Source organism: Streptomyces sp. NPDC004658 (assembly GCF_040609555.1).
Taxonomy (GTDB): Bacteria; Actinomycetota; Actinomycetes; order Streptomycetales; family Streptomycetaceae; genus Streptomyces.
On sequence record NZ_JBEXKG010000010.1, the window covers coordinates 1 to 97,013 of the forward strand.

General features: G+C 71.9%; 104 protein-coding genes, 1 tRNA gene, 2 rRNA genes and 2 pseudogenes. 60 read left to right on the plus strand and 49 right to left on the minus strand.

What is annotated here, in order from left to right:
• From ABZV94_RS06305 to ABZV94_RS06315, 3 genes are all read left to right on the plus strand, one after another.
• Nucleotides 1-97, plus strand: a 23S ribosomal RNA gene (locus ABZV94_RS06305); the annotation flags it as partial.
• A 110-nt stretch (nt 98-207) separates the two neighbouring features.
• Nucleotides 208-324: ribosomal RNA gene (gene rrf / locus ABZV94_RS06310) — 5S ribosomal RNA — on the plus strand.
• Nucleotides 325-383: 59 nt separating this feature from the next.
• Nucleotides 384-950, plus strand: a complete 567-nt coding sequence (locus tag ABZV94_RS06315) for a GNAT family N-acetyltransferase (RefSeq protein WP_356337783.1) — start codon at nt 384-386, stop codon at nt 948-950.
• On the opposite strand, the gene ABZV94_RS06320 is transcribed toward ABZV94_RS06315, so the two are convergent.
• The 6 genes from ABZV94_RS06320 to ABZV94_RS06345 form a co-directional block, all read right to left on the minus strand.
• The gene (locus tag ABZV94_RS06320; protein WP_356337785.1) at nt 947-2,590 is read right to left on the minus strand and encodes a type VI secretion protein; all 1,644 of its coding nucleotides are present in this window, start codon (nt 2,588-2,590) and stop codon (nt 947-949) included. The two genes, ABZV94_RS06315 and ABZV94_RS06320, sit on opposite strands and share 4 nt — an antisense overlap.
• 22 nt (nt 2,591-2,612) lie before the next feature.
• A complete protein-coding gene (locus ABZV94_RS06325; RefSeq protein WP_356337788.1) occupies nt 2,613-4,025 on the minus strand; it encodes an ATP-binding protein in 1,413 nt (470 codons plus the stop codon).
• A gap of 14 nt (nt 4,026-4,039) precedes the next feature.
• Nucleotides 4,040-5,596, minus strand: coding sequence for an SCO6880 family protein (locus ABZV94_RS06330; RefSeq protein ID WP_356337790.1), 1,557 nt, complete (start codon nt 5,594-5,596; stop codon nt 4,040-4,042).
• Nucleotides 5,593-6,921, minus strand: coding sequence for a hypothetical protein (locus ABZV94_RS06335; protein ID WP_356337793.1), 1,329 nt, complete (start codon nt 6,919-6,921; stop codon nt 5,593-5,595). Before ABZV94_RS06335 ends, ABZV94_RS06330 begins: the two co-directional genes overlap by 4 nt.
• Nucleotides 6,911-7,735: a hypothetical protein gene (locus ABZV94_RS06340; protein WP_356337795.1), complete on the minus strand. Its 825-nt coding sequence runs from the start codon at nt 7,733-7,735 to the stop codon at nt 6,911-6,913. Before ABZV94_RS06340 ends, ABZV94_RS06335 begins: the two co-directional genes overlap by 11 nt.
• A gap of 143 nt (nt 7,736-7,878) precedes the next feature.
• Nucleotides 7,879-8,187 (minus strand): hypothetical protein, encoded by a 309-nt coding sequence (locus ABZV94_RS06345; protein ID WP_014673544.1) that lies wholly within the window; start codon nt 8,185-8,187, stop codon nt 7,879-7,881.
• Between the two features lie 311 nt (nt 8,188-8,498).
• Here ABZV94_RS06345 and ABZV94_RS06350 point away from each other — a divergent pair.
• The 4 genes and pseudogenes from ABZV94_RS06350 to ABZV94_RS06365 all read left to right on the plus strand — a co-directional run.
• Nucleotides 8,499-9,074 (plus strand): annotated as a pseudogene (locus ABZV94_RS06350) (oxidoreductase); the annotation flags it as partial.
• Between the two features lie 102 nt (nt 9,075-9,176).
• Nucleotides 9,177-9,956, plus strand: a complete 780-nt coding sequence (locus ABZV94_RS06355; protein ID WP_356337796.1) for a trypsin-like peptidase domain-containing protein — start codon at nt 9,177-9,179, stop codon at nt 9,954-9,956.
• Nucleotides 9,957-10,057: 101 nt separating this feature from the next.
• Complete coding sequence (locus ABZV94_RS06360; protein WP_356337798.1) at nt 10,058-11,059, plus strand: bifunctional lytic transglycosylase/C40 family peptidase; 1,002 nt, start codon at nt 10,058-10,060, stop codon at nt 11,057-11,059.
• Between the two features lie 231 nt (nt 11,060-11,290).
• Nucleotides 11,291-11,998: a phosphatase PAP2 family protein gene (locus ABZV94_RS06365; RefSeq protein WP_356337799.1), complete on the plus strand. Its 708-nt coding sequence runs from the start codon at nt 11,291-11,293 to the stop codon at nt 11,996-11,998.
• 27 nt (nt 11,999-12,025) lie between these two features.
• Here ABZV94_RS06365 and ABZV94_RS06370 read toward each other — a convergent pair whose 3' ends face one another.
• Nucleotides 12,026-13,591 carry an FAD-binding oxidoreductase gene (locus ABZV94_RS06370; RefSeq protein WP_356337801.1) on the minus strand — a complete coding sequence of 522 codons (1,566 nt, stop codon included), beginning with the start codon at nt 13,589-13,591 and terminating at the stop codon, nt 12,026-12,028.
• Between the two features lie 322 nt (nt 13,592-13,913).
• On the opposite strand from ABZV94_RS06370, the gene pstS reads away from it, so the two are divergent.
• The 4 genes from pstS (at nt 13,914) to pstB (ending at nt 18,073) form a co-directional block, all read left to right on the plus strand.
• Nucleotides 13,914-15,047: a phosphate ABC transporter substrate-binding protein PstS gene (gene pstS / locus ABZV94_RS06375; RefSeq protein WP_356337803.1), complete on the plus strand. Its 1,134-nt coding sequence runs from the start codon at nt 13,914-13,916 to the stop codon at nt 15,045-15,047.
• Nucleotides 15,048-15,160: 113 nt separating this feature from the next.
• A complete protein-coding gene (pstC, locus tag ABZV94_RS06380; protein WP_356337806.1) occupies nt 15,161-16,165 on the plus strand; it encodes a phosphate ABC transporter permease subunit PstC in 1,005 nt (334 codons plus the stop codon).
• Nucleotides 16,162-17,223, plus strand: coding sequence for a phosphate ABC transporter permease PstA (gene pstA, locus ABZV94_RS06385; RefSeq protein WP_356337808.1), 1,062 nt, complete (start codon nt 16,162-16,164; stop codon nt 17,221-17,223). The genes pstC and pstA overlap by 4 nt, the downstream gene beginning before the upstream one ends.
• A 73-nt stretch (nt 17,224-17,296) precedes the next feature.
• Nucleotides 17,297-18,073: a phosphate ABC transporter ATP-binding protein PstB gene (gene pstB, locus ABZV94_RS06390; protein ID WP_356337810.1), complete on the plus strand. Its 777-nt coding sequence runs from the start codon at nt 17,297-17,299 to the stop codon at nt 18,071-18,073.
• A 107-nt stretch (nt 18,074-18,180) separates the two neighbouring features.
• Here the strand turns inward: pstB and ABZV94_RS06395 are convergent, their stop codons facing one another.
• The gene (locus tag ABZV94_RS06395) at nt 18,181-19,179 is read right to left on the minus strand and encodes an inorganic phosphate transporter (protein WP_356337813.1); all 999 of its coding nucleotides are present in this window, start codon (nt 19,177-19,179) and stop codon (nt 18,181-18,183) included.
• Nucleotides 19,180-19,186: 7 nt separating this feature from the next.
• Nucleotides 19,187-19,807 (minus strand): DUF47 family protein, encoded by a 621-nt coding sequence (locus ABZV94_RS06400; protein ID WP_015493282.1) that lies wholly within the window; start codon nt 19,805-19,807, stop codon nt 19,187-19,189.
• A gap of 215 nt (nt 19,808-20,022) precedes the next feature.
• Here ABZV94_RS06400 and ABZV94_RS06405 point away from each other — a divergent pair, with 215 nt between their 5' ends.
• Nucleotides 20,023-20,331 carry a metal-sensitive transcriptional regulator gene (locus tag ABZV94_RS06405; RefSeq protein WP_014673531.1) on the plus strand — a complete coding sequence of 103 codons (309 nt, stop codon included), beginning with the start codon at nt 20,023-20,025 and terminating at the stop codon, nt 20,329-20,331.
• Between the two features lie 5 nt (nt 20,332-20,336).
• Here ABZV94_RS06405 and ABZV94_RS06410 read toward each other — a convergent pair whose 3' ends face one another.
• Together ABZV94_RS06410 and ABZV94_RS06415 are read right to left on the minus strand one after the other, a co-directional pair.
• Nucleotides 20,337-20,498 (minus strand): hypothetical protein, encoded by a 162-nt coding sequence (locus ABZV94_RS06410; protein ID WP_014673530.1) that lies wholly within the window; start codon nt 20,496-20,498, stop codon nt 20,337-20,339.
• 117 nt (nt 20,499-20,615) lie between these two features.
• Nucleotides 20,616-21,479 carry a hypothetical protein gene (locus tag ABZV94_RS06415; RefSeq protein WP_356337815.1) on the minus strand — a complete coding sequence of 288 codons (864 nt, stop codon included), beginning with the start codon at nt 21,477-21,479 and terminating at the stop codon, nt 20,616-20,618.
• Nucleotides 21,480-21,641: 162 nt separating this feature from the next.
• On the opposite strand from ABZV94_RS06415, the gene ABZV94_RS06420 reads away from it, so the two are divergent.
• Entirely contained in the window at nt 21,642-21,827 is a 186-nt protein-coding gene (locus ABZV94_RS06420; protein WP_356337817.1) for a hypothetical protein, read from the plus strand.
• A gap of 3 nt (nt 21,828-21,830) precedes the next feature.
• Here the strand turns inward: ABZV94_RS06420 and ABZV94_RS06425 are convergent, their stop codons facing one another.
• The 4 genes from ABZV94_RS06425 to mshD form a co-directional block, all read right to left on the minus strand.
• Nucleotides 21,831-22,244: an NUDIX hydrolase gene (locus tag ABZV94_RS06425; RefSeq protein ID WP_356337820.1), complete on the minus strand. Its 414-nt coding sequence runs from the start codon at nt 22,242-22,244 to the stop codon at nt 21,831-21,833.
• Between the two features lie 17 nt (nt 22,245-22,261).
• Nucleotides 22,262-23,377 carry a CHAD domain-containing protein gene (locus tag ABZV94_RS06430; RefSeq protein WP_356337822.1) on the minus strand — a complete coding sequence of 372 codons (1,116 nt, stop codon included), beginning with the start codon at nt 23,375-23,377 and terminating at the stop codon, nt 22,262-22,264.
• Entirely contained in the window at nt 23,358-25,595 is a 2,238-nt protein-coding gene (locus ABZV94_RS06435) for an RNA degradosome polyphosphate kinase (protein ID WP_356337824.1), read from the minus strand. Before ABZV94_RS06435 ends, ABZV94_RS06430 begins: the two co-directional genes overlap by 20 nt.
• 804 nt (nt 25,596-26,399) lie before the next feature.
• On the minus strand, nt 26,400-27,326 hold the full coding sequence (gene mshD, locus ABZV94_RS06440) for a mycothiol synthase (RefSeq protein WP_356337827.1): 927 nt from the start codon (nt 27,324-27,326) through the stop codon (nt 26,400-26,402).
• Nucleotides 27,327-27,501: 175 nt separating this feature from the next.
• Between mshD and ABZV94_RS06445 the strand changes: the two genes are divergently transcribed.
• On the plus strand, nt 27,502-29,286 hold the full coding sequence (locus tag ABZV94_RS06445; protein ID WP_356337829.1) for a bifunctional metallophosphatase/5'-nucleotidase: 1,785 nt from the start codon (nt 27,502-27,504) through the stop codon (nt 29,284-29,286).
• A gap of 147 nt (nt 29,287-29,433) precedes the next feature.
• Here the strand turns inward: ABZV94_RS06445 and ABZV94_RS06450 are convergent, their stop codons facing one another.
• Nucleotides 29,434-30,300: an NmrA/HSCARG family protein gene (locus tag ABZV94_RS06450; protein WP_356337831.1), complete on the minus strand. Its 867-nt coding sequence runs from the start codon at nt 30,298-30,300 to the stop codon at nt 29,434-29,436.
• Between the two features lie 109 nt (nt 30,301-30,409).
• Between ABZV94_RS06450 and ABZV94_RS06455 the strand changes: the two genes are divergently transcribed.
• Entirely contained in the window at nt 30,410-30,898 is a 489-nt protein-coding gene (locus ABZV94_RS06455; protein ID WP_356337833.1) for a MarR family transcriptional regulator, read from the plus strand.
• An 11-nt stretch (nt 30,899-30,909) separates the two neighbouring features.
• Here the strand turns inward: ABZV94_RS06455 and ABZV94_RS06460 are convergent, their stop codons facing one another.
• From ABZV94_RS06460 to ABZV94_RS06485, 6 genes are all read right to left on the minus strand, one after another.
• Nucleotides 30,910-32,364 (minus strand): HAMP domain-containing sensor histidine kinase, encoded by a 1,455-nt coding sequence (locus tag ABZV94_RS06460; RefSeq protein WP_356337835.1) that lies wholly within the window; start codon nt 32,362-32,364, stop codon nt 30,910-30,912.
• Nucleotides 32,361-33,095: a response regulator transcription factor gene (locus ABZV94_RS06465; RefSeq protein ID WP_356337837.1), complete on the minus strand. Its 735-nt coding sequence runs from the start codon at nt 33,093-33,095 to the stop codon at nt 32,361-32,363. Before ABZV94_RS06465 ends, ABZV94_RS06460 begins: the two co-directional genes overlap by 4 nt.
• Before the next feature lie 122 nt (nt 33,096-33,217).
• Nucleotides 33,218-33,442 carry a hypothetical protein gene (locus tag ABZV94_RS06470; protein WP_356337840.1) on the minus strand — a complete coding sequence of 75 codons (225 nt, stop codon included), beginning with the start codon at nt 33,440-33,442 and terminating at the stop codon, nt 33,218-33,220.
• 25 nt (nt 33,443-33,467) lie between these two features.
• Complete coding sequence (locus ABZV94_RS06475) at nt 33,468-34,457, minus strand: trypsin-like peptidase domain-containing protein (RefSeq protein ID WP_356337841.1); 990 nt, start codon at nt 34,455-34,457, stop codon at nt 33,468-33,470.
• 186 nt (nt 34,458-34,643) lie between these two features.
• On the minus strand, nt 34,644-35,666 hold the full coding sequence (locus tag ABZV94_RS06480) for a LacI family DNA-binding transcriptional regulator (protein WP_356337843.1): 1,023 nt from the start codon (nt 35,664-35,666) through the stop codon (nt 34,644-34,646).
• A 106-nt stretch (nt 35,667-35,772) separates the two neighbouring features.
• Nucleotides 35,773-36,552 (minus strand): response regulator transcription factor, encoded by a 780-nt coding sequence (locus ABZV94_RS06485; protein ID WP_356337846.1) that lies wholly within the window; start codon nt 36,550-36,552, stop codon nt 35,773-35,775.
• A gap of 180 nt (nt 36,553-36,732) precedes the next feature.
• Between ABZV94_RS06485 and ABZV94_RS06490 the strand changes: the two genes are divergently transcribed.
• From ABZV94_RS06490 to ABZV94_RS06505, 4 genes are all read left to right on the plus strand, one after another.
• The gene (locus ABZV94_RS06490) at nt 36,733-37,581 is read left to right on the plus strand and encodes an alpha/beta fold hydrolase (RefSeq protein WP_356337848.1); all 849 of its coding nucleotides are present in this window, start codon (nt 36,733-36,735) and stop codon (nt 37,579-37,581) included.
• A 66-nt stretch (nt 37,582-37,647) separates the two neighbouring features.
• The gene (locus ABZV94_RS06495) at nt 37,648-37,902 is read left to right on the plus strand and encodes a MoaD/ThiS family protein (protein ID WP_161298355.1); all 255 of its coding nucleotides are present in this window, start codon (nt 37,648-37,650) and stop codon (nt 37,900-37,902) included.
• A 3-nt stretch (nt 37,903-37,905) separates the two neighbouring features.
• Nucleotides 37,906-39,174 carry a hypothetical protein gene (locus ABZV94_RS06500; protein ID WP_356337851.1) on the plus strand — a complete coding sequence of 423 codons (1,269 nt, stop codon included), beginning with the start codon at nt 37,906-37,908 and terminating at the stop codon, nt 39,172-39,174.
• A gap of 75 nt (nt 39,175-39,249) precedes the next feature.
• The gene (locus ABZV94_RS06505; RefSeq protein ID WP_356337853.1) at nt 39,250-40,419 is read left to right on the plus strand and encodes a serine hydrolase domain-containing protein; all 1,170 of its coding nucleotides are present in this window, start codon (nt 39,250-39,252) and stop codon (nt 40,417-40,419) included.
• A 35-nt stretch (nt 40,420-40,454) separates the two neighbouring features.
• On the opposite strand, the gene ABZV94_RS06510 is transcribed toward ABZV94_RS06505, so the two are convergent.
• The 3 genes from ABZV94_RS06510 to ABZV94_RS06520 form a co-directional block, all read right to left on the minus strand.
• The gene (locus ABZV94_RS06510; protein ID WP_356337856.1) at nt 40,455-41,420 is read right to left on the minus strand and encodes a folate-binding protein; all 966 of its coding nucleotides are present in this window, start codon (nt 41,418-41,420) and stop codon (nt 40,455-40,457) included.
• 9 nt (nt 41,421-41,429) lie between these two features.
• Nucleotides 41,430-41,867, minus strand: a complete 438-nt coding sequence (locus ABZV94_RS06515) for a transcriptional repressor (RefSeq protein WP_356337858.1) — start codon at nt 41,865-41,867, stop codon at nt 41,430-41,432.
• Between the two features lie 66 nt (nt 41,868-41,933).
• Nucleotides 41,934-42,509: an FABP family protein gene (locus tag ABZV94_RS06520; protein WP_356337860.1), complete on the minus strand. Its 576-nt coding sequence runs from the start codon at nt 42,507-42,509 to the stop codon at nt 41,934-41,936.
• A gap of 235 nt (nt 42,510-42,744) precedes the next feature.
• On the opposite strand from ABZV94_RS06520, the gene ABZV94_RS06525 reads away from it, so the two are divergent.
• Nucleotides 42,745-43,107 carry a DsrE family protein gene (locus tag ABZV94_RS06525; protein WP_171155039.1) on the plus strand — a complete coding sequence of 121 codons (363 nt, stop codon included), beginning with the start codon at nt 42,745-42,747 and terminating at the stop codon, nt 43,105-43,107.
• Between the two features lie 201 nt (nt 43,108-43,308).
• On the opposite strand, the gene ABZV94_RS06530 is transcribed toward ABZV94_RS06525, so the two are convergent.
• Nucleotides 43,309-43,569 carry a DUF3099 domain-containing protein gene (locus tag ABZV94_RS06530; protein ID WP_030653595.1) on the minus strand — a complete coding sequence of 87 codons (261 nt, stop codon included), beginning with the start codon at nt 43,567-43,569 and terminating at the stop codon, nt 43,309-43,311.
• Nucleotides 43,570-43,700: 131 nt separating this feature from the next.
• On the opposite strand from ABZV94_RS06530, the gene ABZV94_RS06535 reads away from it, so the two are divergent.
• The 4 genes from ABZV94_RS06535 (at nt 43,701) to ABZV94_RS06550 (ending at nt 46,040) form a co-directional block, all read left to right on the plus strand.
• Nucleotides 43,701-44,438 carry a DUF2993 domain-containing protein gene (locus ABZV94_RS06535; protein ID WP_356337863.1) on the plus strand — a complete coding sequence of 246 codons (738 nt, stop codon included), beginning with the start codon at nt 43,701-43,703 and terminating at the stop codon, nt 44,436-44,438.
• Nucleotides 44,439-44,657: 219 nt separating this feature from the next.
• Complete coding sequence (locus ABZV94_RS06540) at nt 44,658-44,738, plus strand: Ms5788A family Cys-rich leader peptide (protein ID WP_350751515.1); 81 nt, start codon at nt 44,658-44,660, stop codon at nt 44,736-44,738.
• A gap of 123 nt (nt 44,739-44,861) precedes the next feature.
• On the plus strand, nt 44,862-45,707 hold the full coding sequence (locus ABZV94_RS06545) for a sulfurtransferase (protein WP_356337865.1): 846 nt from the start codon (nt 44,862-44,864) through the stop codon (nt 45,705-45,707).
• Nucleotides 45,708-45,752: 45 nt separating this feature from the next.
• Complete coding sequence (locus ABZV94_RS06550; RefSeq protein ID WP_028421436.1) at nt 45,753-46,040, plus strand: DUF1416 domain-containing protein; 288 nt, start codon at nt 45,753-45,755, stop codon at nt 46,038-46,040.
• A gap of 116 nt (nt 46,041-46,156) precedes the next feature.
• Here the strand turns inward: ABZV94_RS06550 and dtd are convergent, their stop codons facing one another.
• Nucleotides 46,157-46,582, minus strand: a complete 426-nt coding sequence (gene dtd / locus ABZV94_RS06555) for a D-aminoacyl-tRNA deacylase (RefSeq protein WP_356337868.1) — start codon at nt 46,580-46,582, stop codon at nt 46,157-46,159.
• A 160-nt stretch (nt 46,583-46,742) separates the two neighbouring features.
• Between dtd and ABZV94_RS06560 the strand changes: the two genes are divergently transcribed.
• A complete protein-coding gene (locus ABZV94_RS06560) occupies nt 46,743-47,345 on the plus strand; it encodes an aerial mycelium formation protein (protein WP_103809670.1) in 603 nt (200 codons plus the stop codon).
• Between the two features lie 341 nt (nt 47,346-47,686).
• Nucleotides 47,687-48,601: a winged helix-turn-helix domain-containing protein gene (locus ABZV94_RS06565; RefSeq protein WP_356337870.1), complete on the plus strand. Its 915-nt coding sequence runs from the start codon at nt 47,687-47,689 to the stop codon at nt 48,599-48,601.
• 16 nt (nt 48,602-48,617) lie between these two features.
• Here the strand turns inward: ABZV94_RS06565 and ABZV94_RS06570 are convergent, their stop codons facing one another.
• Nucleotides 48,618-48,806 (minus strand): hypothetical protein, encoded by a 189-nt coding sequence (locus ABZV94_RS06570; RefSeq protein ID WP_014673494.1) that lies wholly within the window; start codon nt 48,804-48,806, stop codon nt 48,618-48,620.
• A 130-nt stretch (nt 48,807-48,936) separates the two neighbouring features.
• Between ABZV94_RS06570 and ABZV94_RS06575 the strand changes: the two genes are divergently transcribed.
• From ABZV94_RS06575 to ABZV94_RS06600, 6 genes are all read left to right on the plus strand, one after another.
• On the plus strand, nt 48,937-49,815 hold the full coding sequence (locus tag ABZV94_RS06575; protein ID WP_356337872.1) for a winged helix-turn-helix domain-containing protein: 879 nt from the start codon (nt 48,937-48,939) through the stop codon (nt 49,813-49,815).
• The gene (locus tag ABZV94_RS06580; RefSeq protein ID WP_356337874.1) at nt 49,815-50,564 is read left to right on the plus strand and encodes an HAD-IA family hydrolase; all 750 of its coding nucleotides are present in this window, start codon (nt 49,815-49,817) and stop codon (nt 50,562-50,564) included. The genes ABZV94_RS06575 and ABZV94_RS06580 overlap by 1 nt, the downstream gene beginning before the upstream one ends.
• A gap of 193 nt (nt 50,565-50,757) precedes the next feature.
• Nucleotides 50,758-52,935, plus strand: a complete 2,178-nt coding sequence (locus ABZV94_RS06585; RefSeq protein WP_356337875.1) for an aminoglycoside phosphotransferase family protein — start codon at nt 50,758-50,760, stop codon at nt 52,933-52,935.
• 171 nt (nt 52,936-53,106) lie between these two features.
• Nucleotides 53,107-53,721 (plus strand): TetR family transcriptional regulator, encoded by a 615-nt coding sequence (locus ABZV94_RS06590; RefSeq protein ID WP_356337878.1) that lies wholly within the window; start codon nt 53,107-53,109, stop codon nt 53,719-53,721.
• Between the two features lie 50 nt (nt 53,722-53,771).
• On the plus strand, nt 53,772-55,802 hold the full coding sequence (locus ABZV94_RS06595; protein WP_356337879.1) for an AAA family ATPase: 2,031 nt from the start codon (nt 53,772-53,774) through the stop codon (nt 55,800-55,802).
• A 52-nt stretch (nt 55,803-55,854) separates the two neighbouring features.
• Complete coding sequence (locus ABZV94_RS06600; protein WP_356337881.1) at nt 55,855-56,328, plus strand: HAD domain-containing protein; 474 nt, start codon at nt 55,855-55,857, stop codon at nt 56,326-56,328.
• A gap of 22 nt (nt 56,329-56,350) precedes the next feature.
• Here ABZV94_RS06600 and ABZV94_RS06605 read toward each other — a convergent pair whose 3' ends face one another.
• On the minus strand, nt 56,351-58,720 hold the full coding sequence (locus ABZV94_RS06605) for an excinuclease ABC subunit UvrA (protein WP_356337883.1): 2,370 nt from the start codon (nt 58,718-58,720) through the stop codon (nt 56,351-56,353).
• Nucleotides 58,721-58,847: 127 nt separating this feature from the next.
• On the opposite strand from ABZV94_RS06605, the gene ABZV94_RS06610 reads away from it, so the two are divergent.
• The 3 genes from ABZV94_RS06610 (at nt 58,848) to ABZV94_RS06620 (ending at nt 60,474) form a co-directional block, all read left to right on the plus strand.
• Complete coding sequence (locus ABZV94_RS06610; RefSeq protein ID WP_356337884.1) at nt 58,848-59,336, plus strand: helix-turn-helix transcriptional regulator; 489 nt, start codon at nt 58,848-58,850, stop codon at nt 59,334-59,336.
• 81 nt (nt 59,337-59,417) lie between these two features.
• Nucleotides 59,418-60,020 (plus strand): hypothetical protein, encoded by a 603-nt coding sequence (locus ABZV94_RS06615; protein WP_356337886.1) that lies wholly within the window; start codon nt 59,418-59,420, stop codon nt 60,018-60,020.
• Between the two features lie 106 nt (nt 60,021-60,126).
• The gene (locus ABZV94_RS06620) at nt 60,127-60,474 is read left to right on the plus strand and encodes a DUF2516 family protein (RefSeq protein WP_356337888.1); all 348 of its coding nucleotides are present in this window, start codon (nt 60,127-60,129) and stop codon (nt 60,472-60,474) included.
• Nucleotides 60,475-60,525: 51 nt separating this feature from the next.
• Here the strand turns inward: ABZV94_RS06620 and ABZV94_RS06625 are convergent, their stop codons facing one another.
• The 3 genes from ABZV94_RS06625 to ABZV94_RS06635 all read right to left on the minus strand — a co-directional run bounded on the left by ABZV94_RS06625 (nt 60,526) and on the right by ABZV94_RS06635 (nt 64,308).
• Nucleotides 60,526-61,827: a fused response regulator/phosphatase gene (locus tag ABZV94_RS06625; RefSeq protein ID WP_356337890.1), complete on the minus strand. Its 1,302-nt coding sequence runs from the start codon at nt 61,825-61,827 to the stop codon at nt 60,526-60,528.
• Nucleotides 61,828-62,118: 291 nt separating this feature from the next.
• On the minus strand, nt 62,119-63,204 hold the full coding sequence (locus tag ABZV94_RS06630) for an NlpC/P60 family protein (RefSeq protein ID WP_356337892.1): 1,086 nt from the start codon (nt 63,202-63,204) through the stop codon (nt 62,119-62,121).
• A 291-nt stretch (nt 63,205-63,495) separates the two neighbouring features.
• Entirely contained in the window at nt 63,496-64,308 is an 813-nt protein-coding gene (locus tag ABZV94_RS06635; RefSeq protein ID WP_356337894.1) for a class I SAM-dependent methyltransferase, read from the minus strand.
• A gap of 265 nt (nt 64,309-64,573) precedes the next feature.
• Between ABZV94_RS06635 and mshA the strand changes: the two genes are divergently transcribed.
• The 3 genes from mshA (at nt 64,574) to ABZV94_RS06650 (ending at nt 68,222) form a co-directional block, all read left to right on the plus strand.
• Nucleotides 64,574-65,956 (plus strand): D-inositol-3-phosphate glycosyltransferase, encoded by a 1,383-nt coding sequence (mshA, locus tag ABZV94_RS06640; protein ID WP_356337896.1) that lies wholly within the window; start codon nt 64,574-64,576, stop codon nt 65,954-65,956.
• Complete coding sequence (locus ABZV94_RS06645) at nt 65,949-66,449, plus strand: YbjN domain-containing protein (protein WP_356337898.1); 501 nt, start codon at nt 65,949-65,951, stop codon at nt 66,447-66,449. Before mshA ends, ABZV94_RS06645 begins: the two co-directional genes overlap by 8 nt.
• A gap of 123 nt (nt 66,450-66,572) precedes the next feature.
• Nucleotides 66,573-68,222: a glycosyl hydrolase family 28-related protein gene (locus tag ABZV94_RS06650; RefSeq protein WP_356337900.1), complete on the plus strand. Its 1,650-nt coding sequence runs from the start codon at nt 66,573-66,575 to the stop codon at nt 68,220-68,222.
• Here the strand turns inward: ABZV94_RS06650 and ABZV94_RS06655 are convergent.
• Nucleotides 68,201-69,001: an AraC family transcriptional regulator gene (locus tag ABZV94_RS06655; RefSeq protein WP_356337902.1), complete on the minus strand. Its 801-nt coding sequence runs from the start codon at nt 68,999-69,001 to the stop codon at nt 68,201-68,203. The two genes, ABZV94_RS06650 and ABZV94_RS06655, sit on opposite strands and share 22 nt — an antisense overlap.
• Between ABZV94_RS06655 and ABZV94_RS06660 the strand changes: the two genes are divergently transcribed.
• Nucleotides 69,000-69,476: a DUF2000 domain-containing protein gene (locus tag ABZV94_RS06660; RefSeq protein ID WP_356337904.1), complete on the plus strand. Its 477-nt coding sequence runs from the start codon at nt 69,000-69,002 to the stop codon at nt 69,474-69,476. The genes ABZV94_RS06655 and ABZV94_RS06660 overlap by 2 nt on opposite strands.
• 14 nt (nt 69,477-69,490) lie before the next feature.
• Here the strand turns inward: ABZV94_RS06660 and ABZV94_RS06665 are convergent, their stop codons facing one another.
• A complete protein-coding gene (locus tag ABZV94_RS06665; protein ID WP_356337906.1) occupies nt 69,491-69,964 on the minus strand; it encodes a carboxymuconolactone decarboxylase family protein in 474 nt (157 codons plus the stop codon).
• 303 nt (nt 69,965-70,267) lie between these two features.
• On the opposite strand from ABZV94_RS06665, the gene ABZV94_RS06670 reads away from it, so the two are divergent.
• The 4 genes from ABZV94_RS06670 to ABZV94_RS06685 all read left to right on the plus strand — a co-directional run bounded on the left by ABZV94_RS06670 (nt 70,268) and on the right by ABZV94_RS06685 (nt 72,143).
• Complete coding sequence (locus ABZV94_RS06670) at nt 70,268-70,639, plus strand: hypothetical protein (protein ID WP_356337908.1); 372 nt, start codon at nt 70,268-70,270, stop codon at nt 70,637-70,639.
• Between the two features lie 168 nt (nt 70,640-70,807).
• The gene (locus ABZV94_RS06675; protein WP_356337910.1) at nt 70,808-71,353 is read left to right on the plus strand and encodes a hypothetical protein; all 546 of its coding nucleotides are present in this window, start codon (nt 70,808-70,810) and stop codon (nt 71,351-71,353) included.
• Between the two features lie 14 nt (nt 71,354-71,367).
• Nucleotides 71,368-71,787, plus strand: coding sequence for a DUF3592 domain-containing protein (locus tag ABZV94_RS06680; protein ID WP_356337911.1), 420 nt, complete (start codon nt 71,368-71,370; stop codon nt 71,785-71,787).
• A 146-nt stretch (nt 71,788-71,933) separates the two neighbouring features.
• Complete coding sequence (locus tag ABZV94_RS06685; RefSeq protein ID WP_356337913.1) at nt 71,934-72,143, plus strand: hypothetical protein; 210 nt, start codon at nt 71,934-71,936, stop codon at nt 72,141-72,143.
• A gap of 71 nt (nt 72,144-72,214) precedes the next feature.
• Here the strand turns inward: ABZV94_RS06685 and ABZV94_RS06690 are convergent, their stop codons facing one another.
• The 3 genes from ABZV94_RS06690 to ABZV94_RS06700 all read right to left on the minus strand — a co-directional run bounded on the left by ABZV94_RS06690 (nt 72,215) and on the right by ABZV94_RS06700 (nt 73,117).
• Nucleotides 72,215-72,388 (minus strand): hypothetical protein, encoded by a 174-nt coding sequence (locus tag ABZV94_RS06690; RefSeq protein ID WP_356337915.1) that lies wholly within the window; start codon nt 72,386-72,388, stop codon nt 72,215-72,217.
• A gap of 58 nt (nt 72,389-72,446) precedes the next feature.
• Nucleotides 72,447-72,767 carry a GYD domain-containing protein gene (locus ABZV94_RS06695; RefSeq protein WP_356337917.1) on the minus strand — a complete coding sequence of 107 codons (321 nt, stop codon included), beginning with the start codon at nt 72,765-72,767 and terminating at the stop codon, nt 72,447-72,449.
• Between the two features lie 206 nt (nt 72,768-72,973).
• A complete protein-coding gene (locus tag ABZV94_RS06700; protein ID WP_356337919.1) occupies nt 72,974-73,117 on the minus strand; it encodes a hypothetical protein in 144 nt (47 codons plus the stop codon).
• A gap of 65 nt (nt 73,118-73,182) precedes the next feature.
• Here ABZV94_RS06700 and ABZV94_RS06705 point away from each other — a divergent pair, with 65 nt between their 5' ends.
• On the plus strand, nt 73,183-73,365 hold the full coding sequence (locus ABZV94_RS06705) for a hypothetical protein (RefSeq protein WP_356337921.1): 183 nt from the start codon (nt 73,183-73,185) through the stop codon (nt 73,363-73,365).
• A gap of 193 nt (nt 73,366-73,558) precedes the next feature.
• On the opposite strand, the gene ABZV94_RS06710 is transcribed toward ABZV94_RS06705, so the two are convergent.
• Nucleotides 73,559-74,320 carry a phosphoglyceromutase gene (locus ABZV94_RS06710; RefSeq protein WP_356337923.1) on the minus strand — a complete coding sequence of 254 codons (762 nt, stop codon included), beginning with the start codon at nt 74,318-74,320 and terminating at the stop codon, nt 73,559-73,561.
• A gap of 226 nt (nt 74,321-74,546) precedes the next feature.
• On the opposite strand from ABZV94_RS06710, the gene ABZV94_RS06715 reads away from it, so the two are divergent.
• Nucleotides 74,547-75,800, plus strand: coding sequence for an MFS transporter (locus ABZV94_RS06715; RefSeq protein ID WP_356337925.1), 1,254 nt, complete (start codon nt 74,547-74,549; stop codon nt 75,798-75,800).
• A 119-nt stretch (nt 75,801-75,919) separates the two neighbouring features.
• Here ABZV94_RS06715 and ABZV94_RS06720 read toward each other — a convergent pair whose 3' ends face one another.
• Nucleotides 75,920-76,303 carry a hypothetical protein gene (locus ABZV94_RS06720; protein WP_356337927.1) on the minus strand — a complete coding sequence of 128 codons (384 nt, stop codon included), beginning with the start codon at nt 76,301-76,303 and terminating at the stop codon, nt 75,920-75,922.
• A 167-nt stretch (nt 76,304-76,470) separates the two neighbouring features.
• Here ABZV94_RS06720 and ABZV94_RS06725 point away from each other — a divergent pair, with 167 nt between their 5' ends.
• The gene (locus ABZV94_RS06725; protein WP_356337928.1) at nt 76,471-77,337 is read left to right on the plus strand and encodes a GAF and ANTAR domain-containing protein; all 867 of its coding nucleotides are present in this window, start codon (nt 76,471-76,473) and stop codon (nt 77,335-77,337) included.
• A gap of 28 nt (nt 77,338-77,365) precedes the next feature.
• On the opposite strand, the gene ABZV94_RS06730 is transcribed toward ABZV94_RS06725, so the two are convergent.
• The 3 genes from ABZV94_RS06730 to phoU all read right to left on the minus strand — a co-directional run bounded on the left by ABZV94_RS06730 (nt 77,366) and on the right by phoU (nt 78,707).
• Nucleotides 77,366-77,614: an SCO4226 family nickel-binding protein gene (locus ABZV94_RS06730; protein ID WP_356337930.1), complete on the minus strand. Its 249-nt coding sequence runs from the start codon at nt 77,612-77,614 to the stop codon at nt 77,366-77,368.
• A 132-nt stretch (nt 77,615-77,746) separates the two neighbouring features.
• Nucleotides 77,747-77,902: a hypothetical protein gene (locus ABZV94_RS06735; protein WP_356337931.1), complete on the minus strand. Its 156-nt coding sequence runs from the start codon at nt 77,900-77,902 to the stop codon at nt 77,747-77,749.
• 115 nt (nt 77,903-78,017) lie between these two features.
• Nucleotides 78,018-78,707: a phosphate signaling complex protein PhoU gene (phoU, locus tag ABZV94_RS06740; RefSeq protein WP_356337933.1), complete on the minus strand. Its 690-nt coding sequence runs from the start codon at nt 78,705-78,707 to the stop codon at nt 78,018-78,020.
• 180 nt (nt 78,708-78,887) lie between these two features.
• Here phoU and ABZV94_RS06745 point away from each other — a divergent pair, with 180 nt between their 5' ends.
• Both ABZV94_RS06745 and ABZV94_RS06750 read left to right on the plus strand, forming a co-directional pair.
• On the plus strand, nt 78,888-80,138 hold the full coding sequence (locus tag ABZV94_RS06745; protein ID WP_356337935.1) for an ATP-binding protein: 1,251 nt from the start codon (nt 78,888-78,890) through the stop codon (nt 80,136-80,138).
• Nucleotides 80,135-80,815 (plus strand): response regulator transcription factor, encoded by a 681-nt coding sequence (locus ABZV94_RS06750; RefSeq protein ID WP_014673455.1) that lies wholly within the window; start codon nt 80,135-80,137, stop codon nt 80,813-80,815. Before ABZV94_RS06745 ends, ABZV94_RS06750 begins: the two co-directional genes overlap by 4 nt.
• Before the next feature lie 69 nt (nt 80,816-80,884).
• On the opposite strand, the gene ABZV94_RS06755 is transcribed toward ABZV94_RS06750, so the two are convergent.
• Nucleotides 80,885-81,562 (minus strand): DUF461 domain-containing protein, encoded by a 678-nt coding sequence (locus ABZV94_RS06755; protein WP_356337937.1) that lies wholly within the window; start codon nt 81,560-81,562, stop codon nt 80,885-80,887.
• 625 nt (nt 81,563-82,187) lie between these two features.
• Between ABZV94_RS06755 and ABZV94_RS06760 the strand changes: the two genes are divergently transcribed.
• The 7 genes from ABZV94_RS06760 (at nt 82,188) to ABZV94_RS06790 (ending at nt 89,078) form a co-directional block, all read left to right on the plus strand.
• On the plus strand, nt 82,188-82,670 hold the full coding sequence (locus tag ABZV94_RS06760) for a CarD family transcriptional regulator (protein ID WP_003953493.1): 483 nt from the start codon (nt 82,188-82,190) through the stop codon (nt 82,668-82,670).
• Nucleotides 82,671-83,011: 341 nt separating this feature from the next.
• Nucleotides 83,012-83,764, plus strand: coding sequence for a 2-C-methyl-D-erythritol 4-phosphate cytidylyltransferase (gene ispD, locus ABZV94_RS06765; protein WP_356337939.1), 753 nt, complete (start codon nt 83,012-83,014; stop codon nt 83,762-83,764).
• The gene (ispF, locus tag ABZV94_RS06770; protein ID WP_356337941.1) at nt 83,754-84,251 is read left to right on the plus strand and encodes a 2-C-methyl-D-erythritol 2,4-cyclodiphosphate synthase; all 498 of its coding nucleotides are present in this window, start codon (nt 83,754-83,756) and stop codon (nt 84,249-84,251) included. Before ispD ends, ispF begins: the two co-directional genes overlap by 11 nt.
• A gap of 55 nt (nt 84,252-84,306) precedes the next feature.
• Nucleotides 84,307-84,711 carry a PPOX class F420-dependent oxidoreductase gene (locus tag ABZV94_RS06775; RefSeq protein ID WP_356337943.1) on the plus strand — a complete coding sequence of 135 codons (405 nt, stop codon included), beginning with the start codon at nt 84,307-84,309 and terminating at the stop codon, nt 84,709-84,711.
• Between the two features lie 83 nt (nt 84,712-84,794).
• A complete protein-coding gene (gene cysS / locus ABZV94_RS06780) occupies nt 84,795-86,198 on the plus strand; it encodes a cysteine--tRNA ligase (RefSeq protein ID WP_356337945.1) in 1,404 nt (467 codons plus the stop codon).
• Nucleotides 86,199-86,286: 88 nt separating this feature from the next.
• Complete coding sequence (gene rlmB, locus ABZV94_RS06785; RefSeq protein WP_356337947.1) at nt 86,287-87,231, plus strand: 23S rRNA (guanosine(2251)-2'-O)-methyltransferase RlmB; 945 nt, start codon at nt 86,287-86,289, stop codon at nt 87,229-87,231.
• Nucleotides 87,232-87,380: 149 nt separating this feature from the next.
• Entirely contained in the window at nt 87,381-89,078 is a 1,698-nt protein-coding gene (locus ABZV94_RS06790) for a DoxX family protein (RefSeq protein WP_356337949.1), read from the plus strand.
• Nucleotides 89,079-89,162: 84 nt separating this feature from the next.
• Here the strand turns inward: ABZV94_RS06790 and ABZV94_RS06795 are convergent, their stop codons facing one another.
• The 3 genes from ABZV94_RS06795 to ugpC form a co-directional block, all read right to left on the minus strand.
• Nucleotides 89,163-89,894, minus strand: coding sequence for a nucleotidyltransferase family protein (locus ABZV94_RS06795; protein WP_356337951.1), 732 nt, complete (start codon nt 89,892-89,894; stop codon nt 89,163-89,165).
• A gap of 99 nt (nt 89,895-89,993) precedes the next feature.
• A complete protein-coding gene (locus tag ABZV94_RS06800) occupies nt 89,994-90,455 on the minus strand; it encodes a hypothetical protein (protein ID WP_356337953.1) in 462 nt (153 codons plus the stop codon).
• 193 nt (nt 90,456-90,648) lie between these two features.
• The gene (gene ugpC / locus ABZV94_RS06805; protein WP_356337955.1) at nt 90,649-91,785 is read right to left on the minus strand and encodes a sn-glycerol-3-phosphate ABC transporter ATP-binding protein UgpC; all 1,137 of its coding nucleotides are present in this window, start codon (nt 91,783-91,785) and stop codon (nt 90,649-90,651) included.
• A gap of 207 nt (nt 91,786-91,992) precedes the next feature.
• Between ugpC and ABZV94_RS06810 the strand changes: the two genes are divergently transcribed.
• A tRNA-Thr gene (locus ABZV94_RS06810) sits at nt 91,993-92,066 on the plus strand.
• A gap of 42 nt (nt 92,067-92,108) precedes the next feature.
• On the opposite strand, the gene ABZV94_RS06815 is transcribed toward ABZV94_RS06810, so the two are convergent.
• The 3 genes from ABZV94_RS06815 to ABZV94_RS06825 are packed head-to-tail and all read right to left on the minus strand — an operon-like array spanning nt 92,109 to nt 94,338.
• A complete protein-coding gene (locus ABZV94_RS06815; RefSeq protein ID WP_356337957.1) occupies nt 92,109-92,972 on the minus strand; it encodes a serine hydrolase domain-containing protein in 864 nt (287 codons plus the stop codon).
• 8 nt (nt 92,973-92,980) lie between these two features.
• On the minus strand, nt 92,981-93,400 hold the full coding sequence (locus ABZV94_RS06820) for a DUF393 domain-containing protein (protein ID WP_356337959.1): 420 nt from the start codon (nt 93,398-93,400) through the stop codon (nt 92,981-92,983).
• Nucleotides 93,401-93,426: 26 nt separating this feature from the next.
• A complete protein-coding gene (locus ABZV94_RS06825; protein WP_356337961.1) occupies nt 93,427-94,338 on the minus strand; it encodes an aminoglycoside phosphotransferase family protein in 912 nt (303 codons plus the stop codon).
• Here ABZV94_RS06825 and ABZV94_RS06830 point away from each other — a divergent pair.
• The 4 genes and pseudogenes from ABZV94_RS06830 to ABZV94_RS06845 form a co-directional block, all read left to right on the plus strand.
• The gene (locus ABZV94_RS06830; protein WP_356337963.1) at nt 94,337-94,990 is read left to right on the plus strand and encodes a rhomboid-like protein; all 654 of its coding nucleotides are present in this window, start codon (nt 94,337-94,339) and stop codon (nt 94,988-94,990) included. The genes ABZV94_RS06825 and ABZV94_RS06830 overlap by 2 nt on opposite strands.
• 10 nt (nt 94,991-95,000) lie before the next feature.
• The gene (locus tag ABZV94_RS06835; RefSeq protein WP_356337965.1) at nt 95,001-96,407 is read left to right on the plus strand and encodes an FAD-dependent oxidoreductase; all 1,407 of its coding nucleotides are present in this window, start codon (nt 95,001-95,003) and stop codon (nt 96,405-96,407) included.
• A gap of 32 nt (nt 96,408-96,439) precedes the next feature.
• Nucleotides 96,440-96,910, plus strand: a pseudogene (locus ABZV94_RS06840) (GNAT family N-acetyltransferase); the annotation flags it as partial.
• 45 nt (nt 96,911-96,955) lie between these two features.
• A partial coding sequence (locus ABZV94_RS06845) for a gamma-glutamyl-gamma-aminobutyrate hydrolase family protein (RefSeq protein ID WP_356337967.1) occupies nt 96,956-97,013 on the plus strand: 58 nt, incomplete at its 3' end.

The following is a 97,013-nucleotide window of genomic DNA, read 5'->3' on the forward strand; positions in this document are numbered from 1 at the left end:
GTAAGGCTCCCAGTAGACGACTGGGTTGATAGGCCAGATATGGAAGCTCGGTAACGGGTGGAGTTGACTGGTACTAATAGGCCGAGGGCTTGTCCATCGATGCTCGCGTCCACTGTGTATGTTCTGAGGCAACGAACGGTTGCCGGCTCAGAGCTGAACCATGAACACAAGTGAAGAGTGTGCTTGTTCGCTCGAAACCATTAGGGTTTCGGTGGTCATAGCGTGAGGGAAACGCCCGGTTACATTCCGAACCCGGAAGCTAAGCCTCACAGCGCCGATGGTACTGCAGGGGGGACCCTGTGGGAGAGTAGGACGCCGCCGAACAATTTTTGAGAAAGCCCCCGCACTTCGGTGCGGGGGTTTTCTGCGTTTAGGGTGATCCCATGAGCCTTCTCGCCAGGAACGATTACGTTGTCCGCGCCATACGGCCCGATGACTGGGAGCGGGTGAAAGCGCTGCGGCTGGACGCTTTGCGGGACCCTGTCGCGCACCTCGCCTTTCTGGAGGACTACGAGGACGCCGCGGCCAAGCCCGACTCCTTCTGGCAGGAGCGGGCCGTCACCTCCGGGGAGGGCTCCACGACGGCCCAGCAGTACATCGCCGAGGCACCCGACGGGACGTGGGCCGGCTCGGTCACCGTACTCATCGAAGAGGCCGGGACCAAGGACTGGGGCGGGTTTCCGGTCGAGCGGCGGCAGGGGCACGCGGCCGGGGTGTTCGTGCGGCCCGAGCACCGGGGGAACGGGCTGATCGAGGCGCTGTTCGACGCCGGTGTCGCCTGGGCGTGGGAGCAGGCGGCCGAGCGGGTACGGCTGTTCGTCCACGAGGACAACGCGCGGGCGCAGGCGGCGTACCGGAAGATCGGCTTCGTGCCGAGTGGCCTGGTGGTGTCCTTCTCGAAGGACGAGGCGGAGACGGAGCTGGAGTTCGTGCTGGAGCGGCCCGTCTAGGCCGGCAGTTCCTGCTGGGGCCAGCGGGAGCGGGCCTGTTCGCGGGAGCGGAGCAGGGCGAGCGTCGGCAGGCCCTGGGCGGCTCCGGCGGCCAGCAGGGCCGGCAGCTCCGGGAACGGGGCCACCGCCGCGACGTCGTCCAGAACCAGGGTGAGTGGTGGGTCGAGCCGACCGGAGGATGACCGTTCGGCCATGCGCCGGCCGCGCTCGACCACGCTGGAGACGAGGGCCGTCAGGAGCGGCATCGCGCCCGGATCGCTCCTCGGGTCCTCGATGGATTCACCGACCACATAAAGCGTGCCCCCTTCCTGGATGAAGGAATCCAAGGCGAGCGCATCATTTCGGTGGGGAGTGCAGGCCTCGCGGACGTTGACCGTGGAGAGCGCCGCGAGGGCCCTGCCCGTCAGTTCCTGGGCGATGTCGCGGCGTTCGGGGTGGGCGGTGAGGGCCGCCTCCAGCTCGCCGGCGGCGCCCGGAGCGGCCTTGGGGTGGGTGCGGAGCGTGCGCACGGCCTCTTGGACCTGGATGCCCTGGCACCAGCGGTGTACGTGGCGGATGGTGCGGTTCTCCAGAGCGGCGGCGTGCAGGTAACTGCGGAGAAGGGTGGTCGCCGTGTCCGCCACCGCCTGGTCGACCTTGGCGGTGGGGCGTACGGGGGCCAGCAGGGCTGTCGCCCTGTGCAGGGCCGTTTGCCTGTCCTCGCAGCCGGCGGTGGGGGACCAGTGGAGGCGGGCCGGGGTGTCGCAGAGGTGGGTGGGGTCGTAGAGGAGCGTGGGGCCCAGTTTCGCCTTCGCGTCCTTCGTGTCCGACCAGAGGGTGGGGTTGGAGGTGACGATCAGGGTGGGGCCGGGGGCGGTCTGGATGGCGTGGGCCGCGGTGGTGTGGCGGCGTTCCCTGGGCGCGAAGAGGAGTCTTTCCGACCCGTCCACCCGTTCACCGTCGGCCGGAAAGGCGTCCCGTCCCAGTGGTTCGGCCTCCCTGCGAGGTGCCGGCACCTCATGAGGGGTGACCCCGGGCGCGGCACCCCCGGACACGGGCCCACCAGCCGCCGGCCCGCCGCCCGCATGGCCGTCGAGCGCGGTGCCGCCGGTCGCCGGTCCGGCGCTGCCCGGTCCGGCGGCCCCAGGCCCGGGGCCGGTTGCCTCGGAACTCACCGGCCCCGGACCCGTCAGCCCAGGTGTCCCAGCGGCCCCGGGTGTCCCGGCAGCCGCCGGTGCGGCCCCGGTCGTGCCCCCGGCCCCGCCCACGGCGGCAGCCCTCCTGGCTCTGCCCGCTCTCCACCGTGCCACCGTCCCCAGCACGAACATCGTGAGGACGAAGAGGATCATCAGTTGGCCTATGAAGAGGCCCCAGAACAGGCCCCAGCCGGAGAGTTGGGACGGTGGGGTGTCCGGCCAGGCGCCGGTGATGTCGTGGGGCCGGCCGATGAGGTGGCGCATGGCCAGGGGCGTGCGGGTGAACGTGACACCGGTGGGCCAGGCACCCTGGGCGAACCAGGACGCCAGGCCCGTGGCCGTCCACACCAGCACGGTCATGCCGAGGAGGAAGGCCAGAATGCCGATCAGCAGGCCGTCGGGAATGCCGCCCTGGCCCTCCCGGCGGCTGTCCCTGCGGTCCTCGCGGCGGTCGTCCGGTCTCACCCTGCGCTCCCCTTACGTCCCCTTACGCCACCGTCGACTCGGAGTCGCCCACGTGCTGCTCCACGAAGGCCGCGGCCCGTTGCTCGGCCTCCAGTTCGGCCGCGCGCAGGGCGTCGTCGGCCGCGAGGTCGCTGGAGGACTCGGTCATCGCGCGGTCGGTGAAGACCAGTGGCCGTTCCGTCTCCGTGACCAGGTGCTTGACCACCTGGACGTTGCCGTTGACGTCCCAGACCGCGATGCCGGGCGTGAGCGTGGGGATGATCTCGACCGCCCAGCGGGGGAGGCCGAGGACCCGGCCCGTGGCCCTCGCCTCGTCGGCCTTCTGGGCGTAGATCGTCCTGGTCGACGCCATCTTCAGGATGGCCGCCGCCTCCTTCGCCGCCGCTCCGTCGACGACGTCGGACAGATGGTGGACCACCGCCACGAAGGACAGGCCGAGCCGGCGGCCGAACTTCAGCAGCCGCTGGAACAACTGGGCCACGAACGGGCTGTTGATGATGTGCCAGGCCTCCTCGACCAGGAAGATGCGCTTCTTCCGGTCGGGGCGGATCCAGGTGTGCTCCAGCCACACGCCGACGATCGCCATCAGGATGGGCATGGCGATGGAGTTGCGGTCGATGTGGGAGAGGTCGAAGACGATCAGCGGGGCGTCCAGGTCGATGCCGACCGTCGTCGGGCCGTCGAACATGCCCCGGAGGTCACCGTCGACCAACCGGTCCAGGACCAGGGCGACATCGAGGCCCCACGCCCGTACGTCGTCTATGGCGACGTTCATCGCCTCCGCCGACTCCGGCTCGGGGTGCCGTAGCTGCTCCACGATGTCGGACAGGACCGGCTGGCGGTCCACGATGGTCTCGTTGACGTACGAGTGGGCGACCTTCAGGGCGAAGCCGGAGCGCTCGTCCAGGCCGTGGCCCATCGCCACTTCGATGATCGTGCGGAGCAGTGCCAGCTGACCGGTGGTGGTGATCGACGGGTCCAGCGGGTTCAGGCGGATGCCGTGGTTCAGGGCGGCCGTCGGGTCCAGCCGGATCGGCGTTATCCCCAGCTCCTGGGCGATGAGGTTCCACTCGCCGACCCCGTCCTCGCCCTGGGCGTCCAGGACGACGACCTGGCGGTCCTTGAAGCGGAGCTGGCGCAGGACGTAGGTCTTCTCCAGGGCCGACTTGCCGTTCCCGGACTCGCCGAGGACGAGCCAGTGAGGCGCCGGCAGCTGCTGGCCGTACAGCTGGAAGGGGTCGTAGATGTAGCCCTTCCCGGAGTACACCTCGCGGCCGATGATGACGCCGGAGTCGCCGAGGCCGGGCGCGGCCGTCGGCAGGTAGACGGCCTGGGCCTGGCCCGTGGAGGTGCGCACCGGCAGCCGGGTCGTCTCGACCTTCCCGAAGAGGAAGGAGGTGAACGCCTCGGTGAGGACGGACAGCGGATCCCGCATCGGCGAATCAGCCCCTACCTTCGGATGCCGGTGGCGAACGGAAGTGTGTTCACGAAGGCGCGGTGGTGCTCTCGGTCGCACCACTCCAGCTTGAGGTACGACTTGCCGGCGGACGCCCTTATCGTCCGCTTGTCGCGGGCGAGGGCCTCCGGGGAACGGGAGGAGACGGTGATGTAGCCGACCAGGTTGACGCCGGCGGCGCCGCTGGCGAGGTCCTCGCCGCGCTGGTCGAGACGGTTGTGCGCGGCGACGTCGCGCGGGTCGACGGTCCGGTTCATCTTGGCGGCGCGGGACGCCTCGGCCTCGTCGTTGGTCTTCTCGGTGAGCATCCGCTCGATGGCGACCTCGGTGGGTTCGAGGTCCATGGTGACGGCGACCGTGCGGATGACGTCCGGGGTGTGGACGAGGAGCGGCGCGAGGAAGTTCACGCCGACGGGGGTCATCGGCCACTCCTTCACCCACGCGGTGGCGTGGCACCAGGGCGCGCGGGTGGAGGACTCCCGGGTCTTCGCCTGGAGGTAGGTGGGCTCCGTGGCGTCCAGCTCGGCCGGCCAGGCGTTGCGCCGGGTCATCGCCTGGATGTGGTCGATGGGGTGGTCGGGGTCGTACATGGAGTGGATGAGGGAGGCCAGCCGCCCCTGACCGAGCGGCTGCCGCACCCGGATGTCGGCCTCCTGGAGCCGCGAGCAGATGTCGGTCAGCTCGCGGGCCATGACGACGGCGAGTCCGGCGTCCCGGTCGACCTTGCCGCCACGGGCGCGGACGGCGCGCGCCATGGCGTGCGCCTCGGCGGCCAGTTCGCGCGTGTAGTGCATACAGGCCACGAGGTAGGCGCGGTGCTGCTCGCTGCTGGTGGACACCATGGACTGGAGCTGGTCATAGGACTGCTGGAGCCAGCCGGGAGCGCGGGGGTCACCGCGCTGGGCCACGTCCTTGGCGTGCGCGTCCGGGTCGGCGGGCAGGGTCCGCGCCAGCATCTGCAGGCGGGTGACGAAGCCGTCCCCGTTGGCGACGTGCTTGAGCAGCGTGCCGAAGCGGTCGACCAGGGCCTCCTGGTCCTCCGAGTCGCGCAGGCCGACGCCCGGGCCCTCGATCTCGATGGCGGCGGTGACGGTCTTGCGGTCGGCGTGCAGCAGTACGGCGATCTCGTCCGGCCCGAAGGGTGCGGCGAGCCAGGTGATGCGGCCGATGCCCGGGGGCGGGCCGATCTCGATCTCGCGGCCGTCGATCCGGGTCCCGGCCTCCATGGCGGCGGAGCGGTAGACGGCGCCCCGCTTGACGGTGCGCTTGTAGCTGCGGTTGATCTCGAACCACTTGTAGAAGGTGCGCCGCTTGTACGGCACGTAGACCGCGGCCAGCGCGAGCAGCGGGAAGCCGGTGAGCAGCACGATGCGCAGGGACAGGACCGGGACGAGGAGGCCGCACATCATGCCGAGGAACGCGCCGGCGATGATCAGGGCGATCTCGCCGGACTCGCGGTTCCGGCCGACGATCGCGTTCGGCCGGGCGCGGCCGATGAGATACGTACGGCGGGGCGTGACCGGATGGGACAGGTGGGACTCGGTCGTCAACGCCCTTCACCTCCCGAGCGGTTGTTGCGGGTGTTGCCGGCGTGCGGAGTGTTGACCGGGCTGGACGCGCGGGGCGCGGGCGTGGCGGAGGGGACGGCTCCGCCGCCGGCGGGGGTACGGCTGCTGTGCGCGGCGACGCCTCCGGTGGCCGGGTTGGCCGGGCGGGGCGTGGCGGCGGACTGCCCGCCGGAGGTGTCGGCGCGGGTGCTGTGGGTCTTGATGCCCTGGGCGACGAGGGTGGCCGGGGAGCTGATGACGGCGGCGGCCTTGCTCTCGGCGCCCTGCATGATGCGGTTGCTGCGGGAGCCGGCGAGCTCGTCGCCGAAGCCGGGGACGAAACGGTAGATCATCGCGCTGGCGAAGATGGCCAGCAGGATGATGGCGAGGCCGGAGACGACGGCGGAGAAGGCGTCCGGACCGCTGTCGCCGGAGAGGGCGCCGGCGAGGCCGAGGACGATCACGATGACCGGTTTGACCAGGATGACGGCGATCATGATGCCGGCCCAGCGGCGGACGTGGCCCCACAGGTTCTTGTCGACCAGGCCCGCGTAGACGACGGTGCCGAGGAGAGCGCCGACGTAGAGCAGGGCGGCGCGGATGACGAGCTCCAGCCAGAGGACGCCGGCGGCGAGGATGCTGACCAGGGACACGACGATCAGCATGATGGGGCCGCCGCCGATGTCGTTGCCCTTCTTCAGGGCGCCGGAGAAGGTGCCGAAGAAGGTGTCGGCCTGGTCGCCGGTGGCCTTCGCGAGGACGTCCGTGACGCCGTCCGTCGCCGAGACGACGGTGTACAGGATGAGGGGGGTGAAGGCGGAGGCCAGCACGGTGAGCCAGAGGAAGCCGACGGCTTCCGAGATGGCGGTGGTGAGCGGTACGCCCCTCACGGCTCGCTTGGCCACGGCCAGCAGCCAGAGGAGGAGCGTGAGGATCGTGGAGGCGGCGAAGACGACGGCGTACTGCTTCAGGAACGCCTGATTGGTGAAGTCGACGTTGGCGGTCTCCTTCACGGCGTCACTGAGCTTCGCGATGGTCCAGGCGGCGGCGTCGGCGCATCCCTTGGCCAGGGAGGCGAGGGGGTCGAGCGTGTCGGTGAGGGGGTTGCTGGGGACGCCTCCGGAGGATCCGCCGGAGGAGCCGTTGTCTTTTTCGCAGAATTCGCGGGCAGCGCCGTGGATCAGCTCGCAGGTGTCGGTGCTCTTCGTAGCAGTAGGCGTCGGCGTCGGTGTGGGGGCGGCGAAGGCACGCGTGGCTGCCAGGACGGCCGCCGTCTGTACCGCGGTGACTGCGCCGGCCAGCGTGAGTACGCGGCGGTTAGCGGGCATAGGTGAACCCTCCGTACTCATCGACAGCCTTGGACATCTCGTCGGCACTGGAAGCCCTGTCGTCGCCGGGAACAGGCGCAGGGCCTTCCTTCTGGGAATGGGTGATGATCTTCCAGTCGCCGGCGACCCACTCGAGTTTCATCGTGATGGTGAACCAGCTGTTGGTGACCGGATTCGTGGAATTCTCGCCCGCGAGGCCCAGCAGGCCGCTGCACCAGACCTGGACCGTGGCCGTGTTGTCGGAGGCCTCGGTGACCTTTGTGCCGATGGGGCTCGTGCGTGAGACGAACGTGTAGCCCTTCGGAGCGGTGCCGTCGTCGTTCAGACCGAGGCTCTTGCTGAAGGCGGGGGTGTACGCCTTGTCGAAGGCTGCCTCGGAACTCGTCACCCTGGAGGGCGTCATGACGGTCCGCAGGATGGTGTCGCGACCAGCCTTGTTGAACATGTCGGCCGACCCCAACGCCACCGCGTAGTTCGCCGCCGCGCTCTCCGCCCCCTGGGTTGTGTGGGCGAAGCCCGAAGGGATGGTGCCTGTTCTTGTTTCGACCGGGCGGGTGCCCGAGGGGGCGGTGGCGGACGCCTGGGGCCTGGTGCCCTTCCCCGACGCCTCGTCACCCCCCTTGTCCCCTCCCCTGTTCGCGAAGGCGATCGCGGCGATGAGGAGGACTACTACGCCTACCACCGTGACCAGGCTGCGGGAGGAGGAGCGGTGGGGGCGGCGGGGGGCGCCGCCGTAGGGGTCGGGGTCGGGGAGGCGGGTGCGGGTGTGGCCCGTCTCGGGGTAGTCGTAGCCCTGTTCGTCTCCGGGACTCATGCCGTGTGCCCTCCCTCACCCTCGTGGACATACGACGGTAGCCGTGCTGGTTCCCGCGGGGGCGCGGTGTGGTGACTCGACATCAGGGAGACGCAACCTCAGCCGGTGGGCACGACGGGTGGGTGGGGTGGAGGAGACGGGTGCTAGACCGCCATGCCGTACACGATCGTGAACAGTGTGCCGAGGGATCCGATGATGAACACCCCGGTGAGGCCGGCGATGATGAGGCCCTTGCCCTGTTCGGCGCTGAAGGTGTCCCGGAGGGCGGTGGCGCCGATGCGCTGCTTCGCCGCACCCCACACAGCGATGCCGAGGCAGAGGAGGATGGCCACGGCCATGACCACCTCGATCATCACCTTGGCCTCGTTGCCCAGGCTGCCGAAGGGGCCCCAGTCCGGAGCGATCCCGCCGATGATGGTGTTGATGTCTCCCTTGTCGGCCGCAAAGAGCATGTAAGTCACCGCCCCTGGTGGGTAGTTCCGTGAGTGCCCCTGCGGTGTGCAGAGGACAGGCCTCATTGTCGCCGACAACGTCGCCAACGTATGTCGACTTGGCGTCATTGACTGGCGGGTTTCGTACGAATAGCCCGTTCGGTCACTCTGTGTATCACGGCAGGTCACGCCGGGCAACGAGGTCGGAGTGGAACAGGTCGGGTGACGCGTCCCGTCGATGTTCTCACGGGGGGACGGGAAAGCGGGCCACGGCTGGTGCCGTGGCCCGCCCGTCGTGGTGGGTGCTCAGCCGGTGAAGGCGTCCGTGCCTCGAGCTGCAGTTCGGCACCAACCACCTGGGGCACTTCGCGCTGACCAACCTGCTGCTGCCCCGGATCACCGACCGGGTGGTGACCGTGGCGTCCGGCGCGCACCGCATGGGCGACCGGAGGATCCGCTTCGAGAACGTGCACCTGCGCGGGAACTACCGCCCCACCCGCGCCTACGCCCAGTCCAAGCTGGCCAACCTCCTGTTCACCCTGGAGCTCCAGCGGCGCCTGGCGGAGGCCGGGTCGGCCGTACGGGCCCTGGCGGCGCATCCCGGCTGGGCGGCGACCAACCTCCAGAGCCGCACCGCCAGCCCGTTCGCCCGTGTGGTCATGCGGGTCGGCAACCGCTTCCTCGCGCAGGACGACAGGGCCGGCGCCCTGCCCACCCTCTACGCGGCCACCCAGGACCTGCCCGGCGCGTCCTACGTCGGCCCCGACGGCCCCGCCGAGATGCGCGGCGCCCCGGCCCTGGTCGGCCGCAGCGCGGCGGCGAGCGACCCGGTCGCGGCCCGGCGGCTGTGGACGCTCTCGGAAGAGCTGACGGGCGTGGAGTGGCCGCTCACGACGCCGGTACGGTGAGCGATGTTCTGACCACGGCCGGCGGGGAAGCAGAGGTTTCACAGGAAAATCTCAGTGAAGTCGGAACGGGATTCTCACCTTCCTCGGACAGAGTGGGGCCTGATGAAGCGCACCTCACGCACCTCACGCATGTCGGTCACCTCGCGGCCCACGTTGCTCGGCGCTGTGGTGCTGCTCGCGCTGACGTCTGCCTCCGTGGCCGCCGCGGACGACGGGCGGGGGCCCCTCGGGGTCACCGCCGAGACCGCCGCGACCCGGAGCAGCGCACGGGTGGGCGCGCTGTTCGGCGCCGACCGGGCGGGCAGGCTCGCCGGCGGCCACTTCTGCACGGCCTCCGTGGTGCACAGCCCGCGGGGTGATCTGATCGCCACCGCGGCGCACTGTGTGGCCGGCGTCGACGGCGACCTGGTGTTCGTGCCGGGCTACCGGGACGGTCGGGCGCCGTACGGGGTGTGGAAGGTGACGCGGCGTTTCCTGCCGGACGGGTGGGCCAAGGGGCAGGACGAGGACAGCGACGTCGCCTTCGCCTCCGTCGCCGGGCGGCACGGCGAGCGGCTGGAGGACGTGGTCGGCGCCAACCGGTTCGCGACCGGGGTGGCCACCGGTGCCACCGCCGTCACCGTCACCGGCTACCCCGACTCCCGCGAGGTGCCCATCAGCTGCACCAACAGGCCGGTCCCGCACAGCCGTACCCAACAGCGCATCGACTGCCCGGACTTCACCGGCGGCACGAGCGGCAGCCCCTGGGTCAACGGTGACGGCCAGGTCGTCGGCGTGCTCGGCGGCCACGAACAGGGCGGCTCGACGGCCGACACGTCGTACAGCGTGGTCCTGGGGGCGCAGGCGGCGGAACTGTACCGGGACGCCACGGCCGACCGCTGAGCGGGCTGAGGGGGAGTCAGTCGGCGTCGTGCGCCCGTGAAATGACGCCACTTCGCGCACAAATGGCCTTGAACGGCGTCCGCATGGGGGAAAGTTGAACCGTGCGGAAGGTATGGGTGATCGGTGGGGCGGCCGTCGGGCTCGGCATGGGCTTCGTCATGCTGCTCGTCGTCGGGGTGTATCTCGTGGCCGGGAACCTGGTGGGCGGCGTGACCGCGGGGAGCCGGGGGCTGGCCAAGGGAGCCGTTCCGGCCGCCTACAAGACGCTGGTGCAGAAGTGGGGCAACCTGTGCCCGGCGCTCAGTCCCGCGCTGCTCGCCGCGCAGCTCTACCAGGAGAGCGGCTGGAACCCGGCCGTCGTCAGCCCGGCCGACGCCCGGGGGATCGCCCAGTTCATCCCGAGCACGTGGGCGACCCACGGGATCGACGGCAACGGGGACGGCAGGCGGGACATCTGGGACCCGAACGACGCGATCCCGTCGGCGGCTTCCTACGACTGCGAGCTGGCGAAGTACGTGAAGGACGTGCCGGGCAACGTGTCCGACAACATGCTCGCCGCCTACAACGCGGGCGCCTACCGCGTCATCCGGGCGGGTGGGGTTCCGGCCATCAGCGAGACGCGGAACTACGTCCAGCGGATCCGCAGCCTGGAGAAGAGCTTCGCCGCACCGGTCACCCGGATCGACCCCACCCGGCAGGCCGCCGGCGCCATCGGCTTCGCGCAGAGCAAGCTGGGCACGCCGTACCTGTGGGGCGGCAACGGCACGGCCGACCAGGGCGGGCGCTTCGACTGCTCCGGGCTGACCAAGGCCGCGTACGAGACGGTCGGGATCACCCTGCCGCGCGTGGCAAACGACCAGTACAACGCCGGTCCGCACCCCTCGCGCGACCAGCTGCTCCCGGGCGACCTGGTGTTCTTCTCCGACGACCTCACCGACTCGCGGGCCATCCGGCACGTCGGTATCTACGTCGGCGGCGGATACATGATCGACGCCCCGCGCACGGGTGCCGTGATCCGGTTCGACCCGATCGACACCCCCGACTACTTCGGTGCCACCCGGGTCACCGAAGATGGCGCAAAAGCGCTCCCGACGACGGTGTGAACCGAGCGTGAACCCACCCCCTGAGCTGGGGCGATGAGTCTCTCTTCGATAACGTCTGCGTGATCATTCAGTGGAGAGTGGAACGTATTCACGGTGGGCGTGCGTTCCTGTTGACGTAGCCGAGCGGACGTCAGTGCGGCAGTGCAGCGGAAGCGGATCTACGAACCACCGGGGGGCAGGAGCGACGCACACGAGGTGCGTCCGGGAAGACGACGAAGGGGCCGCAGCACGATGGCTGTACTCGCCGAATCCGGATCGAACCCCGACGTCGAGCTGCTCTACGACATCAACGGCCTGGCCAAGGACGCGCCGCACTGGTTCGACCGGGTCATGGAGTTCGTCGGTGAGTACGGCCTGCTGCTCGCCATGGTGCTGCTGATCCTGTGGTGCTGGTGGTCCGTGCGGCGCCGGGGCGGCGAGGAGGCCGCGCCCTCGGTGGCCGCGCTGGTGTGGGCGCCGCTCGCGGCCGGCCTCGCGGTGCTGGTGAACGTCCCGATACGGGGCTTCGTGGAGCGCCCCCGCCCCTTCGTGGACCACCAGGGCCTGGACGTCCTCGTCTCCGGGAAGACCGACTTCTCCTTCGTCAGCGACCACGCGACGATCACGATGGCCCTCGGCGTGGGGCTCTTCGTCGCCCACCGCCGCTTCGGCCTCGCCGGGATCGGCCTCGCCCTGCTGGAGGGCTTCTGCCGGGTCTACATGGGCGTGCACTACCCGACGGACGTCGTCGGCGGCTTCGCCCTCGGTACGGCGGTCGTCCTGCTGCTGTCCCCCCTGGCCACGGCCCTGCTCACCCCGCTGATGCGGGCCGTGGAGCGCTCGCCGCGCGCGGGGTGGCTCGTGCGGCGGCGGTCGGCGGCGGGCGGCGGCCCGGACAACACCCTGCTGCCCGGGGCCCGCACGCCCGTGGACCACGAGGAGCGGGACCTCGCGGCCTAGGACAGGCCCTGGACCCCGCCCCGCCCGCTACAGACCCTGCGCGTAGGAGAAGAAGCGCTGCGGGTCGTACTGCTTCTTCACCTTGGCCAGCCGGGCCGCCGCGTCCCCGTAGTACGCCTTCTTCCAGTCCTTCAGCGTCGGGTCGCTGTAGTTCTGGTAGGCGGCGCCCGAGGCGTACGGCTTCATCGCCTGGTGCGCCGAGGTCAGCCAGGACTGGGCGGTGGAGCCGGAGGCCCCCGCGCCCCAGGAGGCGATGTACTGGGCCAGCATCCGCGAGCGGCGGTGGACGAAGGCCGTCGCGGTCGGGGAGACCCGGTTGACCGCGCCGCCGAGCGCGGTGAACGCGATGCTGCCCGCGCCGCCCCGCACCGCGGCGATCTGCTTCAGCACGGTCTGGATGCCGGCCGCGGACAGCGAGCGGTCGAAGAAGTCGGAGCGGGCCGCGTACGTCTCGCGGCCGAGCCTGCCCTGCGGGGAGCGGCCCGGCGTGGAGCCGGGCAGATGGCACTGGGCGTCGGTGGAGAAGGAGGAGCAGCCGGCGTAGATCTCCATGGCCTCCTCGTAGCCCCGGCGGCGCAGGGAGACGGACGAGGCGTCGGCGCCGGCCAGGTGGGCCAGGCGGTCCACGGCGTTCTGGAGCTCGCCGTAGGTGCCGAGGGAGAAGCAGGCCACCGAGATGGCCGGGGTGCGGCCCGGGGAGCACGCCAGGTGCAGGGAGGACCAGATCTCGTCGGGCTGGCCCGGGCCCCACTCCTGCCACGCCTTGAGCACCTTGGCGGCCTTGGACCAGGGCCAGGTCAGGTAGGCGGTCACGGCCTGCGGTGCGGGATGGGTGCGGAACTGCAGCTCGGTGACGACGCCGAAGTTGCCGTTGCCGGCGCCGCGCAGCGCCCAGAACAGGTCCTTGTCGGTGCTCTCGTTCGCCGTGAGCTGTGTGCCGTCCGCGGTGATCAGAGTGGCCTGGGTGAGGCTGTCGCAGGTCAGGCCGTAGGCGCGGGAGGCGACGCCGTGGCCGCCGCCGAGCACCAGGCCGGAGACGCCGACGGTGGGGCAGGAGCCCGCCGGTATGGTCACGCCCTTCGCGGCCAGCGCGCGGTAGACGTCGATCAGCTTGGCGCCGGCGCCGACGACGGCCTGGCCGCCGCTCGCCCGGACCCGGTTCAGCCGGGACACGTCGACGATCAGCCGGTTGTCGCCGGAGGAGTAGCCGGCGTAGGAGTGGCCGCCGTTGCGGATGGAGACCTTGACGCCGTGCGCGTGGGCGTAGGCGAGGGTGGTGCGGATGTCGGCGGCGTGGGCGACGTAGGCCACCGCGGCGGGCCTCAGTCCGTCGAAGCGGGTGTTGTACAGCTGGTGGGCGGTGCTCCAGCTCGCGTCGCCGGGCCGCACCAGGGTGCCGTCCAGGTCACGGGCGAGGGCCGCCCAGTTCGCGGCGGCGGTCGCGCTGGTGGTCCTCAGTGCCGTGAGCGAGGACGAGCGCGACGGCGTACCGGGGTGTTCCGCCGCGGGGGTGGACGCGCCCGCACCGCACGCGGTGAGTGCGGTCGTCGCCAGGGCGGCCGCGCCGCCCGAGATGAACGTACGCCGTTCCATGTCCGTCGCCTTTCCTCGGCTGTCGTGGAACGAGACGACGCGCCGCACCGAGGGGTTCCCCCGGCCGGGTGACGAGCACCGAAGACACGTTCGCGCAACCCGGTCGTCGGAACCTTCGCGTGCTCTCCCCGTGAGCATTCCGTGACCTCACCGGGCCGACGGCAGGGGTTCACCCCTCGTTCACTTCCGGCCATCGGCGGCTTCACCTGATCTGCCTAATTTCGGCCGTACCGGGTGCCGAGTGCGGCCATGAACGCGCTCACGCACCTCTATGACCTCGCGCGCCGCCGACAGCGGCGGCTCCTGGAAGGAACTCCCGAAAGTGAAGCTTCAGCGCAAGAACCGGCTGCGCGCCCTTTCTCTCGGTGCTGTCGCCGTCACCGGCGCCCTGGCCCTGACGGCGTGCGGCTCCGACGACAACGGCGGCGGCGGCAGTGCGTCGGGCAACCCGTCCACGTCCGCCCAGGCCAGCTCGATCAAGTGCGACGACGCCAAGGGTCAGCTGCTCGCAGACGGCTCCTCCGCGCAGAAGAACGCGATCGACGCCTGGGTGAAGAACTTCTCCCAGGCCTGCGGCGTGCAGATCAACTACAAGGGCGGCGGCTCCGGCGCCGGTGTCACCGCGTTCACGCAGGGCCAGGTCGCCTTCGCCGGTTCCGACTCGGCGCTGAAGCCCGAGGAGATCACCGCCTCCAAGCAGGTCTGCAAGGGCGGCCAGGGCATCGACCTGCCGATGGTCGGCGGCCCGATCGCCATCGGGTACAACGTCCCCGGCGTCGACAACCTGGTCCTGGACGCCCCGACCCTCGCCAAGATCTTCGACAGCAAGATCACCAAGTGGAACGACCCGGCGATCGCCGCCCTGAACAAGGGCGTGAAGCTCCCGGACCTGAAGATCCAGGCGTTCCACCGCTCGGACGAGTCCGGCACCACGGACAACTTCACCAAGTACCTGATCGCCACCACCCCGGACAACTGGAAGTACTCCGGCGGCAAGGCCTGGCAGGCCAAGGGCGGCCAGTCCGCTCCGCAGTCCGCGGGTGTGGCCCAGCAGGTGAAGCAGACCTCCGGCGCCATCGGCTACTTCGAGCTGTCCTACGTCAAGGACGGCATCAAGGCCGTGTCCATCGACACCGGTGCCAGCAAGCCGGTCGCGCCCAGCTCCGACAGCGCCACCGCCGACATCGCCGCCGCGAAGGTCGTCGGCACCGGCCAGGACCTCGCGCTGAAGCTGGACTACAAGACCAAGGCCGAGGGCGCCTACCCGATCACCCTGGTCACCTACGAGATCGTGTGCGACAAGGGCAACAAGGCGGACACCCTGCCCGCCACCAAGGCCTTCCTGCGCTACATCGCCAGCGAGGACGGCCAGAAGATCCTCCCGAGCATCGGCTACGCGCCCGTGCCCGCCGACATCATCTCCAAGGTCCGCACGACCATCGAGGGCCTGAGCTGACCTGATCCGAGAGTGCGGCCCGGTACCCGACAGGGCCGGGCCGCACCGTCCGGTGCACCGCCGCCATGAGCCGCCGCCCCTCGGGGGTACGGCTCCGCAGACCGGAGAACCCGATGGACATATCGACGACAACCGACGTACCTCCCCCCGCCTCCCAGCCCACGATCGCCGAACAGAAGCGCGCGGCCCGTGGCGCCACCCGCCCCGGTGACCGCATCTTCCTCGGCCTGTCCCGAGGCTCCGGCATCCTGCTGCTGGCGATCATGGCCGCCATCGCGGTCTTCCTCACCTACCGCGCCGCCCTCGCGATCAGCAAGGACCACGCGAACTTCCTGACCACGTTCGAGTGGAACACCAACGTCCTCGAACCGAAGTTCGGCATCGCGGTCCTGGTCTTCGGCACGATCGTCTCCTCGGTCATCGCCATGGTCATCGCGGTCCCGGTCGCGGTCGCCATCGCGCTGTTCATCACGCACTACGCCCCGCGCCGCATGTCCGGCCCGGTCGCCTACGTGATCGACCTCCTCGCCGCCGTGCCGTCCATCGTGTACGGCCTGTGGGGCGCCCTGGTGCTCGTCCCGCACATGAACGGCCTGTTCGGCTGGCTCAACGAGTTCTTCGGCTGGACCGGCATCTTCTCCTGGGACCAGGGTGCGCCGCGCTCGATGCTCACCGTCGGCATCCTGCTCGCGATCATGATCCTGCCGATCATCACCAACGTGAGCCGCGAGGTCTTCCGCCAGGTCCCGCAGATGCACGAGGAGGCGGCCCTGGCCCTCGGCGCCACGCGCTGGGAGGTCATCCGCATGTCGGTGCTGCCCTTCGGGCGCTCCGGCGTGATCTCCGCCTCCATGCTCGGCCTCGGCCGCGCGCTCGGCGAGACGATGGCCGTCGCCACCGTGCTCTCGCCGTCCTTCGACATCCAGGCCAGCCTGCTCAACCCGGGCGGCGGCACCTTCGCCCAGAACATCGCCAGCAAGTTCAGCGAGGCGAACGAGTTCGGCCGGGACGCGCTCATCGCCTCCGGTCTGGTCCTGTTCGTGATCACCCTGCTGGTCAACGGCGCGGCCCGGCTGATCATCGCCCGTCGCGCGGAGTACTCGGGGGCCAACGCATGAGCACCGCAGCCGTCACCGACCAGCGGCCCAGCACGCTGCGTGCCGCCAGCCTGCCCCGGTGGACGCCGTGGGCCATCGCCGCCGGCTCCCTCGCGCTGGGCATCGGCATCAGCCTGGCCGCCGGCCTGGACAGCAAGATCCAGTGGGGTCTGATCGCCGCCGTCCTCTTCGTCCTGGGCACGTTCGGCATCGCCGCGCGCGTCGAGGGCCGCCGCCAGGCCAAGGACCGCGTCGCCACCAGCCTCGTCTGGGTGGCCTTCCTGCTCGCCGTGGTGCCGCTGGTCTCCCTGATCTGGGTGACCGCCGCGCGCGGTGTGAAGGTCCTCGACCTCTACTTCCTGACCCACTCGATGGGGGTCGTCGCCGACACCGAGCCCGGTGGCGGCATCTACCACGCCATCATCGGCAGCCTGGAGCAGGTCGGCCTCGCCACCCTCATCGGCGCCCCGATCGGCGTGCTCACCGCGATCTACCTGGTCGAGTACGGCCGGGGCCGGCTCGCCAAGGCCGTCACGTTCTTCGTCGACGTCATGACGGGCATCCCGTCGATCGTCGCCGGCCTGTTCATCCTCAGCCTGATGCTCATCTTCGAGATGCAGCCGTTCGGCTTCGCCGGCTCGCTGGCCCTGGCCATCCTGATGATGCCGGTCGTCGTCCGCTCCACCGAGGAGATGCTCAAGCTCGTCCCGAACGAGCTGCGCGAGGCGTCCCTGGCGCTCGGCGTGCCCAAGTGGCGGACCATCCTGAAGGTGGTCCTGCCGACCTCCATCGGAGGCATCACCACCGGCATCATGCTGGCGGTCGCCCGTATCGCCGGCGAGACCGCGCCGGTGCTGCTGCTGGTGTTCGGCAACCCGTTCATCAACAACAACCCCTTCGAGGGCGCGCAGGCGTCGCTGCCGCTGTACATCTACCAGCAGTTCGCCAACAGCGCGGGCTCCGGTGCGGCCTACGACCGCGCGTGGGCGGCATCCCTCACGCTGATCGCCTTCGTGATGATCCTCAACCTGGTGGCCCGCGGCATCGCCCGCTGGAAGGCTCCCAAGACCGGTCGCTGAGGCGACTACTTCCGGCTCCGCCGAGCGGGGCCACACAGCGACCGAGCTTGAATCTTCTGGAAGTGAAGCAGACATGGCCAAGCGAATCGACGTAAGCGGCCTCACCGCCTTCTACGGCTCCCACAAGGCGATCGAGGACATCTCCATGACCGTCGAGCCGCGGTCGGTGACGGCGTTCATCGGCCCGTCCGGCTGCGGCAAGTCGACGTTCCTGCGCACGCTGAACCGCATGCACGAGGTCACCCCCGGCGGTCGCGTCGAGGGCAAGGTGCTCCTGGACGACGAGGACCTGTACGGCACCGGGATCGACCCGGTGTCCGTCCGCCGCGAGGTGGGCATGGTCTTCCAGCGCCCGAACCCCTTCCCCACGATGTCGATCTTCGACAACGTGGCGGCGGGCCTGCGGCTGAACGGCAACTACAAGAAGTCGGAACTGAACGACATCGTCGAGAAGTCCCTCAAGGGCGCGAACCTCTGGAACGAGGTGAAGGACCGCCTGAACAAGCCGGGCTCCGGCCTGTCCGGTGGCCAGCAGCAGCGTCTGTGCATCGCCCGCGCGATCGCGGTCGAGCCGAAGGTGCTCCTCATGGACGAGCCCTGCTCCGCCCTGGACCCGATCTCCACCCTCGCCATCGAGGACCTGATCGGTGAGCTGAAGGAGCGGTTCACGATCGTCATCGTGACGCACAACATGCAGCAGGCGGCGCGTGTCTCGGACCGTACGGCGTTCTTCAACCTGGCGGCGGTCGGCCAGCCCGGCCGGCTGATCGAGATCGACGACACGGAGCGGATCTTCTCCAACCCGTCGGTCCAGGCCACGGAGGACTACATCTCCGGCCGCTTCGGCTGATCCCACGATCCCCTCGCGGTGCTGCATGGCGGTGCCACCGCGAGGACGCAAAGGGCCCGCCCCTGGCTCCCGGGGGCGGGCCCACTGCGTTGTCACTGCGTGCTCGCCTACAGCGCCACCAGCTTGACCACCCCGAAGGCCAGGGCGGCCACCAGGGCCGCGGCCGGCATCGTGATGAACCAGCCCAGGATGATGTTCTTGGCCACGCCCCAGCGGACGGCGTTCACGCGCTTGGTCGCGCCCACGCCCATGATGGCCGAGGTGATGACGTGGGTCGTGGAGATCGGCGCCTTGAAGAGGAACGCCGTGGTGAACATGATCGACGCGCCGGTCGTCTCGGCGGCGAAGCCCTGCGGCGGGTCCAGCTCGATGATCTTGCGGCCCAGCGTGCGCATGATGCGCCAGCCGCCCGCGTAGGTGCCGAGGGACAGCATGATCGCGCAGACGATCTTCACCCAGACCGGGATCGGGTCGCCGTACGTCTCATGGCCGGAAATCACCAGTGCCATGACGACGACGCCCATCGTCTTCTGGGCGTCCTGGAGGCCGTGGCCCAGCGCCATGCCGGCCGCCGAGACCGTCTGGGCTATACGGAAGCCGCGCTTGGCCTTGTGCGGGTTGGCCCGGCGGAAGATCCACAGGATCGCCGTCATGACCAGGTAGCCGACGATCAGGCCCACGACCGGGGACAGGAACATCGGGATGATGACCTTGTCGACCACCCCGTGCCAGATCACCGTCGTGCCGCCCGCCAGCGCCGCGCCCACCAGGCCGCCGAACAGGGCGTGCGAGGAGGAGGACGGCAGGCCGAAGTACCAGGTGACCAGGTTCCAGACGATCGCGCCGAGCAGGGCCGCGAAGAGGATTCCCATGCCGGTCGAGCCCCGGGGGGTCTCGATCAGGCCCTCGCTGACCGTCTTGGCGACGCCCGAGCCCAGGAAGGCACCGGCGAGGTTCATCACGGCCGCCATGGCGAGGGCCGCCCGCGGGGTCAGCGCCCGCGTCGACACCGACGTCGCGATCGCGTTCGCCGAGTCGTGGAAACCGTTCGTGTACGTGAAGAAGAGCGCGACCGCGATGGTCACGACCAGGGCGAAGGTGTCCATCGACGCCTCAGGACTCCTTGACGGCGATGGTCTCCACCGTGTTCGCCACGTGCTCGAACGCGTCCGCCGCCTCTTCCAGGACGTCCACGATCTGCTTGAGCTTCAGCACCTCGATCGCGTCGTACTTGCCGTTGAAGAGGTGGGCGAGCAGCTTGCGGTGGATCTGGTCGGCCTGGTTCTCCAGCCGGTTGACCTCGATCCAGTACTCGGTGAGGTTGTCCATGGTGCGGAGGTTCGGCATGGCCTCGGCCGTCAGCTCCGCCGCCCTGGCCAGGACCTCGATCTGCTGCTCGACGCCCTTCGGCAGTTCCTCGACGTTGTAGAGGACGACCAGGTCGACGGCCTCCTCCATGAAGTCCATGATGTCGTCGAGGGAACCGGCGAGGGCGTAGATGTCCTCCCGGTCGAACGGCGTGATGAACGAGGAGTTCAGCTGGTGGAAGATCGCGTGCGTGGCGTCGTCACCTGCGTGTTCCGCGGCCCGCATACGCTCTGCGATCTCGGCCCGGGCGGAGGAGTCCGCCCCGAGCAGTTCCATCAGGAGTTTCGAGCCGGTGACGATGTTGTCCGCGGACGCGGCGAACATGTCGTAGAAGCTCGTCTCCCTGGGGGTCAGACGAAAGCGCACGTGGGGTCCTCGGGGTGCTTCGGTTTCGGTCAGGCTGATGCTAGGCGCATCATCCGGCCACGGCTAACGGGCCGCAATCCAGTGTCGCCCATCGAGCAGAGTGATCAGCACGGGGGCGTACGAAGGGCCCTCTACCCCGCAAAGTTCGTTACCATATACCCACTAGGGGTATGTGTCCCTTTTATCCCCAGCTCGTCCCGAGACGGAGGCCCGCGATGACGACGACGACCGAGGCCGGCGCCACGCACGGCTACCACAAGCAGAAGGACGAGCACCTCAAGCGGCTGCGCCGGATCGAGGGCCAGATCCGCGGCCTGCAACGGATGGTGGAGGAGGACACGTACTGCATCGACATACTCACGCAGGTCTCCGCCTCGACCAAGGCCCTGCAGTCCTTCGCGCTCCAGCTGCTGGAGGAGCACCTGCGGCACTGCGTCGCGGACGCGGCCGTCAAGGGCGGTGACGAGATCGACGCCAAGGTGGACGAGGCGACGAAGGCGATCGGCCGGCTGCTGCGCAGCTGAGCCGCTCAGGCCGCGTTCCGCTCCTCGGCCACCCGCAGCACCTCGTCGATGCTCTCCAGGCTGAGCCGGTCCTCGGCGGCCGAGGCCGCGATGATCAGCTCTCCGCACAGCTCGATCTCGGCGAGGGCCACGTGGTCCTGAACCGCCGTGCCGCCGACCGCAGCCACCCGCCTCACCTCTTCTCAGCCGTCACCGCTCCCTAGAGTAGGCAGCGCCCTACGGACCGCGCATGGCACGGACGGGCTACTTACAGGGTGGCGTCCCGGACTAGTGACTGGCCGGTTTCAGGCCCCGCCGCCGCTTGCGGCCTGCTCGGCGATGCGGCCCGCGTAGATGTCCGCCGGGGCCGGCAGCCGTACGTCGGCGGGGACGCCGAAGTCGTACAGCAGCAGGGTGGAGGCGACGGCCACGGTGACCTTCTCGCGGCCGTTGACGAAGCTGAAGCGCTGCCGCAGCTTGCGGATGCGGCCCTGGTCGTCCAGGTACGCGTCGAACGGCACCTCGGCCGTGGCGAACCCTTTCGCCGCCGCGGCCAGGACCGCCCTGTTCGCGGCGGAGGCGTACCGGGCCGCGCGGCGCAGGTCGGCGGTGCCCCGGTAGTGCCGCACCGCCGTCCCCGCGACCTCGGTCCGGCCGACGAAGACCGCCTCCCGCGTCCCGCGCAGCACCTCGGCCGCCGCGTACGGGTCGGTCGCGCCGCCGGTGACCAGATTGCCGTCCGACAGCGTCGAGGTCTCCACCCGCACCCACTTGTCGGCGGGCACGCCCGCGCCCCGGTTCTTCATGAACAGCGCGCCCGGGGCGAGGAGTTCGGTGATGGGCCGGTGCTCGGAGGTGCCCGTGGGGTCCTCGGGCAGCACCACCGTGAGCCGGCCGAGACGGCGCCGGTAGTCGTAGACGCCCTTGCCGCGGATGGTGACCCGGGTGCCGCCGTTGGCCATCTGCATCGAGGTGCCGGCCTTGGAACTGCCCGCGTCCCGCAGCGCGTCGGCGGCCCGGTGCAGGAGGGCGACGGGATCGCCGGCGCCCTTGACGTCCTCGGCGGCGGCACCGCTGCCGGAGCAGCCCGTGGCGCCCGTCCCGAGGGCGAGGAGGACGCCCACCGCGACGACCGTCCCGCCCGCGCGCCTGTGCTGCCGCCGATCCATCGCCTGCCTACCCCCAGCCGGTGTGTCCGTCACGGGCCCCCTGTCGTCCGGATAACGACGGGTGGGGGGCGCCGTCACGCGCCGCCGGGAGCAGTGGCGGGGCCGCGTCCGGCCGGCGGGAGCAAGACCCGCTCTTTACCTCGGCTGGGTACCGTTGACGGCGTGGCAGTCACCGCGGTACCGGAGGACGGGCAGGAACGCGCCCGGTCCGGGCAGGAGCACCTCACCACGACGACCGAGCAGGGCCCCTTCTGCGTGGCCAGATGCAGCTGCGGCTGGCGCGGGCCCGCCCGCCGGGCCCGCAGCCAGGCCCGCACGGACGCGGAGGGGCACACGACGGGCCCCTGACCGTCACCGGCGTTCCAGCGCGCGCAGGAGCGCGTCCACCAGCTCCCCGTCGCGATGCTGGGTCAGCCGGGCCCGGGCCGCCGCCGGGGTCAGCCACAGGATGCGGTCCACCTCGTCGTTCGGTGTGAAGTGGCCGGAAACCGCCTCCGCGGCCCAGTACCGCACCTCCTTCGGGCGGCCGCCCGCCCAGTACCGCACGCCCGGCAGCTCGCCGCCCGGCTCGGCCGTGTACCCGGTCTCCTCCGCCACCTCGCGCAGCGCGCCGGCGAGCGGGTCCTCGCCCCGCTTCAGCTTGCCCTTGGGGTGGGACCAGTCGTCGTACTTCGGCCGGTGGACGAGACAGATCTCCAGGTCTGCGGAGCCCGGGGAGCGGCGCCACAGCACACAGCCGGCCGCCTGGACCACGGTGTCGTTCACACCGCCTCCTCGTGGGGTCAGGGCGCGTGGACGGTCTGCTTCTGCCACGCCTGCTGGAACGCGAACCGGGCCGCCTCCACCTCGTGCCGCTGGTCGGCGTGGAGCACACCGAGCGCGTACGCCGTCGCGGGCGTGATCCGCGGGGTGCGGGCCGCCTGCGCCGCGGCGCCCGCCGCCTCCGAGGCGTCCCGGTGCCGGTTCAGCGCCTGGCCCGCCGTCAGCAGCCGCACGTCCACCGGGGCGTTGCCGCCGTGCAGCACCTCGCGGGCGTACCGGTGCAGGCGCAGCAGCAGGCGGACCTGGTGCCAGGGGCCGTCCTGCGGGTGCGGGGACGGATCCGGGGACAGGCCGTGGACCAGGGCCTCGGCGTTGTACGGGTGGCCGGCGGTGACCAGGGGCAGCGCGGTGACGGCGTCCGTGAGGCGCTCCTCGGCCGCGGCGGCGAGGGGGCCCAGGGCGGTGGCGGGGGCCGCGGGGGTGAGGGGGACCTCGCTGGCGAGTACGGCGACCTTGTCGGCCACGGCGTGGAAACGGGAGGAACCGAGGGCCTGGAGCGCCGTGGAGTGGGCCCTCGTCCGGGCGAGGGTGAGCTGGCGTTCGAGCAGGGCGCCCGCCTTCGCCGCGCCCACGGTGAGGTTGCCGCGGTCCGTCGTCACCGTCGCGCCGGCCGGACCGCCGGCGCTCTCCCGTGCCTGCCCCGCGCCCGCCTTCGCCCGCGCGGGGGCGCCCCCGCCGGCCACGGCCGCTGTCGTCATGGCCTGGGCCGGGAACACCGCGGCGCCCGACAGCCGGTGCAACGCCAGCAACAGGCGCTCCAGGCGGGCCTCGTAGGCGTGCTCCAGGCCCAGCGTGCCGGACAGCCAGGCCAGTTCCGGGCGCATCTCCTCCGACCACTCGGGGTCCAGGAGGGGGCGGAAGGTGTGCAGGCTGGCGCTGATGCGGCGGGCCGAGCGGCGCAGGGCCCGGGCCGCGTCGACGGACTCCTCCGCACCGGCCGTCTGGCCCCCGGTCTCCCGGTGCAGGCGCAGGGCGCGGAGGAACTCCGTGGCCTGGGCGCGCAGGTAGCCCGCGAGGGCGTCCCCGGTCACCGCCCCGGCCGTGGGGTCCGTCGGGTCAAGGTGTTGCTGTGCCACGCCGGCGCCTCCGGGCGTCTATGAGCATCTCCTGGACGTTGCGCAGGGGTTGGCCGTCCGCGTCGGTCGCGTGCCGCGTCCACTCGCCGTCCGGGCCGAGGTGCCAGGAGGCGGTGCTGTCGGACATGCCGGTGTCCAGCAGCCGGTTGAGGGCTGCGCGGTGGCCGGGGTCGACCACCCGGACCAGGGCCTCTATCCGGCGGTCGAGGTTGCGGTGCATCATGTCGGCGCTGCCGATCCACACCTCCGGCTCGCCGCCGTTGCCGAAGGCGAACACCCGGGAGTGTTCGAGGAACCGGCCGAGGATCGAGCGGACCCGGATGTTCTCCGACAGGCCCGCGACGCCCGGGCGGACGGCGCAGATGCCCCGCACCCAGATGTCGACCAGCACGCCCGCCTGGGAGGCCCGGTAGAGGGCGTCGATGACCGCCTCGTCCACCATCGAGTTGACCTTGATGCGGACGAAGGCCGGGCGGCCCGCACGGTGGTGCTGGACCTCCTTGTCGATCCGCGCGACCAGGCCGTCCCGCAGGGACTTGGGGGCGACCAGCAGGCGGCGGTAGGTCTCGCGGCGCGAGTAGCCGGACAGCCGGTTGAACAGGTCGGAGAGGTCCGCGCCCACCTGCGGGTCGGCGGTGAGCAGACCGAGGTCCTCGTACAGCCGGGCCGTCTTCGGGTGGTAGTTGCCGGTGCCGACGTGGCTGTAGCGGCGCAGGGTCTCGCCCTCCTGGCGGACCACCAGCGACAGCTTGCAGTGCGTCTTCAGGCCGACGAGGCCGTAGACGACGTGGCAGCCGGCCTCCTCCAGCTTGCGCGCCCACTTGATGTTGGCGTGCTCGTCGAAGCGGGCCTTGATCTCGACGAGGACGAGGACCTGCTTGCCGGACTCGGCGGCGTCGATGAGCGCGTCGACTATCGGGGAGTCGCCGGAGGTGCGGTACAGGGTCTGCTTGATGGCGAGGACGTCCGGGTCGGCCGCCGCCTGCTCCAGGAACGCCTGCACGGAGGTGGAGAAGCTGTCGTACGGGTGGTGCAGGAGCACGTCCCGGGCGCGCAGCGCCGCGAAGATGTCGGGCGCGGACGCCGACTCGACCTCGGCGAGGTCGCGGTGGGTGCCGGCGACGAACTTGGGGTACTTCAGCTCCGGCCGGTCGAGGCTGTGGATGCGGAAGAGGCCGGTGAGGTCGAGCGGGCCGGGCAGCGGGTACACCTCCGCCTCGGAGATCTTCAGCTCGCGCACCAGCAGGTCCAGCACCTCGCGGTCGATGGACTCCTCGACCTCCAGGCGGACCGGCGGGCCGAAGCGGCGCCGCATGAGTTCCTTCTCCAGGGCCTGGAGGAGGTTCTCGGCGTCGTCCTCCTCGACCTCCAGGTCCTCGTTGCGGGTGATCCGGAAGGCGTGGTGCTCCAGGATCTCCATGCCCGGGAACAGCTCTTCCAGGTGGTTGGGGGCCGCGATGACGTCCTCGATGGGGACGTAGCGGCCCGGGGAGGCCTCCAGGAAGCGGGACAGCAGCGGGGGCACCTTCACGCGCGCGAAGTGCTTGTGGCCGCTGACCGGGTTCCGTACCACGACGGCCAGGTTCAGGGAGAGGCCGGAGATGTACGGGAAGGGGTGCGCGGGGTCGACGGCCAGGGGCGTGAGGACCGGGAAGATCTGGTGCCGGAAGAGCGTGAAGAGCCGGGCCTGCTCCTTGTCGGTCAGCTCGGTCCAGCGGACCAGGTGGATGCCCTCGTCCGCGAGTGCGGGGGCGACGTCCTCGTGGTAGCAGGCGGCGTGCCGGGCCATCAGCTCGCGGGAGCGGGCCCAGATCATCTCCAGCACCTCGCGGGGCTGGAGGCCGGAGGCGGAGCGGGTGGCGACGCCGGTGGCGATACGGCGCTTCAGACCGGCCACCCGGACCATGAAGAACTCGTCCAGGTTGCTGGCGAAGATCGCGAGGAAGTTCGCGCGCTCCAGCAGCGGCGTGTTCGGGTCCTCGGCCAGCTCCAGGACGCGCTCGTTGAAGGCGAGCCAGCTGCGTTCCCGGTCGAGGAAACGGCCCTGGGGCAGGGGCGCGCCGTCGGTCGGCGCCTCCTCGTAGGTGTCGAGACCCGCGTCGAGATCGGGTTCCAGGTCGGAGACCACGGCGGCCACGGCGTGCTGGCGGTGCGCGGCGATGGAGCCCACGGAGGGCTGGGGGTGCTGTACCTCTGCCTGGGCGTCTTGCTGACTCATGAACCCATTCTTCCGCGCAACGGGTGACACAAGCGCGTCGGAACGTGCGGGCGGGAGCGTGACGGCCCCGTTCCCCGCGGGCCCCTCGGGGGGCGGCGAAGGCTCTGGCACGGCGGGCTTCATTGGCCGAGCGTCGCAAGCCTGGCTGAATCAATGGTTACGGCGACATGACGTGCGGGATAGCGGGGGGCGGCCCGAAGGGGTTCCTGGATGCGAAAACCCCGGGCCGGGGCGTCAGGGGGTCCGGTGGAGTGCAGGACCGGCGTCCGCCGCGGGGGTGGCGGCGAGGACGGTGCCGGTGGCGGGCGGTGCGGGCATCTGTTCCCGGCGCCGGCTTGCGGCAGGCCCTCTCCCGGGGCCCGGGGGAGAGGCGGACCCGCAGAAGGTCACCGGCCGTGAGGAGCACCCACGCGGCCCCGGAGGCAAGGCCGGGCAGGCCGGGGCGAGGGCGGCCGTCCGGCGGCTGCCTCGGCGGCGCGGGCGGCCTTCGCGCGGGTAGGGGCACAGGGGCGGTGGCCGCCACGGAAGCCGGCGGCGTGCCGCTGGTCGTCGAGGCTCCGGCACCCGGTGCCGGCGTCGGAGACGCAGGTCGAGGCGGGGCGTGGGCGCCGGTCGGGGTGACGATGCCCTCCCGGCCCTGCTGCCCGGACACATCGGGAACGTCCGCCGGCCGGTGACGCCCCGTGACGGCCGGCCACAGGTACGGCAGGCTCGTGTGGACGCCGATCCCCGACGCGGCCACGGCGAGGCCGCCACCGCGGCGCCGGTGAGCGGGCCCCGCGGCCACCGTCGCGCGGGGAGACGTCAGGTTTCCGTGCGGTACATCAGGTCCGTCTCGTGGACCGTGAAGCCCAGGCGCTCGTACACCGACACCGCCGCCTTGTTGTCGGCGTCGACGTAGAGCATCGCGGTCGGCAGCTGCTGCGCGGCCAGGTGCCGCAGCCCGATCGTGGTGAGGGCCTTGCCGAGGCCGCCGCCCTGTTCGCCGGGCCGGACCCCGAGGACGTACACCTCGCCGAGCCCCTCCTCGGCGTGCACCTTGGTCCAGTGGAAGCCGATCAGCTCGCCGCGCCGCTCGGCGAGGAAGAACCCGGCCGGGTCGAACCACGGCTCGGCCTTGCGGTCGTCCAGGTCCCGCTGGGCCAGCGAGCCCTGCTCGGGGTGGTGGGCGAAGGCGGCGGCGTTCACGGCGAGCCAGGCCGCGTCGTCCTTGCCGGGCACGAAGGTGCGCACGCTCACGCCCTCCGGCAGCGTCGGCTCGGGCAGCTCCATGTCGGTCAACGAGCGCCGCATCTGGCGCAGTTCGCGAAAGAGCGTCAGCCCGAGCACCTGGGCGAGGTGCCGGGCGGCGGCGTGGCCCCCGTGCGCCCACACCCGCAGCCGCTTGCCGGACGCGGCGAGCAGGGCCGAGCCGAGCGCCCGGCCGTGACCGTGCCCGCGGTGCGCGGGGTGCACGACCAGTTCGGCGGCCGGCGCCTCCACCGGGTCGGTGTCCTCCAGCTGGGCGTAGCCGACGAGTTCGCCGTCGACGGTCAGCAGCAGGTGCGAGACGCCCTCGCGGGCCTCGCCGCGCAGTTGCAGCCGGCCCTGCTCGGACACCGGCTGCTGCCCGTCGACCCGGGCGGCCTCACCGAGCAGGCGCAGGACGGCCTCGGCCCGGTCCGGAGTGAGCGCGGAGTAGGTCTCGATGGAGCGGGCGGGGAAGCCCCGTACGGTGTCGTCGCTGCTCATGCGTATGAGGGTACGGGGCGACCGGGGCGAATTCCCGGCACATCGGCCACGGCGGGATGGGCGGTAAAGGCACTGGCAAAGGGAAACCAGGATGTAACCACGAACCCCCTGTCGTGCTACGCGCGTTGACTTTAGGCTGCGCCGAGCCACCACAGCCGACCCACAGGGGGGTCCCATGCCAGCCGCGCCCCGGCGCACCGGACGTCGTACGTACGCCCTTCTCGCGAGCGCAGCCTCTCTCGCCACGGCCGCGGCGCTGACCGCCGCGCTCCCGGCGGACGCGCACGAGAGCCACCACCGTCCGGGCCGCTACCAGGACGTCCAGCTGCTCTCCTTCAACGACCTGCACGGCAACCTGGAGCCCCCGTCCGGCTCCTCCGGCCGGGTCACCGAACTCCAGCCGGACGGCACGACGAAGACGATCGACGCGGGCGGTGTCGAGTACCTCGCGACCCACCTCCGCCAGGCCCGCACGGGCCACCCGTACTCGATCACCGCGGCCGGCGGCGACCTGGTCGGCGCCTCCCCGCTGCTGTCGGGCCTCTTCCACGACGAGCCCACCGTCGAGGCGCTGAACAAGCTGGACCTGGACGTCACCTCGGTCGGCAACCACGAGTTCGACGAGGGCGCGAGGGAGCTGGCCCGCCTGCAGAACGGCGGCTGCCACCCCACGGACGGCTGCTACACGGACCAGGAGTTCCAGGGCGCCGACTTCCCGTACCTGGCCGCGAACGTCCAGGACGAGAAGACCGGCAAGCCGATCCTGAAGCCGTACTGGGTCTGGAAGAAGGACGACGTCAGGATCGGCTTCATCGGGGTCACCCTGGAGGGCACCCCGGGCATCGTCTCCGCCGACGGCGTCAAGGGCCTGACCTTCAAGGACGAGGCCGAGACCATCAACAAGTACGCCAAGGTGCTCCAGCGCCAGGGCGTGCAGTCGATCGTGGCCCTGATCCACGAGGGCGGCTACCCGGCCTCCGGCTCCTACAACTACGACTGCGACTCCCCGGGCGCGGGCAGCGGCATCTCCGGCCCGATCGTGGACATCGCCAAGAACGTGACCCCGGCGGTGGACGCCCTGGTCACCGGCCACACCCACCAGGCGTACGTCTGCACCGTCCCGGACCCGTCGGGCCGCCCCCGCATGGTCACCTCGGCGTCCTCCTTCGGCCGCCTCTACACGGACACCACGCTGACGTACGACCGCCGCACCGGCGACATCGCGCGTACGGCGGTGAAGTCGGCGAACCACGTGGTCACCCGGGACGTCCCCAAGGCGCCGGACATGACCGATCTGATCTCGCGCTGGAACACCCTGGCCGCCCCGATCGGCAACCGCCCCATCGGCTGGATCTCCGCCGACATCAACAACACTGGCACCGAGTCCCCGATGGGCGACCTGATCGCCGACGCGCAGCTCGCCCACGGCCGGGAACTGGACCCGAGGACCAGCCTGGCCCTGATGAACCCGGGCGGGGTCCGGGCGGGCCTCACCTACGCGGCCAAGGGAGCGGAGGGCGACGGCGTGGTCACCTACGCCGAGGGCTTCACGGTCCAGCCGTTCGCCAACACGGTGAACCTCCAGGACTTCACCGGTGCCCAGCTGATCCAGGTCCTCAAGGAGCAGGTGAGCGGAGCCAACGCGGCGGCCCCGAAGATCCTCCAGCCGTCCGCCGGGCTCACCTACACCCTGGACCTCACCAAGTCCGGCGCGGACCGCGTGGTCACCGACTCGATCCGCCTGAACGGCGCCCCGATCGACCCGTCGGCCACCTACCGGGTCGCCACCAACAGCTTCCTCGCGGGCGGCGGCGACGGCTTCCCCACCCTGGCTCAGGGCACGGGAGACCTGGTCGGCGCGGACGATCTGACGGCCCTGGAGAAGTACCTGACGGCCAACTCGTCGGCCACGTCCCCGATCGCACCGCCGAAGGCGGACCGGATCACGGTCGTGCGGTAGGACCGGCGGTACCGGCGGAGGCGGCGCGGGCGGGTGTCCCGGCCGCCTCCCGCCGCGTTGTCCACAGCTGTGGACAGGAGTCCGCGGTGCCGCCCGTCCGCCCGCGCCGGCTCCTCCGGGCGGGGTGCTGAACCGCGGTCGCCGCGGTCAGCGGCCCAGCAGGGCCGTCCAGTCCTGCTCGCCGGCCCAGTCCGCGAACGTGTGCCAGGCGATCTCGGGGTGGGCGTCGCGCAGGCCGGTGACGTCGACGTCGAGGCCCGGGTCGGTGAAGTAGGCGAACATCGCCGCCAGGTCGGCGGAGTGGGCGCGGACCTGGCTGAGGGGCGGCTGTGCGTGGGCGACCGGGCGGCCCAGGGCGGTGCCGAGGGTGGCCGCGATCTGCGCGGGGGTGCACGTGTCGGAGGCGAGGTCGATGCGCCGGCCCGCGAAGTCGTCCGGGCGCTGGAGGACCAGCGCGGCGAACGCGCCGATGTCGGCGGCGGGGATGAGCGCGAGCGGCCGGTCGGCCGGCATGGGCCAGGCGAAGACGCCGGTGCGCAGCCCGTCGAGGGTCCAGCCGCCGGCGTAGTTGTCCATGAACGCGGCCGGGGCGATCACCGTCCAGGGCAGGCCGGAGGCGCGCAGGTGCTGTTCGACCGCCCGTTTGCTCTCGAAGTGCGGGACGCCGGTGCCGCGGTCGGCGTGGGCGGCGGAGGTGAGCACCACATGACCGAGGCGGGCTCCGGCCGCCGCGTCGACGAGGGCCGTGCCCTGCCGCACCTCCGTCCCGGTGCCGGTGCCGAACGGGGTGGTCACCGCGAAGAGCGCGTCGGCGCCGGCGAGGGCCGCGACGAGCGAGGCGGGGTCGTCGAAGTCGGCGCGGCGGACCTCGGCGCCCAGGCGGCGCAGCGCCTCGGCGGCCGGTGAGCCGGGGTGGCGGGTCAGGGCGCGGACGTGGTGGCCGGCGCCCAGCAGGGCGCGGGCGGTGGCCCCGCCCTGGGCACCGGTGGCGCCGGTGACGGCGACGGTGAGCATGGGTCTCCCCCTGGTCGGTACGATCACTGTGTGGCGCATTGACTGCGTCACGCAGCAGATTAGGGCACCATTTACTGCGCCGCGCAGTAATTTGGGTGAGGAGACCCCCGTGACAGACGTGACAGACCCCGGCCGGGCCCGCCTGTACGAGGAGCTGGCCCTGGAGTCCCGGCGCTACCTGGCCGCCTACGTGCTGTTCAACCAGGCCGTCGCCGACAACCTCGGCCTGCACCCGACCGACGTGCAGTGCCTGAGCCTGCTGACCGCCGAGCCGGAACCGCTCACCGTCAGGCAGATCGCCGACCGCACCGGTCTGACCACCGGCTCGGCCACCCGCCTCGTGGACCGGCTGGAACGCGGCGGATACGTCACCCGCACCCCCGACCGGCAGGACCGCCGCCGTGTCCTGGTCACCCCCGTACCGGAGCGCCTCGCCCGCGTCACCGCGCTGTGGGACGACCTCGGCCGGACCTGGCAGACCCTCCTGGACGACCACAGCGAGGACGAGCTGAGGGCGATCACCCGGCACATGCGCCGGGCGAACGACCTCAGCCACACCCAGATCGAGCGCCTGCGCGCCATGCGCAGGCCCGACTGAGGGCGCCGGGATCAGCCGGCCGGTGTCTCCGGCGGCGGAACAGGTGCTCCCGGCAGCCGTATCGTCGCCACCGTGCCGCCGCCCTCGGCGGGGGCCAGACGGACGTCGCCGCCCGCCTGCTTCACCGTACGGGCGACGATGGACAGGCCGAGGCCCGAACCCGGCAGGGCACGGGCGCTGGGGGAGCGCCAGAACCGGTCGAAGACGTGCGGGAGTTCGTCCTCGGCGATGCCGGGACCGTGATCACGGACCGTCAGCACGCCCCCGCTGAGCCGCACCTCGACCGTGCCGCCCTCGGGGCTGAACTTCACCGCGTTGTCCAGGACGTTGACGATCGCCCGCTCCAGCGCGGAGGGCTCCGCCCGGACGAACCAGGGCTCGAGGTCGGCCGTGATCGACAGCTCGGGGCCACGCAGCCGGGCCCGGCGCAGCGCCGCCTCGACGGTGTCCTGGAGGGCGACCACCTGGACGCGCTCGCCGCGCTGCCCCTCCGGGCGGGACAGCTCCTGGAGGTCGCCGATCAGCGCGGCCAGTTCGGTCATCTGTGCCTTCACCGAGGCGAGCAGCGCCTTGCGGTCCTCCGGCGGGAGCGGGCGGCCCGTCTCCTCGCTGCGGGTGAGCAGTTCGATGTTCGTCCTGAGCGACGTCAGGGGCGTCCGCAGTTCGTGGCCGGCGTCCGCGATCAGCTGCTGCTGCAGGTCGCGGGAGCTGGCCAGCGAGGCCGTCATCGAGTTGAACGAGCGGGACAGCCGGGCCACCTCGTCCTCGCTGACGTCCTCCACCGGGATGCGGATGGTCAGGTCCTCGGTGCGGGCCACGTGCTCCACGGCCTCGGTGAGCCGGTCGACGGGGCGCAGCCCGGCCCGCGCCACGGCGAGGCCCGCGGCACCGGCGCCGACGACACCGACGGCGGAGACGAGCAGGAGGACCAGGGCGAGGTCGTTGAGGGTCTTCTGCGTGCTCTTGAGCGGTACGGCGATGAGCACGCCGACGTTGGGTCCGCGCCCGCCGCTCGGCGTGGCGGTGGGACCGACGGGCTTGGTGAGCACCCGCAGTTCGTTGCCCTCGTCGTCGCTGCCGTTGCGGAAGTAGAGGATGCTGGGGTCGAAGTTCTTGATCTCGGTCTTGTCGGCCTGGGTGACCTTGATCTTGCCCGAGGCGCCCCCGAAGAGACAGACCGTGCCGTCCTCCGTGACCACCTGGCTGTACCGGTCGCGCAGCAGGAAGCTGTTGGCCTGCGGGGTGTCCGTGCAGTTGTCCAGGGTGAACTGCAACTGGTCCGTCTGCGTCGTGTTCCGCAGGGACTTCTGAAGGTCCTCGTCGAGCTGGTCGTACAGCTTCCGCTCCACGAGGAACCAGCAGGTCACCGAGACCGCCGCCACCGCGAACGCCACCGCCGCCGCGACCAGCATGGCCAGTCGCGCGCGCAGCGGCAGCGCCCGGTACCGGCGCGCCAGCTGCCTCACTCGGCGCCGCCCTGCCGCAGGACGTAGCCCACCCCGCGCACGGTGTGCACCAGGCGCGGCTCACCGCCCGCCTCGGTCTTGCGGCGCAGGTACATCACGTAGACGTCCAGCGAGTTGGAGGAGGGCTCGAAGTCGAAGCCCCACACCGCCTTCAGGATCTGCTCGCGGGTGAGCACCTGTCGCGGATGGGCCATGAACATCTCCAGCAGGGTGAACTCCGTGCGGGTCAGCTCGACCGGCCGGCCGCCGCGCGTCACCTCCCGGGTGGCGAGGTCCATGCGCAGGTCGGCGAAGGTGAGCGCCTCGTCCTGCTGGGCCTCGGCGGACACCGCCGCCGCGTAGGAGCTGCGGCGCAGCAGGGCACGGATGCGGGCGAACAGCTCGTCCAGCTCGAAGGGCTTGACCAGGTAGTCGTCGGCGCCCGCGTCCAGACCGGTGACGCGGTCGCCGACCGTGTCGCGGGCGGTGAGCATGAGGATCGGGGTGGTGTCCCCCGCACCCCGGATGCGGCGGGCCGCGGTCAGCCCGTCCATGCGCGGCATCTGGATGTCCAGCACGACCAGATCGGGCCGGTAGGCCGTGGCCCTCTCCAGGGCGTCCGCGCCGTCGACGGCGACCTCGGTGTCGTACCCCTCGAAGGCGAGGCTGCGCTGGAGGGCCTCGCGTACGGCCGGCTCGTCGTCGACGATCAGGATGCGCTGGGGGTCGCGGTCGCCATCGGCGGGACTCATCGCTCGCGTTTCCTCGGGGTGCGGTGGGCGGTCGGTGTCTTCCGGCCGGAAGCGGGGTCTTCCGGCCGTGGTCGGTGCCTCTCAGCGTCCCATGTCCGGGGGCCGGGGGACACGCGTGCCGGTCAGACCCGGACCGTGTTCAGGCGGTGCAGCGGAACCTTGCGGCGGTGCGGACGGGCGGCGGAGGTGCGCAGACCCATCAGCTGGGGGACCGGCGTCACGGGCGTGGCCACCTCGGGGGCCCGGGGCGCTGGGACCGGCACGTGCAGCTCGGACACGATGGACAGGGCCAGGCTGAGGCCGGCCGGACCACGCTCACTGAACCGGTGGGGGACGTGCTTGATCATGACCTGCTCCTTGCACTTGGTGTTGCTAGCTGTCGGAGCCCGCCCGCAGCTTGGCCAGGTCGGACTTCACCGTGTCGATGGGGATGGCGAAGCCGAGGCCGATGCTGCCCGCGTCCGAGGACGAGGAATCCTGCGAGGCGGAGGAGTACATCGCGGAGTTGATGCCTATGACGTGACCGCTCGCGTCGATCAGCGCGCCGCCGGAGTTGCCGGGGTTGATGGGCGCGTCGGTCTGGATGGCCTTGTAGGTGGTGGTGGACGAGCCGGTGTCGCCGTTGAACTCGCGGCCGCCGAACTGGAACGGCCACTGCCCGTCGCCGTCCTGGCCCTGCCCCTGGCTCTCCTCGGTGGGGACGGTGACGTCCCGGTTCAGGGCGGAGACGATGCCGCTGGTGACCGTGCCGGTCAGGCCCTCGGGCGAGCCGATCGCGACGACCGTGTCGCCGACCTGGACGCTGCCCGAGTCACCGAGCGCCGCCGCCTTCAGGCCGGAGGCGCCCTTGAGCTTGATCAGCGCGAGGTCCTTGGAGCTGTCGGTGCCGACGATCTCGGCGGCGTAGCTCTTGCCGTCGCTGGTGCGCACCTTGATCGAGGTGGCTCCGGAGACGACGTGGTTGTTGGTGATGATCTCGCCCTTGGATGTGATGATCACACCGGAGCCGGTGGCGGACGCGTTCGGGAGCGTCGCTTTGATCTCGACCACGCTCGGGCTGACCGCGGCGGCGATGGCGGCGACGTCGCCCTTCTTGCTCGACGGCACCACGGGGGTGGTGCTGCCGGCGGTGGCGACCGTGTCCTTGCCGGTCAGTTCCTGGAAGGCGTACGCCGTGCCGCCGCCGACCGCGGCCGCGACGATCGCGACCGCCGCGAGCAGCCCCATCGGTCCCCGGGCGCGCTTCTTCCGGGGCTCGGGGGCCGCGACCGCCGGCTGGTACGGCGGCGGGGGCGGCCACTCGGGGTTCACGGGAGCGGAGTAGGAGTGCGGCTGCTCGTAAGTGCCCTGGCTCTCGGTCATGACAGAAGAGTCCCCCGTGATCATGAGAGCTTCCTGAGCGCCGCCTGAGAAGCCTGGCAGAACCTCGTTTGCCCGATATAAAGAGGGATCCGGATCAAGAGGGACCCGGATCAAGAGGGACCCGGATCTGGAGGGATCCGGATCAAGAAAGGTCCGGGGCCCCCCTCTTCGAAGAGGCCCCCGGGATCAGTTGCAGCCGCAGCTCGTGCGCAGCACCAGGCGCGACGGGAACGTCTTCAGCCGCTCGCGCCGGGACCCGGCGATCCGCAGCCCGTCGTCCAGCACCAGGTCGACCGCCGCCCGGGCCATCGCCGAGCGGTCGGAGGCGACCGTGGTCAGCGGCGGGTCGGCGAGCGCGGCCTCCTTGATGTCGTCGAAGCCCGCCACCGCCAGCTGCCCGGGCACGTCGATGCGCAGCTCCCGCGCGGCCCGCAGCAGGCCGATGGCCTGGTCGTCGGTGGAGCAGAAGATCGCGGGCGGCCGGTGCGGACCCGACAGGACGTCCAGGGCCACCCGGTAGGCGTCGTAGCGGTTGTACGGCGCCTCGAACAGCCGGCCCTCGATGGACAGGCCCGCCTCGGCCATGGCCCGCTTCCAGCCCTCGACGTGGTCGGAGACCGGGTCGCCGACGGCCGGCGTCTGCGCCGTACCGCCCATGCAGGCGACGTAGTCGTAGCCGTGCTCCAGCAGGTGGCGCACGGCGAGCTGGGCTCCGCCCAGGTCGTCCGTCACCACGGCCACGTCGTCGATGGCCTCGGGACGCTCGTGCAGCAGCACCACCCGGGCGTCCCAGGCGTCGATCTCGGCGGCGGCCAGGTCGTTCAGGGCGTGCGAGACGAGGATCAGGCCCGAGACGCGCATGCCGAGGAAGGCGCGCAGATAGTGGACCTCGCGCTCGCCGATGTAGTCGGTGTTGCCGACGAGGACCATCTTCCCGCGCTCCGAGGCGGCCTGCTCGACCGCGTGCGCCATCTCGCCGAAGAAGGGCTGGCGGGCGTCGGGGATGATGAGGCCTATGAGGTCGGTGCGCCGGGAGGCCATCGCCTGGGCGACCCGGTCGGGCCGGTACCCCAGTTCCTTGATCGCGGCGAGGACACGCTCGCGCGTTGCCGGGGCGACCGGCCGGGGTCCGTTGTTGATGACATAACTGACGACGGCTGTGGAGGTCCCAGCCAGCCGTGCCACGTCATCCCGAGTCACCTTGGCCACGCGCGGAGTCTACGCGGATTGACCTGCTGTGGGCAGGGCGTATCACATGGCGGCTGTGCGAGACGATGCCCCGCCCGGGCGCCGCTCATGCGTCCGCTGCGGCGGGCTACGCCTCGGCGTGGACCTCGGCGCCCTCCAGGGCGGCGGTGGTGTCCGCAACCTCCGGCTTTGCCCGGCTCGCCTTGGCCTGGGCCTCCTCGGCGGACCGGTCGGTCTTCTCCGGAGTAACGAATCGATAACCGACGTTCCGGACGGTGCCGATCAGCGACTCGTGCTCCGGGCCGAGCTTGGCGCGCAGCCGCCGTACGTGCACGTCGACCGTGCGGGTGCCGCCGAAGTAGTCGTAGCCCCACACCTCCTGCAGCAGCTGGGCGCGGGTGAAGACGCGGCCCGGGTGCTGGGCGAGGTATTTGAGCAGCTCGAACTCCTTGAAGGTCAGGTCCAGGACCCGCCCCTTGAGCTTGGCGCTGTAGGTCGCCTCGTCCACCGAGAGATCGCCGTTGCGGATCTCCATCGGCGAGTCGTCGTTGACGATCTGCTGGCGTCCCATGGCGAGCCGCAGCCGCGCCTCCACCTCCGCCGGACCGGCGGTGTCCAGCAGTACGTCGTCGATGCCCCAGTCGGCGGTGACGGCGGCGAGGCCGCCCTCGGTGACCACGAGAATCAGCGGACAGCCGGGGCCGGTGGACCGCAGCAGCTGGCAGAGGCTGCGCACCTGGGGCAGATCGCGCCGGCCGTCGACCAGGATGACGTCGGCGCCCGGGGTGTCGACCAGGGCGGGCCCTTCCGCCGGCGCGACCCGCACGTTGTGCAGGAGCAGGCCGAGGGCCGGAAGCACCTCCGTCGACGGCTGGAGGGCGTTGGTCAGGAGCAGCAGAGAACTCATACGTCTGGTTCCTCCTCGGTCCCTGCGAGGACAGTGCGGACGGGTACTGCTCTGCGATCCCGAAGGCCCCGTACACCGGCGGTCACCCGAGGTTTCCCGCTTCGTATACAACGCTTCCGAAAGCACAAAAGGACCCGGGGGCTGCGCTGCCCGAGTCCTCTGCCCAGCAGAATAGCCCACATGAGCAACCGTCCGGCAGGTCATGTGGCAGGTTCCACCGTTCGTCCGATGGGCGAGACAGGCAGACGGGGCTCTATCCGGACGTTTCTACGCACGGCCGACGGAATTCCGATCGATTCCGTATACGATCCGCCCTCCGTCGTATACGACCCCCGCGCGGACGCCTCCCGGCCTGCCTCCCGTGACGTGGTGTTCGTGATCGCGCACGGCTTCACCGGGGACGTGGACCGCCCGCACGTGCGCCGGGTGGCGGGCGTCCTGCGCGGCCACGGCGCCGTCGTCACCTTCTCCTTCCGCGGCCACGGCCGCTCCGGCGGGCGGTCCACGGTCGGCGACAAGGAGGTGCTGGACCTCGACGCCGCCGTGGAGTGGGCGCGCGGTCTCGGGCACGCGCGCGTGGCGACCGTCGGCTTCTCCATGGGCGGCTCGGTGGTGCTGCGGCACGCGGCGCTGCACGGGGGCACGGACGCCGTCGTCTCCGTCAGCGCCCCGGCCCGCTGGTACTACCGGGGCACGGCCCCCATGCGCCGCCTGCACTGGCTGGTCACCCGCCCCGAGGGGCGCCTGGTCGGCCGCTACGGACTGCGCACGCGCATCCACCACCGGGACTGGGACCCGGTCCCGCTCTCCCCGGTGCAGGCGGTCCCGAAGATCGCCCCGACCCCGCTCCTGATCGTCCACGGCGACCGCGACGGCTACTTCCCGCTCGACCACCCCCGCATGCTCGCCGAGGCGGCGGGCGAGCACGGCGACCTCTGGGTCGAGCCGGGCATGGGCCACGCGGAGAACGCGGCGGACGACGCCCTGATGGCCCGGATCGGGGAATGGTCGGTGTCGGCGGCGGGCTAGCCTGACCCACACTGTCCTTATCGTTCTCTTGTTTGTTCTTGTCCCTGCCGTCGATTGAGGATTCAGATGCCCAAGGTCACGGTGCGCTACTGGGCCGCCGCCAAGGCGGCGGCCCAGGTCGCCGAGGAGCCGTACGAGGCGGACACGCTGGCCGACGCGCTGGCCGCCGTGCGCGCGCGGCACCCCGGCGAACTCACCCGCGTGCTGCAGCGATGCTCCTTCCTCGTCGACGGCGACCCCGTCGGTACCCGCGCGCATGAGACGGTACGGCTGGCCGAGGGCGGCACGGTCGAGGTGCTCCCGCCGTTCGCAGGAGGGTGAGCGATGACCAACCAGCCGTATCAGGGCGGCCCCTACGAGGGGTACGACCCCTACCAGCAGCAGTGGCCCGCGCAGGAGCCGCACCACGGGCAGCCCGGCCACGATCCCGAACTCACCCAGCAGTGGCAGGGCCAGACCTGGGAGACGCAGACGCACGCGCCGGTGCAGGCGGCGGAGACGGCGTACCCGCCGCAGCGGGAACAGCAGCAGGGCGGGTACCAGCAGCCGTACCAGCAGCCCGGGTACCAGCCCGGGTACCAGCCGGGGTACCAGCAGGCGGGGCAGCAGCCCTCTTACCAGGAGCCGCGGTACCAGCCCCAGCAGCCCCAGCAGTACGCGGAACCGTACGCGCAGGCGCAGGGCGGGACGTACGGGGGGACGCACGCGGGCGCGGGCACGTACGCGCCGCCGCCGGACCCCGCACCCGCACCGGCCCCCGCGGCCTCGCCCGGCTCCCCGGCCGACCCGGAGGCCGAGCCGGCCTACGGGCCCGCCACCCTGGCCGGCAACGCGCGGATCACCGACGCCCAGCGGGCCCGCCTGGAGGGCCGTTCCCCGATCATCGAGCCCGGCATGCAGCCCGCGCTGCTCACCGCCGTGCTGGGCCTGCTCCTCGCCGCGGCGGCACCCGTCGCCTCGTACGCCCTGGTCGTGCCGCTGGTGGTGCTCCAGGCGGTGACGGCCGCGGGCTGGTTCCGGCTGAACGGCATGTGGCCCGCCCGGCAGGGCATCGCGCTGGCCTTCGCGGGCGCGCTGACGTCCGACGTGGCGGTCCTGGCCGCGGGCCGCGACCACGCCCTGGTGGCCATCCTCGGCCCGCTCGGCCTCTGGGTCCTGCTCTCCCTCGTCCTTCAGCTGCGCTCGCACGCCTCGCCGGACGAGCGGATGTACGGCCTGATGGCCACGGTGGCCTCCGCGGCGCTCGCCGTGCTGGCCACCGGGTACCTGGCCGCCGACGCGCACGCGGTCTCGGTCGGCGCGGCGGCGGTCGCGGTGGCGGTCCTGGCCCGCGCGCTGCCCCTGCCGACCCCGGCGTCGGTCGCGGTCGCCCTGCTGGCGGCGGCGGGCGCGGGGATCGCCGTGGGCGGCATGACCGGCTTCGGCGCGAAGGGCGCGCTGCTGGGCGCCGCCGCCGGAGCGTGCGCCCTGATCGGCCACCGCGTGGCCGGTTACGACTACCCGTCCCGCTTCGTCCACTTCACGGCCGGCGTGGCCCTGCCCCTGTCGGCGGCGGCACCGGTGGTGTGGGTCCTGGGACGCGCCCTGGGCTGAGACCGGGGACGGGCCAGGGTTCCCTCGGGGGCATCCCCGATGTCCCGGCGCGCGGGCGGGAGAAGGATCGGTCCCATGACTCCTCTCTCCCGCCGCGCCTTCACGGGCATGGGCGCCGCCGCCGCTCTGGCGCCGGCCACCGCCGGCTCCGCCGCTGCGGCGTCGGCCGCACCGGGCGCGGACCGCGCCGCCATGGACCCCGCCCCTCTCGACCCCGCCGCCTTACGTGCCGCGATCAGCGATCTGTCCCATCCGGAGGCGACCGCCTCCCAGCTGCTCGTGGAGCGGCGGGGCGGCCGTTGGTACGGCAGCGCGGGCACGGCGGACCCGGTGAGCGGCCGGCCCGCGGGGGCGGACGACCGCTTCCGCGCGGGCAGCGTGACGAAGGCCTTCGTGGCCACGGTCGTCCTGCGGCTCTGGGCGGAGGGCCGGGTGGATCTCGGCGCCCCGATCCGGCGGTGCCTTCCCGGCCTCGCCCTGCCCTCCCGCTTCGACCGCGTCGAGGTGGCGCACCTGCTCCAGCACACCAGCGGCCTGCCCGACCACCGGGGCCTGCCGGACCTCGGCACACCGGAGGCGGTCCTGCGCCACCGCTTCGACCACTGGACACCGCGGGCCCTGGTCGCCACGGTGACGCGGGACCCCCTGAAGTTCCCTCCCGGCCACGCACAGGAGTACCGGGGCGTCAACTACGTGCTCCTCGCCCTCCTCATCGAGGAACTGACGGGGCGCCCCTACGGCGAGGTGATCGCCTCCCGGGTCCTGCGGCCCCTGGGCCTGACCGGCACGCGGATACCGGGCGACGACCCCCGTCTGCGCGGCCCGCACGTCCACGGCTTCCTGCGCATGACGGACGGCGGCCTGCGCGATGCCACGGTGTACGACCAGTCCGCCGCCTGGGGCGAGGGCGAACTGGTCTCCACCGCGGACGACCTCTTCCGTTTCCAGGAGGCCCTGTTCAGCGGGGTGCTCCTGCCGGAGCGGGCACTGAGGAAGATGGTCACTCTGCCCCCGCCCACCGTGCGCATGACGGACGGCACCCGGGCCCGCTACAGCATGGGCCTGCAGGCGGCCACGGTGAACGGCACGACCTTCTGGGGGAAGACCGGGGAGACCTACGGCTACCGCACCCGCATGTTCGCCACCCGCGACCTGTCCACCCGCTTCGTGCTGTCCTACACGCCGACCGCGCTGAACGCGCGGGAGGACATGATCGAGCGGGTGGCCGGCGCGCTCACCGCCTGAGCCCCGCGGCGCCGGGGTGATCCGACGAGCGGGGCCTACGGCTCGACGACGACCTCCTGTGCCGCCGCCGTCTCTCCGGCGAGGAGTCGCGCGTCGACCGGGACGTTCCGCTTCACCAGCGCCAGCGCGACCGGCCCCAGCTCGTGGTGCCGTACCGACGTCGTCACGAAGCCGATCCTGCGGCCCTCCGGGCCCTCGTCCGCGATGCGGATCTCCGTGCCGGGGACCGGGAGATGGACATCGCTGCCGTCCAGGTGCAGGAAGACCAGCCGGCGCGGCGGCTTGCCCAGGTTCTGCACCCGGGCGACGGTCTCCTGGCCCCGGTAGCAGCCCTTCTGGAGGTGTACGGCCGTGCCGATCCAGCCCAGTTCGTGCGGGATGGTGCGGTGGTCGGTCTCGAAGCCCAGCCGGGGCCGGTGCTGCTCGACGCGCAGCGCCTCGTAGGCGAGGAGCCCCGCGGCGGGGCCGTGGGAGGCGGCGAACTCCTCCAGGCCGGCACGGGGCAGGAAGACGTCACGGCCGTACGGCGTCTCGCGTACGACGGTGCCGTCCGGGACGTCGGCGATCGAACCGGCCGGCAGGTGCACCACGGCGGTGTCGGCGGTGCGGTCGGCGACCTCCACCCGGTAGAAGAACTTCATCGACTCCAGGTACGCGATCAGCGCGTCCTGGGTGCCGGGCTCCACGTGGGCCCAGACGGTCGTGCCGTCGTCCACCAGGTACAGCGCGTGCTCGATGTGACCGTGCGCGGAGAGGATCAGGGCCTCGGTGGCCTCGCCCGCGGGGAGGTCGCTGACGTGCTGGGTGAGCAGCAGGTGCAGCCAGCTCAGCCGGTCCTCGCCGCTGACGGTGACGACACCGCGGTGCGAGAGGTCGACGAAACCGGTGCCGTCGGCGAGGGCGCGCTGTTCGCGGAACAGGTCGCCGTAGTGGGCGGCGACACCTTCGTCCACACCCTCGGCGGGGACGGCGCCGGGCAGGGACAGCAGGGGGCTCTTCATACCGCAAGCCTACGACGTGGTACTTGAACCCTTCAGGGAACAGTCCTGGCACCGGCCGAAGATCGCGAAGTGCTTCATGTCGGTCTCGAAACCGAACTGCCGGCGCAGCTTGTCCGTGAACTCCGCGGCCACGTCCAGGTCCGCCTCGATGACGTTGTCGCAGTCCCGGCACACCAGGTGCAGGTGGTGGTGGCGGTCGGCGAGGTGGTAGGTCGGGGCACCGTGCCCGAGGTGGGCGTGGCTGACCAGGCCCAGCTCCTCCAGCAGTTCCAGCGTGCGGTAGACGGTGGAAATGTTGACCCCCGACGCCGTCTTCCTCACTTCCACGAGGATGTCGTCGGGGGTCGCGTGCTCAAGGGTGTCCACGGCTTCCAGGACAAGCTGCCGCTGCGGCGTCAGCCGGTAGCCGCGCTGCCTGAGGTCGCTCTTCCAGTCGGTGCTCACCACACCGACGAGTCTAGAGCCACCGGGCGCGGGCCCACCGGAAGCGGGCGGACCGCCCGGACCGGCGGCCTACTTGAAGAAGGCGATGCCGTCGTCCGGGAGGTCGTCGGGGAGGGCCTTCGCCCAGCGCTCGACGTCCTCGGGGGTGACGACCTTCTTCAGCTGGGCGGACATGTAGGGGCGCAGCGGGACCTCGGGGGTCTGCTTCTCGCCCACCCACATCAGGTCGCTCTTGACGTAGCCGTAGAGCCGCTTGCCGCCGCTGTACGGCTGCGAGTCGGCGATGCGGGCGACGGCGTCCGTCACCAGGTCGATCTGCGGCTTCTTGTCGGCCATCTCGCCGTACCAGATCTCGATCACGCCGTCGTCGCGGGTCATCGTGACCTCGACCTTGCGGTCGGGGCGGATCCGCCAGAAGCCGGACTCCGACTCCAGGGGGCGGACCTTGTTGCCGTCCTGGTCGAGCACCCAGGTGCGGGAGTGGTACTCCAGGAAGTCCCGGCCGTCGTGGGTGAAGCTGACCTCCTGCCCGAAGTTGCACTTCTCGGCGCCGGGGAAGTCATGCACGCCCGCACCGGCCCAGTTGCCGAGCAGGAAGGCGAGCGGGACGAGGTCCTTGTGCAGGTCGGACGGGATCTCGATCATGAGCGCAAGCTTTCGTGGGTGTGGATCAGCGCTGGCCCTGGTACAGCTTCTTCACGGTCAGACCGGCGAAGGCGAGCACGCCGACGCAGACCAGGACCAGCAGGGTTTCGAAGAAGATCTCCACGGGTGCTCCTTGAGCGAGGGTGAGCGGACGACAGAGCCGCAGCCCAGCTTACGCGGCCGGGCCGGGGCGCTCTTTCCGAGGGGCGCCGCCGCCGAGGGCTACGCTTCCGGCATGGCGAAGAAGCTCGTGATCAAGGTGACGGCCGGGGCGGACGCCCCCGAGCGGTGCTCGCAGGCGTTCACGGTGGCCGCGGTGGCCGTGGCCAGCGGGGTCGAGGTCTCGCTGTGGCTGACCGGGGAGTCGTCCTGGTTCGCGCTGCCGGGCCGGGCCGCGGAGTTCGAGCTGCCGCACGCCGCGCCGCTGCCCGACCTGCTGGAGTCGGTCCTCGCCGCGGGACGCGTTACGCTGTGCACGCAGTGCGCCGCCCGCCGGGAGATCACGGAGAAGGACGTCGTCGAGGGCGTACGGATCGCGGGCGCGCAGGTCTTCGTGCAGGAGGCGCTGGCGGAGGACACACAGGCGCTCGTCTACTGAGCCGGCTGCGCCGGGCCACCCCCGCGTCCAGAGGCAGATGGGGTGCCCTGACGGGCCGGGCAGCACGCGTACGTCGTCTCCGGGCTGGTGCCCGCGCGAGGACGGCGCCCTCCCGGGACGGACGTACTCCCGCTCGGTCTCGGAGGCCGGGCGAGGCCCTCGGGGGCGGGCGGCGGGCCGATGGTCGCCCTGCCCGGCTTCCTAGCGCGGGCGTTTCTTGCCGTCCAGTTCGTCCCACCACTCGTCGGACTGGGGGTCGCCGGAGGGGTCGTCCCACCAGCGGTCCTCGGGGCCGCGCCGGTTGGCGATCATCGCGGCGACCGGCGGGATGACCATGGCGACCACGCACATGCCGACGGCCGCCGGAACCGACCAGATGCGGATGACCCCCCAGGCCAGGACGAAGAGGCCGATGCAGGTCCCCATCATGGCGAAGTAGATGTGCCGACGCCGGGCGTACATACGTCCACTGTAGGTCCGGCGAGGCCTGTCACAACTGATCCACAAATTCCCTTGGACCGGGCCCGCCGGGGTTACCGTGACGTATCCGTACCGGATTCCGTACACCGCCGCCGACCCGGGGGAACCACCACATGCGCGCCCTGCGAATACTGCTGATCATCGTCGTGATCCTGGGCGGACTCTTCGTGGTCGTGGACCGGGTCGCAGTGCACTTCGCCGAGGGCGAGGCCGCGGACAAGCTGAAGGCCACCGAGAACCTGTCCTCGACCCCGAGCGTGGACATCAAGGGCTTCCCCTTCCTCACCCAGGTCGCGGGCGGCTCGCTCGACGACGTCGAGGTCGGCATCAAGGACTACGAGGCGGCCACCGGCAAGCCCGGCCAGACCATCCGGATCGACGATCTGAAGGCCGACATGAAGGGCGTCGAGTTCTCCGGCGACTACAGCTCGGCCACCGCGACCACCGCGACCGGCACGGCGTCGATCTCCTACGCCGAGCTGCTGAAGACGGCCAAGTCCGAGCCGACCGAGGTGGCCCCCGGCGTCATGGCCCGGGTCGTGGGCCTCTCCGACGGCGGCAACGGGAAGATCAAGGTCGCGGTGGAGGGGACCGTCTCGTCCCTCGGGATCAAGCAGACGGTGTCCGTGCTCAGCTCGGTCGCCGTGGTGAACAACAAGGTCGAGGTGCACGCGGACTCCCTGCCGAAGCTGGGTGCCGCCGCGGTCGCCGAGGACCGCATCCGCGAGATCACCGACTTCCAGCAGGCCATCGACCGGCTTCCCGGCGGCATCAAGCTGGACAAGGTGGAGGCCGCGCCGAAGGGCGTGCAGATCACTGTGAAGGGTTCGGACGTCAAGCTGGCGGGGTAGGGGCACGGCGGCCGGCGGACCCGAGGAGACCTGAGGCTCGGGACCTGTCCGACTGGCGAGACGATCACGTCCGTAGCGCAGATGCGAGGACGACAGCGAGCGCCCGGAGGCCGTCGGACGGCCTCCGGGCGCCTTGCGTGTTCCGCCATTCGGACGATCCCATCTCGCCATGTGACACACCGGTGACACGCCCGCCCGGACGTCCCTACGATCGAGCCCATGAAGCGACAGGCGGATCTCACGAAGCGGCGGGCAGTGGACCTGTGCCGCGTTGCCGCCATGCTCTGTCGCCCCTTCTGAGCGGAAGCCCCGGCTCCCGCGTCTCACCCGCCCTGCTGCCAGGGCATCCGTGCGCCGCTCGGCACCGAGCGCGCCCCTCTCTACTCGCACGCCCCGCCGCGACTGCCCCGGAGGAGAAAGAGCATGAGCCGCAGCGACGTCCTGGTCGACGCCGACTGGCTCCAGGAGCACCTGGACGACCCGACCATCGCGATCGTCGAGGTGGACGAGGACACGTCCGCCTACGACAAGAACCACATCAAGAACGCGATCCGCATCGACTGGACCAAGGACCTCCAGGACCCGGTCCGCCGTGACTTCATCGACCAGGAGGGCTTCGAGAAGCTCCTGTCGGAGAAGGGCATCGCCAACGACCACACGGTGATCCTCTACGGCGGCAACAACAACTGGTTCGCGTCGTACGCCTACTGGTACTTCAAGCTGTACGGCCACGAGAACGTCAAGCTCCTCGACGGCGGCCGGAAGAAGTGGGAGCTGGACGCCCGCGAGCTGGTCGCCGGCGACGAGGTCCCCGACCGCCCGAAGACCGACTACAAGGCCAAGGCGCAGGACACCTCGATCCGCGCCTTCCGCGACGACGTCGTGGCGGCCATCGGCGCGCAGAACCTCGTCGACGTCCGCTCGCCCGACGAGTTCTCCGGCAAGCTGCTCGCCCCGGCGCACCTGCCGCAGGAGCAGTCGCAGCGCCCGGGCCACGTGCCGACCGCGAAGAACATCCCGTGGTCGAAGAACGCCAACGACGACGGCACCTTCAAGTCGGACGAGGAGCTCAAGGAGCTGTACGCCGCGGAGAACGTGGACCTCGCCAAGGACACGATCGCCTACTGCCGCATCGGTGAGCGCTCGGCCCTGACCTGGTTCGTGCTGCACGAGCTGCTCGGCGTGGAGAACGTCAAGAACTACGACGGCTCCTGGACCGAGTACGGCTCCCTCGTCGGCGTGCCGATCGAGCTCGGCGCCGGCAAGTAACCCCGACCGACCTTCAGGTCAGACCGACACCCTCTGGAGAAATGCATGTGTGGAGCGAAGGCCGGCGGCCCGGACGCCTCGACGATCAAGCCCGGTGAGACCACGATCCAGGGCCAGGTGACCCGCGACGGCGAGCCGGTGACCGGATACGTCCGACTGCTCGACTCGACCGGCGAGTTCACCGCGGAGGTGCCCACCTCCGCGACCGGCCAGTTCCGCTTCTACGCGGCCGAGGGCACGTGGACGGTACGGGCGCTGGTGCCGGGTGCGACCGCCGACCGTACGGTCGTCGCCCAGAAGGGCGGCCTGGCCGAGGTCGCCATCGCGGTCTGAGCAGCCGCTTGACGGCCTGTGACGGGCTCAGTGACGGCTGAGGGCCGCATCCCCTGGGTTGGACGCCAGTGGGGGGTGCGGCCCTTCGGCCGTGTACGGGGTCGAGGAGCCCCCTCCTAGATCTCCAGCAGCACCGTGAACGGCCCGTCGTTCGTCAGGGACACCCTCATCCGGGCCCCGAAGCGGCCCGTGGCCACCGTCGCGCCCAGGGCGCGCAGCTGGGCCACCACCTCGTCGACCAGGGGCTCGGCGACATCGCCGGGGGCCGCCGCGTTCCAGGTGGGGCGACGGCCCTTGCGGGCGTCGCCGTAGAGGGTGAACTGGCTGATCACCAGGAGCGGGGCGCCGATGTCGCTGCACGACTTCTCGTCGTGCAGCATCCGGATCGTCCACAGCTTGCGGGCCAGCTGCGCCGCCTTCTCCTTGGTGTCCTCATGGGTCACCCCGACGAGGACGCACAGCCCCTCGCCCTCGATCGCGCCCACCGTCTCGCCGTCCACGACGACGCTCGCGCCGTCCACCCTCTGCACCACCGCACGCATGCGGACCATCATGCCCGGTGTCCCGCACTAGCCCGCACGGGGTCCACTATGGATCTCTTACCGCCCATCTGGGGATGTTCGGGGGCACTCGGTCACATTGCGGCCGGTTGGGGTGGCACGATGCTTCCCACACGCCGGTCGAGGGGACGGTCACAAGCAGATGAGCACACCGAGTACCAGCGGGCGGCTGGGGACGCAGGGGACGTACCGGCCGCCCGCCCAGCGCGCCGACGGCACCACGGGCCCGGCGCTGCCCGCCGAGCCTCCCGAGCACGACCTGGCCCGGCTGAGCCTGCCCGAGCTGCGCACCCTGCGCCGCGACGCCCAGCGCGACGAGGCGGACCTCAGCTATGTGCGGCGGCTGCTCCAGGGGCGGATCGACATCCTGCGCGCGGAGCTGGGCCGGCGCGGCCGGGCGTCCGTGCCGGCGCCGGCGGACGGCTCCGTCGTCGACCGGCTCCCGGAGATCCTGAAGGACGCCCCGGCCCGGCAGCGGTCCTCGGCCCGCCATGTCACGCTCGGCACCCCGCACAACGAGGAGTACGGGCAGCTGGCCGCCGAGATGCTCGCGGAGGTCGAGCTGTCGGACCTGACGGCGCGTACGGACCTGGAACTGAGCGCCGCCATGGGGCGGTTGGTCCGCTACGAGCAGGAAGTCTCGCGGCGCCGCCAGCGGTTGCAGCGTACGGCCGACGACTGCAGCGGGGAGATCGCCCGCCGGTACCGGGTGGGCGAGGCCCAGGTGGACGATCTGCTGATGTGACCGGCAGGGCGTAGACGAGAGGGCGCCGCCTCGTTCGAGGTCGGCGCCCTGTCTGCTGTGGTTCCCTTCGGGTGCTCTTCATCCGTAGCGAGCTGTTCAGTTGTGGCTGTGCGATGTCGGTATTCAGATGTCGCTGTTCAGTTGTGGCTGTGCGCTCCGGTGGCCGTCCCCTGTCCGGGCTCCCGGCTCCCCTCCGGAGGGGAACCCGACCGGCCAACCACTGGGAAGTTCGACCATGTCCAGCAAGTTGGTTGCCAACTTCACTCTACTTATGTCCGCTGCAATGCGGCTTATAACCAGCTGTCGGGGAACTGCCGCAAGTTGGCGGGAAGTTGTAGGGTTTGTTCGTGGACCCGGAGCACGCCTCCGCCAATGGGCGGACGGAGCCCCAGCGGCACCGCTCGTCCCACCGCGAGATCGCCGACGAACTCCGCAGCCGGATCAGGTCCGGTGTGCTGCGGCCGGGCCAGCGCATGCCCACGCAGGCCAAGCTGGCCCACGAGTTCGGGGTCGAACGCGGCGCGGTGCGGGAGGCCTTGCGCATCCTCCAGTCGGAGCAGCTGCTCACCAACGTTTCCAAGGGCAGCCCGGCCACCGTGGCGGCGGTCCCGGGGCCGGCGCGCCTCCCGGCGGGCCCGGCCGCGCCGCCGCAGCCCACCATGGTGGGCCTCGCCCCGCGCATCGCCGCCGCCTTCGCCGCCCCGCACGTGCGGATCGACGCCCTCTGCCTGACCTCGGTCTCGCTCACCCTGGCGATCGGCGAGCCGCTCCGGCAGATCCACGCGGGACAGCTGAAACCGGCCAAGATCGAGGTGCGGCTGCTGCTGCCCAGCCGCGACATCGACCTGGCCTTCCCGACGCCGGTGGACGCCGACGACGGCGGTCTGCTGCACCGGCGCTGGCTGGCCCAGCGCAACGCCCAGGGCCTGGTGCTGCGGCAGAACCTGCTGGCGCTGTGCACCACGCACGGCATCGACGTCCAGGTCTCCTTCCGGGCACTGCCGTTCACCCCACCGGTGAAGCTGTACCTGCTGGGCGACTCCGAGGCGCTGTTCGCGTACTACACGCTGGGGCGCCGGGAGCGGGAGATCGAGGACGAGCACGTGGAGCTGTACGACGCCGACGGCACCCGGTCCATGCTGTTCGCCTTCGAGCGGCGGGCCGGGCAGCGGGACGCGGTGTTCGTGGAGCAGTCGCGCCTGTGGTTCGAGGCGCTGTGGGAGACGATCAGTTCGGAACTGGTGCTGACTCCCTAGACCGGCGCGGCCGGGGTCACAGTGCGGGGCCGGCCAGGAGCACCGCCAGCAGGACCGCGCCGGCGGAGCTGACGGCCGGGCTCTTGGCCTTGACGCCGACGGTGAGCAGCAGCAGGCCGACGAGGCCGGCGGCCCCGAACCGCCACTGGACGAGCTGCTCGAAGCCGACGACGAAGAGGGCCGAGAGGAGCGCGAGGACAGGCATGGACGTTCCCCCTTTCGGTCTGCCAACTTGGCCAAGTTGGCAGCCAGCTCTGATTAAGTTGTCCCCACTTGGTCGGCATCTACAAACAACTTTCCAACAACTCCCCGTAGATGGATCAGGGTTGTAGCGTTTGGTCGTGACCCAGGAGAACGTGGCAGTGAACGGCAGCGGACGGCTCACGCCCCGGCAGATCGCCGACACCCTGCGCGCGCGCATCCGCGCGGGCGTCCTGCGCGTCGGCGAGCGGCTGCCCACCCAGGCCGAGCTGGCCGAGGAGTTCGGCGTCGAGCGGGGTGCCGTACGCCAGGCCCTGCGCGCGCTCCAGGAGGACGGCCTGCTCAGCAACGTCAGCAAGGGCAGCCCGCCCCGGGTCGCCGGACCGGCCCCCGCGCGCGAGGAGCCGCAGCCCACCATGGTGGCCCTCGCGCCCCGGCTGACCTCGGCCTTCGCCGTGCCGCACGTGCGCATCGACGCCGTCTGCCTGACCGCGCAGAGCCTGATCCCCGCCCTCGGCGAGCCGCTGCGCCTGATCCACGACGGCCGGCTGCGGCCGGAGCGGATCGACGTCCGCATCCTGCTGCCGTCCCGGGACATCAACCTCGCCTTCCCGGTCTCGGTCGACGCCGGCAGCGACGACGACGCCGTCCACCAGCGGTGGCTGGCCATGCGCAACGCCCAGGGGCAGGTGCTCCAGTACAACCTCCAGGCCCTGCGCGGCACCCACGACATCGACGTCCACGTCACCTTCCGGGCGCTGCCGTTCACCCCTCCCGCGAAGTTGTACCTGCTCAACGGAGCGGAGGCGCTGTACGCCTACTACATGGTCACGCGCCGCGCGGAGCCCACCGAGAGCGGGACGCTGGAGATGTACGACACCCTCGGCTCCGAATCCCTGCTCTTCTCCTTCGAGAAGCGGGCCGGTCAGCGGGACGCGGCGTTCGTGGAGCAGTCGCAGAAGTGGTTCGACGCCCTCTGGGAAACCATCACGACGGACCTGACACTCTCCTAGTGACCTCTGATGCGACTTCTGATGCGCCTATTGATGCGAGCGAGAACGAGAAGCTTCGGGAACTGATCACATCCGCCCGGTTCGTGCTGTGGGACTTCGACGGACCGATCTGCCGGCTCTTCGCCCGGCACCGGGCCGAGCGGGTGGCCGCCGACCTGGTGCACTGGCTGGAGGGGCAGGGCCTGCGCGGGCTGCTCACCGAGACCGAACGGGAGACGCTGGACCCGCAGGTCGTCCTGCGGGCCGTGGGCCGCCGGCGGCCCGGCAGCGACCTCGTCGCCGGACTGGAGGAGCGGCTCACCCAGGAGGAGGTGCGGGCGGCGGCCTCCGCGCTGCCGACCGCCTACGCCGACCCCCTGATCCGCACCTGGACGGCCGTCGGCGCCCGTCTCGCCGTCACCACCAACAACTCGCCCCGCGCCGCCCGCGCCTACCTCGACTCGCGGGGCACCGCCGGCTGCTTCGCCCCCCACCTCTACGGCCGTACCGAGGACCTGCACCACCTCAAGCCGCACCCGCACTGCCTCAACCGCGCCCTGAACGCGATGGGCGCCGCCCCCGCCGCCGCCCTGATGATCGGCGACTCCCTGGCGGACCTGGAGGCGGCCCGCGAGGCCGGGGTGCCCTTCCTGGGCTACGCGCGCAGCGAGGGCAAGGAGAAGCGCCTGCGCGCGGCGGGCGCCGGACTCGTCGTACGGTCGCTGGAGCCGCTGCTGATGATGCTCCGGAGGGGGCGCCGGGTCGGCTAGCATTCGGCTCGTCCGAGTCACCGCTCGGACGCACGCGCCTCACTGCGACGCGTGCGTGCCTCCGTGCGTAGGGAGCGGCGACGAGCCGGTCCCCGGGCGCCCGCCCGGCGCAGACGAGTGGCGGACCACCCGCGCGGCTGCTCGACTGGCCTTCCGACCCTTCCCTTTCGCACGACCGACCCCGGAGCGGCCAGTGGGCGCACCGCCTGTTCCCCGTGCCGCCCGGACGGATGCCGTCGTCCGGGAGTTCGTGGCCCGCGCCGTCGCCGCGGGCGGGGCGAGCGGCGGCTTCCACCACCACAACCACGTCGTCGAGCTGACCGAGCCGCTGGCCGGGCTGCTGGGCCGGGAGCCGGGCACCCTGGTGACCGTGCGGGTGCCGCGCCCCGACGCGGTGCCGGTGGTGATCCGGACCTGGCCCGGCGAGCCGGACATCCTGCGGGCGGTGCACCGGGTGCTGCCCCGGGTGCCGGAGTGCCTGGCCGACGGACCCGGGTACGCCGTCCACAGCTTTGTGGAAGGAGCCGTCCTCGCCGACGTGTGCGGGCCCGGCAAACCGGTCGACGGACCGCTGCTGAAGGATCTGGCGGAACTGCTCGCCGCCATCGTCCAGGTGCGCGGCGGCGCCCTGCCGCCCCTCCCGGCCCACTGGCCGCGCAACCACACCGACTCCCAGGGCTTCCTGCGCACCCTGGCCCACCTCGCCGACCAGCAGATCCGCCGGCCCAACCGGCACCGGTACGGCGGCCTGTTCACGGCCCTCGGCGTGCCCGAGGACGCCCTGGCCCGGTTCGCCGACCGGGTCCCGGCGATGACCCGGCGGCCGTACGGGCTGCTCCACGGCGACCTGCACCGCGGCAACCTGGTCCTGCCGTCCGGCGGTACCGGGTTCCCGGTCCACTGCGTGGACTGGGAACTGGCCGGGTACGGCGACCCGTTGCACGATCTCGCCGTCCACCTGGTGCGCATGCGCTACCCCGAGCACCAGCGGCGCGAGGTCGTCGACGCCTGGGGCGAGGCCGTGCACCGGGTACGGCCCGCCGCCACCGCCGGCCTGGACCGGGACCTGCGGCACTACCTCGCCTTCGAGCACGGCCAGTCCCTCTACGCCGATGTGATCCGGGCCGCGCGCTCGCTGGAGGAGTCCTTCGGCGCGGAGCGCCTGGCGCGGGCGACGGAGACCGTCCACGACGCCCTGCACGCCGCCGCCGGGCCGCTGCGGCTGGGCCGGGTGCCCGAGGCGGACGAGGTCGAGCGGATCCTGTTCCGGCGGGGGGCGTCGGGCAGCCGGCGCCGGCGGGCCATCGGCTGGACCGCGGACCGGCGCGTCCCCGAACACCCCGACTTCCCGCGCGCGGCGGTCGCCGACGCACTGGTCCTGGAGGGCGCCGCCCCGGCCGGCCGGGTGTTCAAGGGGGCCGCGCACCTGAACACGGTGCTGCGGGTGCCCGGCACGCCGTTCCCGGTCGTCGTCCGCCGCGAGGCGACCGTCGTCCTGCGCCGCGAGACCGGCTTCCTCAGCGAGCACGCCGTGCTCCGGGCCATCGAGCGGTCCGGGGTGCCGGTGGCCGCGCCCCGGGTGCTGGCGCTGGGCGAGAGCCACGCGACCGACCCCGCCGTGGGCTACCGGGGCGACCGCTTCGCCGTCCACACCTACGAGGGCGCCGCCGACCTCGGCCGCCGCCCCGAGCACCCGGTGCACGGACTGCGCCCGCACGAGGCCGACTGCCTGGTCGACCAGCTGGCCGCGCTGACGGAGGTCGACCACGCCGAGCTCGACCCGGTCGGCGGGCCGCCCGGCTTCTACGACTGGCTCAGCGACCAGCTGGTGGCGCTGGTCGCCGGCCTGCCGAAGGAGTCCCAGCGGCTGGCCCGCTTCCTCGGCCTGCCCGCCGCCCCCCGGCTGCGCGAGATCCTGGCCCGGCACCGGGTCACGCACCGCGACTCCGCCCTGCTGCACGGCGACCTCAACCCCTGGAACCTGGTGCGCCGCGACGACGGCCCGCCGCTCACCCTCATCGACTGGGAGATGGCGCTGGTCGGGGACCCGCTGTACGACCTGGTCCGGCACATGCACCTCACCCCGACCCGTCCGGAGATCCGCGACCGCCTCTTCCGCCGCTGGGAGACCCGGCTGGCGCCGCGCTTCACCCGGGACTGGCAGCGGGACTGGCGGGTGTACCGCTGGATCGAGCTCGTCCGCTCGGCCTACGTCGACCTGGACCGCCTGGTCACGGGGTCCGCCCTCGACGCCCCCAACGTGCGCCGGGCGGTGGAGTCGTACGCCATGACCCTGGCCGCGGCCACGGCCTCCCTGGGCCTGTCGGCGCGGCGGCACGGCAGCCCGCACCCGGCCTGGCCGCCCGCGTAGCGCGGGGCCGCGCGGGCTTCCCCTCACGGGTGAGTCGGGGCTGCGCGGGCTTCAGGCGGTCGAGCCGGTCCGCTCGGTCCACGTCGGCCTGGACCGTCCGGTCACGGGGGTCCGCTCTGGATGCCCCCGGCCTGGCCGTCCGCGGAGCGCCGGGCTGCGTAGGCTCCCCCCATGGGTGAGATGGGGCTGCGCGAGCGCAAGAAGCAGCGGATGTACCAGGACGTGTCGGACATCGCCGTACGGCTGTTCCTGGAGCGGGGCTTCGACGCGGTGCCCGTGGCGGAGATCGCCGCCGCGGCCGGGATCTCCAAGCCGACCCTCTTCCGGTACTTCCCGGCCAAGGAGGACCTGGTCCTGCACCGGATCGCGGACCACGAGACGGAGGCCGCGCGGGTGGTCGCCGGGGCGGATGACCCGGTGGACGCGCTGCGCCGGCACTTCCTCGCCGGCCTGGAGCGGCGCGACCCGGTCACCGGGCTCAACGACCACCCCGATGTGCTCGCCTTCCACCGTCTGCTCTATGGCACGCCGTCCCTGGTGGCGCGGGCGTACGCCCACCAGGAGCGGTCGGAGGCGGCGCTCGCCGAGGCGCTCGGGGGCGATCTGGAGGCGCGGCTGGCCGCCGGGCAGATCGTCGCGGTCCAGCGGGTCCTCGCCCTGGAGAACTGGCGGCGGATCGCGGCGGGGGAGCCGGTGGCGCAGGTGGCGCCGGACGCGGTGGCGGCGGCGGAGCGGGCGTTCCGGCGGCTGGCGGAGGGCCTGCCGGAGCTCCGGCGAGATGCGTGAGACTCGGTTAAAAACTTAACTCGGTTACATTTCTGTCGTAGGCTGGCGCCATGACGTCACCCGACTCCGCCCTCAAGGAGACCCTGCACACCGAGCGCGCCTACCACGACACCTGCCGTACGGCCCTCGCCGCGATGGTCGAGGGCGCCGCCGAACAGGTCGTCATCGGAGAGGACGTCTCCGCCTCCGGCGCCGACGCCGAAGTCCTCGGCTACCGGCTGCGCAGCCAGGCCAAGGCCCTGCGCGAACTCCCGCCGGGCCCGCTGTTCTTCGGCCGGCTCGACTTCGCCGACAGCGACCCCGGGCACGGCGGGCAGAGCTACCACATCGGCCGCGTCCGCATCACCGAGGACCCGGCCGCGCCCCCGCTCGTCGTCGACTGGCGGGCCCCCGTCTCCCGCGCCTTCTACCAGGCCGGCGCCCACGACCCGCAGGGCGTGGCGGTCCGGCGCCGGTTCGGCTGGGCGGCCGGCAGCCGCGGCGACTCCGCCGACCTCACCGGCCTGGAGGACGAGCACCTGGGCCGGGGCGAGTCCCGGCCCAGCGACATCGTCGCCCGCGAGATCGAGCGGCCCCGCGTCGGGCCCATGCGGGACATCGCCGCGACCATCCAGCCCGAGCAGGACGACCTCGTCCGCGCCGCCCTCACCGACTCCGTGTGCGTGCAGGGCGCCCCCGGCACCGGCAAGAGCGCCGTCGGCCTGCACCGCGCCGCCTACCTGCTCTACACCCACCCCAAGCGGCTCCAGCGCTCCGGACTGCTGATCCTCGGCCCCAACCGCACCTTCCTCACCTACATCGCCGAGGTGCTGCCCGCCCTCGGCGAGACGGGCGTGCGCCAGTCGACCCTGCTGGACGAGATCGCCCGTCACCCGGTCACCGGCGCCGACCCGCTGAGGACCGCCGCGCTCAAGCACGACCCGCGCATGGCGGAAGTGCTGCGCCGGGCGCTGTACGCGCGCGTGACCGCCGACGGCGCCGCCGACCTCGTCGTACCCGACGGCTCCTACCGCTGGCGGATCCCCGCCGGAGAACTCGCCGGCCTGGTCGCTCAGGTGCGCGCCGAGGAACCGCCGTACGCCGTCGGACGGGAACGGGTGCGCACCCGGGTGGTACGACGGCTGCGCGACCTGGCCGAACGGCGCTCCGGCGTGCTGCCCGCCTCCTGGGTGCGCCGCGTCGAGCGCTGCCGGCCGCTGACCGAGCAGCTCGACGCCGTGTGGCCGAAGGTGCGGCCCGAGGAACTCCTCGCCGAACTCCTCACCGGCGGCGAGGCGTTGGCCCGCGCCGCCGACGGCCTGCTGGACCCGGACGAGCAGGCGGCACTGCTCTGGCCCCGCCCGCCGCGCTCGTACAAGTCGGCCCGCTGGTCGGCCGCCGACCTGGTCCTGCTGGACGAACTCGCCGGGCTCGTCGAACACCCCGAGGGCTACGGCCACCTCGTCGTGGACGAGGCGCAGGACCTGTCGCCGATGGAGTGCCGGGCCATCGCCCGCCGGGCCGTGTTCGGCTCCCTGACCGTCCTCGGCGACCTCGCTCAGGGCACCACCCCGTGGGCGGCCCGCGACTGGTCCGTCCAACTGCGCCACCTGGGACGGCCGGACGCGGCCGTCGTGCCGCTGACCACCGGGTTCCGGGTGCCGGCGGCCATCCTCGAACCGGCCAACCGGCTGCTCGCCCGCCTCGACGTCGCCGTACCCGCCGCCACCTCCCTGCGCACGGACGGGGAGCTGACCCTGCGGCCCACCGAGGACCTGCTCGGCACCACCGTGACCGCCGTGCGCGACGCCCTCACCCGGGAGGGCTCGGTCGGTGTGGTCGCGGCCGACGCGGACACCGGACGGGTGCGGGCGGCGCTCGGCCGGGCCGGGCTCGACCCGGCCGGCCCCGACACGCTCGGCGCCCGGCTGGCCGTCGTCCCCGCGAGCGTGGTCAAGGGCCTGGAGTACGACCACGTCATCGCCGTCGAGCCGGCGGCCGTCGCCGAGGCGGAGGAGCGCGGCCTGCACCGGCTGTACGTGGTGCTGACCCGGGCGGTGTCCCGGCTGGACGTCGTCCACAGCCGACCGCTGCCGTTCTGACCAGGGGCGGGGACCTGGACGACCGGTGTCCGGGCGGCGAACCTGGAGGGTGATGCTGCTCTTCCTCGACGTGGACGGTCCGCTCATCCCGTTCGGTGCGGCGGACCACGCCTACCCGCTGTACGACGGCCCGCCGGTGCCCGCCGGCCACCCGCTGCTGCCCCGCGCCGACCCCGCGCTGGGCGCCCGGCTGTCGGCACTGGGCTGCGCGCTGGTGTGGGCCACGACGTGGACGGACGACGCCAACGACTGCCTCGCGCCGTGGCTGGGTCTGCCGCCGCTGCCGGTCGTGCGGTGGCCGGACACGGACGAGCGGCCGGGCCCGCTGCACTGGAAGACCCGGCCCCTGGTCCGCTGGGCGGCGGGCCGGCCCTTCGTCTGGGTGGACGACGAGATCACCGAGGCCGACCGCGCCTGGATCGCCGCCCACCACCCGGCCCCGGCCCTCCCGCACCGCGTCGACCACCGGTACGGCCTGACGGAGGCCGACTTCGCGGTGCTGGAGAAGTGGCTGGAAGCACGGTGAAGGGGGCGCGGGGCCGCGCGCGTCACGCGCCGACGTACTCCGCCAGGTGCTCGCCGGTGACGGTGGAGCGGGCCGCGACCAGGTCCGCGGGGGTGCCCTCGAAGACGACGCGGCCGCCGTCGTGGCCGGCGCCGGGGCCGAGGTCGATGATCCAGTCGGCGTGCGCCATGACCGCCTGGTGGTGCTCGACGACGATCACCGACTTGCCGGCGTCGACCAGCCGGTCGAGCAGGCCGAGCAGCTGCTCCACGTCGGCGAGGTGGAGACCGGTGGTCGGCTCGTCCAGGACGTAGACCCCGCCCTTCTCCGCCATGTGCGTGGCCAGCTTCAGCCGCTGCCGCTCGCCGCCGGAGAGGGTGGTGAGCGGCTGGCCGAGGGTGAGGTAGCCGAGGCCCACGTCGGCCATGTTCCGCAGGATGCGGTGGGCGGCCGGGGTCCGGGCCTCCCCGCCGCCGAAGAACTCCTCCGCCTCGGTCACCGGCATCGCCAGCACCTCGCTGATGTCCCGCCCGCCCAGGCGGTACTCCAGCACCGAGGCGTCGAACCGCTTGCCCTCGCACTCCTCGCAGGTGGTGGCCACCCCGGCCATCATCGCCAGGTCGGTGTAGACGACCCCGGCGCCGTTGCAGGAGGGGCAGGCGCCCTCGGAGTTCGCGCTGAACAGCGCCGGCTTCACCCCGTTGGCCTTGGCGAACGCCTTGCGGACGGGCTCCAGCAGACCGGTGTACGTCGCCGGGTTGCTCCGCCGCGAACCGCGGATCGGCGCCTGGTCCACCGACACCACACCCGCGCGGGCCGGGATCGACCCGTGCACCAGCGAACTCTTGCCGGAGCCGGCGACCCCGGTGACGACGACGAGCACGCCGAGCGGGATGTCGACGTCCACGTTCCGCAGGTTGTGGGTCGTGGCGCCGCGGATCTCCAGGGCCCCGGTCGGCTTCCGCAGCGTCTTCTTCAGCGCCGCCCGGTCGTCCAGGTGCCGCCCGGTGAGCGTGCCGCTCGCCCGCAGCCCGGCGACGGTGCCCTCGAAGCAGACGGCGCCGCCCGCCGTGCCGGCGCCGGGGCCGAGGTCCACCACGTGGTCGGCGATCGCGATGACCTCCGGCTTGTGCTCCACCACGAGCACCGTGTTGCCCTTGTCGCGCAGCCGCAGCAGCAGGTCGTTCATCCGCCGGATGTCATGCGGGTGCAGGCCGGCGGTCGGCTCGTCGAAGACGTACGTGACGTCGGTCAGCGAGGAGCCGAGATGGCGGATCATCTTCGTCCGCTGGGCCTCGCCGCCGGAGAGCGTGCCCGCGGGCCGGTCCAGGGAGAGGTAGCCGAGCCCGATCTCCACGAACGAGTCCAGCGTCCCGCCCAGCGCGGTGAGCAGCGGTGCCACGGACGGCTCGTCCAGCGCGCGCACCCACGCGGCCAGGTCGCTGATCTGCATCGCGCAGGCGTCGGCGATGCTGATCCCCTTGATCTTCGAGGACCGGGCCGCCTCGCTGAGCCGGGTGCCGCCGCAGTCGGGGCAGGTCGTGAAGGTGACCGCCCGGTCCACGAACTCCCGGATGTGCGGCTGCATCGCCTCCCGGTCCTTGGCGAGCATCGACTTCCGGATGCGCGGCACGAGACCCTCGTAGGTCATGTTGATGCCCGCGATCTTCATCCGGGTCGGCTCGCGGTACAGGAAGTCGTCCAGCTGCCGCCGGGTGAACGTGCGGATCGGCTTGTCCGGGTCGTACAGGCCCGACTCGGTGTAGAGGCGGTGGTTCCAGCCGCCGGGCTTGTAGCCGGGGATGGTGAGCGCGCCCTCGCTGAGCGACTTGTCCTCGTCGTAGAGCTGGGACAGGTCGATGTCCGTGACCGTGCCCCGGCCCTCGCAGCGCGGGCACATGCCGCCGGTGATGCTGAACGCGCGGCGCTCCTTCACCGTCTTCCCGCCGCGCTCCACGGTGACCGCGCCCGCCCCGCTGATCGAGGCGACGTTGAAGGAGAACGCCTTCGGGGAGCCGATGTGCGGGGTGCCGAGCCGGCTGAAGAGGATGCGCAGCATCGCGTGGGCGTCGGTCGCGGTGCCGACCGTGGAGCGCGGGTCGGCGCCCATCCGCTGCTGGTCGACGATGATCGCGGTGGTCAGACCGTCGAGGACGTCGACGTCGGGCCGCGCCAGCGTGGGCATGAAGCCCTGGACGAACGCGCTGTACGTCTCGTTGATCAGCCGCTGCGACTCGGCGGCGATGGTGTCGAACACCAGCGAGCTCTTGCCCGAGCCGGAGACCCCGGTGAACACCGTGAGCCGGCGCTTGGGGATCTCGACGCTGACGTCCTTGAGGTTGTTCTCGCGTGCCCCGTGCACACGGATCAGGTCATGACTGTCGGCGGCATGCTGTGCGGTGGCGTCGTCCATGCGGGCCACCGTAGCGGCGGCCCGGCGGGGGGCGCTTCTCCATTCCTGACGCCCTTCCCGGTGACACGACACACTCTTGCAAGCGGGATGCTTGCAATTGTTAGCGATGGTGGGGCAAGGTGGAGGCATGGCATCGCTGAACGTCGGCAACCTCGGTGAGTACCTGCGCGAACAGCGGCGGAACGCCCAGCTGTCGCTGCGGCAGCTCGCCGACGCCGCCGGGGTGTCCAACCCGTACCTGAGCCAGATCGAGCGCGGGCTGCGCAAGCCCAGCGCGGAGGTGCTCCAGCAGGTCGCCAAGGCCCTGCGCATCTCCGCCGAGACGCTGTACGTCCGCGCCGGCATCCTCGACGCGGAACGGGACCGGGACGAGGTCGAGACGCGCGCCGTCATCCTCGCCGACCCCACGCTCAACGAGCGGCAGAAGCAGGTGCTGCTCCAGATCTACGAGTCCTTCCGCAAGGAGAACGGCTTCGGGATCGGCGAGCGCGCCGAGGAGGACGGCCCCGGGGACGGACCCGTGGACCAGGGGACCGGCGGCGCAGGCCGTACGGCCGGCGGAGGCGATGCCGCCGGAAGTGACACGGACGCCGGCCCGCGGCGGACGGCCGGCTGACGCCGGACCAGGGCTCCGGACGCCCGCCGCGGACCACACCAACCCAGCCGAACGCGAATCCGATCCGGGAGGACCCTCACCATGGCCATCACCGACGACCTGCGCAAGACCCTCAGCAACCCGACCCCGCTCTACTTCGCCGCCGGCACCGCCGACCTGGCGCTTCAGCAGGCCAAGAAGGTGCCGGCCCTGGTCGAGCAGCTGCGTGCCGAGGCCCCGGCGCGCATCGAGGCCGTGCGCAACACCGACCCGAAGGCCGTGCAGGAGAAGGCCACCGCCCGCGCCAAGGAGGCGCAGGAGACCCTCCAGGCCAAGGTCAACGAGTTCATCGGGACCATCGACGTCGACCTCAAGAAGCTCGGCGAGACCGCCCAGGACCTCGCCCTGCGCAGCGTCGGCGTCGCCGCCGAGTACGCCGTCAAGGCCCGCGAGACCTACGAGCGGGTCGCCGAACACGGCGAGCAGGCCGTGAAGACCTGGCGCGGCGAGGCCGCCGAGGAGATCGAGGACCTGGCGATCGCGGTGGAGGGCAAGGCCGAGCCGGTCGAGGTCAAGGACGACCAGCCGAAGCCGGCCGCAGCGAAGGCCGACCCGGTCGCGGACGGCAAGCCCGCGGCCAGGAAGGCGCCGGCCCCCCGCAAGACCGCACCCACGGCGAAGAAGACCACGCCGCCGGCCAAGTGACCACGGCCGACGACGGGTCCGGGCCGGGCACCTTTGGGGTGTCCGGCCCGTTCTATGGGTACGGTGGCGGCGTAGCAGGATCGGGAATCAACGGGCGGTGGGCAGCATGCTGATGTTGGGCTTCGCGGGTTTCATGGGCATCTTGAAGATCGTTCTGATGGCCCTGGCCGCGTTCGGGCTGTTCGACGCCGCGTTCCGGCGCGAGGACGCCTTCCGTGCCGCCGACAAGCAGAACAAGGTCTTCTGGCTGATCATCCTCGGCATCGCCCTCGTCGTCAGCTACCTGTTCTCGCTCCTGTCCATCCTCCCCATCGCCGGCGCCGTCGCGAGCATCGTCTACATCGTCGACGTCCGCCCCGCCCTCCAGCAGGTGGGCGGCGGCCGGGGCTGGGGCCGCCGCCGGGGCGGAAGCAGCAGCGACGGCCCGTACGGCCCGTACAACGGCGGTCGCTGACGGATCCCGCCCTACCGGCTTCGACCGGGGCTCACCGGCCCGGACCGCGGCTCACCGGCTCCGGTCCAGCAGAACGACCGCCACGTCGTCCGTGAGCTCGCCCCCGTTCAGCTCCCGCACCTCGTGCACCGCGGCCCGCAGCAGCTCCTCCCCGCGCAGCCCCTCGGAGAGCTGCCGGCGGATCATCTCCAGCATGCCCTCCTGACCGAGCCGCTCCCCGCCCTCACCGACCCGGCCCTCGATCAGCCCGTCGGTGTAGAGCATCAGGCTCCACTCGGCACCCAGCTCGACCTGCATCCGCGGCCAGCGTGCGCCCGGCAGCAGCCCCAGGGCGGGGCCGTTGTTGTCGTAGGGGAGCAGCCGGGCCGGGCGGCCGGGGCGGGCGATCAGCGGGGCCGGATGGCCGGCCAGGCACAGCCCGGCCCGGCGGCCGTCGGGCGCGATGTCCACGGTGCACAGCGTCGCGAAGATCTCGTCGTCCGCGCGCTCGTGCTCCAGCACCTGCTGGAGGGTGTTCAGCAGCTCGTCCCCGCACAGCCCCGCCAGGGTCAGCGCCCGCCAGGCGATGCGCAGCTCCACGCCGAGCGCGGCCTCGTCCGGGCCGTGCCCGCAGACGTCGCCGATCATGGCGTGCACGGTGCCGTCGGGGGTGCGGACGGCGTCGTAGAAGTCGCCGCCGAGCAGCGCCCGGGAGCGGCCGGGGCGGTAGCGGGCGGCGAAGCGCAGCGAGGAGCCCTCCAGCAGCGGCGTGGGCAGCAGCCCGCGCTCCAGCCGGCGGTTCTCCTGCGCGCGCATCTTGCCCTCGGCGAGCCGGCGCTCGGCCGTGTCGGACCGCTTGCGCTCCACCGCGTAGCGGATGGCGCGGCTGAGCAGCCGGCCGTCCAGCTCGTCCCGGAAGAGGTAGTCCTGGGCGCCCACGCGCACGGCCTCGGCGCCGCGCTCGGCGTCGCCGGAGGCGGTCAGCGCGAGCACGGCGTGCCGGGGCGCGAGCTGGAGGACGTGCCGGAGCACGGCCAGCTCGTCGTCGGTGTCGCTGCCGCCCGGCGCCGGGAGCGCCAGGTCGAGCAGGATGCAGTGGACGTCGTCGGTGAGCAGCCGCTCGGCCTCGGTGAGGTTGCGGGCGGTGCGGACGCGGATCGGCTTGCCGGCCGAGTCCAGCAGGTCGGGCACGATCGGCGAGCCGGCCGGATCGTCCTCGATCAGCAGCAGGGTGAGAGTGGCGCCGGTGCCGTTCACGGCCGTGGCGTCGCGGTGGGCCTCTTCCTTGAGGGGGCCGCCGACTGCGCGGGCGGCCTGCGCCTGACCACTCTCCACGGCCGGGATCGCTCTCTGCCGCGGTACGGGTACGGGCATTGTCCTGGGTTCCTTCCCTCCCCCCGAGGGCACGGCGGCGTCGAGGGGTCTCGACCCACCGACCGGGACCATAGCGGCTGGGACCGCCCCGATGGAATGGTGTGAGCCGCGTCGCTCCGGTGCCCGCCACCGTCATATGCCGCGTTCCGTACCGCAGTTGGACACGCCGACGGCCCGGACGGGATGACGAAGCTCACGTCCCGGGGGAGTTTGGGCCTGGATCGGGCGTGCAGTGGGTCACATGACGTGCGTCACCGGGGACATGGCCCGCGCCGCGCCGCGCGCGGCCGGTCACGCGTCCGGTCGTACGACCCCCAGGATCGGCATCGAGCCGGCGCCCGTGATCGTCACCGTCCGCCCGGGGCGCGGCGCGTGGATGATCGCGCCGTCGCCGATGTACATGCCGACATGGCTGGCGTCGTCGAAGTAGACGACGAGGTCGCCGGGCCGCATGTCCTTGACGTCGATGTGCTTCAGCTGCCGCCACTGCTCCTGCGAGGTGCGCGGGACGGGGTGCCCGGCCGCCGCCCAGGCCTGGGAGGTCAGGCCCGAGCAGTCGAAGGAGTCCGGGCCCTCGGCACCCCACACATACGGCTTGCCGAGCTGCTGCGTGGCGTACTTCACGGCCTTCTCGCCCTGTGCGGAGGCCTTTCCGTGGACGTCCTCGAGGACGCCGGTGTCCACCCAGGCGGTCTGCGCCTTGGCCGCGGCCTCCCGCTCCAGCTCGGCGAGCCGCTCCTTCTCCTTCTTCTCCAGCCGGGACTGGAGCTTCTCGGCCGCGTCGATCTGCTGCTCGATCTTCTTCTTGGCGGCGTCCTTGGCCTTGCGGTTGGCCTCCAGCTTCTTCCAGCGGGCGGAGGCGTCGTCGGCGTACTGCCGCAACTCCGCTTGCGTACGGGCCTTTTCGTCCATCAGCTTCTTCGCCGCCTGCTGGCCCTGGAGCACCCGGCCGGCGCCGTCCAGGAACTGGCCGGGGTCGTCGCTGAGCAGGAACCGGGCGGTGTCGGACAGGCCGCCGGTGCGGTACTGGTCGCGGGCGGCGGCGCCCGCCCGGTCCTTGAGCTCCTCCAGCTTCCGCCGGCCCTCGACGATCTTCTTCGCCAGCGCCACGATCTCGGCGGACTGCTTCTCCGCCTTCTCCTCGGCCGCGTTGTAGGCGTCGGTGGCCACGGCCGCGTCGTGGTAGAGCCTGTCGAGCTTCGCGCGGACCTCCTCAAGGTCCTTGCCGGGCGCGGGAGTCAGGGTCGGTCCGGGAGTCGCCGACGGGGTGGGGAGGGGCTCGGCGGCGGCGAACGCCGTGCCGGGCGCCGACAGAACGGTCACCGCGCAGATCACGGTCAGGGCGGCCGTGAGCAGGCCGCGCTCGCCCGGTCCCATACCTGTCCCCCAAACTGATTTACCGTCAGTAACTTACGGGTGTATGAGGGATCGTGCCACGGCCGCGCGCAAAGCGACAGAGGCCGTCGGACACCGGAATTCCCCCGCTCACCGCCGGATACGACGATCTCCTCGCCGGTGTGACGAACGACGCACGGAGATCGTTCCGTTCGTCGGCACCTCGAACGGGTGACGCCGCGGCGGAGGCGGACACGGGTGCCGCCGCCGACAGGGCCGGGACGACGCCGGCAAGGCAGGGACGCCGCCGGCAGGCCGGGACGACGCCGGCACTCAGAGCCGGGGTGCCAACGCCCCCCATGCCACCGTCACTTCGCCCTGCCGCCAGCGGGCCGGGGAGTCGGTGACGGGCCAGTCGGCGGTCAGGTCCCGCACCGCGCGCAGCCAGCGCTGCCGGACGCCGTAGGAGGCGTAGGGCGCGGCGGCGGCCCAGGCGCGGTCGAAGTCACGGAGGAAGGCGTGCACCGGCTCGCCCGGGACATTGCGGTGGATCAGCGCCTTCGGCAGGCGCTCGGCGAGGTCGGACGGGCGGTCCAGGGAGCCCAGCCGGGTGGCGAAGGTGACGGTGCGCGGACCCTCCGGACCGAGCGCCACCCACACGTGCCGGCGCCCGATCTCGTCGCACGTCCCCTCGACCAGCAGCCCGCCGCGCGAGCCGCCGGCCGCCGGGGCGAGCCGCGCGCGCAGCCGCTCCCACACCGCCGCGACCTCCCCCTCGTCGTACTGGCGCAGCACGTTGGCGGCCCGGATGAGCACCGGGCGCCCGGGGACCGGGATCTCGAAGCCGCCGTGCCGGAAGGCCAGCCCCTCGCGCTCGTACGGCCGGGCCGCCGCCACCCGCTCCGGTTCGATCTCGATGCCGACGACACGCGTGCGGGGCGCTGCCGCGCGCAGCCGGGTCAGCAGCTCCACGGCGGTCCAGGGGGCGGCGCCGTAGCCCAGGTCGATCGCCACGGGATCGCTCGCGCGGCGCAGCTCGGCGCCGTGCGTGGCCGCGATCCAGCGGTCCATGCGGCGGAGCCGGTTGGGGTTGGTCGTCCCGCGCGTCACCGCTCCTACGGGCCGGGTGGCTGTGCGGGCTGTCATGGGTACGAGGGTAAGCGTGCGCCCGTCGGGGGCTGCGGCCGTCCGCCCGCCGCGGGTGCGTCGTGGCTGGTCGCGCGGTTCCCCGCCCCCCTCAGGGGCGCACCGCCGCGGACGCCGACCGCATTCGAACCGTTGATCGATCCCGGGTAATGATTGGGCAAAGCGGCCTGATCGGGAAATGGCCGGGCACCCGCCCGCTGTTGGACCACCTTGGAGGGCGAGGTGGGCCCCCGTCAGCCATGCCCGCAGCAAGGAGGAACGCCAGGTGAGCCAGTACGTCAGCAGGCTCGGGCGACGCTCCCCGTCGGCCGGCGCGCGGCTCCGGCTGTACCGCAGGCCCCGCCGGGTGGCCATGCTCTCCGTGCACACCTCCCCGCTCCACCAGCCCGGCACCGGCGACGCGGGCGGCATGAACGTCTACATCGTGGAGCTGGCCCAGCGGCTGGCCGCGATCAACATCGAGGTCGAGATCTTCACGCGGGCCACGGCCGGCGGCCTGCCCCCTGCGGTCGAGCTGGCCCCCGGCGTCCTCGTCCGGCACGTCGACGCGGGCCCCTACGAGGGCCTGGCCAAGGAGGACCTCCCGGCCCAGCTGTGCGCCTTCACCCACGGCGTGATGCAGGCCTGGGCCGGCCACCGCCCCGGCTACTACGACCTGGTCCACTCCCACTACTGGCTCTCCGGCCACGTCGGCTGGCTCGCCGCCCAGCGCTGGGGCGTGCCCCTGGTCCACGCCATGCACACCATGGCCAAGGTCAAGAACGCCAACCTGGCCGACGGCGACACCCCCGAGCCCGCCGCCCGGGTCATCGGCGAGACCCAGATCGTCGCCGCCGCCGACCGGCTGATCGCCAACACCGCCGAGGAGGCCGGCGAGCTGGTCCAGCACTACGCGGCCGACCCTGCGAAGGTCGCCGTCGTCCACCCCGGCGTGAACCTGGACCGCTTCCGCCCCTTCCCGAAGGGCGGCTCCCCGCAGGACGGCACGCCCGGCCCGGCCGGCGACGCCCGCGCCGCCGCCCGCGCCCGGCTCGGTCTCCCGCGGGACGCCCTGATCCCGCTCTTCGCCGGCCGCATACAGCCCCTCAAGGCGCCGGACATCCTGCTGCGCGCCGTGGCCGTCCTGCTGGACGAGCGTCCGGAGCTGCGCTCCCGCATCCTCGTCCCGGTCGTCGGCGGTCCCAGCGGCAGCGGGCTCGCCAAGCCGGAGGGGCTCCAGAAGCTCGCGGCCCGGCTCGGCATCGCGGACGTCGTGCGGTTCCGCCCGCCGGTCGGCCAGGAGCAGCTGGCGGACTGGTTCCGGGCCGCGTCCGTCCTGGTCATGCCGTCGTACAGCGAGTCCTTCGGTCTGGTCGCCATAGAGGCGCAGGCCTCCGGCACCCCGGTGCTCGCGGCCTCGGTGGGCGGTCTGCCGGTGGCCGTGCGGGACGGCGAGACCGGCTTCCTGGTCCAGGGCCACGATCCGGCCGACTACGCGCGCGTCCTGTGCCGGTTCGCCGACGAACCGGCGCTGGCGGCGCGCATGGGCCGGGCCGCCGCCCGGCACGCCCAGTCCTTCGGCTGGGACGCGGCTGCCGCCGCCACCGCCGACGTCTACACGGCCGCGACCCAGTCCCACCGCCGTCGCGTACGCTCCCACCATGGGTGATGTCGAGAAGGCCGGCCAGGTCCTGGAGAGCGTCTTCCGGGACGCGGAGCTGGAGTGGGAGAGCCCCGAGCCCGGGACCTACGTGGTCAAGCTTCCCGGGACGCGCAAGCTGTCCACCACGGTGTCCTTCCTCGTCGGCCGCCACTCCCTCTCCCTGAACGCCTTCGTCGTCCGCCACCCCGACGAGAACGAGGCGGGCGTCCACCGCTGGCTGCTGGAGCGCAACCTCAAGCTGTACGGCGTGAGTTACGCCGTGGACCACCTCGGCGACGTCTACGTCACCGCCCGGCTGCCCCTGGACGCCGTCACCCCGGACGGGGTCGACCGGCTCCTCGGCCAGGTCCTGGAGGCGGCCGACGGCGCCTTCAACACGCTGCTGGAGCTGGGCTTCGCCTCCTCGATCCGCAAGGAGTACGCCTGGCGGGTGGCGCGGGGCGAGTCCACGCGGAACCTGGAGGCGTTCATGCACCTGATCGACCGTCCGGCGGACTGACGCTCGCTTTTCTTCGGTACGACCCCTTTCCCGCTCGCCGGGCGCGGTGGCATGCTCACCGCCAACGCATTCCTGAACGTCATTCATATCCATGAATGCGGGGAAGAAAAGGGGCGGGTGGACATGAGCAACGCGCACCTCACCAGGCGGACCCTGCTCGCCGGTGCCACCGCGGTGGCCCTGGGCGCCGCGACCGGCACCGCGCGGGCGGCCGAACCCCCCGCACTGTGGCGGGAGTTCACCCGCACCCCGCTCACCCACCCGCAGATCCCGTACATCGGCCGGGCGGGCTACCGGGCCGGAGCGAGCCGCCTGGCCCGCCCCCGGGTCGTCGCCGACGTCACCGCGTACGGCGCCGTACCCGACGGCACCACGGACTGCGCCCCCGCGATCAACCGTGCCATCGCCGCCGCCGGAAGGGCCGGCGGTGGCACGGTCACCATCCCGCCCGGCACCTACCGCATCGACGACGTCATCCGCCTCGGAGACTCCCACGTCGTCCTGCGGGGCGCCGGCAGCGGCCGCACCACCCTGTACGCGACGAAGAACCTCACCGAACTGATCGGCGTCTACGGCTCCCGCTACGGCGGCGACAAGTCCTCCTGGTCCTGGGCGGGCGGCCTCATCTGGCTGGCGCCGAGGGCGCGTTGGGAGTCCCTGACCGCCGCCATCAGGGACCGGGCCTGGCCCTTCGAGGGCTGGACCGGCAACCGGCGCGACGAGTGGACGACCCTCACCACCGTCGCACCGGCGCAGCGCGGCTCGTGGACGGTCACCGTCGCCGACCCCTCCGGCCTCCACCCCGGCCGGCTCGTCCTGCTCCGCCTCGCCGACGACGCCGCCCACACCCTCCTCCAGCACATGGCGGGCGACGGCCCCGGCCCGGCGGCGTACGTCTGGGACGACAAGACGAAACTGACGTCGTACGTCCCCTACGAATGGCCCGTCCGCGTCCACCGCGTCCACGGCCGGCGCGTCACCCTGGAACGCCCCCTCCCCCTCGACATCCGCCCGGAATGGGACCCGCGCCTGACCACGCACGTCACGGAGCTGACCGGATCGGGCGTCGAAGGCCTGACCCTGGAAGCGGTCCAGACCCCGCAGTCCCCCCACCTCCTCGACAAGGGCTACAACGGCGTCGTCCTCCAGTGCGCCTACGACTGCTGGGTGGACGACGTCACGGTCCGCCACGTCGACAACGGCTTCGGCCTGGTCGCCGCCTCCGCCTGCACCCTGCGCCGCACCCGGGTCGCCGGCCGGGGCTCGCACCACCCGTACTTCTGCCGCGAGGGCTCCCACGACAACCTGATCGAGGACTTCACCATCGAGGAGCGCACGGTCCCCGCCCCCGCGAACACACAACTGCACGGCATCAACGTCGAAGGACTCTCCTCCCACAACGTCTGGTCGCGCGGCGACATGCGGATGGGCACCTTCGACAGCCACCGCGGCCTGCCCTTCGCCAACGTCCGCACCGACATCACCGTGAACAACAACGGCCGCCACGGCGGGGACGCCAGCGCCGGCCCGCTCTTCGGCGCCCGGTTCACCCACTGGAACATCCGGGTCACCAACGGCCGGGCCGGCCTCGTGAAGATCGACGGCCTTGCCCCGTACTCGGCGACCGTCGGCATCGACGAGGTCCGCGAGTTCGACCAGACCGACGTCCCCGACTTCACCGGCGACCTGCACTCCCGCCTGGAGCTGTACGGCACCACGGACGCCGTGCGCCCGCGCAACCTGCACGAGGCTCAGCGCGCCCTGTTCCGGTAACGCCCCGGGGTCACCCCGACCAGCCTCTTGAAGTGCCGGGTGAGATGGGCCTGGTCGTAGAACCCGGCCACCGGGGCCACCTCGCCCGGCGGCACCCCGTCCAGCAGCAGCCGCCGGGCCCGCCCGACCCGCCGCGACATCAGATACTGGTGCGGGGCGATGCCGTACGCGCCGCTGAACGCCCGGATGAGATGCGCCGGATGAGCGTGCAGCAGCCGGCCGGCCTCCTCCAGCGAGACGCCGTCGACGACCCGCGCGTCCAGCAACTCCCGCAGCCGGCGCGCGAGTACGGGACCGTCCTGCCGTCCCCCGGCCGCGCGCCGCCGCCGCAGCCGGTGGCGCAGCTGCTCCGCGACGAGGGTCAGCCTGCTCTCCGCCTCCAGCTCGTCGCCGGGCCGCGCGAGGGCGGCGTGCAACTGCCCGACGCGCAGCCGGAGCACGGGATCCCGCAGATCGGGGGAGTCCACGGCCGGACCGATGTACTCCTCGCCGAGCCGGCTGCTGTCCAGATAGACGACCCGCTTGCGAAAACCCCCCGGCGTGGCCGGCGACCCGTTGTGCGGCACGTGCGGCGGCAGCAGCGACACGGTGTCGAGCGGGGTGCCGTGCTCATGCCGGTCCAGGTCGTACCGGACGGCCCCGTCGTCCACGATGAGCAGCGTCCAGGCGTCGTGGACGTGCATCGGATAGGCGTACTCGGTGAAGCGGGCGTGGAAGACCTCGGTGACGCCCGGCACCCGGGGACGCCACGCGCTGACGAGTTCCTGCCCGGCGGCCATGCAAAAAACGTACAAGACGCGACCGGGACCCGGCCGCGAGTCTCAGTCCATGAACACTGAACCCATCCGTTTCGACACGAAGATCGCCGTCCTGCTGCGCGAGGACCTGGAACCCTGGCAGCGCCTGAACGTGACCGCGTTCCTGGTCAGCGGCCTGGGTACGACGCTCCCCGAGGTGGTCGGCGACCCGTACGAGGACGCGGACGGCGTGTCGTACCTGCCGATGTTCCGCCAGCCGGTGCTGGTCTTCGAGGGCGGCAAGGAGACCCTGAAGGCGGCGCACGGCAGGGCACTGACCCGTGCCCTGCCGTGCGCGGTGTTCACCGCGGACCTGTTCACCACGGGCAACGACCGCGACAACCGCGCGGCGGTCCGCGCCGTCCCGACGGCCGAGCTGGACCTCGTGGGCCTGGCGGTGTACGGCCCGAGGAACGGGGTGGACAAGGTCCTCAAGGGTGCGCGCATGCACCCGTGAGGACCCCGGCCGGCTCAGCCGAACATGCCGGGGACGTAGTCGCCGGCGGGCTGCTGGACGATGACGTTGACGCGGTTGTAGGCGTTGATCAGGGCGATGAGGGCCACCAGTGCGGCGAGCTGCTCCTCGTCGTAGTGCTTGGCGGCGTTCGCCCACACCTCGTCCGGGACCCCGCCGGCCGCGTCGGCGATCCGGGTGCCCTGCTCCACCAGCTCCAGCGCCGCCCGCTCGGCGTCGGTGAACACGGTGGCCTCACGCCAGGCCGCGACCAGGTTCAGCCGCGTCTGCGTCTCCCCGGCCTCCAGCGCGTCCTTGGTGTGCATGTCGGTGCAGAACCCGCACCCGTTGATCTGGCTGGCACGGATCTTCACCAGCTCCTGCCTGGCGGCGGGCAGCGTGGACTCCGTGATCGCCTTGCCGGCCGCGTTGAAGTGCTTGAACGCCTTGCCGGCGACGGGGCTGGCGAAGAGGTTGAGCCGAGCGTCCATGGTGTGCTCCTGAGTGGGTTGCGGCTGCTTGCACCTCATTGACGGAGGGTGGCCCGCGGATGTGACGCGCAGGAAAGTGACCTGCGTCACTCCCGCTGCTGCATTGGCAGCACCCCCGTCACCGGGACGTGGGACGGGCGGGGCACTCACCAGGACGGGCGCCGGAACGGGTGTGACGATCACAGAAGCCGACGGGTTGTTCACGGGCCGTCATCACTGTCCCCGTCATACGTCATAGCTGTCCCGTCATCAACGTCCCGTCATCACCGTCCCGTCACTGTGACCGCCAGGGAGAACCACTTGATGAACCGCACCCCGCACCGCCTGCTGGGCGCCGCCGCAGCGGCGGCCCTGGGCGCCGCGGCGCTGCTCGGCACCGGCGCCGGCACCGCCGCCGCATCCGAGAAGGCACACTGCGAGCGCGCCGAACGCCCGATATGGAGTGAAGGGCCGAGCCGCAACGTCACCGCCCGCGGCTGCGACATCCCGAAGCAGAAGCACCGCTGGTACGTCATCGACGTCGGCACCCTCGTCCAGCCACGCCACAAGACGGACTACCTGGACGAGGACATCGCCGGGACCAGCACCCTGCACGACAAGACGCTGAGGTGCATGGGCTACACGAAGGACGGCCACGCGGTGAACTGGTTCGGCTGCGTACCGCAGCTGTCCTGAGCCCGCGCGGGAGACCGGCACCCGGCGCCACGGTACGGCGCCGGGTGCCGGTCGGGCCGGGGGCGGGCGCAGCCGCGTGCGGGCCGCGAGAGGCCGGGCGCGGTGGACTCGGACAGCTTGATCGCCGAGACTGTGAGGACTCCAGGGGGCGATCAGGGGGGGGCGGAGATGACTGCGCACAGCTTCGGCGACAAGTGGATGGTCGCGGCCCTGGGACCGCTGGAACTGTCCCACGGTCGCTGGGTGGTAGGAGACCCCGGCAAGGACCATTGGGTGGAATTCCGCAGGGACGGGCTGTGCCAGCACCGGCCCGCCTCGGAAGGCCGGCTGATCCCGTGGACGCGGATCATGCTGGGCATGAACCTCACCATGGGCAGCAAGTACCCGGGCAGGGGGTCGAACGGCTTCGGCGGCCTGCTCGGCGGTCTGCCCGGCCCCTGGCGCGGGCGCGGCAGCGGCTACCTGCACATGACGCTGCGCCACCCCTACGAGAACTGGACCGCCCGCTTCGACCGGCACCCCCGCCACTATCCCAGCGCCCACCTCGTCTTCCTCCAGCTGCTGACGACGCAGGTCATCGACGTCGGCCAGGCCCACCTCCTGGGCGATCCCGACTGGCTGGGCCGCGTGGTCGCACGGCTGGCACCGCAGCGGCCCCGGACGTGGCGCGCGATGAGGGACGCGGTGTCGGAAGCCGTGGTGGCGGAGGCATGAGGGCTGTCTGAGCCGTGGGGGAGTTCCTGGTCTGGACGTTGTTCGCGGTGGTGTTCGCCGGTGCCGCCGTGGCGATGGGGCGCGAGGCCTGGCGCGTCCATGGAGTCCGCCGGCGCGGCATCCGGACCACGGGCATCGTCGTCGGCATCCGGGAAACGACGGACGGGGACGGGGACGCCCAGTTGTACCCCCAGGTCCGTTACGCGCTCCCCGGCGGCCGGGAGGTCGTGGGTGAGGGCGGGGCCCACGCGCTACGCAGCCCACTGTCGGAGGGCGACACGGTGGAGCTTCTGTACCGGCCGGAGGACCCGGAGCGGATCATGCTGGTCGCCTACGACAGACACATGAACATCTGGGTCTACGGCGGGCTCTCCCTGGTCCTCGGCGCCCTGGCACTGCTCTGGACGCTCTCGGCGATCATTTCCCTGCCGTGAGGGGCAGACCGGATCTCCTGCCGGTCTGCCCGGCGCCGCCCCGACCGCGCTGTCACCCGAATGGCCCAACGTGGCGTGCCACCCACATGGGTGAAGATCAAGCTGATTAGTGCCCCAACCGAGGCAATCCGTGAAAGGGGAACCACATGCGCATTCGACGAACCCTCGCCGCCGTCATCGCCACGGCAGCCCTCACCGGCCTCGGCCTCACAGGCGCCGCCAACGCCATCGCCGCCGGCGCGCAGGGCGCCCACTCCTACGTCACCCCTTCCGAGTGCAAGCAGGGCGGCGGAACGGCCGACCTGACGGACAACGTCTGTAAGGGCGGTTCGCACGACGGAGAGAAGATCGACTGACGCCTCCGAGGCAGAAATTGGCCCCTTGCCCGCGAGAAACGCGCAGGCAAGGGGCCTGCCCGCTGGGAGTCTCAGCGCTTGAAGGCGCTCTTGGCCCCCTCTTTCGCGCCGCGCAACCTGCCCCGCGCTTCGAGGGCGGCACCCTTTACCGCGAGATCATTCTTGTGCACCGCGTGAGCCAGCGTTCGCACGGCCTTTCCCACAACCTGTTCGGCCTTTGCCTTGGCCTTCTCTCCGGCACTCATCTCGGTACCTCCACGCTCACCGACCGAGTGCCCTTAAGGGCGAGCAGGCATGTCCGGCTTACGCGCCGGGAGCGCGGAAGGCGACCTCCCGGCGGGCGGCCTCGTCGATCTCTTCGAGCGTGAGGAGGGGAGTGGCCCGGGTGCGGAGGGCGCCGCTGGCCTTGACGGTGAGGCTGACGGCGGCCATCGACACGGGGTCGGGGAGGTCGATGATGCACACGAGGTCGTCCTCCCCGAAGGCGAAGTACATGGCCTCGACCGTCCCACCGAGGTCGGCGACGACCCGGTCGACGGCGTCGCGGCGACCGCTGGCGCCTTCCCTGAGCAGCCCCTTCGTGCCGTCCGGCGTGTAGGTGGCCTGGATGAGGAACTTCGGCATGGCGCTGCTCCCTGACCGCTTCTTATCCGACAGCACGATGACGTACCCGCTGCGACGCCGGTCGCCACTCACCTGACGGCTCGATTCACCCGGAAGCCGAACGTCTTTCGTTCTCGGCAGAGCGGCCCTCGGGCTTCGTCATCCCGCGTTGTCAGTGGCGGCGGTTACTGCACAGCTCTAAGCGGTCGGCTCGTCCTCGCCGTCGGCTACCAGTCGCCCTCCCGTTCCTCGTCCCGGCGCTCAAGGATCAAGTACTCGTTGCCGCGTCTCAGGTTGGCGAGCATGGTTCCCACTGCCGGCTTCGTGGGGCGCTTCAGCTCGTATCCACGGCCGTTGGTCGCTATCAGCATGGGTGGATTCTGGTGGCTGGGTCTGACAGCGGGCGTGGGCCGCTCCGCTGAGGCAGAAGGGCGAGATGTCCGACGAGGAGTCCACCGAGTACTACACGCCGCTCTGCGACGACCCGTCCCACGAGGTGGTGCTCATCGACTGCGGGCCCCGCGAGACGGACGTGACCCGAACAGTGCGCGAGGTGACCGGGCTGAGCCTGTGGCACAGCCGGGTCCTGGCGCGCCGAGCGCCCGTCACTCTCCTTTGAGGGGCTGTCTGCGGACGGGGCCCAGTCCGCTGTCGCTCTGCTCCTGAGCGCCGGCGCCAGAGTGGAGTGGAGAGAAGAACCGGAGCCCGGAGAGCGCACGGCTCCCTCGCCCCAACGGCCCCAGGGACCCGGCGGCAGCGAGAAGCCCCCTGCCCACGGAGAAACCGCAGGCAAGGGGCTTGATCAAACAGGGTTACTTCTTCTTCCCCTGGTTCTTGACCGCCTCGATCGCGGCCGCCGCCGCCTCCGGGTCCAGGTACTTGCCGCCGGGGGTGACCGGCTTGAAGTCGGCGTCCAGCTCGTAGTAGAGGGGGATGCCGGTCGGGATGTTCAGGCCCGCGATGTCCGCGTCGGAGATGCCGTCCAGGTGCTTGACCAGGGCGCGCAGGCTGTTGCCGTGGGCGGCGACCAGGACCGTGCGGCCGGTCAGCAGGTCGGGGACGATCGCGTCGTACCAGTAGGGGAGCATCCGGAAGACGACGTCCTTCAGGCACTCCGTGCGCGGGCGCAGCTCCGGCGGGATCGTCGCGTAGCGCGGGTCGTGGGCCTGGGAGAACTCCGAGTCGTCCGACAGCGGAGGGGGCGGGGTGTCGTACGAGCGGCGCCAGAGCATGAACTGCTCCTCGCCGAACTCGGCGAGCGTCGCCGCCTTGTCCTTGCCCTGGAGGGCGCCGTAGTGGCGCTCGTTCAGGCGCCAGGAGCGGTGGACGGGGATCCAGTGGCGGTCCGCGGCCTCCAGTGCCAGCTGGGCCGTGCGGATCGCGCGCTTCTGGAGGGACGTGTGGACCACGTCGGGGAGGAGATCGGCGTCCTTCAGAAGCTCGCCACCGCGGACTGCCTCCTTCTCGCCCTTCTCGTTCAGGTTGACGTCCACCCAGCCGGTGAACAGGTTCTTCGCGTTCCACTCGCTCTCGCCGTGGCGGAGGAGGATCAGCTTGTACGGTGCGTCGGCCATGGCCTTGAGCCTACCTAAGGGGGATGGGGGCCGTGTCGGGCACGGGGGCGCCGGACGGGCGCACGGTCGCCACCGGCCACGCCTCCCGCCGCACCGCGCGGAGCGCGCCGGCGCCGTCCGCGCGCGGGTCGATTGACGCGTCCTGCTAATTGAGTGGCGTTGCCTCGCCTCCGGCTCGTAAGTTGTGCTCACCGCTTGAGCCGCTTACCGACGTGGGGGATCCTCGATGTCACCAGCCCGTTTGAGACGTGCCGTCCACGAATCCGTCTCCGGGCTCCCCAGAGAGTTCTGGTGGCTGTGGACCAGCACCCTCGTCAACCGGCTGGGTGCCTTCGTGGCCACGTTCATGGCCCTCTACCTCACGCTCGACCGCGGCTACTCCGCCTCGTACGCCGGTCTCGTCGCCTCCCTGCACGGGCTCGGCGGGGTCGTCTCCTCGCTGGGCGGCGGGGTGATGGCCGACCGGCTCGGCCGGCGGCCCACGCTGCTCATCGCGCAGACCGCCACCGCCGCCTCGGTCGCCCTGCTCGGTTTCATGACCGACCCGGTCGCCATCGCCGCCGTGGCCTTCCTCGTCGGCATGGCCTCCAACGCCTCCCGGCCGGCCGTGCAGGCGATGATGGCCGACATCGTCCGCCCCGAGGACCGGGTGCGGGCCTTCTCCCTCAACTACTGGGCGATCAACCTGGGCTTCGCCGTCTCCTCCATGGCCGCCGGGTTCATCGCCGAGTTCAGCTATCTCGCCGGGTTCCTGATCGAGGCCGGGATGACCCTGGCCTGCGCGGTCGTCGTCTACGCCAAGGTGCCGGAGTCGCGGCCGGCGGTCACGGCCAGGCAGGCGGAGGACGGCGTCAGCCTGGGCACGGTGCTGCGGGACGGGCGGTACATGGCCGTCGTCGGGCTGTCCTTCCTCGTCGCCCTGGTCTTCCAGCAGGGTTCCGTCGGACTGCCGGTGGCCATGGGGCGGGCCGGCTTCTCCCCAGCCGACTACGGCCTCGCCATCGCCGTCAACGGCATCCTGATCGTCGCGCTCCAGATCCCCGTGACCCGGTTCATCGAGCACCGGGACCCGCGCACCCTCCTGGTGGCCTCCTCGCTCCTCGCGGGATACGGCTTCGGGCTCACCGCGTTCGCCGGCTCGGTCGGGGTCTTCATGGTCACCGTGTGCGTGTGGACGCTGGCCGAGATCGTCAACGCCCCGACCCAGACGGGCCTCGTCGTCCGCCTCTCCCCGGTGCACGGTCGCGGGCGCTACCAGGGCATGTACACCCTCTCCTGGTCCGTCGCCGCGCTGATCGCGCCCCTGATGTCGGGCACGGTGATCGACCACCTCGGCGCCGGGTGGCTGTGGGGGATGTGCGCGGTGGTCGGTACGGCGGCCGGGCTCGGCTACGGCGTGCTGATGCGCCGTCTGCCGGCGGAGCGGCCGGCCCCGGCCCGGGCGCGGGCGGACGCCGGGTCCGAGGTCCGTACGGCCTAGTCGGGCACCGCGTGGTCCGGCGCCGTTCGTGCCGCCGCTCGCGCCACTCCGTGTGCCTCACCTGTCAGGCACCGCGTGGCCGGCGCCGTAGTGCCGCCGCTCGTACCCCTACCCCTGCCTCACAGAGCGGGCAGGAAGCCGCCGCGGGCCGTGCCCGAGGAGAGCAGGGCGGTCCAGTCGAGGGTCTCGGGCAGCCGGTCCAGCCACAGCACGACCGCTCCGCCCGCCCGCTCGGCGTCCCCGCACCAGTCGCCCATGTCGCCGGGCGCTCCGTCCTCGCCGGTCACCGGGGCGGCGAGGGCGGGCACGACGAGGCCGTGATCGCCGGGTCCGTCCACGACGCACAGGGTGAGCCGGGGGGCGATGCTCCACCCCTCGCACACCGGTACGGCCCCGCCGGGCGCGTTCAGCACCGGCAGCGCGTCGTGGGCAGGCGCCCCGGCCAGCAGCAGCACGGGCGTGGCCCCGCGCACGAACAGGGTCTTCTCAGGATCCAGCAGCACGGGCCCACTCTCGCAGGACCCGCGGAACGTCCCGCGAGGGGGGTGCGCCGGCGTGCGGGGCCGCTGTCCGCGCAGACGCGCAGTTACTTCCGCCTTCCTGGGAACTCGGCAGGCGGACGCCGGTCGATCATGCCGGCGGAGACCGCGTCGCGCCGGGGGTGATGAACATGCCGCCCGAGAACTCCGGGTCGTGCGCGGGTGGCGGTGGGCCGCCCGACGCCGAGGTGCGGCGGCGGGTCGGCGAGACACTGGCCGCCGCCGCCCGGAGTGCCGATGAGCCCCGGGCGGTGCCCGGCGCGCTGTGCGCGGCGTGCGTGCGGCTGCTGCCGGTCACCGGTTCCTCGGTGTCCATCTCCGGCGGCAGGGGCGTCCGCATGACCTGGTGCGCCAGTGACCGGGTCGCCGCCCGGCTGGCGGAGTTGCAGTACACGGTGGGCGACGGCCCCTGCCAGACGGCCCTCGACCAGGGCGCACCGGTCCTCGCCGCCGACCTCACCCGGGGCCCCGACGTCCGCCGCTGGCCGGTCTTCGCGCACGAGGCGGTGGGTCTCGGCGTCCGCGCGGTGTTCTCGCTGCCGCTCGGCGTCGGCGGCGCCGCCATCGGCACCCTCGACCTGTACAGCGAACAGGCGGGCGGTCTCGCGGAGCCCGATCTGCGGGTGGCGCTGTGGGTGCGGGACGCGGTCACGCTGGCGCTGATGAACCTCCAGGCGGGCCGCCACGGATGCGGGGGCACCGAGGAGGACATCGAGAGGGAGGTGGCGTGCTGGGTGGCGGCCTCCGAGGCCGGGCACACCGAGGTCTACCAGGCGGTCGGCATGGTGATGGTGCAGCTGGACGTGGACCCCGAGCAGGCCCTGGACCGGCTGCGGGCCCGCGCGTACGCCGACGGCCGCACGGTCAGCCAGGTGGCCCGGGAGGTCCTGACCCGACGGCTGAGCTTCCGGCCGGAGACGGACGGCGACGGCCCGGCCCGCCCGTACGGCGGTGGCTCCCCGGGTCCCCTCGGAGAGGACGGGCGTGACGTCCGGTGACGTGGAGGGCGCGCCGCCCGCGTCGCCGTCACACCTCCAGCGGGACCGGGTGCACCTCGTCCGCCCGGTGGCCGGCGCGCTCGTGGACGCGCTGGACGGCATCCGCGGAAGGTGCCTCCGAGAGGCAGTAGACGGTGCCGGACTCCGGGTCCGCCCAGGCGTGTTCGAAGTGCACGGACTCGTCCGCCTCGACGGCGAGGTCGGCCCGGTGCGCCTCCATCAGCTGGTCGGCCGTGATGCCCTCCATGCCACGGTGCACGTCGATGAACTTGGCCATGACCCGACACCTCCTCTTCGCGCCGGCTGTCCTTCCACCCGCTCCTTCCATGCTGCGCCCGAGGTGAGGACGGGGCATCCGGTACGGCGGGGGCCGGTGTGAACCGCGCTCACACCGGCCCGGACGTGCCGTTCAGCCGCACTGGCAGGGGTTGCCCGACTGGCACCCGCAGCCGCAGCCGGAGCCGCAGCCGCACGCGCCGAACAGCGGAAGGCTCCTGATCTCGGCGGGCTGCCCGGTCTCCTGCTCCTGCGTCGGGTCGGGCGTGGTGCTGGGGGATTCGGCCATGGGTCCCTCCTAGACCTGGGGCAGGGTGCCCTCGCCCATTCCATGCCCGTTCCGCCGGGCGCATCAACGGCGCACGGAGGCGTTCGGGGACCCGGACCGCCCCGGCCCGCAGGGGTTACGCCCCCTCGGTGCCCGTCACCGGCTGGATGTCCGGCTGCAGCTCGTCCGCGTGCTCACCGGTGACCAGGTAGACGACGCGCTTGGCGACGGCCACGGCGTGGTCGGCGTAGCGCTCGTAGTAGCGGCCCAGCAGGGTGACGTCCACGGCCGTCTCGATGCCGTGCTTCCAGCGCTCGTCGATCAGGTGCTGGAAGAGCGTGCGGTGCAGCAGGTCCATCTCGTCGTCGTCCTGCTCCAGCTGGAGGGCGAGGTCGACGTCCTTGGTCACGAGCACTTCGGCGGCCTTGGCCATCAGGCGCTGGGCGAGCTGGCCCATCTCCAGGATGGTGGCGTGCAGGTCGTGCGGAACGGCCCGGTTCGGGAAGCGCAGCCGCGCGAGCTTCGCCACGTGCTGGGCGAGGTCGCCGGAGCGTTCCAGGTCGGCGGACATGCGCAGCGACGTCACGACGATCCGCAGGTCCGTCGCCACCGGCTGCTGCCGGGCCAGCAGGGCTATCGCCCTGGCCTCCAGGTCGTGCTGGAGTTCGTCGACCTTCTTGTCGGCCTCGATCACGCTCTCGGCCAGCTTGAGGTCGGCGTCGAGGATGGCGGTCGTGGCGCGCCCGATCGCCGATCCGACCAGCCGGGCCATCTCCACCAGTCCGTCGCCGATCGAGTCCAGTTCCTCGTGGTACGCGTCCCGCATCAGGGTTCCCTCTCATCGGTGTGCTTGGTCCCCACGCTCCCACGTTGTGCCCCGCACCCGTCCGTTTCCGCCACCCCAAATGAACCAATACTGGCTGCAAGGTGAACTCTGGGCGACGAGTGTTCGAGGTCGCACCTCGACGGCTGTGGTCATGTCTCACCCCGTGCCTAACCTGGAGGCATGGACGTGAACGCGGCGGTCGCCGCAGCGGCAGCGATCGCCGGGGTGCTCACCGGTGTCATCGCCATGCTGGCGTTCCGCTGGAGCGAACGCGACCAGAAGCGACCGACCAGGACTTCCTTGCACACTGATCCCGTACTCCCGCCCGGCGTGGACACCGTACTGTCCGTGCTCCGCTCCTCCGCAGTCGTCCTCGACGAGGCCGACGCCGTGGTCAAGGCCAGCTCCGCCGCCTACGCCCTCGGGCTGGTCCGCGGCGGCAAGCTCGCCGTCGAGCCCATGCTCCAGATGGCCCGGGACACCAGACGGGACGGGGAGATACGGCAGGTCGAGCTGGACCTGCCCCGGCGCGGCACCGGACGCGGCGAGGCCCTCGCCGTCTCCGCGCGCGTGGCCCCGCTCGGCTCCCGCCTGGTCCTGCTGCTGGTCGAGGACCTGACGGAGGCCCGCCGGATCGAGGCGGTGCGCCGGGACTTCGTGGCGAACGTCAGCCATGAGCTGAAGACACCCGTCGGCGCGCTGTCCCTGCTCTCCGAGGCCGTGATGGACGCCTCCGACGACCCCGAGGCCGTACAGCGCTTCGCCGGCCGGATGCAGATCGAGGCGACCCGCCTGACCAACCTGGTGCAGGAGCTGATCGACCTCTCCCGGGTGCAGAACGACGACCCGCTGGAGGACGCCGAGCCCGTCCGGGTGGACGAGCTGGTCGCCGAGGCCATCGACCGCTGCCGCCACCAGGCGGGCACGAAGCAGATCACGATGGCGGCCGGAGGCACGGCGGACCTGCACGTGTGGGGCAACCGCGGCCAGCTGGCCGCCGCCCTCGGCAACCTGGTCGAGAACGCGGTCAACTACTCCCCGGCCCGCACCCGCGTCGGCATAGCCGCGCGCCGGGTCAACGCGCCCGGCGGCGACATGATCGAGCTGGCCGTGACCGACCAGGGCATCGGCATCTCGGACAAGGACAAGGAGCGCATCTTCGAGCGCTTCTACCGCGTCGACCCGGCGCGCTCCCGGGACACCGGCGGCACCGGTCTGGGCCTCGCCATCGTCAAGCACGTGGTCGCCTCGCACGGCGGGGAGGTCACGGTCTGGAGCGCCGAGGGCCAGGGCTCCACCTTCACTCTCAGGCTGCCGGAGGCGGGCGCGGCCCGCGACCGCGCACAGCAGCACCCCGGCCTCGACGACGAGGACGGACCCACCGACTCATCCCCGTACGCATCGCTACCCGCCCCGGAGGTCCTTCCGTGACCCGTGTGCTCGTCGTCGAGGACGAGGAGTCCTTCTCCGACGCCCTGTCGTACATGCTCCGCAAGGAGGGCTTCGAGGTCGCCGTCGCGGCGACCGGCCCCGACGGCCTGGACGAGTTCGAGCGCAACGGCGCCGACCTGGTCCTCCTCGACCTGATGCTGCCGGGCCTGCCCGGCACCGAGGTCTGCCGCCAGCTGCGCGGCCGTTCCAACGTCCCCGTGATCATGGTGACCGCCAAGGACAGCGAGATCGACAAGGTGGTCGGGCTCGAAATAGGAGCCGACGACTACGTCACCAAGCCGTTCTCCTCCCGCGAGCTGGTCGCCCGCATCCGCGCGGTGCTGCGCCGGCGCGGCGAGCCGGAGGAGGTCACCCCGGCCGCGCTGGAGGCGGGCCCGGTCCGCATGGACGTCGACCGGCACGTGGTCACCGTCGGCGGCTCCAAGGTCGACCTGCCGCTCAAGGAGTTCGACCTCCTGGAGATGCTGCTGCGCAACGCGGGCCGCGTGCTCACCCGCATGCAGCTCATCGACCGCGTCTGGGGCGCCGACTACGTGGGCGACACCAAGACCCTCGACGTCCACGTCAAGCGCCTGCGCGCCAAGATCGAACCGGACCCGGGCGCGCCGCGGTACCTGGTGACGGTGCGGGGTCTGGGCTACAAGTTCGAGCCGTAGGCCGCTTGCGGCCCCGCGTACGCCGAAGGGCGGCACCCGCGCGGGTGCCGCCCTTCGGCGTGGAGCGGGTCAGTGGCCGGCGGCCGACGCCGACGCCGAGTCGTGCGGGGTGGCGGCGGCACCGGACGCGGTGGCCGACGGGCTCGCCTTGTGGCCGCTCTCCGGCTTGCCGCTGCCGGACGCGCTCGCGCTGCCGGACGGGGTGGCGGCGGGGGCGCCGGCCGGGGCGGACGGGATCTGGCTCGGGCCCCACTTGTCGAAGTAGCTGGTGGCCGGGACGACGAAGGCGCGCAGGCTCACCTGGCCGGTCTTGCTCAGGGTGAAGGTGATCTTCTGGGCGTTGCCGTCCTGGACGGCCTCACGGCCGCTGGGCAGCGTCGCGGACGCGTTGTCCTTGCCGCCGAGGATCAGCGAGCCGCCCGCCGGAACGGTCAGGCTCTGGCCCTTGGCCGGCTTGAGCTGGGCGGAGGTGCCACTGCCGTCCAGGGTGATCGACTGGAGGGTCTGGTCGGTGCGCCCGGAGTTGAACAGGGTCGCGGAGATCACCGCGGGACCCGTCGACTTCAGGTCGGGCTGGGTGATGACCAGAGCGTTCTGGATCTTGATGTCGCCCACGCTGGTCGCCGCGTTGTCCGGCTTGATCTCCAGGGTCTGGGCGTTGTTTCCGGCGCCGCAGGCGGCGAGCGAGGCGATCGAGAAGACGATGGCGGAGGCGGCGAGGGCGCCGCGTCGAAGGCTGCTGCTCACGGCGGCGGCAACTCCTTGAACGCGCGGGCGGCTCCCCTTATAAAGCCGCCCTAAGTGTCTGTCAGCGGCCTTAGGTTACCGAGCCGTTCCCAGGCCGTCGCACCCGACCCTCCTCCTGGCCCCGGGCTTCCCGCCAGGTGGGGGTACCCCGAGCGGCACACGTGACTCCGCGGTCACATTGCGGCGCCGCCGGTCCGTCATTCACATAACGCGACGGCGACCCCCTCCGGGCGCTTCACATCGACGCTCGCAAAATTTCCGTGAAGGAATGCGCGACCCTCCCGGAATTGATCACGGATCACCCCTCCGACGGCCGTTGATCAATTCTGGATTCGTCTCACATCCGGCCATGGCCGCCGAACGGAGTAGCGGAAGTCGCACGTCTGAGAGTGGACAAATCGGGATGTTCCGCCACCTGGAGGGGCCTCCCGGGGCGTGTGACGTACGTGTTTCGCCTCGGCCGGAGAGCCCCTCCGACCTGCGAATACCCGCTTCCGGACCCTCCCCGCAGCACGTTCCGGTTGCTGTTGTCAAGCCCCGAGATATGCCCTGACCTGCGAAAACGCCATTCAGAAGACGCCGTATCCGTGTTACCCTGGATAGCCACGGAAGGGGTACCTGTCACATGACGTTCAAGGTTGGCGACACCGTGGTCTATCCCCATCACGGGGCCGCGCTGATCGAGGCCATCGAAACTCGCCAGATCAAAGGCGTGGACAAGACCTACTTGGTGCTGAAGGTCGCCCAGGGTGACCTGACGGTGCGTGTGCCAGCGGACAATGCGGAGTTCGTCGGCGTGCGTGATGTGGTCGGTCAGGACGGGCTGGACCGGGTCTTCGAGGTGCTGCGCGCGCCGTACGCCGAGGAGCCCACGAACTGGTCGCGCCGCTACAAGGCAAACCTGGAGAAGCTCGCCTCCGGCGATGTCATCAAGGTCGCGGAAGTCGTGCGTGACCTGTGGCGTCGCGAGCGCGAGCGTGGACTGTCCGCCGGTGAGAAGCGCATGCTCGCCAAGGCCCGCCAGATCCTGGTGAGCGAGCTGGCTCTCGCGGAGAACACGAACGAGGACAAGGCCGAGGCCCTGCTCGACGAGGTGCTCGCCTCCTGACGCGCAACGGCAGCGAACCTTCGCTTCCGGCACGCTCAGCACACTGAAATGCCGCGGTGCCCGATGACACTGAACCTGTCGCCGGGCGCTGCGGCATGTTGCGTCCCCGCAGCGGGTGCCCCTCGGGGAGCCTGTGGATCAACCCCCCGACACGCGATCCCCTGATAATCGATCCCCGGTCGATACGCGATCCCCCGGTACTCGATGTGCCGGTACTCGACGTGCCGGCCCGGGCGGATGGCTCGACCACGGTCACGGAAAGGGTCCGGTCAAGGCGTCGCGCCCGGCACTCCTCCAGGCCATACCCACCTGGGTCGAGCACACAAACCTGACAGGAACCGATGTCTGACGAATCGCGCCCCACGCCCGCGCAGACCCCCGTCGCCGCCGTGATTCCCGCCGCCGGCCGGGGTGTGCGGCTCGGTCCGGGCGCCCCCAAGGCGCTCCGCGCGCTGAACGGCACCCCCATGCTCATCCACGCGGTCCGCGCCCTCGCCGCCTCCCGCCACGTCTCGCTGGTGATCGTCGTGGCCCCGCCGGACGGTGCCGCCGAGGTGAAGTCCCTGCTCGACGCGCACGCCCTGCCGGAGAGGACGGACTTCCAGGTCGTCCCCGGCGGTGAGTCGCGCCAGGAGTCCGTCCGGATCGGCCTGGACGCCCTGCCGCCGCACTACGGGATCGTCCTCGTCCACGACGCGGCCCGCCCGCTCGTCCCGGTCGACACGGTCGACGCGGTCATCGAGGCCGTACGCGACGGCGCGCCCGCCGTGGTGCCCGCGCTGCCGCTGGCCGACACGGTCAAGGAGGTCGAGCCCGCGGCCGTGGCCGGCGACCCCGAGCCGGTCGTCGCCACCCCCGACCGGGCCCGGCTGCGAGCCGTCCAGACCCCGCAGGGCTTCGACCGGGCGACCCTGGTCCGCGCCCACGAGAGCGTCACCGAGAACGTCACCGACGACGCGAGCATGGTGGAGCAGCTGGGGCTCCCGGTCGTGGCCGTCCCCGGCCACGAGGAGGCCTTCAAGGTCACCCGTCCCCTCGACCTCGTCCTCGCCGAGGCGGTCCTCGCCCGCAGGAGGCTGACCGATGGCTTCTGAGGCCGGCTTCACGCTCCCCCAGGTCGGCATCGGCACCGACATCCACGCCTTCGAGGAGGGCCGCGAGCTGTGGTGCGCGGGCCTGAAGTGGGAAGGAGAGGGGCCCGGCCTGGCCGGGCACTCCGACGCCGACGTCGTCGCCCACGCGGCCTGCAACGCCCTCTTCTCCGCCGCCGGGCTCGGCGACCTGGGGCAGCACTTCGGCACCGGCCGCCCCGAGTGGTCCGGCGCGTCCGGGGTCACCCTGCTCGCCGAGGCCGCCCGGATCGTGCGCGCGGCGGGCTTCACCATCGGCAACGTCGCCGTGCAGGTGATCGGACCGCGTCCGAAGATCGGCAAGCGGCGCGACGAGGCCCAGAAGATCCTCTCCGAGGCGGCCGGCGCGCCCGTGTCGGTCTCCGGCGCCACGACCGACGGGCTCGGCTTCCCGGGGCGCGAGGAGGGACTGATGGCGGTGGCGACGGCACTCGTGGTGCGCGTGAGCTGACGGCGTGGCAGGGTACCCACACGACACCAGTGATCGTGTACTCCGGAGGGTGCTCATGTCCGCCGTACTGTCCGACCGCCTGAAGTCCGTGCTCGACGGCAAGGTGTTCGTCGTCGTCGGCACCGTCCAGCCCGACGGCACCCCGCAGATGTCCCCGGTCTGGGTCAAGCGCGACGGCGACGACCTCCTGATCTCCACGACGGTCGACCGCCGCAAGTACCGGAACCTGGAGCGCGAGCCCCAGGTGTCGGTCGTCGTCGTGAACCCCGACGAGCCCTATGAGTACGCCGAGATCCGCGGCACCGCCGAGACCACCACCGAGGGCGGTCAGGAACTCATCGACGAACTCAGCCGCAAGTACACCGGCAAGGACTACGCGGACTTCAATCCGGCGTCCGGCCAGGACGCCGAGCGGGTGGTCGTGCGGATCCGGCCGCGGAAGGTCGTGGGCCGGCTCTGACACGGCGGGGCGCGGCCGGGCGGTGAGGTGCCTTCCCCGTGGGAAGGCACATGGCACTGCCCGGCGCCCACTACTCTGGAGTCGTGACTATTCGCCTGTACGACACCAGCGCCCGGCAGATCCGTGACTTCGCCCCGCTCAAGCCGGGCTGTGTCTCGATCTACCTGTGTGGCGCCACCGTGCAGGCGGCACCGCACATCGGGCACATCCGGTCGGGCCTGAACTTCGACATCATGCGCCGCTGGTTCGCGTACCGGGGCTACGAGGTGACGTTCATCCGCAACGTCACCGACATCGACGACAAGATCATCGCCAAGAGCCACGAGCAGGACCGGCCCTGGTGGTCGATCGGGTACGAGAACGAGCGCGCGTTCAACGACGGCTACACCGCCCTCGGCTGCCTCCCGCCGACCTACGAGCCCCGCGCCACCGGCCACATCACCGAGATGGTCGAGATGATGCGGGGCCTCATCGAGCGCGGGCACGCCTACGAGGCCGACGGCAACGTCTACTTCGACGTGCGCTCCTTCCCGCAGTACCTGGAGCTGTCCCGGCAGGAGCTGGACAACCTGCTCCAGCCGTCCGGCGAGGGCGAGACGGGCAAGCGGGACCCGCGCGACTTCGCCCTGTGGAAGTCCGCCAAGCCGGGCGAGCCGACCTGGCCGACCCCGTGGGGACCGGGGCGCCCCGGCTGGCACCTGGAGTGCTCGGCGATGGCGCACAAGTACCTGGGCTCCGCCTTCGACATCCACGGCGGCGGCCTCGACCTGATCTTCCCGCACCACGAGAACGAGATCGCCCAGGCCAAGGCCTACGGCGACGACTTCGCCCAGTACTGGGTGCACAACGCCTGGGTCACCATGGCCGGCGACAAGATGTCCAAGTCGCTCGGCAACAGCGTCCTGGTCGCCGAGATGGTCAAGCGGTGGCGGCCCATCGTGCTGCGCTACTACCTGGGCACCCCGCACTACCGCTCGATGATCGAGTACAGCGAGGAGTCCCTGCGCGAGGCCGAGTCCGCGTTCGCGCGGATCGAGGGCTTCGTGCAGCGGGTCACCGAGCTGACCGGGAAGACGGTGGAGCCGGCCGCCGAGGTCCCGCCCGCCTTCGCCGAGGCGATGGACGACGACCTGGGCGTCCCGCAGGCCCTCGCCGTCGTGCACACCACCGTCCGCCAGGGCAACAGCGCGCTGGCCGCCGACGACAAGGAGGCCGCGGTCGCCCGGCTCGCCGAGGTGCGGGCCATGCTCGGCGTCCTCGGCCTCGACCCGCTCGACCCGCACTGGGCCGGTGAGGGCGGGGACCGCAGCGAGGACCTGAACGGCGTCGTCGACAGCCTCGTACGCCTCGTCCTCGACCAGCGGGAGTCCGCCCGCGCCCGCAAGGACTGGGCGACGGCCGACGCCATCCGCGACCAGCTGGGCCAGGCCGGGCTGGTCATCGAGGACAGCCCGCAGGGCCCGCGCTGGAGCCTCGGCCCGCGCTAGCGCCCGCTTGATCGATTGTGCCGCCCGGCCGTCCGGGCGGCACACTGCATAAGACGTACGTACGAAAGCTCACGAAGACAGGTAGGTCATGGCCGCGAACAACCGTCGCATGTCCGGCAAGAAGGGCGCGCAGGTCGGCAGTGGCGGCCAGCGGCGCCGGGGCCTGGAGGGCAAGGGGCCGACGCCGCCCGCCGAGATGCGCAAGGGCCACGCCAAGCAGCGCGCCGCCGCGGCCAAGGCCCGCCGGGCGCAGGGCGGCCGCCCGCAGCAGCGCCGGGGCGGCGGCAGGTCCACCTCCGAGCTGGTGGTGGGCCGCAACCCGGTCGTCGAGGCGCTGCGCGAGGGCGTCCCGGCCTCCACCCTCTACGTCCAGCAGTTCATCGACAACGACGAGCGCGTCCGCGAGGCCCTCCAGCTCGCCGCCGAGCGCGGTGGCATCAACCTCATGGAGGCCCCGCGTCCCGAGCTGGACCGCATGACGAACGGCCTCAACCACCAGGGCCTGGTCCTCCAGGTCCCGCCGTACGAGTACGCGCACCCGGAGGACCTGCTCGACGCCGCCGCCGACGAGGGCGAGGACCCGCTGGTCGTGGCCCTGGACGGGGTCACCGACCCGCGCAACCTCGGCGCCGTCGTCCGTTCCGTCTCCGCCTTCGGCGGCCACGGCGTGGTCGTGCCCGAGCGCCGCTCGGCCGGCATGACCGCCGGCGCCTGGAAGACCTCCGCGGGTACGGCCGCCCGTACGCCGGTCGCCCGCGCCACCAACCTCACCCGGACCCTGGAGGCCTACAAGAAGGCGGGCCTCACGGTGGTCGGCCTGGCGGCGGACGGCGAGGTCGAACTGGGCGACCTGGAGGCCCTTGCGGGCCCGGTCGCCATCGTGGTCGGCAGCGAGGGCAAGGGCCTGTCCCGCCTGGTCGGCGAGACCTGCGACTTCCGCGTCCGCATCCCGATGCCGGGTGGCGCCGAGTCGCTGAACGCGGGCGTGGCGGCGGGGATCGTGCTGTACGAGGCCGCCCGCCGGCGCCGCTGAACATCCGTCCGGACGGGCTGAACACCCGTCCGGAAGTTCACCCTTGCGGGGTAATTTGCGCGTCCATACGGCGCTCCGGGCTGCTTTGACGGGGTCCGGACACATCCGGGCGGTCAAAGCAGTGTCCTAACGCCACGTCACTCGGTTAGATGAGTGTGGACACCAGAACACCCCGCACACCCACGGGGGACCGCTCGTCGGGTTTCGACGACGCTCCCGCGCTGAGCATGGTGAAGGTGCCGAGCGATCCGGCGCAGGTCATCGTCAATCACGCCAGCTTCCGCGTGCAGCTGGGCGCGGCGGCCAAGCGCACCCAATCCCCGCGGATCGCCCGGCATCTGAGCGCCGGCCAGGACACCGCCCGGATGCCCGTCGTGGGCACGGCGGGCCGGTCCGGCGCCACCGGCCGCCGCCGCCCCGTCGTGTGGAGCGGCAAGTCCGCCCCCGACGACACCGGCGCCCACCGGCTCCTCCAGGCCGTGCGGGGCAGCAGCGTCCGCCACGCCGACGAGCCCGAGGCCGGCGCCACCCAGGTCATCCCGCGCGTCCAGACGGGATACGCCGACACCTACGACGAGCGCGACCGGACCGTCGAGACCCCCGTCGTCGGCCACCAGCGCACCGCCCCCGACGCCGACGGCACCCGCCTCCTGCCGCACATGCGCACGGTCACCGGCGCCTACGACGACCCCGCCCACCCCGCCTACCCCGACGACCTCGAGCCGTACGACACCTACCCGGGCGACACCGACCCAGACCCCGACACCGACCCCGCGCCCGACGCCGACACCCGGCGATCCGCCAAGCGGCACGGCGACGACCCGGCCCGGCACGCCTACTACCCCGGCCGCCGGCTGAACCTCGGTGTCGTCCTCCTCCCGCTGCGCATCTTCCTCGGCTTCATCTCCATCTACGCCGGCATGGGCAAGCTGTGCGACCCCGTCTACTTCGACGGCGGCAAGCGCGGCTCCATGGTCATCTGGCTCAACACCCTGCACCCCTGGGACGTCGCCGAGCCGCTGCGCCAGTTCGCCCTGCACCACCCGGTCGGCTCCGGCCTGGTCATCGCCTTCCTCCAGGTCGTCGTCGGCGTCCTGACGATCCTGGGCTGCTGGCAGCGCGTCGCCGCGGTCGTCGGCGCCCTGCTCTCCGCCGCCCTGATCGTCACCGTCAGCTGGAAGACCGTCCCGGTCTACGACGCCCCGGACATCATCTACCTCGCCGCCTGGTCCCCGCTGATCATCGCCGGCGCTCCCGTCTACTCCGTGGACGGCCGTCTCGCCGGCGGCGCCTGGCGCCGTCTCGGCCCCCGCGCCGACATCTGGGAGCTGCGCCGCTACGTCCTGCGCCGCGGCGCGCTGATCACGGCCGTCACGGTCGGCCTCACCCTGCTCATCGGCTCCCTGCTGGGCGGCGCGGTCCGCGACTCCAGCCGCGTGGTCGTCCCCGGCCCCGGCGAGGCGCCCCGCAACCAGCTCCCCGGCTCCCCGCTCCCGCAGGAGCCCGGCACCCGGCACAAGAAGACCCCGGCGGCCTCCAGCTCCCCGACGGGCGGCGCCACGGCCGGCGCGAGCCCTTCCGGGGCGGCGACGACCCCGGGCACGAGCCGCGCGACCTCCGGCGGCACCACCACGACCCCGACCCAGACCCAGGGCACCACGGGTCAGGTCCCGCCCCGCCAGACGTCCCCGACGACGGGCGGCGCGCCCAGCACGACGGCGGGCCCGACGAGCACGGGCGGTGCCGGCACGAGCACCGGTGGCTCGACCACGGGCGGCGGCACCTCCTCCGGCGGCGGCAGCACGTCCACGGGCCAGCCCGGCCTGGTGGGCGGCCTGCTGGGCTGACGGAACAGCAAGGAGAGGGCCCCCGTACCGTTCCCGGTACGGGGGCCCTCTCCTTCACCTCGGAGTCCGGGACCGGTGGACCCGTCAGCGGCCGAGCGCCGCCAGTTCCTTGGCCGCCTCCGTCAGATCCTTCGCCGTGTCGATGGCCCGCCAGTACGCCCCCTGCGGGATGGGGAACCCGGCCAGCTTCTTCTCCCGGGCCAGCCGGGGGAACGTGGTCCGCTCGTGGTCCCCCCGCTCGGGCAGCAGGGAGGCGAACTCCGGCGAGAAGACGTAGACACCCGCGTTGATCTCGAACGTCGACGGCGGTGCCTCGATGAAGTCGGTGATGTGCCCGAACCCGTCGGTCTTCACGGCCCCCCACGGAATCCGGGGCCGGGCGAGCGCCAGCGTGGCGACAGCGTCCCGCTCGGCGTGGAAGTCGGCCATGTCCCGCAGGGAGAAGCGCGTCCAGATGTCCCCGTTCGTGGCGTACCAGGGCCGGTCGGGGTCGGGCAGACGGGCCGCCGCGTACCGCAGGCCGCCGCCGCGGCCGAGGGGCTCGGTCTCCACGACGGTGGTGACGGAGACGGGAAGGTCGGCCGAGTCCAGCCACTTCTGCAGGACGTCGGCGAGGTGACCGCAGGAGATCACGACGTCCGTCACACCTTCCTCGGCCAGCCAGGTCAGCTGGTGGCCGATGATCGGAGTACCCGTACCGGGGATCTCGACCATCGGCTTGGGCCGGTCGTCGGTGTACGGACGCAGCCTGGAGCCCTGGCCACCGGCCAGGACCACGGCTTGAGTGGGGCGCGACGCGGCGTTCGGATGGGTCATGACCGCACTGTACGTGGCGCCCCACCGCGGTGCGCCGAGGGCAACCCGCTCCTTGGGGAGCTGTTACCCGGTTCGCACCGGAACCCGCTGTCGCCGGGCTCAGCTGTGCGCGGCCAGGACACCCGAGGCGAAGGCCGTGTCGCACACCGGGCGGGCGTACGACTGGGCGCGCGAGGCGCCGTAGAGGTGCACCGCGGCCCGGCCGAGGGCGCGGGCGATGGAGGAGCAGTGCCGGGCCAGCGAGGGGCGGCCGTTGACGGCCTGCTGGAGGTGGGTGAGGACCACACCGGGGTTCTTGTGCTGGAGCTCGGTCATCAGCTGGTCGCGGAGCACGTCCTGCGGGGCGCGGGTGACCTTCTTGGCGGAGACCTCCGCCGACGTGACGTCGGAGGCGGCCAGCACCGAGCTGGAGGGGCTCCCCGTCCAGTTGACCCGGGTGACCGCGAGGGTCCCGGAGAGCACCAGGACGACGGGCAGGACGAGGGCGAGTGTGCGGCCGATCCGGCGGGCAGGGCCGCCCCGGTGGCCGCGTCGCGTCTGAGGGGTGGTGGAGTGCTTCACGCGTGTGAGGGTAGCGCCCGGTGATGATTTGGAGACATTCAGTCACTCTTACGGGGGATGAGAAGGCGTTGTTTTCCGGGTAACGGGTTGACGGAGCACCCCACGGCAAGATCCACGACGGGGTCCGTCGGCGAGAGGGACGGGAAGGGCCCCGCACGCCGAGCGCGCGGGGCCCTTCCGGTGCCGTCGGCCGTCAGTCGGACAGCCGCTCGCCGGTGGACGTGGAGAACACGTGGGTCTCGCCCGGCCGCGGCACCACGTGCAGCGTGGAGCCCTTCTCCGGCACGGAGCGGCTGCTGACGCGGACCACGAGGTCCTTCGTCTCGCCGCCGACCTCGACGGTGCCGTAGACGTAGCCGTCGGCGCCGGTCTCCTCGACGACGTTCACGGAGACGGCGAGGCCGGCCGGGGCGTCGGAGGCGTCCTTGGACAGGGAGGCGGCGACGGAACCGTTGTGCTCGACCACGTCGAAGTGCTCGGGGCGCACGCCCACGGTGACCGTGCGGTCGCCCTTGTCGGCGGCGGCCTTCAGGGCGTCCCGGTTGACCGGGACGACGCTGTTGCCGAACTTCACGCCGCCGTCGGTGATCGGGACCTCGATCAGGTTCATCGCGGGGGAGCCGATGAAGCCGGCGACGAAGAGGTTCGCGGGCTTGTCGTACATGTTCCGCGGCGAGTCGACCTGCTGGAGGATGCCGTCCTTGAGCACGGCCACGCGGTCGCCCATCGTCATGGCCTCGACCTGGTCGTGGGTGACGTAGACGGTGGTGATGCCGAGGCGGCGCTGGAGGGACGCGATCTGCGTACGGGTGGAGACGCGGAGCTTGGCGTCCAGGTTGGACAGCGGCTCGTCCATGAGGAAGACCTGCGGCTCGCGGACGATCGCGCGGCCCATGGCGACACGCTGGCGCTGACCGCCGGAGAGCGCCTTCGGCTTGCGGTCCAGGTACTCGGTGAGGTCGAGGATCTTCGCGGCCTCCTCGACCTTCTGCCGGATCTCCGCCTTGTTGACGCCGGCGATCTTGAGCGCGAAGCCCATGTTGTCGGCGACCGTCATGTGCGGGTAGAGGGCGTAGTTCTGGAACACCATGGCGATGTCCCGGTCCTTGGGCGGCAGGTGCGTGACGTCGCGGTCGCCGATGCGGATGGCGCCGGCGTTGACGTCCTCCAGGCCCGCGAGCATCCGCAGGGAGGTGGACTTTCCGCAACCGGACGGGCCGACCAGGACGAGGAACTCGCCGTCCTCGATCGCGATGTCGAGTGCGTCGACGGCGGGCTTCGTGGAACCCGGGTAGATCCGGGTCGCCTTGTCGAACGTGACTGTGGCCATGGTGAATGGGCCCCCTTCTACCGGCAGGAACGTGCCGGACGATCCGTTGTAGGAAGGTGGTTGGTGTAGTCCACGTGAGTGAACTGGGTCAGGACGGTACCTGGCGTTCACTCGCTCTGTCAGTACCTGGACCCGTGTGAACTTCGCGGAAATTTTCGACGGGACGGCACCGAGACCTGGGTACACTGCACGGGCACCCAGGTGCACGCCTCCTTAGCTCAGCTGGTCAGAGCGCCGCTCTTGTAAAGCGAAGGTCGTCGGTTCGAATCCGACAGGGGGCTCTTCCGACACCGCGCCGACCTGTGGTTTCTCCGCGGAGGCGCTCACCGGGCCCCGGGCTTCTCGTCCGGGGCCGTACGGCCTGCGCTGTTCCTCAGGATGTCGAGTCCCGCGCGGTCCGTGTCTTCCGGTGTCGCGTTGAGGCGGTGGATCAGCACCCAGCGGCCGTCGTCCGTCGCGCCGGCGAAGAGCGAGGCGTGGCGGGTCGCCCCGTTGTGCCAGCGCAAGGGCCCGGATGTCTGCCAGCTCGGCGCGGGATCCCCCAGCCGGCGCTCCACCAGGAGCCGTACCACCAGGTCGGCCGCCGCGCGCGGAGTGGCCCACAGACCTCCCGCCGGGAGGATCGCGCCGTCCATCGTCCACGGTCTGCGGGGCCGGCCGAGGAGCCCCGGAGCGGGCAGGCGCCGCGCGGGATCGGGGCGCGCGGTCATCTCCGTGATGTCCAGCGGGCGCAGGACGTACTCGGTCACCAGCTCCTCGTACGTGGTCCCGGAAGCAGCGGTCAGGGCCGCGCCGAGCACCGCGTAGCCGAGGTTGGAGTACTCCTCCGCCTGGCCGGGGGGCCGCGTGGCGAGGGTGTCGAGCCGGGGCAGCAGCCGGTCGAGAGCGGGCCGGTCGAACGCCGCGTAGGGATCCCGGCGGGGGAGGGGGCCGGGTGGCAGGCGGGGCAGCCCCGAGGTGTGCCGGGCAAGTTGGAGGAGCGTGATGCCTGTCCTGGGCGCCGTGGGGAGCCACCGTTCGACGGGATCGTCGAGCGCCAGCACCCCGGACGCGGCCATGCGGGTCAGCGCCGTGCCCGTGACGACCTTGGTGAGCGAGCCGGTCTGGACGAACCGGTCGACGGCGTGGCCGTCGCTGAGGACCGGTGCGGCCGAGCCGCTCAGCACGCAGGTCGGGACGGGCCGCACCGCGGGCCTCATGCGCCCCGCGGCGGCACCGCGCACGCGGGCGTGCCACCGGGCAGACGATGGCGGTTGCGCGACACCCAGCGGTAGGTGACCCGGGCGCAGGCGCGGATGCCCGGGAGGCGGACCAGGGCCGCCAGCGCGCGGTACGCGGGTGACGGCGAGGTGCCCACATAGCGGGCCAGGGCGTCCGCCCCGCCCGCGAGGACGCGACCGCCCTGGAGCAGCAGGACCTCACGGTCCAGGCGTTCGAGGTGCGGCGAGGTCGACTCGGTGGGCAGGAACTGCCACGGCACCGCTTCCAGGGCCGGTGCGGCGAGGGCCCGGATCCGGTCGATGGAGGACTGGCAGAAGCCGCAGTCCCCGTCGTAGGCGAGGACGGGGGACGACGGCGGTGCCGGGGACGGCGTCCGGGCGTCGGGGTGGGGCATGGGTTCTCCCTCCGGTGGTGCGACGGTCACGCCAGCAGGCGAGCGATCTCCAGTTGCCGGTCCTCGACCGGGCGGTCGTCCTCGATGTCCCACAGGGCGTTCTGGAGCAGCCGGCCCAGGGTCCAGGCGCGGGCCCGGGCGCGGTCCAGGCCGAGGATGTCCGTCATCGCGTCGAAGCGCCAGCGGACCTCGGCGGCGTCGAAGCGGTTGTCCAGGGCGGGCCACAGCTCGAAGCCGGGGTCGCCGGCCAGCGGCTTGGGGTCGATGGCGAGCCAGTCGGCGCGGTCGGCGGCGAGGACGTTCTCGTCGTGCAGGTCCCAGTGGAGCAGCCGGTCACCGGGCTCGTGCACGACCTCGCGCACCGCGGCGGCGCAGTCGGCGACGGTCCGGCGGACCCCGGGGTCCGGGATGCGCTTCAGCGCCCGCGGGGTCCGTTCCAGCATGGCCTCGGCGATGTCGCCCAGGCGGCGCAGGCCGGGTGGGGCCGGGAAGGAGGTGAGGTGGGCCAGCAGCCGGGCGATGACGCGGACCGCCTCGCGGGTGTCGCCGAGGCCGGCCAGCATCCGGGACTCGTCCAGGCGTTCCAGGAGCATGGTCCCGGTGGCCGGGTCGTGGTCCAGGAGCCGTACCGCCCCGTCGCCGTCCCACACGCGCAGCGCGACCGGTTCGCCCACGCTCTCCTCGTCCAGCAGCTGGAGCTTGAGGACGGCGCGCAGGCCGTCGTCGCGGACGACCGGCAGGACGAGGGCGCTGACGCCGTTCATCGACGGCCCGTCGAGCGTGAGCCGCCAGCGGTCGAGGAAGCCGGCCGCGAGGTCCGGCAGGGAGGCGATGAACGCCCGTCCCGCCGCGCCGTTGTACGTCTCCTGCGCCTTCGCCAGCCCGCCGGGGATGTCAATCACGAAGCGGACGATACTGGCGTGCGTGAATCGGCTCATGCGAATTTTCCGGGGCCTGAGCGGGGTGTGGGGGTATGTCCGCGGAGCTCCCGGCACGTATGTGTGGCTGGGGATCCTGTTCGTGACGACCGTGGCGCTGCATCTGATGTCGCCGGGATTCGAGGAGCACTTCCTGCGGCGGCGGTCGACGAACATCCATGAGCTGTCCCGCAATCCGGTGCGGGTGCTGGTGGCCAGCGCGATGTGGATCGAGAGCGGGTACTGGCTGCCGTACGCGCTGCTGTACACGGTGTTCCACGCGCCGGCCGAGCGCTGGCTGGGCACGGCCCGCTGGCTGACGGTGTGCGCGCTGGCGCACGTGCTGGCCTCGCTGATCAGCGAGGGGGCGCTGCTGGAGGCGATCCGCCGGGGCATGGCCCCGCACTCGGCCGTGAACACCCTGGACATCGGGGTGAGTTACGCGCTGGCCGGGGTGATGGCGGTGCTGGTCTACCGGATCGCGGCGCCCTGGCGGTACGCGTATCTGCTCGCGGTGCTGGCCGTGTTCACTCTGCCGCCGGCCGCCGGGCCGACCTTCACCGACTTCGGCCACCTCGTCGCCGTACTGATCGGTCTGGCCTGCTATCCGCTGGTCAGGGGCCGCGGAAAAGCATGGAATCCGAAGGAGACACTGGCCGGGCTCAGGGGTTAACGTCCCGGCCATGAGCAGCTCGGCGAGCAGTGTCGTGAACGGTGGCATCTCCTTCTGGTACGCGGACGACGGCCTTCCGGCGGTGCGGGAGCCGCTGCCCGGGGACGCGTCCGCGGACGTCGTGATCGTGGGCGGCGGCTACACGGGCCTGTGGACCGCGTACTACCTGAAGAAGGCCGCACCCTTCCTGCGCATCACCGTCCTGGAGCAGAAGTTCTGCGGGTACGGCGCCTCCGGCCGCAACGGCGGCTGGCTGTACAACGGGATCGCGGGCCGGGACCGGTACGCGAAGCTGCACGGCCACGAGGCCGCCGTACGGCTCCAGCGCGCGATGAACGACACCGTGGCCGAGGTGATCGCCGTCGCCGAGGCGGAGGGCATCGACGCGGACGTGCACCAGGGCGGCGTCCTGGAAGTGGCCACCACCCCGGCGCAGCTGGCCCGGCTGAAGGCGTTCCACCGGCACGAGCTGGCGTACGGCGAGAAGGACCGGGAGCTGTACGGCGCCCGGGAGACCGCCGAGCGGATCCGGATCGCGGACGCGGTCGGCTCCACCTGGACCCCGCACGGGGCCCGGCTGCACCCGGTGAAGCTGGTCAAGGGGCTCGCGGCGGCCGTGGAGGCGCTCGGCGTGACCATCCACGAGTCGACGCCGGTGACGGAGATCCGCCCCAAGCACGCGGTCACCCCCTACGGCACCGTCCGCGCGCCCTACGTCCTGCGCTGCACCGAGGGCTTCACCGCCTCCCTCAAAGGGCAGAAGCGGACCTGGCTGCCGATGAACTCCTCGATGATCGCGACCGAGCCGCTGACCGAGGAGCAGTGGGCGGCGATCGGCTGGGCGGGCCGGGAGACCCTCGGCGACATGGCGCACGCCTACATGTACGCCCAGCGCACGGCGGACGGCCGGATCGCGCTCGGCGGGCGCGGGGTGCCGTACCGCTTCGGTTCGCGCACCGACAACGACGGCCGGACGCAGGCGGAGACCGTCGAGGCCCTGCGGGAGATCCTGACCCGCTTCTTCCCGTCCCTGGCCGGGGTCCGGGTCGAGCACGCCTGGTCGGGCGTGCTCGGGGTGCCGCGCGACTGGTGCGCCACGGTGACGCTCGACCGCTCCACCGGCCTGGGCTGGGCGGGCGGCTACGTCGGCTCCGGCGTCGCCACCACCAACCTGGCCGCCCGCACGCTGCGCGACCTGGTCCAGCGGGACTCCGGGCAGGGCGGGCGGACCGAGCTGACGGAGCTGCCCTGGGTGAACCACAAGGTCCGCAAGTGGGAGCCGGAACCCTTCCGCTGGCTGGGCGTCCAGGGCATGTACGTCACCTACCGCGCCGCCGACCAGCGCGAACGCCTCCGCCCGGGCACGGAGTCCTCGCGGCTGGCACAGGTGGCGGACCGGGTGGCGGGACGGCACTGAGGCCCGGTGCGCGGGCCGGTTACCCTCGCGGCATGATTCGTACCGCGACCCCCGACGACGTCCCCGTCATCCACGCCCTGATCCGTGAGCTGGCCGAGTACGAGAAGGCGCCCGAGGAGGCCCGGGCGAGCGAGGCGCAGCTGCGGGAGGCCCTGTTCGGGGAGCGGCCGGCCGCGTTCGCGCACATGGCGGTGGACGAGGCGAGCGGGGAGCCGGTCGGGTTCGCGCTGTGGTTCCTGAACTTCTCCACCTGGCGCGGGGTGCACGGCATCTACCTGGAGGACCTGTACGTCCGCCCGCAGGCGCGCGGCGGCGGCCACGGGCGGGCGCTGCTGACCGAGCTGGCGCGGATCTGCGTGGAGCGCGGGTACGAGCGGCTGGAGTGGTCCGTGCTGAACTGGAACCAGCCGGCGATCGGGTTCTACGAGGCGCTGGGCGCCCGGCCGCAGGACGAGTGGACGGTGTACCGGCTCACGGACGCGGCGCTGACCGCGCTGGGGTCGGCCGGCTGCGACGCGGCGCTGGCGGCGGGTGTGCCGCTGCTCGGCGTGTGCCGGGGCATGCAGCTGCTGAACGTGGCCCTCGGCGGCACGCTCGTCCAGCACC

Bases quoted from the DNA above. Each gene is read 5' to 3' on its own strand.
- ABZV94_RS06315 (WP_356337783.1), top strand. From the start codon at position 384: ATGAGCCTTCTCGCCAGGAACGATTACGTTGTCCGCGCCATACGGCCC.
- ABZV94_RS06325 (WP_356337788.1), bottom strand. From the start codon at position 4,025: ATGCGGGATCCGCTGTCCGTCCTCACCGAGGCGTTCACCTCCTTCCTC.
- ABZV94_RS06335 (WP_356337793.1), bottom strand. From the start codon at position 6,921: ATGCCCGCTAACCGCCGCGTACTCACGCTGGCCGGCGCAGTCACCGCG.
- ABZV94_RS06340 (WP_356337795.1), bottom strand. From the start codon at position 7,735: ATGAGTCCCGGAGACGAACAGGGCTACGACTACCCCGAGACGGGCCAC.
- ABZV94_RS06345 (WP_014673544.1), bottom strand. From the start codon at position 8,187: ATGCTCTTTGCGGCCGACAAGGGAGACATCAACACCATCATCGGCGGG.
- ABZV94_RS06355 (WP_356337796.1), top strand. From the start codon at position 9,177: ATGAAGCGCACCTCACGCACCTCACGCATGTCGGTCACCTCGCGGCCC.
- ABZV94_RS06365 (WP_356337799.1), top strand. From the start codon at position 11,291: ATGGCTGTACTCGCCGAATCCGGATCGAACCCCGACGTCGAGCTGCTC.
- ABZV94_RS06370 (WP_356337801.1), bottom strand. From the start codon at position 13,591: ATGGAACGGCGTACGTTCATCTCGGGCGGCGCGGCCGCCCTGGCGACG.
- pstC (WP_356337806.1), top strand. From the start codon at position 15,161: ATGGACATATCGACGACAACCGACGTACCTCCCCCCGCCTCCCAGCCC.
- pstA (WP_356337808.1), top strand. From the start codon at position 16,162: ATGAGCACCGCAGCCGTCACCGACCAGCGGCCCAGCACGCTGCGTGCC.
- pstB (WP_356337810.1), top strand. From the start codon at position 17,297: ATGGCCAAGCGAATCGACGTAAGCGGCCTCACCGCCTTCTACGGCTCC.
- ABZV94_RS06395 (WP_356337813.1), bottom strand. From the start codon at position 19,179: ATGGACACCTTCGCCCTGGTCGTGACCATCGCGGTCGCGCTCTTCTTC.
- ABZV94_RS06405 (WP_014673531.1), top strand. From the start codon at position 20,023: ATGACGACGACGACCGAGGCCGGCGCCACGCACGGCTACCACAAGCAG.
- ABZV94_RS06415 (WP_356337815.1), bottom strand. From the start codon at position 21,479: ATGGATCGGCGGCAGCACAGGCGCGCGGGCGGGACGGTCGTCGCGGTG.
- ABZV94_RS06435 (WP_356337824.1), bottom strand. From the start codon at position 25,595: ATGAGTCAGCAAGACGCCCAGGCAGAGGTACAGCACCCCCAGCCCTCC.
- mshD (WP_356337827.1), bottom strand. From the start codon at position 27,326: ATGAGCAGCGACGACACCGTACGGGGCTTCCCCGCCCGCTCCATCGAG.
- ABZV94_RS06445 (WP_356337829.1), top strand. From the start codon at position 27,502: ATGCCAGCCGCGCCCCGGCGCACCGGACGTCGTACGTACGCCCTTCTC.
- ABZV94_RS06450 (WP_356337831.1), bottom strand. From the start codon at position 30,300: ATGCTCACCGTCGCCGTCACCGGCGCCACCGGTGCCCAGGGCGGGGCC.
- ABZV94_RS06465 (WP_356337837.1), bottom strand. From the start codon at position 33,095: ATGAGTCCCGCCGATGGCGACCGCGACCCCCAGCGCATCCTGATCGTC.
- ABZV94_RS06470 (WP_356337840.1), bottom strand. From the start codon at position 33,442: ATGATCAAGCACGTCCCCCACCGGTTCAGTGAGCGTGGTCCGGCCGGC.
- ABZV94_RS06475 (WP_356337841.1), bottom strand. From the start codon at position 34,457: ATGACCGAGAGCCAGGGCACTTACGAGCAGCCGCACTCCTACTCCGCT.
- ABZV94_RS06485 (WP_356337846.1), bottom strand. From the start codon at position 36,552: ATGAGTTCTCTGCTGCTCCTGACCAACGCCCTCCAGCCGTCGACGGAG.
- ABZV94_RS06490 (WP_356337848.1), top strand. From the start codon at position 36,733: ATGAGCAACCGTCCGGCAGGTCATGTGGCAGGTTCCACCGTTCGTCCG.
- ABZV94_RS06495 (WP_161298355.1), top strand. From the start codon at position 37,648: ATGCCCAAGGTCACGGTGCGCTACTGGGCCGCCGCCAAGGCGGCGGCC.
- ABZV94_RS06500 (WP_356337851.1), top strand. From the start codon at position 37,906: ATGACCAACCAGCCGTATCAGGGCGGCCCCTACGAGGGGTACGACCCC.
- ABZV94_RS06505 (WP_356337853.1), top strand. From the start codon at position 39,250: ATGACTCCTCTCTCCCGCCGCGCCTTCACGGGCATGGGCGCCGCCGCC.
- ABZV94_RS06510 (WP_356337856.1), bottom strand. From the start codon at position 41,420: ATGAAGAGCCCCCTGCTGTCCCTGCCCGGCGCCGTCCCCGCCGAGGGT.
- ABZV94_RS06520 (WP_356337860.1), bottom strand. From the start codon at position 42,509: ATGATCGAGATCCCGTCCGACCTGCACAAGGACCTCGTCCCGCTCGCC.
- ABZV94_RS06525 (WP_171155039.1), top strand. From the start codon at position 42,745: ATGGCGAAGAAGCTCGTGATCAAGGTGACGGCCGGGGCGGACGCCCCC.
- ABZV94_RS06530 (WP_030653595.1), bottom strand. From the start codon at position 43,569: ATGTACGCCCGGCGTCGGCACATCTACTTCGCCATGATGGGGACCTGC.
- ABZV94_RS06535 (WP_356337863.1), top strand. From the start codon at position 43,701: ATGCGCGCCCTGCGAATACTGCTGATCATCGTCGTGATCCTGGGCGGA.
- ABZV94_RS06540 (WP_350751515.1), top strand. From the start codon at position 44,658: ATGAAGCGACAGGCGGATCTCACGAAGCGGCGGGCAGTGGACCTGTGC.
- ABZV94_RS06545 (WP_356337865.1), top strand. From the start codon at position 44,862: ATGAGCCGCAGCGACGTCCTGGTCGACGCCGACTGGCTCCAGGAGCAC.
- ABZV94_RS06550 (WP_028421436.1), top strand. From the start codon at position 45,753: ATGTGTGGAGCGAAGGCCGGCGGCCCGGACGCCTCGACGATCAAGCCC.
- dtd (WP_356337868.1), bottom strand. From the start codon at position 46,582: ATGCGTGCGGTGGTGCAGAGGGTGGACGGCGCGAGCGTCGTCGTGGAC.
- ABZV94_RS06560 (WP_103809670.1), top strand. From the start codon at position 46,743: ATGAGCACACCGAGTACCAGCGGGCGGCTGGGGACGCAGGGGACGTAC.
- ABZV94_RS06570 (WP_014673494.1), bottom strand. From the start codon at position 48,806: ATGCCTGTCCTCGCGCTCCTCTCGGCCCTCTTCGTCGTCGGCTTCGAG.
- ABZV94_RS06590 (WP_356337878.1), top strand. From the start codon at position 53,107: ATGGGTGAGATGGGGCTGCGCGAGCGCAAGAAGCAGCGGATGTACCAG.
- ABZV94_RS06595 (WP_356337879.1), top strand. From the start codon at position 53,772: ATGACGTCACCCGACTCCGCCCTCAAGGAGACCCTGCACACCGAGCGC.
- ABZV94_RS06600 (WP_356337881.1), top strand. From the start codon at position 55,855: ATGCTGCTCTTCCTCGACGTGGACGGTCCGCTCATCCCGTTCGGTGCG.
- ABZV94_RS06605 (WP_356337883.1), bottom strand. From the start codon at position 58,720: ATGGACGACGCCACCGCACAGCATGCCGCCGACAGTCATGACCTGATC.
- ABZV94_RS06610 (WP_356337884.1), top strand. From the start codon at position 58,848: ATGGCATCGCTGAACGTCGGCAACCTCGGTGAGTACCTGCGCGAACAG.
- ABZV94_RS06615 (WP_356337886.1), top strand. From the start codon at position 59,418: ATGGCCATCACCGACGACCTGCGCAAGACCCTCAGCAACCCGACCCCG.
- ABZV94_RS06620 (WP_356337888.1), top strand. From the start codon at position 60,127: ATGCTGATGTTGGGCTTCGCGGGTTTCATGGGCATCTTGAAGATCGTT.
- ABZV94_RS06625 (WP_356337890.1), bottom strand. From the start codon at position 61,827: ATGCCCGTACCCGTACCGCGGCAGAGAGCGATCCCGGCCGTGGAGAGT.
- ABZV94_RS06630 (WP_356337892.1), bottom strand. From the start codon at position 63,204: ATGGGACCGGGCGAGCGCGGCCTGCTCACGGCCGCCCTGACCGTGATC.
- ABZV94_RS06635 (WP_356337894.1), bottom strand. From the start codon at position 64,308: ATGACAGCCCGCACAGCCACCCGGCCCGTAGGAGCGGTGACGCGCGGG.
- ABZV94_RS06645 (WP_356337898.1), top strand. From the start codon at position 65,949: ATGGGTGATGTCGAGAAGGCCGGCCAGGTCCTGGAGAGCGTCTTCCGG.
- ABZV94_RS06650 (WP_356337900.1), top strand. From the start codon at position 66,573: ATGAGCAACGCGCACCTCACCAGGCGGACCCTGCTCGCCGGTGCCACC.
- ABZV94_RS06660 (WP_356337904.1), top strand. From the start codon at position 69,000: ATGCAAAAAACGTACAAGACGCGACCGGGACCCGGCCGCGAGTCTCAG.
- ABZV94_RS06655 (WP_356337902.1), bottom strand. From the start codon at position 69,001: ATGGCCGCCGGGCAGGAACTCGTCAGCGCGTGGCGTCCCCGGGTGCCG.
- ABZV94_RS06665 (WP_356337906.1), bottom strand. From the start codon at position 69,964: ATGGACGCTCGGCTCAACCTCTTCGCCAGCCCCGTCGCCGGCAAGGCG.
- ABZV94_RS06670 (WP_356337908.1), top strand. From the start codon at position 70,268: ATGAACCGCACCCCGCACCGCCTGCTGGGCGCCGCCGCAGCGGCGGCC.
- ABZV94_RS06675 (WP_356337910.1), top strand. From the start codon at position 70,808: ATGACTGCGCACAGCTTCGGCGACAAGTGGATGGTCGCGGCCCTGGGA.
- ABZV94_RS06685 (WP_356337913.1), top strand. From the start codon at position 71,934: ATGCGCATTCGACGAACCCTCGCCGCCGTCATCGCCACGGCAGCCCTC.
- ABZV94_RS06690 (WP_356337915.1), bottom strand. From the start codon at position 72,388: ATGAGTGCCGGAGAGAAGGCCAAGGCAAAGGCCGAACAGGTTGTGGGA.
- ABZV94_RS06695 (WP_356337917.1), bottom strand. From the start codon at position 72,767: ATGCCGAAGTTCCTCATCCAGGCCACCTACACGCCGGACGGCACGAAG.
- ABZV94_RS06700 (WP_356337919.1), bottom strand. From the start codon at position 73,117: ATGCTGATAGCGACCAACGGCCGTGGATACGAGCTGAAGCGCCCCACG.
- ABZV94_RS06705 (WP_356337921.1), top strand. From the start codon at position 73,183: ATGTCCGACGAGGAGTCCACCGAGTACTACACGCCGCTCTGCGACGAC.
- ABZV94_RS06710 (WP_356337923.1), bottom strand. From the start codon at position 74,320: ATGGCCGACGCACCGTACAAGCTGATCCTCCTCCGCCACGGCGAGAGC.
- ABZV94_RS06715 (WP_356337925.1), top strand. From the start codon at position 74,547: ATGTCACCAGCCCGTTTGAGACGTGCCGTCCACGAATCCGTCTCCGGG.
- ABZV94_RS06725 (WP_356337928.1), top strand. From the start codon at position 76,471: ATGCCGCCCGAGAACTCCGGGTCGTGCGCGGGTGGCGGTGGGCCGCCC.
- ABZV94_RS06730 (WP_356337930.1), bottom strand. From the start codon at position 77,614: ATGGCCAAGTTCATCGACGTGCACCGTGGCATGGAGGGCATCACGGCC.
- ABZV94_RS06735 (WP_356337931.1), bottom strand. From the start codon at position 77,902: ATGGCCGAATCCCCCAGCACCACGCCCGACCCGACGCAGGAGCAGGAG.
- phoU (WP_356337933.1), bottom strand. From the start codon at position 78,707: ATGCGGGACGCGTACCACGAGGAACTGGACTCGATCGGCGACGGACTG.
- ABZV94_RS06745 (WP_356337935.1), top strand. From the start codon at position 78,888: ATGGACGTGAACGCGGCGGTCGCCGCAGCGGCAGCGATCGCCGGGGTG.
- ABZV94_RS06760 (WP_003953493.1), top strand. From the start codon at position 82,188: ATGACGTTCAAGGTTGGCGACACCGTGGTCTATCCCCATCACGGGGCC.
- ispD (WP_356337939.1), top strand. From the start codon at position 83,012: ATGTCTGACGAATCGCGCCCCACGCCCGCGCAGACCCCCGTCGCCGCC.
- ispF (WP_356337941.1), top strand. From the start codon at position 83,754: ATGGCTTCTGAGGCCGGCTTCACGCTCCCCCAGGTCGGCATCGGCACC.
- ABZV94_RS06775 (WP_356337943.1), top strand. From the start codon at position 84,307: ATGTCCGCCGTACTGTCCGACCGCCTGAAGTCCGTGCTCGACGGCAAG.
- rlmB (WP_356337947.1), top strand. From the start codon at position 86,287: ATGGCCGCGAACAACCGTCGCATGTCCGGCAAGAAGGGCGCGCAGGTC.
- ABZV94_RS06790 (WP_356337949.1), top strand. From the start codon at position 87,381: ATGAGTGTGGACACCAGAACACCCCGCACACCCACGGGGGACCGCTCG.
- ABZV94_RS06795 (WP_356337951.1), bottom strand. From the start codon at position 89,894: ATGACCCATCCGAACGCCGCGTCGCGCCCCACTCAAGCCGTGGTCCTG.
- ugpC (WP_356337955.1), bottom strand. From the start codon at position 91,785: ATGGCCACAGTCACGTTCGACAAGGCGACCCGGATCTACCCGGGTTCC.
- ABZV94_RS06820 (WP_356337959.1), bottom strand. From the start codon at position 93,400: ATGCCCCACCCCGACGCCCGGACGCCGTCCCCGGCACCGCCGTCGTCC.
- ABZV94_RS06830 (WP_356337963.1), top strand. From the start codon at position 94,337: ATGCGAATTTTCCGGGGCCTGAGCGGGGTGTGGGGGTATGTCCGCGGA.
- ABZV94_RS06825 (WP_356337961.1), bottom strand. From the start codon at position 94,338: ATGAGCCGATTCACGCACGCCAGTATCGTCCGCTTCGTGATTGACATC.
- ABZV94_RS06835 (WP_356337965.1), top strand. From the start codon at position 95,001: ATGAGCAGCTCGGCGAGCAGTGTCGTGAACGGTGGCATCTCCTTCTGG.